The following is a 113,368-nucleotide window of genomic DNA, read 5'->3' as shown; positions in this document are numbered from 1 at the left end:
GTCCGGGTCGACCTCGAGGAGGACACGATGACCTTCACGGTGGAGACCGGCGAGGGCTTCACCGCGTGGGTGCACAACCAGCAGTGGGACGTCACCGCGGGGGAGCCGACGGTCGTGCCGCTCGCCCACCACGGGCCCCGGATGAGCGGGCACGCGCCCACCACGAGCGACATCCAGGGCACGCTCCGGGCGGACGGCTCCGTCATCACGGCGTCGATCCCGATGATCTCGCTGGACCGGAACCTCGACCTCGACGAGACCACCGCCTGATCGTCCGGCCGGGAGGCGCGGCGCGGCGCGGGTCCGCCCCGCGCCGCGCCTCCCGTCGTCTCCGTACCCTCCACGCCGGCACCGGTGCAGCCTCCGTCCCGCCTGCACACGCGCCCAGGCGGGTGCGGGCACCGTGGTCGTCCGTGCCCCCGGGCCGACGGCGTCTCCTGCGGCACGACCAGTGCATCGAGAGGAGACACACATGGACAAGCGGTTCGAGGGCAAGGTCGCGATCGTCACGGGAGCCGGGTCGGGCATCGGCGAGGCCACCGCGCGGGCGTTCGTCGACGAGGGAGCTGCCGTGCTGCTCGTCGACAGTGTCGAGGACAAGGTCCGTGCCGTCGCCGACAGCCTGCCGACCGGTCGTGCGGTCGCGCTGCAGGCCGACGTGGCCGACCCGGCGGCGTGGGAGACGATCGTGTCCGGCGCGGTGGATCGGTGGGACCGCGTCGACGTGCTCGTGAACAACGCCGGCACCTTCACCTCCGGCGACATCACCGACATCGAGCCCGACGAGTGGCACCGGGTCATCGAGACCGATCTGTCGAGCGTGTTCTACGGCACGCGGGCGACGCTGCCGTTCCTGCGGGAGACCAAGGGGTCGGTCGTGAACACGTCATCGGTCTCCGGGATGGACGCCGACTGGCGGATGAGCCCGTACAACGCGGCGAAGGGCGGCGTCTCGAACTTCACGAAGGCCGCGGCGCTCGACAACGGGCAGTTCGGTGTCCGGGTGAACGCAGTCGCGCCGGGCCTCATCTGGACGGACATGACCCAGCAGCAGGCCGAGGACGAGGAGCTCCAGCACGCGTTCGCGGAGCGTGTCTCGCTCGGTCGCGGCGGGCGCTCGGAGGAGGTCGCTGCAGCGGTCCTGTTCCTGGCCAGCGACGCTGCGTCCTACATCACGGGAGCGATCCTGCCGGTCGACGGCGGGACGACCGCGAGCAACGGGCAGCCCGCGCAGTCCTGACCGTCCGACGCGCGGCTCAGAGCAGCTTGCGCAGGGTGTTCGTGTTGCGGGTCGTCGTCGTGCGCCGGAAGCGCGCGGCGGCGGCCCGCTTCGCGAACGCGGTGTCGGTGCTCGAGCCCTTCGGGCAGGACCAGTAGACGACACCGTCGCCCCGGGCCACCCGCTCGACACCGTCGTCGAGCGACAGGTCGACGACCAGGCCGTCGAGGGCGGCGTCGTCGGAGCCGAAGACGACGTGGTCGTGCCGGTCGGGGGCGGAGTCGAACGGGAAGCCGTCGACGACCTCGGTGAGTCGCTCGTGCGGGACGAGGACGATCCGGGCGTCGTACCCGAAGCGGTCCCGCAGGGCCTGCTCGACGGCGGTCTGCACGGTCGACGCGTCGCCCGGTGCCGTGAACACGACGTTGCCCGAGGCGAGCACCGTCCGCACGTCGGTGTACCCGAGACCCCCGAACAGCGCCGCGAGCTCGGCGTTCCGGATCGTGATCCCGTTGACGTTCACCCCGCGCAGCAGCGCGACCCACCTGGCCATGCCGGAACCGTAGCCTGCGCGGCGGCGGTGGGGCGAGCCTCCCGGCCGATCCCGACGACCATTGCGCAAGAGCCATTGCGCAAGAAGTCTTGTGCACCTATGGTCGAGCCATGGATGTGCAGCGACTCGACGACGCGGCGCAGATGCGCGCGCTCTCCCACCCGACCCGGCTGCGGCTCGTCGGGCTGCTCCGGACCGGTGGCCCGCAGACCGCGGCGATGCTCGGCGAGCAGGTCGACGAGGCACCGGGGACGATCAGCTACCACTGCAAGCGCCTGGCCGACGCCGGCTTCATCGAGCCCGCACCCGAGCTCGGCACCGACCGACGTGAGCGCTGGTGGCGGGCGGTCGCGCAGCACACGTCCTGGGACCTCGCGGACGGCTTCGACGACCCCGACCGGATGGTCGCCGGCACCGCGCTCGACCGGACCGTCGCGCAGGCGTACGCCGACGAGTACACGGCGTTCCTCGACCACGTCCCGGCCTTCGGGCGCGAGTGGGTCGCGGCGTCGAACAGCGGTGACCGGACCCTCCGGCTGACGGTCGACGAGCTGCGTGCCCTCGGGTCGGAGCTGCAGGGCGTCCTCGACCGGTGGGAGGCGCGGAGCGCCGAGCACGAACCCGGCGATGGTTCCGAGCGGGTCACCGCGGTCGTCCAGAGCTACCGGTCGGCGCGCCCGTGAACGCGCACTGGCGGCTGCGGTCCCTGCTCGCCGTCCAGGTGGTCTCGCGGACCGGGAACGTCGCGACGACGATCGCGGTGCCGTTCGTGGTGCTGTCCCGCGGCGGGTCGGCGACGGACGTCGGCATCGCGGCCTTCGCGGCGACGATCCCGATCGTGCTCGGCGGGGCCTTCGGCGGCGTGCTCGTCGAGCGCTTCGGGTTCGTCCGGTCGAGCGTGGCGTCCGACCTGGTCAGCGCGGCGACGCTCGTCGCGATCCCGCTCCTGGCGTGGACGGTCGGGCTGCCGGCCTGGGCGCTGCTCGTGCTCGTGTTCCTCGGCGGCCTGTTCGACACCCCGGGGGAGTCGGGCCGGCGGGTGCTCCTGCCGGGACTCGCGACGGCGGCGGGGATCCCGCTCGAGCGTGCCGTGGGTCACTTCGAGGCGTCGGTGCGCTTCTCGGTGCTGCTCGGCGCCCCCGCGGCGGGACTGCTCGTGGGCGCCGTCGGGCCGTTGCCCGCACTGGCCGTGACCGCCGCCGTGTTCGGTGCGGCAGCGGTGCTCGCCGCCGTCACGCTGCGGGGTGTCGTCGTCGCTCCCGCGACCGACGCGGGCGCCGCCGAGCCGTCCGCCGGGTACTGGCGCGACCTCGGCGCCGGGCTGCGCTTCTGCGTGCGCGAACCGCTCTTCCGGCTCGTCATCGCGGTCGTGCTCGTGACGAACCTGCTCGACGCGGCGCGCTCGACAGCGCTGCTCCCGCTCTACGCCGACCGAGTGCTCGACGGCGCGCAGTCGCTCGGGATCGTCAGCGGGACCTTCGGTGGTGCGGCGTTCCTCGGGTCCCTCGCGTTCGGGTACGTGGCGCACCGGGTGCCCCGGCGGATCACGTTCGTGGTGTGCTTCGTCCTGGCCGGCGGGCCGTCGCTCGCGGTGCCGGCACTCGGACTCGGGCTGCCGTGGGTGCTCGGCGCGTGCGTGCTGTCGGGCTTCGCGGCGGGCGCGCTCAACCCGATCCTGGGGGCCGTCGAGCTCGAGCGCATCCCGTCGCACATGCGGGCCCGGGTGTTCGGGCTCCTGTCGGCGGGGTCGTGGGCGGGCATCCCGCTCGGCGGACTCTTCGGGGGCATCGCTGCGGACGGCATCGGCGTGACCGGGACGTTCGCGATCGTGGCCGTGGTCTACACGATCGTCACGCTGTCGCCGCTGCTCGGTGGGTCCTGGCGGCTCATGGAGCGCCCGACGGCGACGGCGCCCGCGGCCGTGCCGCCGACGGTCCCGGTCCCGTAGCCCGACCGGTCGGCCGGTCGGCCGGACGGCCGGCCAGCCGGTCGGCAGCGCTCGCGGCGGCGCGGTCCGTCGTCACGTCGCACAACCGGAAGCACGTCGCACCGCGGAATTCCGTGGTGCGACGCGCTTGCGGTTGTGCGCGAGCGAGTCGAACCAGCGCACGACCGCACCAGCCGAACGCGACGAAGGAGCCCGTCCCGCACTTGCTCGGAGCGACCCGAGCGACGCTCCGGTAGACGAGGAGCATGACGGACGAGCGCAACGCAGACGGCCAGGCAGCAGACGGACAGGGACCGGACGACGCACACGTGGTGCCTGAGGGGGTGTCCGAGGCGACGGTCGAGGCGCTCGGCACGCTGTCGGCCGCACTCGAGGTGCTCGAGCACGCACGGGGCCTGCTCTACGGGTTCCACCGACTCACCGGGACCGCGGACCTGAACCTCGGCGAGGCCGTCGAACAGCTCCGGAAGGCTGGCCACACCGAGCTCGCCGAGCGGATCGACACCGAGCTGGTCGGCCGCAACGTCATCGACGGGCGGTGGACGTTCCAGATCGTCGAGGACTACGACGACAACTACTACGCCCTCGCCAAGGAGCTCGAGCAGACCGCCCGCGACCAGCTCGTCGGCGGCAAGCGCCACCTGTACGAGGCGGGCATGAAGGAGGACCGGCGCACCCCGGGCCGACGCCGCCACGAGGCCAAGCCGGCGGACGTGTCGGACTGACGACGCGCCTCCAGGCCGGACGTACCGGACGTACCGGACGCACTCTCGCGGAACGCACCGTGGGCGGTCCCCCACAGCGGAACGTCGCTGCGAAGGACCGCCCACGTTGCGTCGTGCGGGAAGCGCGGGACGCGGAAGCGGGAGCGCGCTACCCGACGCCGAGCAGCGCCTCGAGCGGCCCGCGCGCGAAGTACAGCAGGAAGCCCGCCGCGACGACGTAGAGGAGCCAGGAGACCTCGCGGCCGCGGCCGGACAGCAGCTTGATGAGCACCCAGCTGATGAAGCCGGCGCCGATGCCGTTCGCGATCGAGTAGGTCAGCGGCATCACGACGATCGTCAGGAACGCCGGCAGCGCAGCCCCGAAGTCACTCCACTCGATGTCCTTCACCTGCGCGACCATGAGCGCACCGACGACGACGAGTCCGGCGGCCGCGACCTCGAGCGGGACGACCTGGGTCAGGGGCGTGAGGAACATCGATGCCAGGAACAGCAGGCCCGTCACGACCGAGGCCATGCCGGTGCGGGCTCCCTCGCCGATGCCCGACGCCGAGTCGATGAAGACCGTGTTCGACGACACCGAGGCGCCACCACCGGCGATGGCGCCGGCACCCTCGACGACGAGCGCCGACTTCAGGCGGGGGAAGGTGCCGTCGGGCTTCGCGACACCGGCGGCCTTCGCGAGCCCGGTCATCGTGCCCATCGCGTCGAAGAAGTTCGTGAAGACGAGGGTGAAGACGAGCATCGACGCGGCGACCGGGCCGATGCGGGTGAACGCTCCGAAGACGTCGGCGTGCCCGACGAGCGACAGGTCCGGCAGCGCGAAGAGGGCGTTCGGCAGGCCGGGGGCGTTGAGGTTCCAGCCGGTGGGGGAGTCGACCGAGGTGGGGACCTTGAAGATCGCCTGCAGGACGATGGCGATCACGGTGGTGCCGATGATGCCGATGAGCAGCGCGCCCTTCACCCGGCGGGCCATGAGCGTGCCGATGATGACCAGGCCGATCAGGAACACGATCGTGGGCAGGGCCGCGACGGAGCCGTCCTCACCGAGCTGCAGCGGCGGCGAAGCGTTCTTCGTGGTGCGCACGAACCCCGAGTCGACCAGACCGATGAACGCGATGAACAGGCCGATGCCGACGGTGATCGCGGCCTTGAGCTGCGCGGGCACGGCCGTGAAGATCATCGTCCGGATGCCGGTCAACGCCAGGATCACGATCACCACGCCGTTGATCACGACGAGGCCCATCGCCTCGGCCCAGGTGACCTGGTGCACGACGCTCACGGCGAGGAACGAGTTGATCCCGAGGCCCGCGGCGATGCCGAACGGGAGGTTCGCGACGAGGCCCATCGCGATCGTCATCACACCGGCGACGAGGCCGGTCGCGGCGGCGACCTGCGCGTTCTGCAGCCAGCCGCCGAGGACGTCCTGCGGCGCCTGGTCCTGGCTGAACCCGCCGAGGATCAGCGGGTTCAGGATGACGATGTACGCCATCGTCACGAAGGAGACGAGACCACCACGGATCTCACGGGGGATGCTCGATCCGCGTTGCGTGATCGAGAAGAAACGGTCGAGGCCGGATGCGAAGCGGTTCCGGGGCGGGGTGTCGGTCTGCTGGGCGCTCACCGAACGAGTTTACAGAACGCTGGGAGTCCGGACGGCGCGCGTGTCGCTGCGCGGGCACCGGCCTGGAGGCGCGGGTCACCGACCCGGGGGACGGTGCGTCCGACAGGCGGCCGCGTTCTGCGGCCATCCGACGGTGTTGGATGAGGGCGTGAACGAACGTCTGGACCGCGCGCGGGTCGAAGCCGCCGTGCGTGAGCTCCTCCTCGCCGTCGGCGACGACCCTGACCGCCCCGAGCTCGAACGGACCCCGGCACGCGTCGCCGACTCGTACGCCGAGTTCTTCGCCGGCATGGGGGTCGACGCCACCGCGATCGCACGCTCCGGCGCCGTGCACTCCGAGGACGGGGAGCGGGGGCAGCTCGTGGTCGTCCGCGACGTGCGGTTCCGTTCGATGTGCGAGCACCACCTGCTGCCGTTCATCGGCGTCGCCCACCTGGCGTACGCGCCGGGCGAGCAGCTCATCGGCCTCGGGACCCTGTCGCGCGTGCTCGACGCCGTGGCCTCGCGGCCGCAGCTGCAGGAGCGGCTCGGCGAGCAGGTCGCCGCAGCCGTCACCGAGGGGCTCGACGCCGACGGCGTGCTCGTCGTGCTCGACGCCACGCACCAGTGCGTGACCGCCCGCGGCGAACGGCAGTCGGGCTCGTCGACGGTGACCGTCGCGGCGACCGGTTCCCTGGCCGACGCGGCGGGGCGGGCCGAGGCGATCGCGCTCATCGGTGCCGGTGCTGGTGCCGACCACGGGGCGGACGCATGACGCGCGAGCAGCTGACCACGGGCCTCCAGGCCGTCTCACCCGCACCCGGCTGGGTCGTGCCGGCCCTGCGCGACCCGGTCCGCACCATCGGTCGCCGCACCTTCGACTTCGACCACCGCATCGCCGTCATGGCGATCGTGAACCGCACGCCGGACTCCTTCCACGACAAGGGTGCGACCTTCGCCCTCGACCGGGCCGTCGAGGCCGCCGTGCGTGCCGCCGACCAGGGGGCCGACTGGGTCGACATCGGCGGCGTGAAGTTCGCGCCGGGGCCCGAGCTGTCCGCCGACGACGAGATCGACCGGGTGCTGCCCGTCGTGTCCCAGCTCGCCGAGCAGTCCGACGTCGTCATCTCGGTCGACACCTTCCGGCCCGAGGTCGCTGCGGCGACGATCGCCGCCGGTGCCAGCGTCGTCAACGACACGACCGGCCTGTCCGACCCGAGGATGGCGTCCGTCGTCGCCGACTCCGACGCGACCGTCGTGATCACGCACTCGACCGCCCCGCCGCGCCAGCAGCTGCCGACGCCGCCGACGTACGCCGACGTGACCGCCTCGGTCGTGGACTTCCTGCGCGAGCGGGTCGACCGTGCGCTCGCAGCGGGGATCCCCGAGTCGCGGATCATCGTCGACCCCGGGCACGACCTCAACAAGAACACCGTGCACACGCTCGAGCTGACCCGACGGCTGCCCGAGGTCGTCGCGCTCGGGTTCCCGGTGCTCGCAGCGGTGTCGAACAAGGACTTCGTGGGGGAGTCCCTCGGACGTCCGCGTGGTGCTCGCCTGTCGGGGTCGCTCGCCGCGGCGACCGTCAGCGCGATGCTCGGCGCCCGGATCGTCCGCATGCACGACGTCGTCGAGAGCGTCGACGCGATGCGCATGGTCGAGGCGGTCCTCGGTTGGCGCGAACCCGTGGAAGCGAGGCACAACACGTGAACAGCCCCTCCCTGCCGGCGTCGATCGCCGACCTGTCCGACGACGAGCTGCTCGACCGGTACACCGCGGACGTCCCCGACGGCCCCTGGCTGCGGGTGAACTTCGTCGCGACGCTCGACGGTTCGGCGTCCGCGTCGGGTCGCACGGCGTCCCTCGGCGGGGATGACGACCTGCGCGTGTTCGACCTGCTCCGCCGGGTCGCCGACGTCGTGCTCGTGGCCGCCGGCACCGTGCGCGACGAGGAGTACGGCCCGATGGTGCTGCACGACGAGGACGTCGCCTGGCGCCGCGCGCACGGGATGCCCGACCACCCGGTCTTCGCGATCGTCACGAACTCCGCGTCGGTGGACGCGGGCTCGCGGGTGTTCACCGAGGCGCCGGTGCGGCCGATCGTGCTGACGTCCGGGTCCGGTGCCGCGTCGTCGTCCGGGCAGGCCCTGGCGTCCGTCGCGGACGTCGTGGACTGCGGCTCGGATGCTGTCGACGTGGGTGCCGTGCGGGACGCCCTGGCCGCTCGGGGCCTCCACCGGATCCACTGCGAGGGCGGTCCGTCGTTCCTCGGGGCGCTCGTCGCCGCCGACGCGGTCGACGAACTGACGCTGACGATCGACCCGACGCTCGAGGGCGGCGAGGGTCCGCGCATCGCGACCGGGTCGTCGCCGGAGCTGCGCCGGATGCGGCCCGCGCACGTGCTGCTCGGCGACGGCGGTGTGCTGCTGACCCGGTGGGTGCGCGACCGGTAGCGGCTAGGGTCGGACGCGTGATCGACGTCGTGGTGTCCGGGGTGCTGTTCGACATGGACGGGACGCTCGTCGACTCGACCGCCGTGGTCGAGGAGGCCTGGAGCCGCTTCGGTGCGGAGCACGGCATCGACCCCGCCGAGATCCTCGGGTTCTCGCACGGGCGGCAGACGATCGACACCGTGCAGCGCTTCCTGCCGCACCTGGCCCCGGACGAGCAGCGGGCGATCGTCGAGACGATGATCGCCGCCGAGATCGGGTACACCGAGGGCATCGTCGAGGTGCCGGGAGCGGCCGCGTTCGTGCAGCGCCTGCTCGACACCGGTGTGCCGGTCGCCCTCGTCACGAGCGCGCCGCGGGAGCTCGCGGTGGAACGGATGCGGGCCGCGGGGGTCCCGGTGCCCGAGGCACTCGTGCCCTCGGAGGACGCCGAGCGGAGCAAGCCGCACCCCGAGGGCTACCTGCGTGGTGCCGCGCTGCTCGGGGTGCCGCCGGAGCGGTGCCTGGCGTTCGAGGACGCCCCCGCCGGGGTCGAGGCCGCCGTCGCCTCCGGAGCCACGACCGTCGTCGTCGGGACGCTCGAGGCACCGGTCACCGCAGGGCTGCCGCGCATCACGGGGTACGACGGCATCGAGGTCGCCCGCGAGGGGTCCGCTTTCCGCATCCGGGGCTGAACGTCGGCTCCGGACTGCGAACGTCCCCAGGCCGTCCGGACGACCGTGGAGGTCGCGCCGGGAGACCCCCGGCAGCGGAAGGAGCGACCATGGCAGCCCTCGACGGCAAGAAGATCCTCGTCATCGCGACGAACTACGGCGTGGAGCAGGACGAGATCGTCGTCCCCACCGACCAGCTCCGCGAGCGCGGTGCCGACGTCACGGTGGCGGCGCAGGAGTCCGGCTCGATCGAGACCCTCGTCGGCGACAAGGACCCGGGCAAGTCGGTCTCCGTCGACACCACCATCGGCAGTGTCAGCGGCGCAGGCGACTACGACGCGCTCGTCGTCCCCGGTGGCACCATCAACGCGGACACCATCCGCCAGGACTCGGACGCGGTCGCACTCGTGAAGGCCTTCGCCGAGGCGGGCAAGCCCGTCGCCGCGATCTGCCACGGCCCGTGGACCCTCATCGAGGCCGGTGTGCTGCAGGGCAAGACCATCACCTCGTTCCCCTCGCTGCAGACCGACGTGCGCAACGCCGGCGCCGAGTGGGTCGACCAGGAGGTCCAGGTCGACGGCGGCCTGATCACGTCGCGCAACCCCGACGACCTGCCGGCGTTCGTCGACGCGATCGAGCAGGCGCTCACCGCCTGACCCGCTCGCACCACGCACCGTGGGCGGCACCTCGCAGGGCTACAGCGCTGCGACGTGCCGCCCACGGTGCGTTTCCCGGAGCGGCCGGAGCGGCCGGAGCGGCCGGAGCGGCCGGAACGGGCGGGGAGCGCCCGTCCGTCAGAGCGCGACGGGGCGCGCCGTGCGGAGCACCGCGGGCCCGAGGGTGAGCACACCGTCGGACTCCGGGTCGCAGCGCACCCCGCCCAGCCCGCGCATCGCCCGGAACGCGCCGGGAGCCACCTCGTGGTCCATCCAGGCGCACGGGTTCGCCGGCCGGTACCCGCGGAAGGACACCGGATCGCCGGACCCCGGGCTCTCGAGCGAGAACGGCGCACCCCGGAGTGCCTCGACGTCGGCACCCCGCAGGTACACGTTGCGCCGGGTCGCCGCGGGGTCGACGGTGGCACCCACCGCCTCGGCCACGGCGTCGAGCCCCTCGAGACCGATCACCGTGACGGTGGCGTGCACGTGCGCCCGTGCGGCGAAGTAGCGGTCACCGACGATGCCGAGTCCCGCCCGCAGCTCGATCCGGTCGCGGAGCTCCGGGCCCTCGGCGGGCAGCGCGCCGTCCGCCGGGCGCCCCTCGTAGCGGTGGTGCGGGGAGACGAGCAGCATCGCGACCTCGACGTCGGTGCGGAAGGGCAGGTCGCCGGGGCCGGCCACGTCGTCGACGGAGGTCACGGCGCCCACGGTAGTCGTGCCTCCCGGCCGGCACCGCCGCCCCGCTGTCGTGTCCGATTCCCGCCAGTACCTGTCGGGGGCCCGTGCCAGGCTGACCGCGTGACGAACCCCGCACCCGGCACGGAGCCGCAGCCCGACGCGCAGCCCGACGAGCTGCACGCCGAGCGCCACCGCGCCGTCGCCTCCCGCGACGCCCGGTTCGACGGCCAGTTCGTCACCGCCGTGCACTCCACCGGCGTCTACTGCCGCCCGAGCTGCCCCGCCCGGACCCCGCGCGCCGAGGGCGTCACGTTCTACCGCACGAGTGCCGCCGCCCACCTCGCCGGCTTCCGCGCGTGCAAGCGCTGCCTGCCCGAGGCGACGCCGGGCAGCCCGGAGTGGGACCTCCGCGAGGACGTCGCCGGCCGCGCCGTCCGACTCGTCCTCGACGGCGTCGTCGAGCGCGAGGGGGTACCCGGCCTGGCCGCCCGCGTCGGGTACTCCGAGCGGCAGCTGAGCCGGATCATGACCGAGGAGCTCGGGGCCGGACCGAAGGCCCTCAGCCGAGCGCACCGCGCGCAGACCGCCCGGACGCTGCTGACCTCGTCGGACCTGCCGGTGGCCGACGTCGCGTTCGCCTCCGGCTTCACGAGCGTCCGGCAGTTCAACGACACCGTGCGCGAGGTCTTCGCCCTCACCCCCTCCGAGCTCCGCGCGCGCCGGACCGACCGGCCGACGTCGGCCGACGACGGCTGGCTGCACGTCCACCTCCCGGCCCGCGCGCCCTTCGACCTGCAGGGCCTGCTCGACTGGCACGCGCTCCACGCCCTCAGCGGGCTGGAGCACGTCGAGCGCAACGCTTCGGGTCGGGTCACGGCCTACGGTCGCCTCGTCGCCCTGCCGGGAGGCCCGGCCCGCTTCACCGCCTCGGCCCCCGCTGCCGACGGGGTCGGCAGGGGCGCGGGGCGCGTCGGGGTCGCCCTGCGCGTCCGCCTCACCACGCTCTCCGACCTGCCGACCCTCGTGGCGCGGGTGCGGGCCCTGTTCGACCTCGACGCCGACCCCGAGGCGGTCGACGCCGTCCTCGCCACGGACCCCGTCCTCGCCCCGGCGGTCGCCCGGGTCCCCGGCATCCGCCTCCCCGGCGCCGTCGACGCACACGAGGTCGTGTTCCGCACCCTGATCGGGCAGCAGGTCTCCGTGGCCGCCGCCCGCACCGCACAGACCCGGCTCGTCGCAGCCCTCGGGGAGTCGGTCGACCCGGGGCTGGCCGAGGACGGGCTGCTCTTCCCGACCGCGACGACGATCGCGACCCGCGGGCACGAGGTCCTGCGGGGACCCGCGGCGCGGGTGGACACGATCCTGCGCGTCGCGGCGGCGCTCGCCGACGGGTCGCTCATCGTCGACGCGGGACAGTCCTTCGCGGAGCTGCGCGCCGGGCTCCTGGCGGTGAAGGGCATCGGGCCGTGGACGGCGGACTACGTGGCCCTGCGGGTCCGGCACCACCCGGACGTGTTCCTGCACAGCGACCTCGCCGTGCGGAACGGTGCACAGGAACTCGGACTGCCCGGTGGCGCCCGCGAGCTCTCCCTACGGTCGGAGCAGGTGGCGCCGTGGCGGAGCTACCTGACGATGCACTGCTGGCGTCCGATCGTCGACCGCGCGAGCGCGGTGGCGGAGGCAGCAGCGGCGACGGACCACCAGGAGGAGACAGCATGACCGAGCCCACGACGACCATCCAGACGCTCGACACCCCCGACGGCCCCTTCACGGTGCTCGAGGACGACGAGGGGCACGTGCTCGCGTCGGGGTGGACCGACGACTCCGCACGGTTGCTCGCGCGGCTGGCCGACCGGCACCGCCCACGACGGCTGACCGACGGCCGGGTGCGTGCGGCCGAGGCGGTCGAGGCCTTCTACGCCGGCGAGGTCGAGGCGGCGATGCGGGTCCCGGTCCGACAGCACGGCACCGACCTGTTCGCCGAGGGCTGGCGGCAGCTCCGCGCGATCCCGGCCGGCACCGTCCTGACCTACACCGAGCTCGCGGCGGCCATGGGACGACCGGACGCCGTCCGCGCGGCTGCGAGCGTCTGCGCGCGGAACGCCCCGGCGCTCTTCGTGCCGTGTCACCGGGTGCTGCGGTCCGACGGGACGCTCGGCGGCTTCGCGTGGGGGCTCGACGTCAAGCGCTCCCTGCTCGAGCGTGAGTCGGTCGGCGTCACCGCGCTCGCCTGAGCAGCTCGGCGAGCGGGAACCGAGCGGCGACCGAGCGGAGCCCGAGCAGGGTCGACCGAGCAGAGTGCACAGGGAACGTGGAGCGCTCCCCCTGGTTGCGGGTGGTGACGCTCACGGTCCGGACTGTCATGCTCTGGGTACCGACCCGCACGGTCCCTCCGCAGGACCCGACGCAGCGCCGTCGCGCACCTCGGAAGGACCCATGCCCCCCGACCAGCACGCCCCGCCCGGACAGCAGCCGGGGGACCCCGCGCACGTCGACCGCACGGTCGTGTCCGCGGACGGCACACCGCTCGCGGTCGCCGAGAGCGGCTCCGGGCCCGCCCTGGTGCTGGTCGGCGGCGCCTGGGACCACCACGGCAGCCCGGCGGTCGACCGGATGGTCGCGGCCCTCAGCGACCACTACCGGGTCGTCACCTACGACCGGCGGGGTCGGGGTGCGAGCGGGGACACCGCGCCGTGGTCGGTCGAGCGCGAGGTCGAGGACCTGGCGGCGGTCGCGGCGTCCGTCGACGGCCCGGCCGACGCGGTGGGGTGGTGCGTCGGTGCAGGGGTGGTGCTGCGTGGCCTCGCGGCCGGCGTGCCGTTCGGGCGCGCGGTCCTCTGGGAGCCGCCGTACCGCGCCACGGTCGACCCGCAGGGCGACGACGTGCTGTTCGCGGACTTCCTCGACGGGCACGTCGCGGCCGGACGCCGAGCGCAGGCGGTGCGGGCCTTCCTGTCCCGGGTGCTCGGCATCCCGATCCCGCACATCACCGCGGCGCGCCTGAAGCCCGGACTGTGGCGGTCGCTCCTGGCCGACGCACACGTGCTCTCCCGGGACGTCCGGGTGCTCAACGGCCTCTCCGTCCCCGAGCGGGTGGCGGCGTCGGTCGGCGTCCCGGTGCTCGTGGCCTCTGGCGACGGCGGCGCCGAGTGGATGCGGCAGGCCTCGGTCGCGCTGGCCGAGGCGGTGCCCGGCTCGCGGCACCTCGTCGTCCCCGGTCAGGGGCACGTGCCGGAGCCGAAGGTGCTGCGGCACCTGGTCGACCGGTTCGTCGGGCTGCCCGCGCCCGAGTGACGTGCTCACCCGGAGCCGCTGCGGTCGGTCGTCACCGGCCGACGCGGGAGGGTGGGCATCGCGGGTGCGAGAGGATGGAGGCGTGACTGCTCCCCGCCTCGGCCTGCTGCTCGACGTCGACGGACCCATCGCCAGCCCGGTGACCCGGACGATCGCGATCCCCTCGATCGTCGCGGACCTCGTCGCGCTCGCCGCCGAGGGCATCCCGATCGTCTTCAACACCGGCCGGAGCGACGCGTTCATCCGCGAGCAGGTGGTCGGTCCGCTGATCGCCGGAGGACTCGCGGAGGGTGGCCGGGTGCACGCGGTGTGCGAGAAGGGTGCCGTCTGGTGCTCGATCGGCCCGCAGTACGAGGGCGGGATGAGCGACCTGGTGATCGCCGAGGACCTCGCGCTCCCGCGGGACTTCGCCGACGAGATGCGCGACCTCGTCCGTGACGAGTACGCCGACCTGGTGTTCTTCGACGAGACGAAGCACGCGATGGTCTCGATCGAGCAGCGTGTCGAGGTACCGAACGCCGCGTACCTCGCCCGCCAGGCCGAGTTCGACGCGAAGGCGATGGCGGCGCTGGAGCGGCGCGGGCTCGGTGTCCGCCGGCTCGACGACGTCCGACCGGACGCCGACGGCGCGGTGCAGTGGCGCGTCGACCCGACGATCATCTCCACCGACGTCGAGTCCGACCGGTCCGGCAAGGACATGGGTGCCGAGCGAGCCCTCGAGCTGCTCGCGCAGGACGGGGAGCTGCCGGTGACCTGGCGGACCGTCGGCGACTCTCGTAGCGACTACGCGATGGCGGACTGGTTGCACGCCAACGGGCACGACGTCGCGCACGTGGACGTCCGGCCGTCGGACGGGGTGCCGCCGACGCCGTACCCGGTGCTCACCGCCGACGACGGCGTGATCCACGACGAGGCGGGCGCGCGCTTCCTGGCCGACTGGCGCCGCGGCGCCTGAGCCGCCCCGCGTTCGGGCGGGCCTCCCGCGCCGGACCCCCCCCGAGCCTCCAGGCCGATGCCGCGCCGCCGGCGTCTGCCCGGGTGCCGAGACGCCGGTGTCTGCACCAGACGCCCTGAGTGCCTCGAGACGGTCCCGGATCCAGCGGTGTCCCGACGCGTCGACGGCGTCTCGCCGGGACGCCGTCGTCTCGCACCCCACGCAGTCTCGCCCGCGCCGCCGTCGTCTCGCAGCCCGCGCCGTCTCGCCCGGACGCCAGCGCCGCCCTCGCCCGGACGTCAGCGCCGCGCACCGTCCGGACGGCTGGTGCTCCTGGCCCCGTGTCCCGGGGCGACACCGTTTGCGAGCCGGGGTGGTACACCAGTACCCTCACGGGGTCCATCGCCAGCCGTTCGACGGGAACCCCCATGGCATCACCGCTCCGCATCAAGTCGATCGAGGCCTCCCTCGCCGACTCCGAGGAGGAGGGCCGCTCGCTCAAGCGGTCCCTCAAGACGTTCGACATCGCCGCGATGGGCATCGCGGTCGCCGTCGGCGCCGGCATCTTCTCGGTCGGCGCGAACGCCGCCGCGAACTTCGCCGGCCCGAGCGTCATCATCTCGTTCCTGCTCGCAGCCGTCACGTGCGGCCTGGCGATCATGTGCTACGCCGAGTTCGCCTCGACCATCCCGGTCGCCGGCTCCGCGTACACGTTCACGTACGCCACGATGGGCGAGCTGCTCGCGTGGATCGTCGGGTGGGACCTCATCCTCGAGACCCTGACCGCGAGCGCCGTCATCGCGAAGTACTGGGGCATCTACCTGAGCACCGCGTTCGGGGTCTTCGGCATCGACCTCCCCGACACGATCCAGCTCGGCCCGATCGGCTTCACGTGGGGCCCGGTCCTCATCGTCGGCGTCTTCACGCTGCTGCTCGCGTTCGGCACCCGCCTGTCGTCCCGCGTCTCCGCCGTCATCACGGTCATCAAGGTCGCGATCGTCGTCTTCGTCATCGTCGCCGGGGCGTTCTTCGTCAAGGCCGCGAACTTCGCCCCGTTCGTCCCGCCGGCGGAGCCGTCCAAGGGCGCTGAGGGCGGCGTCCTGACCCAGTCGCTCGTGTCCTTCGTGACCGGTCAGGCCCCGGCGCAGTACGGCGTGTTCGGCCTGCTCGCCGCGGCCTCGCTCGTGTTCTTCGCCTTCATCGGTTTCGACGTCGTGGCGACGAGCGCCGAGGAGACCGAGAACCCGCAGAAGACCCTGCCCCGAGGCATCTTCATCGGCCTCGGCATCGTCACGCTGCTCTACATCGGCGTCAGCATCGTCATCACCGGCATGGTCTCCTACCAGCGGCTCGCCGACGAGGAAGCGCCGTCCCTCGCCTCGGCCTTCGACATCGTCGGACTGCCGTGGGCCGCGGGCATCATCGCGATCGGCTCGCTCATCGGCCTGACCACCGTGGTGATGGTCCTGCTGCTCGGCCTGTCCCGCATCGTCTTCTCGATGAGCCGCGACGGACTGCTGCCCCGCTGGTTCTCGAAGACGAACCCGAAGACGCAGACCCCGGTGCGGGTGCAGGTCGTCGCCGGTGTCGTCGTCGCGTTCATCGCCGGGTTCACCGCCGTCGAGCGCCTCGAGGGCATGATCAACATCGGCACGCTCTCGGCGTTCGTCCTCGTGTCGATCGGCATCGTGGTGCTGCGCAAGACCCGCCCGGACGCACCGCGGGCCTTCCGAGTGCCGTGGGTGCCGGTCCTGCCGATCCTCTCCGCGGTGCTGTGCTTCTGGCTCATGCTCAACCTCGAGGTCGAGACCTGGCTGCGCTTCATCGCCTGGCTGGCGATCGGGTTCGCGATCTACTTCGGCTACAGCCGACGCAACAGCCGGGTGGGCAAGGGCCTGCAGTAGCGGGCGGCGGCCTCGCCGCATGCACAACGGGAAGCACCTCGCGCCACGGATCGCCGTGGCGCGAGGTGCTTCTGGTTGTGCCGGAGCAGCCCGCGCCACCGCCCGCCGCCCGCGCCGCCGCCCGCCGCGCCGGGTGCCGCGCGCCGCACGCCCCGCGCCGCGGCGGCTACGCCCCGACGGCGAGCGCGACGCCGAACGACAGCATCACGACGGCGACGAGCCCGTCGAAGACCCGCCACGTGAGCGGCTTCGCGAACAGCGGTCGGAGCAGTCGTCCCCCGAACCCGAGTGCGCCGAACCAGAGGCAGCTCGCGGCGACCGCGCCGACGGTCCACCACCAGCGGTCGTCGACGCCCTGCTGGTTCGCCACCGAGCCGAGGAACACGAGGGTGTCGAGGTACACGTGCGGGTTCGCCCACGTGAACACGAGCATCGTCGCGACCGCCGCGCCGAGGTTCGGGACTGCGCGGGTCGCGGAGACGGCTCGTGTCGCGACCGCGGGTGTCGTGGTCCGGCCGGGAGGCTCCTCCGCACTCCGTTCCGCAGCCCCGCCCCCGCCGTCGGGAACGACGGTGTCGTCGGCCCGCCGCGCGGCTCGGCCCGCGGCCGGTCCGGGGTCACCGGCCGCCTGCGCGGCCGTCTCGGACGGCGCTGTCGCGGGCGCCGCGACCGCCGTGGGCGCGACCGTCATCGGCGCCACCACGCCGTCGTCCGCCGCCTCCTGCTCGACGGCCATGGCCTCCCCGGTGGGACGGAACGCCCGGCGGGCCGCGAGCACCCCGTACACCACGAGGAACGCCGCGCCCACGAACCGCACCACCACGAGCGCGACGGGGAACCGCTCGACGACGACCCCGACGCCGAGCACCCCGGCGACGATGAGCACCGCGTCGGACACCGCACAGACGGCGACCGCGGCGGCGACGACCCGCGCCGGGGCGCTGACCGCGAGCCGGAGCAGGTACGCGTTCTGCACCCCGATCGCGACGATCAGGGCGAGGCCGGTGCCGAGGCCGGCGAACAGGGGGAGGAGGACGGTCACGATCTCGACGGTAGGAGCGACCCTCGGTTCAGTCCAGCTCACGATCCTGAAGGTCCGTAAGCTCTGCTGCATGCTCCGTCTGCAGCGGGACCACCTCGAGACGCTCCTCGCCGCCGTCGACCACGGCACGCTCGACGCTGCGGCCCGCGCCCTCGCGATCACCCCGTCCGCGGTGTCGCAGCGCATCAAGGCGATGGAGCAGCAGCTCGGCCGGGTGCTGCTCCGGCGGACGACGCCGGTCGCGCCCACCGCCGACGGTGCGGTCGTGCTCCGGCACGCACGGCAGGCCCGGCTCCTCGAGGACGAGACCGCCCGGGCGCTCGGCGCGGTCGGGGATGCCGACGCACCCGTCGTGCCGTCGATCCCGCTCGCCGTGAACGCGGACACGCTCGGCACGTGGTTCCTCGACGCCCTCGCGCTCGTCCGAGCCGACACGGAGGTCGTGTTCGACCTGCACCGCGAGGACCAGGACCGCACCGCCGAGCTCCTCCGTGCGGGCACCGTGATGGCCGCGGTCACCGCCGAGGCCGACCCGGTGCAAGGCTGCTCGTCGGTGGCACTCGGGGTCGACCGCTACCGGGCCGTCGCCGCGCCTGCCTTCGTCGACCGGTACCTCTCCGGTGCAGTGTCCGAGCGGCAGATGGCGGCACGGCTCGACGCGGTCCCGCTCGTCGACTACGACCGCGACGACGACCTGCAGCAGGGGTACCTCCGCCGGGTCCTCGGACACGCCCCTCGCGGGCCGCGGCACTTCGTCCCGACGTCGGCAGACTTCGCGCGCGCGGTGTCGCTCGGCTTCGGGTGGGGGATGCTGCCCGAGGCCCAGTGCCTCGACGGCCTGCGCAGCGGAGCACTCGTCGAGCTCACCCCGGGGCGTCGGGCGGACGTGGCGCTGTGGTGGCAGCGGTGGAACCTGGCGTCACCGCTGCTCGAACGGGTGACCGAGGCCGTGCGGGCGACCGCGCACGAGCGACTGCACCAGCCCGGCTGACCGCGGACGCTCTCCGCCCCGCCCAGCGGATCGCGGACCCCGCCGGCGGTGCCGGATCAGACGGTCGCCCGCCAGCGCAGCCCGTCGACGAGCAGTCCGACCAGCTGCTGGCTCTGCTCGGTCGTCGGCGCCCCGTGGCAGAGGTCGGCGACCGCACGGAGCAGCTGCGTGGCATCGATGTCGTTGCGGATGGTCCCCGCTGCCGAGGCCGCGTCGAGCAGTCCGGTCAGCGCCCCGCCGAGTCGACCGATGAACCAGGGGTGCAGTCCCTCGAACGCCGGGTCACCGGACTGGAGCGCCGCAGCGAGCCCGCGCTTCGTCGCGACGAACCCGGTGAACCGCTGGAGCCAGAGCGCGAGGGCGTCGTCCGGCGCGTGGTGGTCGGCGAGGTCCGCGGCGGCGTCGGCGCACTCCTCGACGGCCTGCTGGAACACCGCGACCACCAGGTCGGAGCGCTGCGGGAAGTGGCGGTACAGCGTGCCGACACCGACGCCGGCGAGGTCGGCGATCACCTTGGCGGGAGCGTCGACGCCCTGGTCGGCGAACACCTGACGGGCAGCGTCGACGAGGGCGTCGAGATTGCGGCGGGCATCTGCGCGCACGGTTCCTCCGAACGGGGTCGCGGTGAGGTCTTGCGGAAACGGAACAGCTTTCCGTATCGTTGCGGAAGAGCGTTCCGCTTCGTGCCAGCCTACGACGACCGGCCTCGGGACGCCACCGACAGGAGGCACCACCATGCAGTACCGCACCCTCGGCCGCACCGGCATCCAGGTCAGCCCCTTCGCGCTCGGCGCCATGATGCTCGGCACCGACGGTCGCATCGGCAACGGCGACGAGCAGGACTCCATCCGCATCGTGCACCGCGCGCTCGACGCCGGCATCAACATCATCGACACCGCCGACCGCTACTCGCAGGGCGGGTCCGAGGTGCTCGTCGGCAAGGCGGTCAAGGGCCGGCGCGACGACGTCGTCCTCGCCACGAAGTTCAACGGTCCGATGGGGGACGACCCGAACCGGCGCGGCAACTCCCGCCGCTGGATCACCACGGCGGTCGAGGACTCGCTCCGACGCCTGCAGACAGACCACATCGACCTCTACCAGGCACACCGTCCCGACGACACCGTGGACCTCGAGGAGACCCTGTCCGCACTCACCGACCTCGTCCGGAGCGGCAAGGTGCGTGCGATCGGCTCGTCGGACTTCCCCGCATCGATGCAGGTCGAGGCGCAGTGGACCTCCGAGCGTCGCGGTCTCGAGCGCTTCCGGTCCGAGCAGCCGACCTACTCGATCCTCAGCCGGGGCATCGAGCGCGAGGTCCTGCCGGTCGCCCAGCGCTACGGCATGGGAGCGCTGGTGTGGAGTCCGCTCGCCGGCGGCATGTTGACCGGGCGCTTCCGTCGGGGACAGCAGAACGACCTGTCGCGGGCGGGCATGTTCCGCCACGACCAGGACGACCGGCGGATCGACGCCGTGGAGCAGGTCGTCGCCCTCGCCGAGGAGGCCGGCATCCCCACCACCCACCTCGCCCTCGCGTTCGCGATCGCCCACCCCGGTGTGACGAGCGCGCTGATCGGGCCGCGGTCGGTGGAACAACTCGACGACCTGCTGGCGGCGGCGGACGTCGCGCTCTCCGACGAGGTGCTCGACCGCATCGACGCGATCGTCCCGCCGGGCACCGACGTCACGCGGCTCGACCAGCAGTACCAGCCGCCCGCGCTCCTTCGACCAGAGCTCCGCCGTCGTCCGGCCGCCGAGCGCTCCGCCGCCTGACGCCCCCTCGCCCTCCGGAGGACGCAACCCCGGCGGTTGCTCGCAGCGCTGTACCGCTGTACCGCTGCGAGCAGCCGCCCTCGTTGCGTCTCGCGAGAGCGCGAGAGCGCGGGGGAGCGGGGGAGCGGGGGAGCAGGGGAGTGGTGGCGCCCCCACCCGATCCCGCAACGCGGTGATGCGGGAAACCGCAAGAAGCAGCGGGGTCCTGCGGGATTCACACGACGGACACCCGAGCGCGTCGAGCGGGTCGTAGTGTCGCACTCGACCGACGGCACGGGCCGTCGTCGCACGACCGCTCTCGACACACCGAACACCGCGACCGCACCCTCGGTCGCGACCTCCCCGGCGCAGGATCCCTGGTCCCTCGCCGAGCCGGACCCATCCCGACGGTCCGGGCCCATGTCGCCACAGTCGCCGACGCCCGTCTCGCGACCCGTCGGCGTCCCTGCCTGCGGGCCGCGAGCTTCTCCCGACCCGACAGGAGATCCTCATGTCCGCACCAACGGACGTCCGTCGCGCACGCCCGGACGCCAGCACCCCGCAGTACCGCCGGAGCGCCCAGCCGCAGTCCCCGGACGCGGCCCGGCCCGTCCAGCCGCAGCAGACGGAACTGCTCCAGCAGCAGGCGCTCCCGCCGCAGCCGCTCCCCCAGCCGCTCACCCCGCGTGACCGCGAGCGCGCCCGTCGACGCCGGCAGGCCGAGCAGGTCGGGCACGTGCGACCCCGCTCCGAGAGCCGCGCGCACAGCCCCGTCATGGTGCTCATCGTGCTCGTCGCGACCCTCGGCGTGATGGCCTACGCGGTGTTCCTCCTCGACCCCGCGAACCGCGGCGACTTCCTGCCGTACGGCCTGGTGATCGTGGCGGAGAGCGTGCTGGTCGGCCAGGCGCTGCTGTCGATGTGGACGATCCTGTCCGGCGGTGCCGACCCCCGGGACTTCGCGTTCCACCACACGCAGGACACCCTGTTCGACCGGGACACGATCGAGCGCGACGGGCTCACCGACCAGCCGCACCGCTGGCCGATGCACGTGCGGGGCCGTCAGGTCGAGGTCGACGTCTTCATCACCGTCTACGGCGAGGAACTGTCCAAGATCGCCGCCACCGTGCGGGCAGCGGTCGCGATGCGCGGCGAGCACCGCACGTGGGTGCTCGACGACGGCCGGAGCGACGATGTCCAGGCGCTCGCCGCCCGGCTCGGCGCGCGGTACGTCCGCCGGCTGTCGTCGCACGGTGCCAAGGCCGGCAACATCAACCACGCCCTGACCCTCGCCAAGGGCGACTACTACGCCGTGTTCGACGCCGACTTCGTCCCGGAGCCGGAGTTCCTGTTCGAGACCGTGCCGTTCTTCGCAGACGACACCATCGCGTTCGTGCAGACGCCCCAGACCTACGGCAACCTGCACAACCTGGTGTCCCGCGGCGCCGGGTACATGCAGACCGTCTTCTACAAGTTCATCCAGCCCGGCCGGAACCGCTTCAACGCGGCGTTCTGCGTCGGCACGAACGTCATCTTCCGCCGCAGCGCGGTCGACGACATCGGCGGCATGCACACCGACTCGAAGTCCGAGGACGTCTGGACCAGCCTGATGCTGCACGAGCGCGGGTGGAAGTCGGTCTTCATCCCGATGACCCTCGCCGTCGGCGACGCTCCCGAGACGATCGAGGGCTTCACGAAGCAGCAGCTACGCTGGGCGACCGGCGGGTTCGAGATCCTGCTGACGCACTTCCCGTTCAACCCGAAGCACCGCCTGACGATGGACCAGCGTCTGCAGTACCTGGTGACGGCGAGCTTCTACCTGACGGGCATCGTCCCCGGGCTCCTGCTCCTCGTGCCGCCGCTCGAGATCTTCTTCGACCTCCGCCCGATGAACCTGTCGATCGGTGCGGGCGAGTGGGTGCTGTTCTACCTCGGGTTCTACCTCATGCAGGTGGTGCTGGCCTTCTACGCGCTCGGCTCGTTCCGCTACGAGACGCTCCTGCTCGCGGCGGTGTCCTTCCCGATCTACGCGAGCGCGCTCTGGAACGTGCTGTGCGGCAAGGAGCAGGCCTGGCACGTCACCGGTGCCGACCGCGGGCGGACACCCTCACCGTTCAACTTCATCGTGCCGCAGGTGCTCGTCTTCGTGTTCCTCACCCTGACCAGCGTGGTCGCGGTCTGGCGAGACACCGGCAACGGGCAGTTCACGCTCGCCACCGCGTGGAACATCACGAACACGCTGGTCTTCGCCGCGTTCATCGTCGCGGCGTTCCGCGAGCAGGCCCGCAACCGCGTGGCCGACCGGCAGCGCGCTCGCGGCGAGGCCGTCCGACCGGCCGCACCGCTGGTGCAGGCCCCGGTCAGCCCTGTGCGGACGACCGTCGTCCGCCCCGACACCCTCGAACCCCAGCGCGCCGCGATCGCCGGCGTCGCGATGCAGATGCAGGACGGACCCCGCGCATGACCTGGACCAACCGACTCCGACTGTTCGGCGGCCTCGTCGTCGTCCTGGTGATCGTCGCCGCGTGCACCCTCGTGTTCAACCAGCGTCAGAGCGCCGTGGCGAGCACCTCGGCGGCCATCGCCGCGCAGGAGTACGCCGTCGGCACCGACTACGGCGGGACCGTCACCGAGGAGTACGTCCAGGAGGGCGACTCCGTCACCAAGGGCGAGAAGCTCCTGCAGGTGCAGAGCCTGCAGCTGGCGCAGGACATCCGGAAGGGCGTCGTCGGCGCGGACACGCAGACGAGCGCGTACGACATCGGCGAGGACGGCTTCATCACGTTCAAGGCCGAGGTCTCGGGCACCGTGGCGAAGATCGACGTGAAGACCGGCGGCTACGTGCAGGCCGGTTCCGAGCTCGGCACCATCCACAAGGAGGACAGCCTCTTCGTCACCTCGGAGTTCACCGTCACCGCGCGTGACTACGGGCGCATCCGGAACGGTGCCGAGGTCGAGCTCCGCCTGCCGGACGACCGCACCATCACCGGCACCGTGAAGAGCGTCAGCGTGGAGACGAACGACGACGGCCGGGCGAAGACCACCGTCGACGTCGAGAGCACCGAACTGTCGGCCTCGCCGTCGTCGGGCATCACGAGCCCGGGGACGCCCGTCGACGCGACCCTGCACCTGCGCGACGACGGCACGCTGGCGGGCGTCACCGACGCCGTCCGCGACTTCTCGCGCCAGATCGGGCTGTAGCCGGTGCGGCACCACCTGCACACCGGCCGCCGCCCTGCGGGCGCACGCCGGCCCTCCCGGTCGACGCTCCTGGTCGTCCCCCTGGTGACGTCCGTCGCCCTGCTGCTCGCTGCGTGCACCGGGACGGGAGGCACGGACCACCCGACCCCGTCGGCCACCCCGACCGACGCGGCGGCCCAGGCACGCGCGGTCGCCGCCCTGGGCGACGTCGCGTCGTCGACGGTGGGCACGATGCGCCTGGCCGAGGGACTGACCCCGCCGACGAACCGGTGGTTCTCCGGCCTGGTGTTCGGCGACGCACCCCAGCCGGTGTTCCCGACGCCGATCTCGTGGCAGGTCACCGACCACGGCTTCGCAGCCGGACTGCCCGACGTGACCGCGACCGAGAAGACCATCGCCGGCGGCGCCGTGCCGCAGGTCGGCTTCGACCTCGGCGCGACGAGGACGCTCGTGTCGGCGTACGACGCGGTGTCGGTGACCGTCGAGCACCGCGACGGCGACACCGTGCTCGGGCACTCGGTCGTCGCCGAGGGGTCGCCCCTCGTGACCTACACCGCCGACCGCGACCAGACGCTGACCGGCACCTCGCCGCTCGACCCGACCGGCGACGGTACGGCGACGATGTCCGGCGGCGGTCGCACCTGGCAGGTCGTCGTGCGCGACGGCTCGGTCGCCGCGTCCGGCGTGCGCCTGCGCAGCGGCGGTTCGGTCGTGCTCCTGCCGACACCGGACGGCGCGTCGTCGTCCGAGGTCTCCCGGCTCGTCGCGGCCGCACGGCCGCTCTCCGGCTCGTCGCTGGAGCGCAGCGCGTCCGGTGGGTCCCAGCGCACCACGCTGTCGTACGACTTCGACGGCGGTGCCGGGGTGCTCGTGCCGCAGCCCGGCCAGGGCACCCGCGGGCTGACGTGCACCGACCTGCGGGTCGCGACCCTGACGGGCCCCGCACCGGTCTGCACCGGGACGGCGCTGCGCTTCGACGCCGACACCGTCGAGCCGTCCGACCGGCTCGACCTGTCCGGCCTGTCCGACGGCCAGCGGGACACCCTGGCCGCACAGGTCCGGCAGGACGCCGCCGGGGTCGACGCCTCGTCGTACGCGGCCGACTCGTACGGCGGCGGCAAGGACCTGTACCGCGTCGCCACGCTGTACCGGCTCGCCGTCGCACTCGGGCTCGACGACCAGGCCGCGGCGCTGAAGACGTCCGTCGTCGCGGAGCTCGACCAGTGGTTCGACCCGGCGGGTTGCGGCGGGAGGACCGCGCGGTGCTTCGCCTACGACCCCGAGGTCCACGGGCTCGTCGGCCAGGAGGCGTCGTTCGGCTCGGACGAGTTCAACGACCACCACTTCCACTACGGGTACGTGCTGTCCGCCGCCGCGATGGTGGCCGACGGTGATGCGTCCCTCGTGCGGAAGTGGCGCACCGTCGCGGACCTCGTCGCCGCGGACATCGCTTCGCCGACCGCGACGGAGTCGTTCCCCGCGCTCCGCGTCTACGACCCCTACGCGCAGCACTCCTGGGCGTCCGGCTACTCGCCCTTCGCCGACGGCAACAACCAGGAGTCGTCGTCCGAGGCGGTGTCCGCGTGGAACGGCCTGGCCCGCTGGGGCGCCGTGTCCGGGTCGGCCTCGCTCGAGTCCACCGGCACCTGGCTGCTGTCGAACGAGGCCGCCTCGGCGCAGCGCGACGTGCTCGACCCGGACCTGTCGGCGTTCCCGGGCTTCACGCACCGGGTCGTCTCGCTGACCTGGGGCGGCAAGCGCGACCACGCGACGTGGTTCAGCGCGGCGGCCGCGGCGCCGGCCGGCATCGAGCTCATCCCGATGCCCGCGATGGCGGCGGAGTACGTCGACGCGGGCGGCCGGCAGCAGATCGGTCGCGTGCTCGACGAGGCCGTGCCGGACGGTCGCTACGACGTCCAGTTCGGCGACTACCTGCTCATGTACCGGGCGCTCGGCGGGAAGGCCGACGCGGCGGCAGCCCTGCGCGACGCGGAACGGCTGCCGGACGCGGTGATCGACTCGGCGAACACGCGGTCGTACCTGCTCGCGTGGATCATGACCCAGGGTCGGGCGTAGCGGCCCGTCCCCCGCGCGAGCCCGACGGGCGGCACGACGGTCCACCGACCGCGTACCGCCCGTCGTTCGCTTCCCGGACGCCCTGGGGTCCTGCACGGGGACCGCGGCCTACCGTCCACCACATGACCACGCGAGCCAAGACCGCCACCGCGCTGCTCGGCGCTGCCACCCTCGCCCTGCTCCTGACGGCGTGCGACCCGGGCGGTGCCCAGAACATCGACCCGGTCGGCAAGGTCCCCGGGGACGAGCAGAAGTCGCAGTCGACCGAGTGCGCCGTCGCCGCGAGCAACGCCGTGGACGCGATCGGCACCGCGGTTGGTCCGCACGACACGACGGACTTCGCGAACGTGGCGGAGGGCGACGGCGGCTGGTACCTGGCCGCGTCGATCGTGCCGTCGGACAGCAAGGACGCCAACGACGACGAGCTGACCATCTGGGCGACGGAGACCGACCCGACGGCCGACGACTGGGACGGCACGATCTACGCCGTGAACCAGACCGCGAAGGACGCCACCTCGGACGAGTCACGCTCGGCGTCGCCGGCACCGAGCGCGTTCAGCGCGGACTCCGACGCCGCGAAGCGCGCCGAGAGCTGCGCCGTCGAGGCCGCCGACCGCTGACCCCGCCCCAGGCCTGGTGCCGCGCGGCCCCGTGCTGCTCGCCGGCGGGCCGTCCCGGGCTCCGGTCGGCTCGGCTCAGGTCTGACAGCGCGGGCACCAGTAGGTGTCCCGCAGCGTGAGCTCCGAGTCGCCGAGCTCGCCCCGACGCACCGGGGTCCCGCACCGCAGGCAGGGCTTGCCGGCGCGGCCGTAGACCCAGAAGCGGCGCCCGGGCCGGTCGACGCCCGTCGTGACGCGGTTGCTGCGGTCACGGTTCATCGTGATGAGCCGGTGCGACAGCGCGATCGCCCGCGCCGGGTCCGGCACCTGTCCGACGGGTCGCGTCGGCAGCACCCCCCGCAGGAAGCACAGCTCGTTCCGGTACACGTTGCCGAGTCCGGCCAGCACGCGCTGGTCGAGCAGCGCGAGCCCGATGGGGCGCTCCGGGTCCGCCGCCAGGTTCGCGAGCGCCCGGTCGGCGTCCCAGTCGGGACCGAGCAGGTCGGGGCCGAGGTGCCCGACGACCTCGGACTCCTGGTCGCGCGGGACGACCTCGAGCACCCCGAGGGTGAACCCGACGGTCGAGACGTCCGCGGCGTCGAGCACGACCCGGGCCTGGTGCGCGGGCCGTCGCCACCGCTCCCCGGGCGCGTAGACGTCCCAGCGCCCCTCCATCTTCAGGTGCGAGTGCACGGTCACGTCGCCGATGCGGTGCAGCAGGTGCTTGCCGCGGGGCACGACCTCGTCGACCGTCCGTCCGACCAGGTCGAGGGTCGCGAACGCGGGGACGCGGAAGTCCGAGCGGGTCAGGACCTTGCCCGCGAGCGCGGTGTGCAGGCGCCGGGCAGCGCGGAAGACGGTGTCACCCTCGGGCACGGTGCACCTCCGCTGCGGCTCGTCCGGTCGGCCGTGTCACGTCCCGTGCACGGGCGCACGCACGGGAGGCCCTGGTCGCGTCAGACACGCAGCCGCAGTCCCTGCGGGGTCGCCGTGAACCCCGCCTCGCGCAGTGCCGACCCGAGCGGCGTCTCCAGCACGAAGTCGCCGTCCACCCGCTCCACCGAGAGCTTCCGCAGCCCGCTCCGCACGGTGGCGGCGATCGACCGCGCCGCGACCGCGAGGTCCGCCGGGTCGTCGGTGAAGGTCAGGACGGACTTCCCACCGCGCTCGACGTAGACCGCGAGGCGGCCGTCGACGGTGGTCACGAGGGCTCCGGCCTTCCGCCCGGGTCGGTGACCGCGACCGCTCGTCGACGTCGACCGGCTGGCGGGGACAGCCGCACCGCGGGTGCCCGTCGGAGCGGCGTCGGCCGTGGCGCCGGGAGCAGCGGGGTCGGCGTCCGGGTCGGCGGGGGCGTCGTCCGACGGCCACGGCAGTGCCGCACCGTAGGGGTTCGCCGGGTCCGTCGCCGCGAGCGTGAGTGCCTGGCGTTCGCGGTCCGGGTCGGCGCGCTCGTCGTCGTCGAGGTCGCGTGCGTAGGTCCGGAGCCGGTCCACCGTCGGGCTCGTCGCGAACTGTGCCGCCCCGAGCCCCTCGACGAAGTACCCGCGGCGTGCCCGGCCGGACTCCTCGAACCGGCTGAGCACCCGGTAGACGCCCGCGAACCCGCCGCGGACGCCCTCGACCTGCACCGCACCGCGGGTCACGACGCCGTAGCGCTCGAGCAGCTGCTCGGCGGTCGCTGCCGCACGCAGCGTCGAGTCGGACTCGGCGAGTGGCAGGATCGACCACCGACCACCCACGGACGGCGGACCGGACTGCGACGGCAGCGTCGGCCGACGCCGCCCGCGGTACGCCCGGGCCCGCGGCGCGCTCGTCGACCTCGCCTTGCCGCCGAGCATCGACCGCAGCGGCGCGAACGTGTCGTTCGTGACCTGTCCGGCCCAGACCAGGTCCCACAGCGCGGTCGTCAGGGCCTGGTCGTCCGTGCTGCCGACCGCCTGGCCGAGCTGCCGGAAGAAGTAGGCACCGCCGCCGGCCAGCGCGCCGAGGACGTCGCGCTGCAGCTCGGTGGTCTCGCCCCCGTCCGGCTCCGCCAGGGTCGTCGACGCGGTCTCGGCGAGGTGCAGGCGCACCCAGCCGTCGTTCCCGGGCAGCGTGCCGCCGCCCGACCACAGGACCTCGCCGGTGGCGGTCAGCTCGTCGAGCATGCTCGTGGAGTAGTCGCTCACGCGGGACGGCAGCACCAGGGTCTCCCACGAGCTCGCAGGCAGGGCGACGCCGGCCAGCTGGTCGATGACCTGCAGCACCCCGTCGACGCCGCGCAATCCGCCGCGGGTGCCGGGCGCCTGGACGTGCTGCCACGCCGGCAGGAACCGGGCGAGGGTGTCCGGCGACACCGGCTCGACCTCGTGCCGGAGCGCGGCGAGGGACTTCGTCCGGATGCGGCGGAGCACCTCGGCGTCACACCACTCGGCGCCCTGGCGGTCCGGGCGGAACTCGCCCTCGACCACGCGGCGGTCGGCGACCAGGCGGCGCAGGGTGTCCTGCACGACGGCGATGCCGAGGCCGAGCCGGCTCGCGGCCTCCTGCGCGGCGAACGGTCCGTGCGACCGGGCGTACCGGCCGACCAGGTCACCGAGCGGGTCCACGACGGGTTCGACGAAGGCGGTCGGCACGCCGATCGGCAGCGGGACGCCGAGGGCGTCGCGGAGGCGGGAGGCGTCCTCGATCACCGACCAGCGCGTCGCACCGCCTTGCGTGAACGACAGCACACGGCGGTCGCGCTCGAGGGTCTCCAGCGCCGACCGGACCGTCGCATGCGCGGCATCGGGGTCAGCGGCGTCGGCCACCCAGCTGCGGGCGACGAGCTCGTCCAGCTCGAGGGCGCCGACGAGTCGCAGCACGTCGACGAGCCCCTCGGTGTCGCGCGCTCGACGGTCGGGGGAGAGCCGCTGCAGGTCGCGCTCGACGGAGGCGATGACCGCCGGGTCGAGGAGCTCGCGGAGCTCGGCCCGTCCGAGCAGCTCACCGAGCAGCGTCGAGTCGAGCGACAGCGCAGCCGCCCGGCGCTCGGCCAGCGGCGAGTCGCCCTCGTACATGAAGGCCGCGACGTACCCGAACAGGATCGACCGGGCGAACGGCGACGGCTGCTCGGTCTCGCGCTCGACCAGGCGGATGCGGCGCTCGGCGATCTGGTCCGAGATGCCGAGCAGCGCCGGCACGTCGTAGACGTCCTGCAGGACCTCGCGCACGGTCTCGAGCACGATCGGGAACGTCGGGTACTTCCGCGCGACCTCGAGCAGCTGCGACGCCCGCTGGCGCTGCTGCCAGAGCGGCGACCGCTGCCCGGGGTTCCGCCGCGGCAGGAGCAGGGCCCGGGCCGCGCACTCGCGGAAGCGGGCGGCGAAGAGCGCCGAGCCGCCGACCTCGTCGGTGACGAGCGCCTCGAGGTCGTCGCGCTCGAACACGAACAGGTCGGCGCCGGGCGGTTCCGCGTCGGTCTCCGGGATCCGCACCACGATGCCGTCGTCGGCCGCCATCGCGTCGCCGTCGATGCCGTGCCGTTCGCGCAGCCGGGCGCCGACCGCCAGGGCCCACGGCGCGTGCACCTGCATGCCGTACGGCGAGTGCAGGATGAGCCGCCAGTCGCCGAGCTCGTCGCGGAACCGCTCGACCACGAGCGTGGTGTCGTTCGGTACGCGACCGGTCGCCGCACGCTGGTCGCGCAGGAAGGTCAGGAGGTTCGTCACGGCCCGCTCGTCCAGCCCGCCGGAGGCGACCCGGGCACGCGCGTCGTCGTCGGAGGCCGCGTCGACCTCGCGCACGAACGCACCGGTCGCCCGTCCCAGCTCGGCGGGACGACCGATGCCGTCGCCCTTCCAGAACGGGACCCGCCCGGGCTGTCCGAACGCCGGGCTGACGATGACCCGGTCGTGCGTGATCTCCTCGATGCGCCAGCTCGTCGCGCCGAGGGCGAAGACGTCGCCGACGCGGGACTCGTAGACCATCTCCTCGTCGAGCTCGCCGACACGCGACGCCTTCTCGCCGACCATGAAGACGCCGAACATGCCGCGGTCCGGGATCGTGCCGCCGCTCGTCACCGCGAGTCGCTGGGCGCCCGGACGCCCGGTCAGGGTCCCGTGCACGCGGTCCCACACCAGGCGCGGCCGGAGTTCGGCGAACTCGTCGCTCGGGTACCGCCCGGTCACCAGGTCGAGCGTCGCCTCGAACGCCGACCGCGGCAGCGAGCTGAACGGTGCGCTCCGGCGGACCAGCTCGAACCAGTGCTCCACCTCGACGGTGTCGATCGACCCGGCGGCCACGGTGTGCTGCGCGAGGACGTCGAGCGGGTTCGCGGGCACCGAGATCGACTCGATCTGCCCGGAGACCATGCGCTCGACGGTGACCGCGCTGTTCACGAGGTCGGCGCGGTGCTTGGGGAACAGCACGCCGCGCGAGATCTCGCCGACCTGGTGTCCGGCGCGACCGACGCGCTGCAGGCCACTGGCGACCGACGGCGGGGCCTCGACCTGGACCACGAGGTCGACCTCGCCCATGTCGATGCCGAGCTCGAGCGAGCTGGTCGCGACGACGCAGCGCAGGCGTCCGGACTTCAGGTCGTCCTCGATGATCGCGCGCTGGTCCTTCGACACGGAGCCGTGGTGGGCGCGGGCGAGCACCGGGACCGACGGGTCGGAGCCGCCGCCCTCGGTCTGTCCGGACTGCCCGACGAGCTGCGCCGGCGGTCGCTTCGGCTGTGCGACGGGTGCGTGCGCGGACGCCCGACCGGGGGACTGCGTGACGGGAGCCGACCCGGCCACCGCACCCACGGCCTCCGGGGCGCCGACCGCAGCCGTGCCGACACCCGCCGTGTCGACGGCCGCGAGCACGCGTTCCTCGTGGATCTCGTTGAGCCGTGCCGTCAGGCGTTCCGCGAGTCGGCGCGAGTTGGCGAACACGATCGTCGAGCGATGCTCCTCGATGAGGTCGACGACGCGTTCCTCGACGTGGGGCCAGATCGAGCCGTTCGTCGGTGACTCGGTCGCGTCGGCACCGACCGGCGGGGCCCCGAGCTCGGTCATGTCGTCGACCGGCACGACCACGCGCAGGTCGAAGGTCTTCTGCGCCGGCGGTGCGATGATCGACACGGGCGCGCGGCCGCCGAGGAACCGGGCGACCTCCTCCGCGGGGCGCACGGTCGCGGACAGGCCGATCCGCTGCACGGGCTTCTCGAGCAGGTCGTCGAGGCGCTCGAGCGAGACCGCCAGGTGTGCGCCGCGCTTGGTCGAGGCGACCGCGTGGACCTCGTCCACGATGACGGTGTCGACGTTCACCAGGGTCTCGCGCGCCCGCGACGTGAGCATGAGGTAGAGCGACTCGGGCGTCGTGATGAGGATGTCCGGCGGCTGCCGCAGGAGCCGCTGCCGGTCGGACGACGGGGTGTCACCGCTCCGGACGCCCACCGTGACCTCGGGCGGTTCCGTCCCGAGCCGACGCGCGGTCTGCGTGATGCCGACGAGCGGGCTGCGGAGGTTCCGCTCGACGTCGACACCGAGGGCCTTGAGCGGGGAGACGTACAGCACGCGGGTGCGCTGCTTCGCCGGCGGACGGTCGCTCGCGCTGATGAGCCGGTCGATCGACCAGAGGAACGACGCCAGCGTCTTGCCGGAGCCGGTCGGGGCGACCACGAGCGCGTGCTGCCCGGTGGAGATCGCGTCCCACGCGCCCGCCTGCGCCGCGGTCGGGCCGGGGAACGCGCCACGGAACCACTCCGCGGTCGCGGGGGAGAAGCGCTCGAGGACGTCCGTCATGGTCCGTCCCATCCTGCCCGTCGCCGCCGACAGCGGCCCGAGGGAGGACGGTGCTTGACAGACCGACACGTAGCGATCTATCTTTGACGCATCGTGATAGGAACGCAATGTATCGCGAGCTCACGTCACCACCGACAGGAAGGAGTCATCATGCGCCCCTCGTACGATGACCTCGACAGCACCACGCCCTCCCGCGGCCCCCGCGGCACCGGTCCGCGCGGCCCCCGCTTCGGCGGCGCGCGGCAGCACCACGGCCACGGCTTCCCCGGCCGCGACCGCGGCGACCACGACCACGGCGGACGCGGCGGCTTCGGCCCCGGGTTCGGCGGACGCGGCGGCTTCGGCCCGGGCTTCGGTCCCGGCTTCGGCGGCGGCCCCGGCTTCGGGCGCGAGCGCCGCCGTCGCGGCGACGTCCGCCTCGCGATCCTCGGCCTGCTCGCCGAGGGCCCGCAGAACGGCTACGCCGTGATCAAGACCATCGCCGAGCGCACCGGCGGCGCCTGGAAGCCGAGCCCCGGCTCCGTCTACCCGACGTTCCAGCAGCTCGTCGACGAGGACCTCGTCGTCTCGAACGGCGACGGCCGCAAGACGCTCTTCGAGCTCACCGACGCCGGCCGCGCCGAGGCCGAGGCGAAGGCGGACGAGATCGCCGCCGCGTTCGACGCCGCGCCGGGCATGCCCGACACGCAGCGCGAGTTCGTCGAGGCCCTCCGCAAGGCCATGGGGGTGCTGCACATGTACCGCACCAGCGCCTCCGACGAGCAGACCAGGGCCGCGACGGCGAAGGTCGACCAGCTCCGCAAGGACCTGCTGCAGATCCTCGCCGAGTAGCGCCGTCCGTCAGCCGGTCACCTGCTTCCCGAGACGCGCACAGGCCGACTGGTCTCGCGACCGCGACCGCGAGAACGGTCGTCCAGCGCGAGTCCCGGAACGGGCCGCCCGGGACGAGCCGTCAGGACGCGTCGATGAACGCGGCCACGTCGACGAGCTCCTCGGCGGACACCGCGTGCGGCAGACCGGCGTACGTCCGGTCGGTCACGTCCGCGTGCGCCGCGGCCCATGCCTGCGTCCGGGCGGTGGCCTCGCCCGGGATCACCGGGTCGAGGTCGCCGTGTCCCAGGAAGACCCGCGGACGGACGGCCGCGACCGCCTCGTCGCGGGAGTCGGTCACCCCGGGCACCACGAACCCGGACAGCGACACCGCGAAGGCGAACGCGGCCGGTCGGGCACGCAGGAGCTGCAGCGCCATCGACCCGCCCTGCGAGAACCCGAGCAGACCGATGCGCGGGTGGTCGGCGGACACGGCGTCGATCCAGTCGAGGACACCGGCGACCGCGGCGTCGACCGGCTCGAGCGCCGGGGAGCCCGGCGTGCCGAGCGGGTACCAGGAGAACCCGGGACCCCACCGCATCGGTGCGCGGAGCGATGCGACGGTCCAGACGGACGGCAGCGCGGGCGCGAGGCCGAGCAGGTCGCGCTCGTGGGAGCCCACCCCGTGCATGGCGACGAGCAGGGGCGTGCCCGTGCGTTCCCCGGTCGGACGGGTCCACTGCACGATGTCCGCATCGATCACGGGGACCACGCTAGCCGTCCACGGCGACCGCGCCTCCCGCCGAACTCGCCGGGGCGACTGGTAGACACGGTGCATGGCCTCGCTGCGCACCCCCGACCCCGACTCCGGCTGGCTGTCCGACGAGGAGCTCGCCGAGGTCCGTCGTCGACTGCCCATCTGCTACGTCGAGGCCCTGCCCGTCCGGACCGACGGGCTCGGTGTCGTGACCGAGGTCGGCGTGCTGCTCCGTGTCGCCCCGAGCGGCTCGATCGCGCGCACGCTCGTCTCCGGCCGCGTGATGTTCGGCGAGTCGATCCGCACGGCGCTCTTCCGACACCTCGAGAAGGACCTCGGTCCGATGGCGTTCCCGCAGCTCCCCGCGAGCCCCACGCCCTTCACGGTGGCCGAGTACTTCCCGCTCCCCGGCGCTTCGGTGTTCACCGACGAGCGGCAGCACGCGATCTCCCTCGCGTACGTCGTCCCCGTCACCGGCACCTGCGAGCCCCGGCAGGACGCCCTCGAGCTCACGTGGATGAGCCCGATGGAGGCAGCCTCCGACGCCGTCGCCGAGGAGATGGAGGGCGGCCGCGGTGCACTCCTGCGCGCCGGCCTCGCCTCGGTCGGCGCCCTGCACTAGCGGCACCTGCGCCAGCGGGCCCCTGCACCAGCGGCACCCGCGGTGCCGACCGATCCGACACCCCCGCACACGACGGAGCCCCCGGAACCGTGCGGTTCCGGGGGCTTCGCAGCTCGGTCGTGGACCGGCTTCAGTGCTTCTCGTCGCGGAGGGAGTCCGCAACGCCGTGCGCTGCGCCCTTGACGTCGTCGACACCCTGCTTGGCCGACGCCTTGGCCTGGTCGGTCTGACCCTCGGCCTTCAGCTTGTCGTTGCCGGTCAGGTTGCCAACGCCCTCCTTGACCTTGCCGACGAGCTTCTCGCCGGTGTGGTTCTCTTCGCTGCCAGCCATACGGTCTCCTTCCAACGACGGACGATTCCCCGTCGGCCACTCGCGCGGCCGTCGGTGAAGGAGAACCTACGCGCGGGGACACCCGGTGCTCCCACCGGGCGTCCAGGTTCCGGACGCCGACGCGGAAGCGACGGGACGCCGACGCGGGAGCGACGGGACGCCGCCGGACATCGGCGGCGTCCCGTCACCTCGACGGACCACTCCGGCCCGAGCGGACCGCTCAGTGGCGGTCGGCTGCTCAGTGACGGTCGGCAGCCCCCGCCGGACGCGATGCGCGACGCGAGCCCCCGCGGCGACGACCGCCGCCGGACTCACCCGCACCGGAACGACCCGCTGCGTAGCCGCCCTCGGACGACCACACCGGGGCGGACCCGCCACGGACGACGTCACTCGACGCCCGACGGCTCCCGCCCGAACGACGCTGCCCACCGGCGGCCGCGCCGCCCGACGCTGCAGCACCCGAGCCCGAGCCGTTGCCGCGACCGGCACCACCGGCGCGCCCGGTACCACCAGCGGAGGCCGGAGCCCCCGCGGTGACCGGACGACCACCGCGACCACCGGCGGCGCGACCCGAGCCGCGACCGGCCGAGGCGGTCTCGGGAGCCTGCGTCGAGCCTCCCGACCGACCGCCGCGACCACGGCGACGACCGCCGCCCGCGGACTCGGCGAGACCCGTCTCGGTCGCACGCGGCTGCCGCTGGCGCTGCTGCTGTGCGGGCTGCTCCGGAGCGAGGTGGCGGATCGGCGCGACCTCGCCGACGAGCGACGCGACGGCCGGCGAGGTCGCGGTGACCTGCTGCGGGGTGACCTTGATCGCGGCGGCACGCATCATCTGTGCGACGTCGCGGCGCTCGGCCGGCAGCGTCACGGTGACGACGTCACCCGAGGACCCGGCACGTGCGGTGCGGCCCGAACGGTGCAGGTACGCCTTGTGCTCGGTCGGCGGGTCGACGTGCACGACGAGCTCCACGTGGTCGACGTGCACACCACGGGCGGCGACGTCGGTGGCGACGAGCACGAGGGCCTCGCCGGAGGAGAACTTCGCGAGGTTCCGCTCACGCGCACCCTGCGACAGGTTGCCCTGCAGGTCGACGGCCGGGATGCCCTGGCTCGTGAGCTGCTTCGCCAGGCGCTTCGCGTGGTGCTTGGTGCGCATGAAGAGGATGCGGCGGCCGGTGCCCGAGGCGAGCGCGCGGACGAGGTCCTTCTTCGCGTCGGCGTCGGCGACCTCGAACAGGTGGTGGGTCATCGCCTCGACCGGGCTGGTCTCGTCGTCGACCGAGTGCATCACCGGGCTGTGCAGGAACTTCTTGACGAGCTTGTCCACGCCGTTGTCGAGCGTGGCCGAGAACAGCAGGCGCTGCCCCTGCTCCGGGGTCGCCTGCATGATCTTCGTCACGCCGGGCAGGAAGCCCATGTCGGCCATGTGGTCGGCCTCGTCGAGGACGGTGACCTCGATGTCGCCGAGGCTCACGTGCCCCTGCTGCATGAGGTCGGCGAGGCGGCCCGGGCAGGCGACGACCACGTCGACACCGGCGCGGAGCGCGTCGACCTGACGGCCCTGGCCCACGCCGCCGAAGATCGTCGTCGTGTTGAGGCCCATCGACTTCGCGAGCGGGGCGAGGGTCGCGTCGATCTGCGTCGCGAGCTCACGGGTCGGGGCGAGCACGAGCGCACGGGGGCGGCCGGCGCGGCGCGGGCGACGGCTCGCGGCCAGACGGGCGGCCAGGGGGATCGCGAAGGCGATCGTCTTGCCGGAGCCGGTGCGCCCGCGGCCGAGCACGTCCTTGCCCTGCAGGGAGTCGGGGAGCGTGTCGGCCTGGATCGGGAACGCGGTCTCCTTGCCCTGCTGGGCGAGGGACTGGACCATCGGCGCGGGGACGCCGAGGTCGGAGAAACGGATGTCCTGGTTGGTCATGGTGACCTTTCGGGCCGGCTCGTGCCGGCCGTGGGCGCGCTGGCATGTGGCGCGCGGGCGGGAACCCCGCGTCAGCAGAGGCTGACGCGGTCGCCGCAGCAGAGAGCCTGGCACCGGGATGTCGGTGCGCGATCATCGACCGGATGAGGGTCGGGAGTCGGGGGCGTCCGTACGACGCACGAGGCGATCGGCGCCTCGAGTACCACCAGCATAGCGGGTGCTCGTCGAACGAGCCGGGGCCGTTCGCGTCGGGCGTGCGACGTGGCGTGCGATGATCCCGTGGTGCGCACGCGATCCGTCCTCCTGACCACCGCGATCGCGCTGGTCGCCGTCCTCGGCAGCGCAGGCTGCGCCGAGGCCGCGACACCCGCCGGGTCGACGGCCTCCTCGTACCGGAACCTGCCGACCTCCGGGCGCCCCGACTACCAGCTCGGCGGTGGGTACACGCCGCCGTCCGGGGTGACGATCGTCGAGCGGGACAGCACCGACCGCCCGGCCGCCGGGAAGTACTCCATCTGCTACGTCAACGGCTTCCAGACCCAGCCGGGAACGCTCGCCGGGTGGGAGCGCCGGGCGCCGTCGGCACTGCTGCGCGACGGTTCCGGCGAGCTCGTGGCCGACCCGGGCTGGCCGGACGAGGTGCTCCTCGACACCCGGACCGCCGCGAAGCGCGCCGCGATCACGAAGGAGCTCACGAAGTCGGTGGCGCGGTGCGCCGACCGCGGGTTCGCCGCCGTCGAGTTCGACAACCTCGACTCGTGGACACGGTCGGGGAAGCGACTGACCCGCGCGGGGAACCTCGCGCTGGCGGCGACGCTCGTCCGGCTCGGGCACGACCGCGGTCTGGCCGTCGGGCAGAAGAACACGCCGCAGCTCGGGAAGGCCGGGCGGCAGTCGACGGGCTTCGACTTCGTCGTCGCCGAGGAGTGCGTGCAGTACGACGAGTGCTCGGCCTACACGGCCGCGTACGGGAAGCGCGTGGTCGACGTCGAGTACGCGGACACGCTCGACCGCTCGTGGGCATCGGTGTGCCGCCTGCGCGACCGCCCGGCCATGACGATCCTGCGGGACCGCGACCTGGTCACCCCGGCGTCGGACGAGTACGTCTTCGAGCACTGCTGAGGACCCCGTCCGGTCCCGTCCCGGCCGGCGCGACGCAACGTCGGCGGCAGCGCGCAGGAGTCCAGCGCTGCGAGACCTCGCCGACGTTGCGTGTCGCGGAGGGCGCGCGCACGGCGGTCGGCCGGGAGGCACGGTGTGCCTCCGCCGCGCGCGTCGCGGACGGCGGGCGGTCGCCTCAGGCGGGCCAGGCGTCGCGCAGTGCCGCTGCGGCCTGGTCGGCGGACAACCCGGCCGCTCGCGCGGCGGCGGCCAGGGCGTGCGCTGCCCCGGCGACGGCGTCGGGCACCTCGGCCGGCCGCACCACCCGCGTGCCGGCGCCCCGGGCGGTGTGCACGAGCCCGGCCTCCTCGAGCAGCTGGTAGGCCTTCGCGACCGTGCCCGCGGCGAGCGAGAGCTCCTCGGCCAGGGCCCGCACGCTCGGCAGGCGTTCCCCGTCCACCAGGTACCCGGCGGCGATCTGCGCCGCGATCTGCGAACGGACCTGCTCGAAGGGCGGCACCCGGCCGCCCGCGTCGAGTGCCACGAGTCCCGTCATGCGATCCACCCTTGCGTCCTGTCCGTGTGCTCGTGCGTGCGTCGTGTCAGAAGTCGTACTGCTCGCCGACCGGGATCGGCACGGCGACGGTGTTGCCCGGGGGCGCGAGGGGGCACGCCCACGCCGGGTCGTACGCGCACGAGGGGTTGTACGCGAAGTTGAAGTCGAGGACGAGCTCGCCGTCGTCGCCGCCGAGGTCCGCACCCTTGATCGTGTCGAGCAGGTACCGCCCGCCGCCGTAGGTGCCGCGGGCACGACCGGCGCTGGCGTCCTTCACGGGCACGAAGACCCCGCCCGCGTAGCCGCCGTGCGACCAGACGTCGAGCGTGCCGATGCCCGGCAGTCGCACGACACCGAGCCGGTCGAAGTGCACGACGCCGTCGGTGCCCGTCTCGACGTCCATCGCACGGGGCTCGGCGGACTCGATGCGCGCGCGGAACCGCCACTCGGGGTCGTAGTCGGGCACGGGCAGCGCTTCGAAGTCGCGGGCGTCCTCGTCGAGCAGCGGACTGGCCGGGTGCTCGGCGAACATCGCGTCGCGGGTCTCGCGCCACATCGCGTGCGCGGTCTCGGGGTCGGCCGTCGCCCGCACCCGTCGGTACAGGTCGAACGTCATCCGCCGCCAGTCCACGGTGGCGAGGGTGCTGTGCACGCGGTCCTGGGCCCTCGGCTCCTGCGTCTGGCTCACGAGGACGAGCGTACGCCCGGGTGCTCCGGACCCGCCAGCGACGGGCCGGGGCTGTGGACGGTCCCCTGCGGGTGCTCCCGTGACGGCCCTGGCACACTGGTCGGACAGCGACCGACGAGGGGACGGGCGACGTGACCAGGGGAACGACGACCAGACGGACCGCCGCCGCGCGGACCACGGCGGGACGGGCGGCACCACGCGTGCACCGCTCGATCGCCCCGATCGTGGCGGGTCTGACCCTCGTCGCGGTCCTGAGCGGGTGCACGGTGTCCGCCTCCGCGAACCGGACGGTGTCGCCGTCGGGGTTCGAGGACGTGGTGGCCGACGCACTCGAACGCGAGGTCGGTCAGCGTCCGCTGGTCGACTGCGGTACGGACCCGATCGACCTGGTCGAGGGGAACACCGTGCACTGCGAGATCGGTGCCGAGGGTGACACGACCGTGTACGACTCCGTCGTCGAGCTGCGTGACGTCGACGGCACGGACTACGCCGTCCACGTGCAGGTGGACGAGCAGCCGAAGTCCTGACGGACGTCGCGCGTCAGTGCCCGGGACGGCCCCACGACGGGGCGAGCTGCCGCATCCGGAGCGCACGCCACTGCCAGATGACCCACATGCCCGGCCAGAGTGCGGCCCCGAGGAACGCGGGGCGCATCCGGTAGGTGAGCCGGTCGAGCAGCAGGGTCCGCCCGTCACCGAGGTCGACGGTGGCCATCCGGTGCCGCATGGTCATCCGCCCGAAGAGCCCCGAGGTGCCACCTCCGTTGTCGCGTTGCACCGGCACCCCGTCCACCTCGTACAGGTCGATGTCGACGTGCGTGTCGCCGCTCGGCACGACCCCGAGGGCGTCGGCGGTGATCGGGTGCGGGACGCCGGGGGTCCAGCGCTCCGGGAGTCCCTCCGGTGACCGTGAACGGTAGACGAGGAACGGCTTCGTGACGGCGACCATCACCGAGGGCGACAGCAGGGCGTCGCGGACGGCGTCGACCGGGGCGTCGAGGACGATGCGGAGACCGACGTGCATGCTGCGGACGCTACGCCGTGGCGCTGGGCGGGCGACGTCCCCGCGGGGGACGGTGCACCCGTGCGTCCGACGGGTCAGGCGTGCCGGGCGGCCCGACGCCGTGCGCCCTCGGCACGGTCCCGCGTGCGCAGGCGCTCGGTGAGCGACAGGCGCACGGTCGGCCACTCGGTGGCGGTGATCGAGAAGACCACGGTGTCGCGCAGCGTGCCGTCCCGGCCGATCGAGTGGCTGCGCAGGACGCCGTCCTGCTTCGCGCCGAGCGAGGCGATCGCCGCCCGCGACTGCTGGTTGTGCCAGTGCGTCCGGAACTCGACGGCGATGCAGTCCCAGGTGTCGAACGCGTGCGAGAGCAGGAGCAGCTTCGCCTCGGTGTTGATCCCGCTCCGCTGTGCCGCCCGCGCCAGGAAGGTGTAGCCGATCTCGACGCGACGGTTGGCGGTGTCGATGTTCGCGAAGGTGGTCGCCCCGACGACGCGACCGGTCGGGCGGTCACGGATCGCGAAGGGCACCATCCGCCCCGCCGCGTGCTCGCCGAGCCGCCGGTCGATCTCGGCCTCGACCCGGTCGGGGGCCGGCACCGAGGTGTACCAGGTGCGCCAGAGGTCGCCGTCCGCCACCGCCGCCCGCAGGTCGTCCGCGTGCTCGGCCGCCAGGGGCTCGAGGGTGACGCGGTCGCCGGTCAGCGTGGGGACGGTGGCGATCTCCATGGTCACCGATCCTACGGTCGCGGCACCGACAGCGGGGTCGAGCGGGCACAGGCTGTGGACCGGGCTCCTGTGGGGACGGACAGGGACCGACGGGGACGGACCGGGACGGACTGGGACGGCCCGCGGCTATCGTGGACCGGTGGCAGCACGCACCCAGGAGCAGTACCAGGTCCGGTTCGCGTGGGGGAGCGCCGGTGCCGACCGGATAGCGCACGGCACGCACCTCGTGGTGTGGGTGGACGTCCTGCCGGAACCGTCCGGGGGCGGGGCCGACCCCGCGGCACGGGCGCGGGCCGCGGCAGCCCTGCTGCCCGACGGTCCGGAGGTCGTGCTCGGCCACCTCGGCAACGCGGCGGCGGTCGCGGAACGGGTGACGAGCCTCCAGGCCGAGCGCGGGGACCGGTGCGTCGTCGCGGTCGTCGCCGCGGGCCGCACCACCGACCCCGGCGTCACCGTCGCGGACGCCGCCGGGGAGCCGACGGACGGCGCGGAGACGCCGGAGCCCGCGGTCGAGGACCTGCTCGCCGCCGGGGCCGTCGTCGACGCCCTCGTCACGGTCGGGATCGACCACACCTCGCCCGAGGCGGCCGCCGCCTGCGCCGCGTACACGGGACTCCGTCGCGCGGTGCGGCACCTCGTGAGCGCCGCCGAGGGCGCGGCGGACCTGGACCGGGAGACGGTGCACACGGCGCTCGCCGCGGGGCCCGAGCTCGTCGTCCTGCGGGAATCCGGCACCCGGGCGTAGCGTTCCCGATCGGGACCGGCGTCGCCAGGACGCCGCTGATCGCAAGGAGCACGTCATGAAGGCAGTCGTCGGCGACACCGTGATCGCGGAGGCTCCGCAGGAGGACCTCATCCAGATCGAGGGGAACTGGTACTTCCCGCCGTCGAGCGTGGCGCCGGAGTTCTTCTCGGAGAGCGACACCCAGTACCACTGCCCGTGGAAGGGCGACACGCAGTACTACACCGTCACGGTCGACGGTCAGGCGCTGCCGGACCGCGCCTGGACCTACCCCACGCCGATCCCGTCGTCGTTCGACCGGGTCGGCAAGGACTACTCGGGCTACTACGCCTTCTGGAAGGAAGTCCGCGTCGTCGACTGACGCGGGGACGACCCGGTCGTCGTCGTCCGGCGGGTTCAGCCGGCCAGCGTCAGCACCACGAGCGCCACGTTGAGGGCGACGATCACCAGCGCGATGACGCCCGCGACCACGCGGGTGGTCATCGCGTTGACGTCTTCGCCCATGATGCTCCGCCGTGACGTGTAGACCACGAGCGGCACGATCGCGAAGGCGATGCCGAAGCTCAGCACCACCTGGCTGAGCACGAGGAGCATCGTCGGGTCCGCGCCGACGGCCAGGAGCACCACGGCGGGCAGCAGCGTGACGAGCCGGCGCACCGCGACCGGGATGCGGACGTGCAGCAGCCCGTGCATGATCTCCGCGCCGGCCATGCAGCCCACCGAGGTCGACGCCAGACCGGACGCGAGCAGGCCGACCGCGAACAGCACGCCCACCACGGGGCCGACGTTCGCCGCGATCGCGGCCTGCGCGCCGGGGATGGTGTCGGTGCCCGCGACCCCGGGCAGCGTGGCGGCGGCGAGCACGAGCATGCAGACGTTGACGCCGCCCGCGACGACGAGGGCCAGCCCGACGTCCCACCGCGTCGCGACGAGCACCCGGCGGCGCTCCGGCCCGGCGGGGACGTCGCCGTGCCGGTCCCGTGCCAGGGCCGAGTGCAGGTAGACCGCGTGCGGCATCACCGTCGCACCGAGCATCGAGGCGGCGAGGAGCACCGACTGCGCGCCCTCGAACCGGGGGACCAGGCCGCTGACGAGCTCGCCGGGGGAGACCTGCGCGGACAGCAGGCCCGCGCAGAAGCCGACGGTGAGGACCGCGAGCATCGTCGTCACCACGGCCTCGAACGTGCGGGTGCCCCGGCGGCTGTGCAGGAGCAGGATCGCCATCGAGACCACGCCGGTGAGCACGCCGCCGACGACGAGCGGCAGGCCGAACAGCAGGTGCAGCGCGAGCGCCCCGCCGATGACCTCGGCGACGTCGGTCGCGGCGGCGACGACCTCGGCCTGGGCCCAGAAGAGCAGGCGCGGGGTGCGACGCATCCGCAGGCCCAGGTGTTCCGGCAGCGACCTCCCGGTGACGACCCCGAGCTTCGCCGACAGGTACTGGACCACGACGGCACTGGCGTTCGCGGCCACGAGCACCCAGAGCAGCAGGTACCCGTACTGTGCACCGGCGGTCAGGTTCGCCGCGACGTTGCCCGGATCGACGTAGGCGATCGCGGCGACGAAGGCGGGCCCGAGCAGCGTGAGGCCGGCGGCGCGGCGACGCGGCCGACCGGGACCGGGTCGGGGGCCGGGTCCGTCGGTGCCGTCGTCGAGACGTCCGGAGGGGGCACGGCGGGCGGCGGCGGTGTCGGACATGCCGACAGCCTGCCAGGTTTCGGCGTACCGAATCCTCAGATTCGGCGTGTCACGAGTCGTCCGGGCAGGGCGCCCTAGGCGGCCGCGCGTCGCGCCCGGTGCGCGCGGACCTTCGCGCGGTTGCCGCACCGCTGCATCGAGCACCACCGGCGGGTGCCGCCACGCGACGAGTCGTAGAAGACGAGCCCGCAGTCGTCCGCCGAGCACCGGCTGAGGCGGGTCGCCTGTCCGTCCGCGGCGACGTCGTCGAAGCCCACCTCGGTGAAGAGCGCCACCGCGTCGCGGGCCACGCTCGACAGCGCCTGGGCCAGACGGACCCGGTTCGCACCCGCGCGGCGTCGGCCCCCGGGCAGGCTCGGGGGCACGTCCGGCAGCGCCGCGAACAGGTTCACCGTGTCGATGTCGTCCGGTGCCGGCCGGGTCCGACCGGTACCGGCGCGGAGCCCGGCCGCGACCGCGGTCCGTTCGGCGGGGCCCGACGAGCCGACGGGGGCCGGGGCAGCGGCGACGGCCAGTCGTCCGATCGCGGCGCGGAGGGCTCGGGCGTCCTGCAGCTCCCGTGCCGTCGCGCCGACGTCGATCGGCTCGGTGTGGTCGCCGAGCCACTCGTCCAGGTCGGCCGGCGTCACGAGGAGCTCACCGAGCCGGGCGCGGGGGCGACGGCCGTCGGCATCGTCGGCGAACCCACCGGTGTGGGCGAAGTCCAGGGCGATCCGGCCGGCGTCGAAGAACCACGACGACCCGCTGTCCGTCCGGATGTGCTGCCCCGTGTGCATCCGCCCAGGCTAACGGCTCCCCGGCGCGCCTCCACGTGCCGGATCGATCATGCGGTAGCCGCGCGCCGCTCCCAGGTGATGAGGTTCCGGCCGTCGAAGCGTCGCGCGCACCGGGCGCAGGCCAGGGGGCGCGTCGGTGTCCGGTAGCGGAAGTGCTCGTGGCCCGCCGGACAGGTGCCGACCCACGGCGCGAGCTCCGACGCGACGGGCCCGTCGTACAGGCGGGAGCCGGTGTACCCGATGTCCGCCGCGGTGCGTCGCCAGACGGGACCGTGACCGGCACGGGGACCGGCGAGCGCGTGCGCGACCTCGTGCAGCAGGACCTGGTCCACGTCGTCGTCCGACACCCGGGTGACGATGTGCCGGCTCACCGTGATGCGTCGGCGGCCGAAGTCGCACTGCCCCGCGCGAGTCCTGGCGTGGTCGAACGCGAACGTCCACCCGCCCGGGCCGAGGTGCACCGCCAGCAGGTGCTCGGCTCGTGCACGGACCCGCTCGAGCGTCGCCGCGGGCTGCGTCGCCGCTGCGGGCTGCGTCGTCACCGTGCGCCGGGGTCCCGCAGGTCGTCGGTGGGCTCGTCGCGCGGCGCCTGACCCTTCTGCGCCGCCTTCGCCGCGATCCGGCCCCAGATGTCGTCGGCGTCGGTGCGTGCGGCGTCGGGTGCTCCGAGCACACGGCGACGGACCGGCGGGACCTGCTTGACCGGTTCGGCGACGCGGGTCGTCTGCGGCTCGTCGTCCTCGGCCCGGCGCGCGGCGACCTCGCGGGCGGTGCGGGGCTTGTCCTCGGGGGCCTTCGGCTGCGCCACCGAGGCGCGGAGCGCGGCCTCGACCGCGGTGCGGAGTGCCTCGGTGCGCTCCGAGGGAGCCCCTGCCTGCCGGAAGGCCTGGTAGGCACGCGAGAGCGCCGACCGGGCCTCGTCGAACCGTGACAGTTCGAACAGCGACCAGCCCTCGAGCTCGGCGGCGGCGCCCTCGAGCTCCGGCCACTCCTCGGTCCGGGCGGTGTCGCGCGCCATCGCGGCCTCGGTCGCGGCGCGCTCGTGGCGTCCCAGGTCGTGCAGAACGTGCGCACGACGGATGCGCGCGGCGACCTTGTCCGACCGCTCACCGGTGAACATCGTCAACCGGAAGACCTCCTCCGCGACGACGAGCGACTCGTCGAGCCGGCCGAGCAGGCGGAGGAGCTCGGCCCGCTCCGCCAGGGCCTCGGTGCTCCGGCTCTGCCCGAGGTCGCGCAGCCGCTGCTGCACGGCGTCGGCGTCGACGGCCGGCCGCAGGCTGATCGGCGCGAAGGTGCTCCCCGGGCTCACACCCGCGGTGACCGGGGCGGAGTCGCCCGGCGCGGCGTGACGGGGTTCCCGAGCGCGGTCGGGTTGCTGGCTGTCGTCAGGCGGGAGGGACATCGGTTCGAGGGTAACCGCGGGCTCCCGTGAGCGGGCGGTGCCACGCGCACGCGGGGTCCGAGAACGCGGAACGGCCCGCCCCGCTGCAGCGGGACGGGCCGTCGGTGGCACTCGTGGATCAGTTGCCGCCGGTGACCGCGGCAGCCGCGGCGATGCTGACCGCGATGAACGTCGCGAAGGTGGCGACGACGGCGAGGATGATCGCGAGGACACCCCAGACGCGACCCCGGCCCGCGACCGCCGCGATGATGCCCTGCACCAGGGCCCACAGCCCGAGGACGGCTGCGATGAGGATGATGATCGCCCCGCCGCCGAGCTGGCTCATCGCGGACGGGTCGTTCATGAGCTGCTGCTGCAGCTGTTCCTGCTGCTGCACCGATCCGCCGCCGTCGCGCGCGATCTGCTCGAGTGCGGCGTTGCCCGCGAACGCGGCGCCCAGCACGGCACCGCCGACGACGCCGAGCACGAGCGACAGGACCCCGAGCGCGAACGCCACGAGGCCGACGGTCTTCTTCTTCTTCGCCGGCTTCGTCTCCTCGGAGGACTGCCACGCCGGGCTGCCTGCACTCGCCGGCGCCGAGGACGCCGCGTAGGGCTGGTGCGACCCCTGGTGCTCGCCCCACGTCGGGGACTCGTGACGGCCGTCGCGCTGGTCGTACCGACCGTGCTGGTCGTGCTCGCCGTGCTGCGGCTGGCCGTACTGCTGCTGTCCGTGCTGGTCGCGCTCGCCGTACTGCTGCTGCTGCCCGTACTGGTCGCGCTCGCCGTACTGCTGCTGGCCCTGGTGCTGCTCGCCGTACTGCGGCGCCGATCCCGGTGCCGGGTCCACGCGCTCGCCGTAGCGGGGTGCGTCGTGCTGGTCGCGCTGGTCGCGCTGCGGCGCACTGCCCCAGACCGGCGCGTCGCCGTCGCCCGTCCGGTCCTCGTTGCTCCGGTCGTCGTTCGTCATCAGGGGACTCCCTCGGTCGGTCGCGCGGTCGCGCGGTCGTTGTCCCCCATCCTGGCAGCCGGATGCCCGACGTGTTCAGGGGGACTCGGCGCTCCTGTACCCGTCCCACGGCCGGGAGGCCCGGCACCGGACCGGCACCGGGCCTCCCGTCCGGCGTGTGGTCGGGACGCGACCGCGGGCTCAGCCGCCGAAGACGCTGCGGTTCGGTTCGGGGGACGCGACCGCGGTCGCGTCGGTGACGATGGGCGCGCCCGCCGTGAAGGCACGGAGCTCCTGCCCGTGCACCACCTTCGCCGGCATCGGGTCGGACGAGTAGCGCCGGGGCATGTCCGCCACGGGGAGGTCGGTCCGCGACCCGAGCAGCACGATGTTGCCGAACCGCCGCCCCTTGAGCATGCCGGTGTCGGCGACGGCCGCGACCGACGGCAGGACGGCCTGCAGCGTCGATGCCTGCCCGCGTGCGAAGGCCAGGCCGGCCCCGTCCGCGACGTTCACGGCGACGATCCCGGTGGGCGAGAGGAACTCCGCGACGGAGCGGTAGAACTCGACGCTCGTCACGTGCGCGGGGATCTGCGAGCCGCCGAACACGTCGACGACCGCCAGGTCCACCGTGCCGCGGAGGCCGGCCGGCAGCTTGCCGAGCACCTCGCGGGCGTCGCCGTAGCGGACCCGGATCGAGGCGCCGCGGGGGAACGGGAGCACCTCGCGCACGTGCTCGACGAGGTCCCGCTCCAGCTCCACGACCTGCTGCCGCGAGCCCGGGCGGGTGACGGCGACGTACCGGGGCAGGGTCAGTGCACCCGCACCGAGGTGCAGCGCCGTGATCGGTCCCTCCGGCAGGAGGTCGATCGCGTGTCCGATGCGCCGGATGTACTCGAACGCCAGGTGCGTCGGGTCCTCGAGGTCGACGTGCGACTGCGGCGTGCCGTCCACCACGAGCGTGAAGGACCCGGGGCGGTGCCGGTCCGGCTCCACCGACGCCCAGCCCGCACCGATCCGGAACCCGTCGAACGCATCAGCCATGCCTCCCATGGAACACCACCGTGATCCCCACCCGGACCACCACCCGTGGGTGGTGTGCTGCCGACCGCCGGCTCACGAGGCTGGGAGCACCGGTCGGGGACCCCCGCCGGACACCCCGTCGGAAGGCACACCCTGTCCACCCAGCTCATCGCGAACGCCGTCATCGGTCTCGTCCTCGTCGGCTTCCTGGCGTACCGGCAGGCGACCTGGCGGACGCTCGACCCGGCACGCGTCTGGCGTGCCCCGCTCGTCCTCGGCCTCGTCGGGGTCGTGGTGCTCGCGCAGTCGGCCGCCACCGTGACGACGCTCGACGTGCTCCTCCTCGGCATCGAGGTCCTGCTCGCGGTCGCCGTCGGTCTCGCGATGGGGTCGATGACCCGGTTCCGCGTGACCACGACCCCCGACGACCACGGCCGGACGCTGCAGGCGCGCACCGGCTGGGCGGGCGCCGGGCTGTGGCTGCTCCTGGTCGCGGTCCGCATCGGGCTCGACGTCGTCGGTGGACACCTCGGCGCGCACCTGCTCACCTCGACGGGCGCGATCCTGCTCGTCCTGGCACTGAACCGGGCCGCACGGGCACTGGTCGTCGACCAGCGCGTCCCGCGTGCGGCCAGCGGCATGATGGTCCGGTGACCAGCAGTCCGGACCCGCGGAGCACCACCGCTGCGTGGACCGCGCCCGTGCGCGACCGGTCCGGCTCCGTGCTCACCCGGGCGTTGCACCTGCTCGGCGTCCTGGTGGTCACGTACTGGTTCGTGCGCACCGGGACGGCCACCGGGCACCCCGCGTGGGTGTGGGTGACCGGGTCGGTGGCGCTCGCCGCCTGGGTGCTCCGTGTCGCCGCGCGACGGGAGCGCCTGCTGCTCGCCGCGGCCTGGGTCATGGTCGTCGCCGGGGCCGCCGTCGTCGTCCCCACGGGGGCGGTGGCGGTCGCCGTTCCGCTCGTGGGCGTCGTCGTCCTCGGTGCGAGCGCGCGGCAGCCGGCGTGGGTGGGGCCGGTCGCCGCGGCCGTGGCGCTGCTCGAGGTCGCGGGCGCCGCCGTGCCGGCCGGGACACCGGTCGGCCTGGTGCTCGGTTCCGGAGGCGGCCTGCTCCTGGCGGCCGTCGTCGGGTTCAGCCGCCGCCAGGCTCGTCTCGTCGAGGAACGCACCCGGCAGGCCGCGGTCGAGCAGCAGCGTGCCGGACTGCTGGCGGACCGGTCGCGGGCCGCCCGCGAGGTCCACGACGTCCTCGCGCACTCGCTCGGCGGGCTCGTCCTGCAGCTCGACGCGGTCGAGGCGCTGCTCGAGGCCGGCCGCGTCGAGGAGGCCACCCGGCGTGCCGGCGCGGCGCGGACCCTCGCGGCGTCCGGGCTCGCCGAGGCCCGACGTGCGGTGCACGCGCTGCGGGACGACACGACGGGGCCCGTGACGCAGCCCGTGGACCTCGCGGGGCTGGCCGACGCCCACCGAGCCTTCGGCGGGGTGCTCACCACGCGCGGCGACCTGGGCCTGGTGTCGGTCGACGCGGCGCACCGTGCGGTCGTGGTCGCGGCCACCCGGGAGGCGCTGAGCAACGCCCGCCGTCACGCCGCCGGTCGACCCGTGGAGCTGTCCGTGCGCGCGGCCGGCCCGGCGGTCGAGGTGACGGTGGTGAACGCGCTCGACCCCGCGGGCTCGGGCTCCGGGGCTGGTGGCGGGCTCGGTCTCGTCGGGATGCGGGAGCGGTTCGCGGAGCTCGGCGACGACTCGACCGTCACGGCCGGCGTGGACGGCCGGTCCTTCGTGGTGGCGATGCGCGTGCCGGCGACGACCGGCGGTGCAGGGGAGCGGGCGTGACGATCCGGGTGCTCGTGGTGGACGACCAGGCGATCGTGCGGGACGGCCTGGTCACGGTGCTGTCGCTCGAGCCCGACGTCGAGGTCGTCGGCGAGGCCGCTGACGGCGCAGCGGCCGTCGCGATGGTGGACGCCGACCCGCCGGACGTCGTGCTGATGGACCTGCGGATGCCGGGCACCGACGGCCCGACCGCCACCGCGGCGATCACGGCCGCACACCCGGGGGTCGCCGTGCTCGTGCTCACGACCTACGCCGACGACGCGTCGATCGTCGGCGCGCTGCGGGCCGGGGCGCGCGGGTACCTGACGAAGGACGCGGGCCGACGGGAACTCGCGACCGCGGTGCGCGCCGTGGCCTCGGGGCAGGCCACCTTCGACGCCGGGGTCGGTGCGCGGCTCGTCGCACAGCTCGGCGCGGGCCCCGGTGCCGACATCATCGGCGCCGGTGACGACCCCGAGGGCGGGATCCGTCACCGCTTCCCCGCGCTCACGCCGCGGGAGGCCGACGTGCTCGAGCGGATCGCCGCCGGTCGGACGAACCCGGAGATCGCAGCCGAGCTCTTCCTGACGGTGCCGACCGTGAAGTCGTACGTGAACCAGGTGTTCGCGAAGCTCGGGGTCCGCACCCGTGCCGAGGCCGTGGCCCGCGTCCTGCGCTGACGCAGCGTCCCTCCCCGCACGACCAGCCGACGTCAAGGGACACGACGTACCGTTCTCGTCGTCGTCACCCGACCGGTGTCGAGCACCGTGCGGCCGAGGCCGTGGTGTTCCGCCGGTCCGGGTGACCGCGACGTGGACCGGCACGACCCCGCGCGACCCCCACCGCGCCCGGGTGCCCCGCACGTCGTCGGCGCGCCCCGCACCCCCACCCGAGGCTCGCCGCCCTCCCGCGTGCGACGGCGCACGGCACCACGCGTGCGCCGTCCGACGACCCGGGCGCCCGCGGCAGGAACACGACTCCCGCAGGAGACCCGCGATGACCGACACCCTGAGCATCCCCACCCTCCGTCCCGCCCGGCGCGCGGCCGGCGTGCCACGCAGCCGGACCGGCTCCGCCGCGGCGGACAGTCGCCGGTCCGCCCGGCCGCACCGCGCCTCCCGGCCGGTGGCCGTCGACGGTGAGCGCGCTCCTCGGTGGATGCGCGTGGTCGGCGCCGTGCTGCTGCTCGGCGGGGGCGCGCTGACCGCGGCCGTCCTCGGTTGGCCGGGGGACGCACCGGAGGTCGCGCTGCTGCTGCCGGGCGTGGTCGCACTCGTGGCCGGTGCCCTGCTGCTGCTCGCCCGGACCGGCATCGCGGTGACCGACGCCGCCGTCGTCCTGCACTTCCGGCCGCTGCCGACGCGGCGGATCGCGCGGGGACGCATCGCCGACGTGACGGTGGCCGACGCGGACGCGCGCACCTTCGGCGGGGTGGGCCTGCGGCTCGGCCGCGGGGTGCGGGCGCTCATCCTCACGCCGGGCCGCGGCGTGCGGATCACGGACGACCGGGGGCGGGTGACCTTCGTCCGGACCGAGCACCCGGAGGAGCTGCTGCACGCGCTCGAGGACTGATCCGGGCCGCGCTGCGGGAATCCCGGGGCGGTCGGTGTGCTTATACACGCCATCGCCGAATCCGGTCAAGCCAGGACTGGACAGCGCGCGCCAGGGCGACCTATGATGACAGTTCGCGCTCCCTGGCATTCGTGTGTCGTCATATTGCGGTCGAACACGCGCCCTGGTGCAGCCGGTCCCGTATATGGCGGCGGGACCCGCTCACCGATCATCCCACAGGTCCTCGACGGTCGTTGCCGTCGTGCGTTCCGTGTCGGTGGTCCCGGGGTCGCGCCGAGCGATCAATCCACTCACCTACGTGCTGCTCGTCAGTACCGGCCCGACGGGGCCTACCGGAGGTCACACCCTTGGCTGCTGCGCCCAACGCATCCACCAACCCCAAGAACGGTCGCAACCACTCGCGACTCTCGTTCGCCAAGATCACGGACACCCTCACGGTGCCGGATCTGCTCGCCCTCCAGACGGAGAGCTTCGACTGGCTCGTCGGCAACGACGTCTGGAAGGCCCGCCTCGCCGAAGGACAGGAGCAGGGTCGCACCGACCTCGCGCTGCACTCCGGCCTCGAGGAGATCTTCGAGGAGATCTCCCCGATCGAGGACCTCGGCGAGACCATGCAGCTCTCGTTCACGTCCCCGGAGCTCGAGGACCCGAAGTACTCCATCGACGAGTGCAAGGAGCGTGGCAAGACCTACGCCGCGCCGCTGTACGTCAACGCCGAGTTCATGAACCACATGACCGGTGAGATCAAGACGCAGACCGTCTTCATGGGCGACTTCCCGCTCATGACCGAGCGCGGCACGTTCATCATCAACGGCACCGAGCGCGTCGTCGTCTCGCAGCTCGTCCGCTCGCCGGGCGTCTACTTCGAGCGCCAGCAGGAGAAGACCTCCGACAAGGACATCTACTCCGCCCGCGTGATCCCGTCGCGTGGTGCGTGGCTCGAGTTCGAGATCGACAAGCGCGACCAGGTGGGCGTGCGCATCGACCGCAAGCGCAAGCAGTCCGTGACCGTCTTCCTCAAGGCCCTCGGCCTGACGAGCGAGGAGATCATGGAGGAGTTCCAGGGCTTCGCCTCGATCGAGTCGACCCTCGAGAAGGACGCCGTCCTCACCAAGGAAGAGGCGCTCAAGGACATCTACCGCAAGCTGCGTCCGGGCGAGCAAGTCGCCGCCGAGGCCGCGCGTGCGCTCCTCGACAACTTCTACTTCAACTCGAAGCGCTACGACCTCGCCAAGGTGGGTCGCTACAAGCTGAACCGCAAGCTCGGCATCGACGCGCAGCTCTCGGACTCGGTGCTGACCGTGCAGGACATCGTCCGCACCATCAAGTACCTCGTCTCGCTGCACGCCGAGAAGACGACGCTCGACGGTGTCCGTGACGGCGAGCCCGTCCAGCTCCGTCTCGACGTGGACGACATCGACCACTTCGGCAACCGTCGCATCCGCGCCGTCGGCGAGCTCATCCAGAACCAGGTCCGCACCGGTCTGTCCCGCATGGAGCGCGTCGTCCGCGAGCGCATGACCACGCAGGACATCGAGGCGATCACGCCGCAGACCCTGATCAACGTGCGCCCCGTCGTCGCCGCGATCAAGGAGTTCTTCGGCACCTCGCAGCTGTCGCAGTTCATGGACCAGAACAACCCGCTCGCGGGCCTGACGCACAAGCGGCGTCTCTCGGCCCTCGGCCCGGGTGGTCTGTCCCGTGAGCGTGCCGGCGTCGAGGTCCGCGACGTCCACCCGTCGCACTACGGCCGCATGTGCCCGATCGAGACCCCGGAAGGCCCGAACATCGGTCTGATCGGCTCGCTCGCGTCGTTCGGTCGGATCAACTCCTTCGGCTTCATCGAGACGCCGTACCGCCGCGTCGTGAACGGTCAGGTCACCACGACCATCGACTACCTCACGGCATCGGAGGAGGACGACTTCGTCGTCGCCCAGGCCAACGCGCCGCTGACCGACGACTTCCACTTCCAGGACGACAAGGTGCTCGTCCGGAAGAAGGGCGGCGAGGTCGAGCTCGTCGGCAAGGACGAGGTCGACTACATGGACGTCTCGCCGCGCCAGATGGTGTCGGTCGCGACCTCGCTCATCCCGTTCCTCGAGCACGACGACGCGAACCGCGCCCTCATGGGTGCGAACATGCAGCGTCAGGCCGTCCCGCTGCTCCGTTCCGAGTCGCCGCTCGTCGGCACCGGCATGGAGGGCTACACCGCCATCGACGCCGGTGACGTCGTCACCGCCGACAAGGCGGGTGTCGTCTCCGAGGTCTCGGCCGACGCCGTGACCCTGCAGCTCGACGAGGGCGGCACGCAGACCTACTACCTGCGCAAGTTCGACCGCTCGAACCAGGGCACGAGCTACAACCACCGCGTCATCGTCTCCGCAGGCGAGCGCGTGGAGCAGGGCGAGGTCATCGCCGACGGTCCCGCGACGGAGAACGGCGAGCTCGCGCTCGGCAAGAACCTCCTCGTCGCGTTCATGCCGTGGGAGGGCTACAACTACGAGGACGCGATGATCCTGTCGCAGAACCTCGTGAAGGACGACACGCTCTCCTCGATCCACATCGAGGAGTACGAGGTCGACGCTCGCGACACGAAGCTCGGCAAGGAGGAGATCACCCGCGACCTCCCGAACGTCAGCCCGGACCTCCTGGCCGACCTCGACGAGCGCGGCATCATCCGCATCGGCGCCGAGGTCCGCCCCGGCGACATCCTGGTCGGCAAGGTCACGCCGAAGGGCGAGACCGAGCTCTCCGCCGAGGAGCGCCTGCTCCGCGCGATCTTCAACGAGAAGTCGCGCGAGGTGCGCGACACCTCGCTGAAGGTGCCCCACGGTGAAGAGGGCACGATCATCGGCGTCAAGGTCTTCGACGCGCAGGACGGCGACGACGAGCTCGGCTCGGGTGTCAACCAGCGCGTGGTCGTCTACATCGCCCAGAAGCGCAAGATCACCGCGGGCGACAAGCTCGCCGGTCGTCACGGCAACAAGGGCGTCATCTCGACGATCCTGCCGGTCGAGGACATGCCGTTCCTCGCGGACGGCACCCCGGTCGACATCGTGCTCAACCCGCTCGGCGTCCCCGGCCGCATGAACTTCGGCCAGGTCCTCGAGATCCACCTCGGGTGGCTCGCGAAGCAGGGCTGGAACGTCGAGGGCATCCAGGAGTGGGCATCCGCCCTGCCGGAGGCAGCGCACAGCGCGGCGCCCGGCACGAAGGTGGCCACCCCGGTGTTCGACGGTGCGTACGAGCGCGAGATCGAGGGGCTCCTCGACAGCACGCTCCCGAACCGCGACGGCGAGCGCCTGATCGGTTCCTCCGGCAAGGCGCAGCTCTTCGACGGCCGCTCCGGCGAGCCGTTCCCGGAGCCCGTCTCGGTCGGCTACATGTACATCCTCAAGCTGCACCACCTGGTCGACGACAAGATCCACGCCCGTTCGACCGGTCCGTACTCGATGATCACGCAGCAGCCGCTGGGTGGTAAGGCGCAGTTCGGTGGACAGCGGTTCGGTGAGATGGAGGTGTGGGCGCTCGAAGCGTACGGCGCCGCCTACGCCCTCCAGGAGCTCCTGACGATCAAGTCCGACGACATCCTCGGCCGCGTGAAGGTCTACGAGGCGATCGTCAAGGGCGAGAACATCCAGGAACCCGGCATCCCCGAGTCGTTCAAGGTCCTCATGAAGGAGATGCAGTCGCTCTGCCTGAACGTCGAGGTCCTCTCGGCGGACGGCCAGGCGGTCAGCCTCCGCGACACGGACGACGAGGTCTTCCGTGCCGCTGAAGAGCTCGGCATCAACATCTCCTCGCGGTTCGAGTCGTCGTCCGTCGACGACATCTGAGCCGGCCCGTACCGAACACGTTTCGAACTCAGCAAGAGAGAAGAACATTGCTCGAAGCAACGTCATTTGACGCCATCCGGATCGGCCTCGCGACCGCCGAGGACATCCGTCAGTGGTCGTACGGCGAGGTCAAGAAGCCGGAGACCATCAACTACCGCACCCTGAAGCCCGAGAAGGACGGTCTGTTCGGCGAGCAGATCTTCGGTCCGTCCCGCGACTGGGAGTGCGCCTGCGGCAAGTACAAGCGTGTCCGCTTCAAGGGCATCGTCTGCGAGCGCTGCGGCGTCGAGGTCACCAAGTCCTCGGTCCGCCGTGAGCGCATGGGCCACATCGAGCTCGCCGCGCCCGTCACGCACATCTGGTACTTCAAGGGCGTCCCGTCGCGCCTCGGCTACCTGCTCGACATGGCGCCGAAGGACCTCGAGAAGGTCATCTACTTCGCGGCGTACATGATCATCGACATCGATGAAGAGGGCCGTCACGCCGACATGCCCGGTCTCGAGAACGAGATGCGCCTCGAGATCAAGAACCTCGAGGGTCAGCGCGACTCGATCATCGCCGACCGCCTCAAGAAGCTCGAGGACGACCTCGCAGCGCTCGAGGAAGAGGGCGCCAAGGCCGACGTGAAGCGCCGGACCAAGGACACCGCCGAGAAGGAGATGTCCCAGGTCCGCAAGTCCTTCGACGAGGACATCACCCGCCTCGAGCGCGTGTGGGAGGACTTCCGCAACCTCAAGGTCGGCGACCTCAAGCCCGAGGACGCCGTGTTCCACGAGCTGCAGGACCGCTTCGGGATCTACTTCGACGCCTACATGGGCGCCGAGGCGATCAAGCTGCGGCTCGAGGCCTTCGACCTGGCCGCCGAGGCCGAGTCGCTGCGCCTGCAGATCGCCGAGGGCAAGGGTCAGAAGAAGATCCGCGCGATCAAGCGCCTGCGCGTCGTCAGCTCCTTCCTCGCCACCGGCAACTCGCCGGCCGCGATGGTGCTCGACGTCGTGCCGGTCATCCCGCCGGAGCTGCGCCCGATGGTGCAGCTCGACGGTGGCCGCTTCGCCACGTCGGACCTCAACGACCTCTACCGTCGTGTGATCAACCGCAACAACCGCCTCCGCCGCCTGCTCGACCTCGGTGCCCCCGAGATCATCGTGAACAACGAGAAGCGCATGCTGCAGGAAGCGGTCGACGCACTGTTCGACAACGGTCGTCGTGGTCGTCCCGTCACGGGTACCGGCAACCGCGCCCTGAAGTCCCTGAGCGACATGCTCAAGGGAAAGCAGGGTCGCTTCCGCCAGAACCTGCTCGGCAAGCGCGTCGACTACTCGGGCCGTTCGGTCATCATCGTCGGCCCGCAGCTCAAGCTGCACCAGTGCGGTCTGCCGAAGCAGATGGCGCTCGAGCTGTTCAAGCCGTTCGTCATCAAGCGCCTCATCGACCTGTCGCACGCGCAGAACATCAAGTCGGCCAAGCGCATGGTCGAGCGTTCGCGTCCGCAGGTGTGGGACGTGCTCGAGGAGATCATCCGCGAGCGCCCCGTGCTGCTGAACCGTGCGCCGACGCTGCACCGTCTGGGCATCCAGGCGTTCGAGCCGCAGCTCGTCGAGGGCAAGGCCATCCAGCTCCACCCGCTCGTGTGTGCTGCGTTCAACGCGGACTTCGACGGTGACCAGATGGCCGTGCACCTGCCGCTGTCGGTCGAGGCCCAGGCCGAGGCCCGCATCCTGATGCTCGCCTCGAACAACATCCTCAAGCCGTCGGACGGCCGTCCGGTGACCCTGCCCGCACAGGACATGATCATCGGTCTGCACCACCTGACGACCGTCCGCGAGGGCGCGCTCGGCGAGGGCCGTGCGTTCTCGTCGGTCGCCGAGGCGATCCTGGCCAAGGACCAGAACACGCTGCACCTCAACGCGATGGTGAAGATCCGCATGTCGGGTGTCCACTTCGCCGAGGGCGAGGCGCCGGAGGGCTACGAGGTCGGTCAGCCGATCCTCCTCGAGACCACCCTGGGCCGTGCGCTCTTCAACGAGACGCTGCCGGCGGACTACCCGTTCGTCCAGCGCGTCACCGACAAGGGCACCCTCTCCGCGATCGTCAACGACCTCGCCGAGCGCTACTCCAAGACCGAGACGGCCGCTGCGCTGGACCGGATCAAGGACGCGGGCTTCTACTGGGGCACGCGCTCCGGTGTGACCGTGGCGCTGTCGGACGTCGTGACGCCTCCTCGCAAGAAGGAGATCATCGCGGGCTACGAGGTCCAGGCCGCCAAGGTCCAGGGCGAGTTCGACAAGGGTCTGATCACCGACGCGGAGCGCCGCGCCGACCTGATCAAGATCTGGACCGAGGCCACGAACGAGATCGCGCAGGAGATGCGCGACAACTTCCCGGTCGACAACACCATCAACCGCATGGTCTCGTCGGGTGCTCGTGGTAACTGGCTGCAGGTGCGCAACATCGCCGGTATGCGTGGTCTGGTGAACAACCCGAAGGGTGAGATCATCGCCCGCCCGATCATCAACTCGTACCGCGAGGGCCTGACCGTGGCGGAGTACTTCATCGCCACGCACGGTGCCCGCAAGGGTCTGGCGGACACGGCTCTCCGTACCGCCGACTCGGGCTACCTGACCCGTCGTCTCGTCGACGTGTCGCAGGACGTCATCATCCGTGAGGACGACTGCGGGACGACCCGTGGCCTCGAGCTGCCGATCGCGACCGTGGGTGCCGACGGCGCCCTCGTCCGCGACCCGCGCGTCGAGAACACCGTCTACTCGCGCACGCTGGCCACCGAGGCAGCGGACGCGAAGGGCACGGTCGTCGCCGAGGCCGGTTCGGACGTCGGTGACGTCCTGCTGGACACGCTGCTCGAGGCGGGTGTCGAGAGCATCAAGGTGCGCTCGGTCCTGACCTGCGAGTCGGCCGTCGGTGTCTGCGCGAAGTGCTACGGCCGTTCGCTCGCCACGGGCAACCTCGTCGACATCGGCGAGGCGGTCGGCATCATCGCCGCCCAGTCCATCGGTGAGCCCGGTACCCAGCTGACGATGCGTACCTTCCACACGGGTGGTTCGGCCTCGGCCGACGACATCACGCAGGGTCTGCCCCGCGTGACCGAGCTCTTCGAGGCCCGCACCCCGAAGGGCGCGTCCCCGATCGCCGAGGCCCCCGGCCGCGTCACGATCGAGGACACGGACAAGGGTCGTCGGATCATCCTCACGCCGGACAACGGCGACGAGCCGTTCATCTACCCGGTGCTCAAGCGTGCGACCCTCCTCATCGAGGACGGCCAGCACGTCGAGCTCGGCGAGCAGTTCATCGCCGGCACGGTGGACCCGAAGGAGGTCCTCCGGGTCAAGGGTGTGCGCGAGGTCCAGAAGCACCTCGTCAACGGTGTGCAGGACGTGTACGGCTCGCAGGGCGTGCCGATCCACGACAAGCACATCGAGGTCATCGTCCGCCAGATGCTCCGCAAGGTCACCGTCGTCGACCACGGCGACACCGACCTGCTGCCGGGCGAGCTCGTCGACCGGTCGCGCTACAACGCGCTGAACCGTGCGGCGCTGCAGGAGGGTCGCAAGACCGCCTCGGCTCGCCAGGAGGTCATGGGCATCACGAAGGCGTCCCTCGCGACCGAGTCGTGGCTGTCCGCCGCGTCCTTCCAGGAGACCACCCGCGTCCTCACGCAGGCGGCCATGGAGGGCAAGCAGGACCACCTCGTCGGCCTCAAGGAGAACGTCATCATCGGTAAGCTCATCCCCGCCGGGACGGGCCTCAGCCGGTACCGTGACGTGGACGTCGCCGCGACCGAGGAAGCCAAGGCGGAGCGGTACCCCAACCGCATCTTCGCCGACGACTCCTCGTTCTCGGACGCCGACCTGAGCTTCGTCGACTTCGACAGCTTCTCGTCGGACGACTTCACGCCCGGGACCTACAACTGAGCCTGAGCTGAACCCGGAAGGCCCCCGCATCCTCGGATGCGGGGGCCTTCCTCGTTGCCGGCGCGTGGCCGGTCAGCGGCGTGCTGCCGGCCTGGAGGCTCGTGACGGGCCCGCCACGCGCCTCCAGGCCGGCGCGCGGTCGCGTCTCAGGCCGTGCGGCCCTTCTCGTCGACCAACGAGTACAGGCTGAGGACGTTGCCGTCGGGGTCGCGGACGTCGAACCAGTCGACGGCACCGTCGACGCACTCGACCGGGCCGACGTCGATGCCGAGCGACCCGATGCGGGCGTGCTGGGACCGGACGTCGTCGACACCGAACCGGACGGTCGCCGGACGCCGTTCGGCGTCCGCGTCGAGGTACAGCTGCAGCCAGATGCCGCCGATCTCGTACTCGACGACGCCGTCCTCGGGCTCCAGGTCGGGGTCCGCACGCTGGAACACGGCGCCGTACCAGAGGCAGGACGCCTCGATGTCGGAGACGGGGAGGCCCACGGTCACGCTCGTGATGTCCATGGCTCATCATGGCCCGGGGCGGCGCCGCACGTCGAGGACTTCGTCGTGGGGCGGTGCGGGCGGCGGCCGCGCGTGGACCCCGTCGCGTCCGTTCCTGCACAGCCCGGGGTCTCGACCGAGTGCTCCACCGATCGCCGGACCGCCCACCCCGCGAGCACGCTCGCGACGGAGCATCGACCCGTGTCGATCATCGTCCGGACCACCCAGTACCGGCGGGTACCCCTGCACTGGGGACACCCGCCACCCCGTCGCCCCCTCGTTGTGGGACTGCGGTCGCCGCACACCGCGGCAATAGCGTGGACGGGCGCCGCACCGCTGCGGGACGCATCCCCACGACCCGGTCTCGACCCGAAGGAGGCTCCGGGACACATGGCCACGCTCTCCGAGATCCTCATCCTCAACGGCGCACTGCCGATCGAACACCTCGACTCGATGACGGGGGACGAAGCGATCGACGAGCGCTCGATCCGCACCCTGGTCGACCAGGGCGTGGTGAGCGAGGCGCAGTACATCACCGCGCGTGCGGCCTCGAACAACGCGCACACCGTCCCGCTGACCGACTACCCGGTCGACGGCACGGCGGTGTCGATGCTGCCCGCGGCGCTCTGCCGTCGGCACGGTGTGCTCGGTGTCGGGTTCGAGGGCGAGACGCTCGTGCTGGCGATGGTGAACCCCTCGAACGTGCTCGCGATCGACGACGCCCGCACCGCCTCCGGTCGCTCGATCAAGCCGCTGCAGGTCGACGAGCGCGACCTGGTGAGCGCCCTCGACCGGTACCTGCGCGCCGACGACGAGCTCAACGACCTGACCTCGTCGTTCGAGGACCAGTCGGCCGCCCCGACCCAGCAGCAGGTGGACCTGACCGACGGCGCGCTCGACGACGTGCCGATCGTCCGCTTCGTGAACCTGCTCGTGTCGCAGGCCATCCAGGACCACGCGTCCGACATCCACATCGAGCCGGGCGAGCACGAGGTCCGGGTGCGCTACCGCATCGACGGCGTGCTGCACGAGATGGCCCCGGCGCCGAAGAACATCCAGAACGGTGTCATCAGCCGGCTCAAGATCATGAGCGACATCGACATCGCCGAGCGTCGGAAGCCGCAGGACGGCCGCATGTCGGTGCGCCACGGCGGTCGGCAGATCGACCTGCGTGTGGCGACGCTGCCGACCGTGTGGGGCGAGAAGGTCGTCATGCGGATCCTCGACAACACGAACACGTCGCTGACGCTCAAGGACCTCAACCTGCTCGAGCAGAACTTCCAGGCGTACCAGCGGTCCTACTCGAAGCCGTACGGCATGATCCTGGTCACCGGACCCACCGGGTCGGGCAAGTCGACCACGCTGTACACGACGCTGAACGCCGTCGCGAAGCCCGAGATCAACGTCATCACGGTCGAGGACCCGGTCGAGTACCGGATGGCCGGCATCAACCAGGTGCAGGTGAACCCGAAGGCCGGGCTGACGTTCGCGTCCGCGCTGCGCTCGATCCTGCGCTCCGACCCCGACGTGGTGCTCCTCGGTGAGATCCGCGACCACGAGACGGCGCAGATCGCGATCGAGGCGTCGCTCACCGGTCACCTGGTGCTCTCCACGCTGCACACCAACGACGCACCGTCTGCCGTCACCCGTCTGACCGAGATGGACATCGAGCCCTTCCTGGTCGGCTCCGCACTCGACTCGGTGGTCGCCCAGCGTCTGGCCCGCCGGCTCTGCGACCGGTGCAAGGCTCCGGCGGTCTACGAGGCCGAGCAGCTGCACGCGCTCGGGTTCCTCGACCGTGCGGACGCGGCCGTGCCGGAGTTCTTCGCGCCGATCGGCTGCGCCGTCTGCTCGAACACCGGCTACCGCGGCCGGATCGCCCTGCACGAGGTCATGACCGTCACCGAGGAGATCGAGCGGCTCGCCGTCGCGCGGGCCTCGAGCGCCGAGATCAGCCGCGTCGCCCAGCAGCAGGGCATGCTCACCCTCCGACAGGACGGGTGGGAGAAGGTCAAGCTCGGCATGACCAGCGTCGACGAGATCCTGCGCGTGGTCGCGTAGTCCCGGGAGCACGAGGACGATGAACGAATCGGTGTACGACATCGAGGCCGGCGACGACCCCGTCGCCGGATGGCACCCCGGACAGCCGGGCAACGAGGTCGGCGGTCGTCGGGCTGCGCGGCTCGCTGCCGCTGCTGCGGCCGCTGCGGCGTCGGCACCCTCGGCGTCATCGAGCGACCGCTCTCCCGTGCCGACGTCGAGCAGTGCCGTGTACGACCTGTCGACCGAGCCCGCGTGGGGCGCACCGGCGGCGTGGGGCGGCTCGTCCGCGGCTGCGACCTCCAGCGGATCCTCGTGGCCGCCGCCCGCCGGCGACCCCGTCGCCGTCCCGGTCGCGCAGCCGCAGGCCGCGCCGGCCACGCCCCCGGCGGCCGTCCCCGCGTCGACGGCCGCGTACGGCTACGCCGAGACGGTGACCGAGCACCTGCCGGTGGCGCCCGCGGTACCGACCACGAGCCTCCAGGCCGTCACCACCACGACGCAGGGCCGCGCCGTCGACGCCGGCTCGCACCCCGAGATCGGCTTCACGCGCCACGCGCGCGAGGTCGCCGACGCCGACCTCATCACGGCGCTCTCGCAGGTCGTGTACCAGGGCGCCTCGGACCTCCACGTCACCGCCGACGCCCCGCCCACCGTGCGGGTCGACGGCTCCCTGCGGCCCGCGGTCCCCGGGGGACCCTGGGCACGCAACAAGGTGATCGCCGCACTGAAGACCCTGTTGAGCCCCGAGCAGGCCGGGCAGTTCGACCACGAGCAGGAACTCGACTTCGCGTACTCCCTGTCGCCGGAGTTCCGCTTCCGCGTGAACTACTACCAGCAGCGCGGCAACTGGGGCGCGGCCTTCCGCATCATCCCGACGAAGATCAAGACGCTCAAGCAGCTCGGCATCCCGGAGCACGTGGGTGAGTTCGCGAAGCTGCCCCGCGGCCTCGTGCTCGTCACCGGGCCGACCGGTTCCGGCAAGTCGACGACCCTCGCCGCGCTCATCGACCTGGTCAACGAGACCCGGGCCGACCACATCGTGACGGTCGAGGACCCGATCGAGTTCATGCACGACCACAAGAAGGCGATCATCAACCAGCGCGAGGTCGGGGCGGACACGCACTCGTTCGCCGCCGCGCTGAAGCACGTGCTGCGGCAGGACCCCGACGTCATCCTGATCGGTGAGCTCCGCGACCTCGAGACCATCTCCGTCGCGCTCACCGCGGCCGAGACCGGCCACCTCGTCTTCGCGACGCTGCACACGCAGAGCGCTCCGGGCACCATCGACCGCGTCATCGACGTGTTCCCGCCGCACCAGCAGGGGCAGATCCGAACGCAGCTCGCGGCGACACTCGAGGGTGTCGTCTGCCAGACGCTCGTGCCGAAGGCGAACGGCACCGGCCGGGTCGTCGCCACCGAGATCATGCGGACGACGCCGGCGATCGCGAACCTGGTGCGCGAGGGCAAGACGTACCAGATCACCTCGGCGATGCAGGCCGGCCGAGACGCCGGGATGCACACGATGGACCAGGACCTGGCCGAGCTGGTCAACGTCGGCACCGTCACCCGGGCTGCGGCGATGGAGAAGGTGCACGACGAGGACGGCTTCGACCGGCTCGTCCAGCGCGTCGAGTCGCCCTCCGACTCGTCCGCCGCCGCGATCGCCGCATCCGAGATCGACTTCGGCGACAAGTACTCCGGAGGCCACTGATGTCGCTCGCGTTCGACTACCGGGGCCGCGACGGCGCCGGCAAGCTCGTCAAGGGTCGGCTCGACGCCGCGTCGGAGGGCGCGGTCGTCCAGCGCCTGCGCGGCATGGGCGTCTCGCCGATCGCCATCACCGAGGCGAAGCCCGGCACCGGGCTGCAGACCGAGATCAAGATCCCGGGGCTCGAGAAGGGCGTCGGGCTCAAGGACCTCGCGATCATGTCGCGCCAGGCCTCGACGATGCTCTCGTCCGGGCTCTCGCTCCTGCGTGCGCTGACGATCCTGGCGGGCCAGACCGAGAACAAGAAGCTCAAGGAGATCCTCGGCAAGGTGCGTGACGACGTCGAGCGCGGCGTCTCGTTCTCGGACGCCGTCGCGAAGTACCCGGTCGACTTCCCGCCGATCATGATCAACATGATCCGCGCGGGGGAGACCGGCGGATTCCTCGACCAGGCGATGGACTCGATCGCGACGAACTTCGAGAAGGAGCACAAGCTCCGGTCGACGATCAAGTCGGCCATGACCTACCCGGTCGTGGTGCTCGTGATGTCGCTGCTGGCAGTCGTCGTCATGCTCGTCTTCATCGTGCCGATCTTCCAGGACATGTTCGCGTCGCTCGGTGGGCAGCTGCCGTTGCCGACCCGGATCCTCGTGCAGCTCTCGCACGCGATGCGCTGGGCCGGACCGATCCTGGCGGTACTCGTCGTCGTTGGGTGGCTCTGGTACCGGGGGAACAAGAACACGGACCGCTTCCGGGCGTTCCGGGACCCGATCCTGCTGCGGATGCCGGTCTTCGGGCAGCTGACGAAGAAGATCGTCATCGCCCGGTTCGCCCGGAACTTCTCGAACATGATCGGGGCCGGCGTCCCCATCCTGCAGGCATTGAAGATCGTCGGAGAAGTATCCAACAACTTCGTCGTGCAGAAAGCGCTCGACCGGGTCGCGGAAAGCGTCCGGAAAGGCGAATCGATCGCCGAGCCACTGGCAAAGGAGAACGTCTTCCCGCCGATGGTCGCGCAGATGATCGCGGTCGGCGAGGACGCCGGTTCGCTCGAGGTCATGCTGGAGAAGATCGCAATCTTCTACGATTCCGAGGTGGAATCGACCACGGAATCCCTGACGTCGCTCATCGAGCCGTTGCTCATCGCATTCCTCGGCGTCGTGGTCGGCGGCATGATCGTCGCGCTCTACCTGCCGATCTTCCAGATCTCCTCGCTCGTCAAGTAACTCGACGGCACGCGCCCTCCGTTCGGGGGCCGGTCAGGAATTCCGCACCCCCGGTACTGGGGGCATTTCGCAGCACGGATCACCCCCGTTCTCGGGATTATGCCCGGAAAGTGCCGTCAATACGCTTGCCAGCGGCGGCGGAGCAGTCTGCGGCACAACCCCCATCGCATTCCCGAGAAGAACGGAACCACCATGTACTTCGCTCTCATGGGCAAGCTCGACGCTCGCCGCAAGGGCCTCCTCGAGGACAAGGAGAAGGGCTTCACGCTCATCGAACTCCTGGTCGTCGTGATCATCATCGGCATCCTCGCCGCGATCGCCATCCCGGTGTACCTGAACGTGCAGAACAACGCGAAGGACGCGACGGTGAAGTCCGACCTGGCGAACGCGAAGACGGCGGTCATCGCGTTCCAGACGGACAAGAACGGGAAGCTCCCGACGGACGCCGAGTTCAAGGACGTCCCGACCATGTCGCCGTACGGATACACGAAGAGCGATGGGACCAAGTTCGTTTACACGCCCGCCGCTACCGGCACGTCGTTCTCGATCTGCGCGAGTGGCGACACGAAGACCTCCTTCACCATCACCGACACCACGGCGGCCACCAAGGCCGGCAACTGCGTGTAGTACGACCCCGATGGGGTGACCGGTCTGTAGACGGGTCACCCCATCATCGTTCCGACCACCGCCGAGGAGGTGACCGTGATCCGCACCCTGCAGCGCGCCCTGCGCCCGGTCGACCCGACGACCCGTGAGGCGGGCCTCTCGGTCATCGAGGTCATGGTCGCCATGATGGTCTTCGCCGTGATGAGCGTCGGGATCGCCTACGGCATCGCGAACACCCTCCAGCTCACCCAGACGAGCCGTGGCCGCGAGACCGCGGTGGCGCTCGCCTCGCAGGACATCGACTCGATGCGGCAGACGGCCGCCGCGACGACCGCCGGCATCTTCAAGGTCATCAGCAAGGACGGGGCGGTCAACACGAAGACCCTCGGCGGCGTGACCTACCAGATCGACCGGTCGGTGCGGTGGGTGCAGAGCGACGGTGCGAGCGGTGCGTGCGGCACCTCGAACGGCAAGCTCGCGTACAAGAGCGTCGTCGCGACGGTGTCCTGGCCGAACGCCCGCGGCGGTACGTCCTCCACGTCGATGACCTCGGCGATCGCCCCGAGCGACGCCGTCACGGACCCGGGCTACGGCACCGTGATCGTCTCGGTCGCGAACGCGTCCGGTGCGCCGTTCGCCGGCGTGACCGTCTCGTTGACGCCGATCTCGGGCAGCGGCGCCGTCGCACCGAGCACCTCCCCGCTGCCGACCGACTCCCAGGGCTGCTCGTACGCGGTGAACGTGGCGCCGGGTGACTACACCGTCACCGCCAGCGTCGCGGGCGGCATCGACACCGACCAGAAGCAGCCCTCCCAGCAGACCCCGATCACCGTTGCCGCCGGCGCGAGCGCCCCCGTCCCGTTCGTCTACGACCGCGCGAGCCGACTGACGCTCGGGTACGCGCAGTCCTACGGGGCGACGCTCCCCACGAACATGCCCACCGTGCTCTCGAGCACCGGCGGCGGTCTCGACACGGTGACGCCCTGGGACACGACGAGCACGACGCTCGCGATCACCTCGACCTCGACGCCCTCGCTCCTGGTCTTCCCCTTCACCTCCGGGTACACGGCCTACGCCGGCCCCTACTCGAACAGCCCGAACGCCAGGGTCAACTGCCTCAGCCCGAGCCCCGCCGCGTGGACCACACCCAACGCGGACGGAGCGGTCGGAGCCACCCCCGACGTGATCACGACGAGCGCGGGTGAGCCCTCGAGCGGTTCCGTGCGCATGGGTGTCGCGACGGTCAAGGGCGTCAAGGGGCGCTACGTCACCGCGGTCTCCTCCGCGAACCCCGGTCCGGGCGATCCGGGCTGCGCAGCGGGCATGACGATGAAGTTCCCGGTGTCGTCCGCGGACACCGCCACCATCGCCCTGCCCTTCGGCACGTGGACCATCTCGTCCGGCACGACGTTCGGGTCGACGTCGCGCAACGAGATCGCCACGAACGCCTCCAACGTCGCGCCGGTCACGCCCGGGACGGTCAACAGGAAGACCGCGCTCATCGTCATCAGCTACGACAACACGCTCACCCTCGACCCGCGCGGGCAGACCTCGTGATGCGGGTGCTCCGTCGCTTCCGGCACGAGGACGACGGCGTCGGGCTCATGGAACTCATCGTCGCGATGAGCATCTCGATGGTGATCCTCGTCGCGGTCGGGGGCTTCTTCACCGCGACGCTGCGTGCCGGGTCGACGAACACCCGGTCCGACCAGAACGCGCGATCGGCGTCGGTCGTGATGAACTCGCTCACCCGCTACGTGCACGCAGCGAGCCTGCTGCCGAAGGCGGACGGCACCTACGCGTCCGCGGTGACCCAGGCCGACGGTTCGAGGATGACGTTCACCGCCTTCGTGAACCTCGACGGCAACGCCACCGACGTCCCGGTGCAGGTGCGGTACTCGCTCAACGGGGCGAAGGGCATCGTGCTCGACCGGTGGACGGGCACCACGACGAAGGGCTTCACGACGTTCCCCGCGCCGACGCAGCCGCCCACCAGCTCGACCGTCCTCGGCGGAGCGGTGTCGTCCCCGACCGGGGACGGCGATCCGCTCTTCACCTACCTCGGTGCGAACGGGGCTCCGCTGCCGACCCTCGCCGACGGTTCCCTGGCCGCGACGCAGCTCGGAGCGGTCCGCGCCGTCCGCGTGAACCTCGAGCTCGGAGCCCCCACCGCGGACACCCCGGGCAACACCCACATCCAGAACACGCTGTACCTCTTCAACGTGGCCTACGGCACGAACTCCGGAGCGACGCCGTGATCGGCCGGATCAGTGCTGCCCTCCGCCGCGCGCACGGCGACGACGGGGGCATGGCCCTGGCGAACGTCGTGATCTTCGGCACGGTCATGCTCATGCTCGTCGCGACGATGGTCGCGGTGTCCACCTCGGGGGCGGTGAAGTCGGCGACGGACCGGAACTTCCAGAACGCCATGGCCGCGGCGTACGCCGGCCTGGCCGACTACCAGTCGAAGCTGTCCAACGACAACGGCTACGCGCTCTACGGCAACGCGGCAGCACAGTTCAGCAAGACGAGCGGGTCGACGTTCACCGGCGACGACAAGAACACCGCCTTCACCAGCAGCGGCTCGCAGTGGGCGTCCGTCGTGGGCTCCACGGACCAGTTCTTCCGGTACGAGGTCGACAACGCCGACTACTCGTCGAAGGGCGTGCTCCGGGTCCGCGTCACGGGGAAGTCCGGCGGGAGCGTCCGGTCGCTCGTGGCGAACCTCAAGGGCGACGGCTTCATCAACTACCTGTACTTCACGAACTACGAGTCGTCGAGTCCGTCGATCTCCGGCAGTGACTGCACGACCGCCTACCAGTGGCAGGGAGGCGTGTCGAACAGGTGCCAGGCCGTGCAGTTCGCCGGGACCGACGTCCTCAACGGCCCGATCCGGACGAACGACGTCTTCACGGCGGCGTGCGCGACGACCTTCAACGGCAGCGTCGAGCAGCACGACACGCGGGTGCGTCCGTCCAGCGGGACCTGCAGCGGCCAGTTCCTCGGTGGTGATCCGTCACCGGTGCCGTACCTGGGGCTTCCGGCGCTGAACTCGAACATGTCCCAGGAGACCCGGACCGACATCCCGGCGACGGTTCCCCGTCCCGGCTGCCTGTACACGGGCCCGACCCGGGTGACCTTCCTCGGAGGCGGCAAGATGACGGTCTGGTCGCCGTGGTCGAAGGCGACGCAGATCCGGGTGGACAGCCAGTCCGGCGAGGTGTCCGCGAGCGCGGACACCGCGAAGGCAGCGTCGCTCTGCGGGTCGATCGACGCCCTGCAGAGCCAGGGCGGCGCGACGATCCCCACGCTGCCCGCGAACCTCGTGTACGTGCAGGACGTCCCGTCGGCGACGAACAACGTGAACACCTGGTCGGGGACCTTCCCGTCGAAGTACACCAACACCTACTGCACGACGACGGTCACGGTCGGGGCGAACGGCCGGGCGACGACGAAGGCGAACCAGCCGTTCAGCAACGGCATGGGCTACCCGGCCGCAGGGGAGTGGGTGAACGGCCGCAGCGCCGGCCGCAACAACACGACGCAGGCCGGTTCCGCGCCGGACACCTACTCGTGCACCGCCGGCGACGTCTTCGTCAGCGGGCCGTTCGCCGGCGCGATGACGATCGCCTCGTCGGGCACGATCTGGGCGACCGGCAGCGTGACGTACGCCGACCCCACCACCGACATCCTCGGCCTCGTCGGCCAGAACGCGGTCGAGGTGTACAACCCGACCAAGTGCACCTCGTACGCGTCCGACGGCACCGCCTGCAACAACTCGGGGATCGCCCTGCTGAACCGCTCGACCGGGGACGGCATCACCATCAGCGGTGCCATCGCCAGCAACGCCGGGACGTTCTGGAACCAGAACTACGACGTCGGACCGAAGCTCGGCACGCTCAAGGTCGTCGGCTCCATCGCGCAGAACTGGCGCGGACCGGTCGCGACCACCGGGAACACCGGCTTCTCGAAGAACTACGTGTACGACCAGCGGCTGCTCACCACCGCCCCGCCGAAGTTCCTGCAGCCCGTCTCGACCTCGTACGGCGTGACGACGCAGGTCGAGGTGCAGTCCGCGTACCAGGTCGACGGTGCGTGCGCGAGGACGAGCACGGGAGCCTGCCGGTGAGCGCCGCCTGGGTCCTCGCCGCCCTGGCCGGTGTGCTCGGTCTGGCGATCGGCTCCTTCCTCAACGTCGTCGTGCACCGTGTCCCCGCCGCGATCTCCGTCGTCGCGCCGGCGAGCGCGTGCCCGCGATGCGACCACCCGATCCGCAGGCGGGACAACGTCCCGGTTCTCTCGTGGCTGCTGCTGCGCGCGCGGTGCCGCGACTGCGCCGCTCCCATCTCGGCCCGCTACCCCGCGGTCGAGGGCGCGACCGCGGTCCTGTTCGTGCTCGTCGCCCTCGTCGTCCCCCAGCCGCTCGGCGCCACCACCGTCGGCGAGGCCCTCGGTCGGACCGTGATGCTCGCCGCCCTGCTGTTCCTGATGGCGGTGAGCGTCGCGCTCTCGCTGATCGACCTCGACACGCACCGGCTGCCGAACGCCGTCGTCTACCCGGCTGCTGTCGTGCTGCTGGTGCTCCTCGGCGCGGTGTCCGCGGTGTCCGGAGACTGGGGCGCCTTGCTGCGCGGTCTCCTCGGCGCCGTCGTGCTCGGTGGTGCGTACCTGGTCCTGGCGCTCGCGGTCCCCGGGGGGATGGGGCTCGGCGACGTCAAGCTCGCCGTGGTCCTCGGCCTCGTGCTCGCGTACCTCGGATGGGGACCCCTCGCAGTGGGAGCTTTCGGCGGCTTCCTCGTCGGCGGTACGGTCGCGATCGCACTCGTCGCCGTCGGTCGCGCACGGATGGGCAGCGGAGTCCCCTTCGGGCCGTCGATGCTCGTCGGCGCCTGGATCGGCATCGTCCTCGGCGTACCCCTCTGGTCGGCCTACCTCGGGCTCCTCGGCCTCTCCTGACCCTCAACGAAAGCAGCACCATGGGAAAGAGCATCGTCGGCGTCGACATCGCCGCGTCGTCGATCCGCGCGGTCGAGGTCGGGGACGCCGACCGTGACCGCCCCGTCGTCCTCCGGGTCGCCGAGGTGCCGACACCCGAGGGTGCGGTCAGCCGCGGCGAGGTGCTCGAGCCGAACACGGTGGGGGCCGCGCTGCGGCAGCTCTGGTCGGTCGGCAGGTTCCGGTCGCGCGACGTCGTCCTCGGCATGGGCAACCAGCGGGTCCTCTCGCGTGACCTCACCGTGCCGCACGCTCCGCTCGCGCAGATCCGCGAGAGCCTCCCCTTCCACGTGCAGGACATGCTGCCGGTGCCGGTGGGGGACGCGATCCTCGACTTCTACCCGGTCAGCGAGGGTGTCGACGAGACCGGTCCGGTGATCAAGGGACTCCTGGTCGCGGCGATCAAGGACGCCGTGCTCGCCAACGTGCGCGCCGTGCGGCTCGCGGGTCTCAACCCGGTCGGTGTCGATCTCATCCCGTTCGCGCTCACCCGGGTCCTGAGCCCGACGCAGGCGCAGCACGGCACCATCGCGATCATCCAGGTCGGTGCGGACACCACGAGCGTCGTGCTCGCCACGGACGGCGTGCCGCAGTTCGTGCGGATCATCCCGTCCGGCGGGGACGACATCACCCGGTCGCTCGCCGGTCGACTCGACATCCCCTTCGCCCAGGCCGAGGCGGTGAAGCGGCACTTCGGCATCGGACCGGGGGCCCGCACACCGGACGACGTCCGCGCCGTCGCGGCGGTCTTCGACACGGTGAACGAACTCGTGACGAGCCTCCGCAACACCATCAACTACTACGTCAACACCCGTCCGGACGAGGTCGTCGCCGGGATCGCCCTCGTGGGCGGCGGCGCGCAGCTCATCGGGCTGCGCGAGGCACTCGCCGACACGACACACCTGCCGGTCTCGACCCCCTCCGCATTCCGCGGTGCGGGCTTCGGGCGGGCGGTGCGCGAGGAGGACGTCCTCGCGCACGGCGACTCGGTGGCGGTCGCGTACGGACTCGCGGTGGGGAGCAAGGCAGCATGACCAGCACAGAGGAACGCACGGACGCGACGCAGGGTCGTCGGGGTCGGGCAGGCCGTCGAGCGGCTGCGGACTCGACCGCGGGGCGCACGCCCCGCGTCGACCTCCTGCCCGCGGAGGTCTACGTCGAGCGTCGGCAGCGCGCGGTCACGCGTCGCGCCTGGCTCGGTGTCGTGGTGGCGGCAGCCGCCGTCGTGCTCGCGAGCGGCGGGGCGATGGCGCACCAGATGGCCACGGCGGCGGCGCTGACCGCGGCGCAGGGTGAGACCACGACGCTCCTCGCCCAGCAGCAGCGGTACGCGGAACTGCGTGCGGCAGAACGCGACACCGACCTCCTCGACTCCGCCCGCGCCGTCGGCGGGTCGACGGAGGTCGACTGGGACGGCACGCTCGGCGGCATCCGGGACGTCCTGCCGGCAGACCTCGCGATCAGCGGGATGACCATCGCGTCCGCGACCGTGACGGAGCCGTTCGGGCAGCCGGCGGACGCAGGACCCACGCCGAGGGTCGCCACCCTCACGTTGACCGCCCGGTCGACGACGATCCCGTCCGTCCCGGACTGGACCTCGCGCCTGTCCGGGACCACCGGCTACCTGGACTCGTCGATCTCGTCGATCTCGTACGACGAGGACCGCGGCGAGTACACCTCCGTGATCGAGCTCGAGCTCGATGCGCGGGCCTACGACGGCAAGTACGAGAAGGACGCCGACCGATGACGAAGCACCACCTGTCCCTCGTGATCGCGCTCGTGGTCTGCGCGGTCGTCCTGGCCGGGGGCTGGTTCCTCGGTGTGCAGCCGCAACTCGCGGCGGCGTCGTCGAACCAGGCGCAGCAGAGCACCATCGACGCGACGAACGACAAGAACCGTGCGGAGCTCACGCGGCTCGCCGCGGCGTTCGCCGGACTCGACGCCACGAAGGCCGAACTGGCGCAGCTCCGGGCATCGGTGCCGTCGACGACGGACAGCGAGTCCTTCGTCCGGCAGATCGACGCGAACGCCGCCGCGGCCGGCGTCCAGGTCACGAACGTCACCATCGGGGACGCCACCGCCTACGCCCCCGCCACCGAGCCCACGGCGGAGACGACGGCATCCGCGGCGCCGTCCGCGGCCGCGACCTCGAGCACCGACGAGGACGTGCCCTCGGCGCAGCCGGCGACCGACCCTGCGGTCACCGACGCGAACTTCTCGCTCGTCCCCGTGACGGTGGCGGTGCAGGGGTCGTACGACCAGGCGCTCGCGTTCACGAAGGCGATGCAGTCCGGGTCGCGGCTCTTCCTGGTCTCCGGCATCGCGGCCGCGAGTGAGGAGGAGGACGACGCGCCCCCGATGGAGTCGCAGTCCTGGTCGCTCTCCGGATCGGTCTACGTCTTCACGGACACCTCGTCGACCGCCTCGGCGAACGGCTGACACCCCGTCCGCAGAGCCCCCCGCGAAGTGGGTGCGACACGCCACGCCGCACCCACTTCCGCGACACCCGTCGGTGTGCCTACGATGCTCCCGACGCCGCACTCGCGGCTGCTCACACCCCTCTCGGACGGTCGCCTCAGGACGGCCGTTCCTCGTCGTGCCCGGAGTCGCGCGTGTTGGTCGGAATCGTGGAGTTCCTCGGCTGGTTCGGAGCCGTAACCGTCCTCGCAGGTTACCTGCTGTTCTCACTGGGCAAGATCCCGAACGGGCCGCTCTACCAGTCCCTCAACCTGGTCGGCGGCCTCTCCGTCGCCGTCAACGTCGCTGCGCACCACGCGATCCCGTCGACGATCGTGAACGGCATCTGGGCGGTCATCGCGGTGGTCGTCCTGGTCAGGATGGGCCGCGCACGTCGGGCCGCCCGGAACCAGGCGTCGGCCCTGCCGAGCGCGTCGGCCCTGCCGAGCGCGTCGGCCCTGCCGACGGCGCCGGTCCTGCACAGCGAGCCGCCGACGACGACGGCGGTCCTGCCGGTCGTCGGGCCGGCCCTGCGCGACCACGAGGCGGAGCCGGGGGAGCACGACCGCGGCGAGTCGCGCCTCCAGGACGGCACCGTGACGGCCCCCGTCGCTCCCATGACGGAGTCCGTCCCCGTCATCACGGCGACGATCGCACTCGCGCTCGTCGCGGCCGCGCAGCACCAGGCGACCCAGGGCGGCCCCGCGCAGCACCACGTGGCTCAGGACGACTCGGCGCAGCACCGGGCGACCCAGGCCGGCTCCGCGCAGCACCAGGCGACCCAGGGCAGCCCCGCAGCGCAGGGACCCCAGCACGCGCAGGAGCACGCCGCACGGTGACGTGACGGCGCCGCAACCCGCCACCCAGGGTGCCCGGCAGTAGCATCGAGCCATGTCCCGGTGGCTGATCGCGACGATGACGTCGGTCCTCTTCATCGCGCTCGTCATCGCGGTGACGGGCTTCGAAGCCCTGCTCGCCGACGTCGAGGCGATCCCACAGCCGGACGCGAGTCCCTACCTCGGCCCCACGATGGTGGTCGCGGCGGCCGCGGTCGTGTTCCTCGCCACCGCCGCGGGCATCCGCGAGGGCAACCCGGGCGTCACCGGGCTCGTCGCCGCTGCCGGTACGTACCTCGTCATGCTCGGCACGGGTGCGGTCGGGTACTCGATGACGCGGGGCGACGGTACCGAGCTCCTCGTGTTCCCGGCGGGGTCCGCGTTGAGCCCGTTCGTCGTGGGGTCCGTCGTCGTGGCGCTGCTCTGCGTCGTCGGCGGCGTCTCCGCCGCCCGCTACCAGGCCCGGCAGCGTCCGGCGGGCGCGACCCGCGGCGTGGAAGGCGACCGCCGCTAGGGGTCACCCGCGCGCTCGGCGCCCCCCGGCCGTCGCGCGCCGTGCATGCGTGCGCCCCCCCCCGACCCCGCCCCGACTCCGACTCCGACCCGCGCTCCACAGCGCCGGCCACAGCCCCGGTCCCGCGGCGCCGGTCGGCGGTAGGATCCGGGAGCACGCAACAGGCACGACGGGGGACGCATGACCGACCATGAGCCGGACGGGTGGGCACGTGTCCCGCACGTCGACACGATCCGCGGTACGCATGAAGCACCGGTCCCGGCGGCCGTCCCCGTTGCACGACGGCCTCGTCGCCGGATGCGCCGCGGCGCACTGGTCGGGATCATCGCCGGCGGTGCCGCCGTGGTGCTGCTGCTCGCGACGGGGGTCGTCGGGTACGCGCTCCAGTCCTCCTCGCACTCGGCCGACCGGCCGGTGCGGGCCTTCCTCGACGACCTGTCCGCCGGTCACGTCGACGACGCGCTGCGCCTGGCAGGTGTGGACCACGACGACGAGGACGTCCTGCTCACCGATGCCGCCTACGCGAAGGCGACCGACCGGGTCACCGGGTACCGCATCGCTGCCACGCGCACCGACGGCGACACCGCGACCGTGCGTGCCTACCTCCGTCAGGGCGGCCGGGACGTCGCCTCCACCTTCACGCTCGACCGCACGGGGACCGACTGGGGGGTCTTCCCGGTGTGGGAGCTCGAGGCCCCCGACCTCGGCCGGGTGCAGGTCTCGGTGCGCGGCCCCGGCGGGACCCCGGTCGAGGTCGCCGGTCAGCGCGTCCGGACGTCCGACGACGGCATCGCGAACCTGACCGCGCTGCCCGGGACGTACGACGTGACCGTCGACGGCGGGAAGTGGTTCACGGCAGAGCGCGCCTCCGCTCGCGTCCCCGGGTTCAGCGGGACCGGTTCGGTGCCGGTGTCCTTGACGACGGAGCTCACCGACGACGGCAAGCAGGCCGCGCAGCAGGCGGTGGACCGCTGGGTGGACGGCTGCATCGCCTCCACCGACCCCGCCCCCGCGGGCTGCAGCTTCTACGCCTACGGCGAGGACCCGGCGTACACCTACACCAACCAGAAGTGGACGCTCGAGCAGCGCCCGGAGGTCGCGGTCGGCGGTTGGCTGTCGCGCGGGTGGACGATCTCGACGACGACGCTCGGCCGCGCCACCTTCACCGCGGACATCTCCGGACCCGACGGCGTCGGCACGGCCACGGCGGGGCCGATGAACGTGAACGCGAGCGGGTACGTGTCGGGCTTCTCCGACGACGGCGCCACCTTCGAGTCCGCCGTCGGGAACGGGTCGTCGGACTCGGGTTCCTGACGCGGACCGGCCCGGACCCGCGGTCGACGGCCGGGAGGCCCGCCCCGCCTCCGCCGCGACTGGTGCGGTCCGGTACGGGGCCGGCCTGGCGCGTCGGCGGGTCGCTCGGAGCGCGACGCGCCCGGATTGATTTCGCCGTGTGACGCGGGTAGTCTCTACCGGGTGTGCGCTCTCGGGCGCGCCCGAAATCCCGGGTCACCCTCGTCGTCCTCGACGAGACCGTACCGGGTCATCCATCCCACGACCTCCCCTCCGCCGTCAGGCGGTGATCAGCATGGGATGAGGAAGCCGACGGAAGGCGTCGGCCAGAACACGAGCGAAGAACCAGGAGAACAGTTGCCTACCATCCAGCAGCTCGTTCGCAAGGGTCGTACGCCCAAGGTCGTCAAGACCAAGGCGCCGGCACTGAAGGCGAACCCCCAGCAGCGTGGTGTCTGCACCCGCGTCTACACCACCACCCCCAAGAAGCCGAACTCGGCCCTGCGCAAGGTCGCTCGTGTCAAGCTCTCGAACGGCACCGAGGTCACGGCCTACATCCCCGGTGAGGGCCACAACCTGCAGGAGCACTCGATGGTGCTCGTCCGCGGCGGTCGTGTGAAGGACCTCCCCGGTGTGCGCTACAAGATCATCCGCGGTGCCCTGGACACCCAGGCCGTCAAGAACCGTAAGCAGGCCCGCAGCCGCTACGGCGCGAAGAAGGGTTGAGTTAGATGCCTCGTAAGGGTCCCGCCCCGAAGCGTCCCGTCGTCGCCGACCCGGTGTACGGCGCGCCGATCGTCTCGCAGCTCGTCAACAAGATCCTCCTGGACGGCAAGAAGGGCCTCGCCGAGCGCATCGTCTACGATGCACTCGAGGGCGTCACCGCCAAGAACCAGCAGGACGCCGTCGCGACGCTGAAGAAGGCGCTCGACAACGTCCGTCCGACCCTCGAGGTCCGCAGCCGCCGCGTCGGTGGCTCGACCTACCAGGTCCCGGTCGAGGTCAAGCCGCACCGCGCGAACACCCTCGCGCTCCGCTGGCTCACCTCGTACGCCAAGGCCCGTCGCGAGAAGACGATGACCGAGCGTCTCATGAACGAGATCCTCGACGCGTCGAACGGTCTCGGTGCCGCGGTCAAGCGCCGTGAGGACACGCACAAGATGGCCGAGTCGAACAAGGCCTTCGCCCACTACCGCTGGTAAGTCCGGCGCTGGTAGTCCCGGCTCCGGGTGGGTGCCGGCGGTCATGAACCGTCGGCGCCCGCCCGGACGCCAACCTCTCCTACAACTCTTCCGGAGGAACCTGTGGCACAGGACGTGCTCACCGACCTGAACAAGGTCCGCAACATCGGCATCATGGCGCACATCGATGCCGGCAAGACCACGACGACCGAGCGCATCCTGTTCTACACGGGCATCACGCACAAGATCGGTGAGGTCCACGACGGCGCCGCGACGATGGACTGGATGGCGCAGGAGCAGGAGCGCGGCATCACGATCACGTCGGCCGCGACGACCTGCTTCTGGGACAACAACCAGATCAACATCATCGACACCCCCGGTCACGTGGACTTCACGGTCGAGGTGGAGCGCTCGCTCCGCGTCCTCGACGGTGCCGTCGCCGTCTTCGACGGCAAGGAGGGCGTCGAGCCCCAGTCCGAGACCGTGTGGCGTCAGGCGGACAAGTACGACGTCCCGCGCATCTGCTTCGTCAACAAGATGGACAAGCTCGGCGCTGACTTCTACTTCACCGTCGACACGATCATCAACCGCCTCGGTGCGGAGCCGCTCGTGCTCCAGCTCCCGATCGGTGCCGAGAACGACTTCGTCGGCGTCATCGACCTCATCGAGATGCACGCCAAGGTCTGGCCCGGCGACGCCAAGGGTGACGTGACCATGGGCGCCCAGTACGAGGTCCAGGAGATCCCGGCTGACCTCCAGGACCGCGCCGAGGAGTACCGCGCGAAGCTGATCGAGCGTGTCGCCGAGACCGACGACGCCCTGCTCGAGAAGTTCTTCGGTGGCGAGGAGCTCACCAAGGACGAGATCAAGGGCGCGATCCGCAAGCTCACGATCGCCTCCGAGGTCTACCCCGTCCTCTGCGGCTCGGCCTTCAAGAACCGCGGCGTCCAGCCGATGCTCGACGCGGTCATCGACTACCTCCCGTCCCCGCTCGACGTGCCGCCGATGATCGGCCACGACGTCAAGGACGAGGAGAAGGAGATCATCCGCAAGCCCGACGCCACCGAGCCGTTCTCGGCCCTGGCGTTCAAGGTCGCGGTGCACCCCTTCTTCGGTCGTCTGACCTACGTCCGCGTGTACTCCGGCTCGATCGAGTCCGGTGCCCAGGTCATCAACTCGACCAAGGGCAAGAAGGAGCGCATCGGCAAGATCTTCCAGATGCACTCCAACAAGGAGAACCCGGTCGACAACGTCACCGCCGGTCACATCTACGCGGTCATCGGCCTCAAGGACACCACCACCGGTGACACCCTGTGCGACCCGTCGGACCAGGTCGTCCTCGAGTCGATGACGTTCCCGGAGCCGGTGATCGAGGTCGCCATCGAGCCGAACACGAAGGCTGACCAGGAGAAGCTCTCCACGGCCATCCAGAAGCTCGCGGAAGAGGACCCGACGTTCCGCGTCGAGCTCAACGCCGAGACCGGTCAGACGACGATCAAGGGCATGGGCGAGCTCCACCTCGACATCCTCGTCGACCGCATGAAGCGCGAGTTCAAGGTCGAGGCGTCCGTCGGCAAGCCGCAGGTGGCCTACCGCGAGACCCTGACCAAGGTCGTCGAGCGCTACGACTACACGCACAAGAAGCAGACCGGTGGTTCCGGCCAGTTCGCGAAGGTGCAGATCGCCCTCGAGCCGATGGAAGTCACGGCCGAGAAGGTCTACGAGTTCGAGAACGCCGTCACCGGTGGTCGCGTCCCGCGTGAGTACATCCCGTCGGTCGACGCCGGTATCCAGGACGCCATGCAGGTCGGCATCCTCGCCGGGTACCCGACCGTCGGCGTGAAGGCCATCCTCAAGGACGGCGCGGCGCACGACGTCGACTCGTCCGAGATGGCGTTCAAGATCGCCGGTTCCATCGCCTACAAGGAGGCCGCCCGCAAGGCCGGCCCCGCCATCCTCGAGCCGATCATGGCCGTCGAGGTGCGTACTCCCGAGGAGTACATGGGCGACGTCATCGGTGACCTGAACTCCCGTCGTGGCCAGATCGCCTCGATGGAGGACGCCTCGGGCGTCAAGGTGGTCCGCGCGAGCGTGCCGCTGTCCGAGATGTTCGGCTACGTCGGGGACCTCCGGTCCAAGACCTCTGGTCGTGCGGTCTACTCGATGACCTTCGAGACCTACAGCCAGGTCCCGGCCAAGGTCGCCGAGGAGATCATCGCGAAGAACAGCGGAGAGTAACGCTCCGGCGTTCTCTCCACAGGCGAGGGTGCCCGGCGACGGGCCCCTCGTCACCAAGTACAGTTAGACACACACCCTGCTCGCCAACGGTCGTCAGACCGGGGGCGTGCTCTCCGAGTCCTGAGGAGGACCCACAGTGGCCAAGGCCAAGTTCGAGCGGACCAAGCCGCACGTCAACATCGGAACCATCGGTCACGTCGACCACGGCAAGACCACGCTCACGGCGGCGATCACCAAGGTTCTGCACGACCAGTACCCGGACCTCAACGAGGCCCGTGACTTCGCTCAGATCGACAGCGCTCCCGAGGAGCGCGACCGCGGCATCACGATCAACATCTCCCACGTCGAGTACCAGACCGACAAGCGCCACTACGCGCACGTCGACGCTCCGGGTCACGCCGACTACGTGAAGAACATGATCACCGGTGCGGCGCAGATGGACGGCGCGATCCTCGTGGTCGCCGCCACCGACGGCCCGATGCCCCAGACGCGTGAGCACGTGCTGCTCGCCCGCCAGGTCGGCGTCCCCTACATCGTCGTCGCGCTGAACAAGTCCGACATGGTGGACGACGAGGAGATCCTGGAGCTCGTCGAGCTCGAGGTCCGTGAGCTCCTCGGCTCGCAGGAGTTCGACGAGGACGCCCCCGTCGTGCAGGTCTCGGCGCTCAAGGCGCTCGAGGGCGACGAGAAGTGGGTCAAGTCCGTCCAGGACCTGATGTCCGCCGTCGACGAGAACGTCCCGGACCCGGTGCGCGCCACCGACCAGCCGTTCCTCATGCCGATCGAGGACGTCTTCACGATCACCGGTCGTGGCACCGTCGTCACCGGTCGTGTCGAGCGTGGCACGCTGGACCTCAACTCCGAGGTCGAGATCGTCGGCATCCGCGCGACGCAGAAGACCACGGTCACGGGCATCGAGATGTTCCGCAAGCTGCTGGACAAGGCTGAGGCGGGCGACAACACCGGTCTCCTCATCCGTGGCCTCAAGCGCGAGGACGTCGAGCGCGGCCAGGTCGTCGTGAAGCCGGGTTCGGTCACGCCGCACACCGAGTTCAAGGCGAACGCGTACATCCTGACCAAGGAAGAGGGCGGTCGTCACAACCCGTTCTACGCGAACTACCGTCCGCAGTTCTACTTCCGCACCACGGACGTCACCGGCGTCATCACGCTGCCCGAGGGCACCGAGATGGTCATGCCCGGCGACACCGTCGCCATGTCGGTCGAGCTGATCCAGCCGATCGCGATGGAGGCCGGCCTGCGCTTCGCCATCCGTGAGGGTGGCCGCACGGTCGGCGCCGGTACGGTCGAGGAGATCGTCAAGTAACTCCCGGTTCTCCGGAAGACACTGCGCCAGCGGGGTCGGGCCTTCGGGTCCGGCCCCGCTTCGTCGTTCCCGGCGGACCTCTGGGCTCCTCCGGGAGCGTTCCCGGTGACGGGTCCCAGGCGCTGACGGGCAACATCGTCGGAGTGACCCGTCTCCGCCGCTCCGCGACCAACGGTCGTGGCTACCACCGTGTCCGCAGCGGTAAGGGCTTCTCGTACCGCGACCCGGACGGGAAGACCGTCACGGACGAGGTCGTCCGGCAGCGCCTCGAGGACCTCGTGATCCCGCCGGCCTGGGACGACGTGTGGATCTCGCCGTACGAGAACGGGCACATCCTCGCGACCGGCAAGGACGGCGTCGGCCGCCGCCAGTACATGTACCACCCCGGCTGGCGCGAGCGGATGGACCGCATCAAGTACGACCGCGCGCTGGCCCTGGCGGAGTCGCTGCCGTCCGCACGACGGATGGTCACGCAGGACCTGCGACGGCCCGAGCCCGACCGCCGACGTGCCCTCGCCGCGGCCTTCCGGATGCTCGACCAGGGCTCGCTCCGGGTCGGGTCCGAGCGGTACGCCACCGAGCACGGCAGCCGCGGGCTGTCGACGCTGCTCTGTGCGCACGCGCACGTGTCGGGCGACGACATCGAGCTCGACTTCCCGGGCAAGAGCGGCCAGGAGTGGTCCTCGACCATCCACGACCACGACCTCGCGCGGGTCATCGCCGGGATGAAGCGGCGTGGCCCGAACGCCCGCCTGCTGTCGTTCCGCGACGGACGGGGTGCGGAGTGGGAGCCCCTCGCCGCCGAGGACATCAACGAGTACGTGAAGGAGCGCGCCGGCGACGAGTTCACGGCGAAGGACTTCCGCACCCTGCACGGCACGGTGGCCGCCGCCGTGGACCTCGCGCGCACCGGCCCCCAACCCAGCGAGGCGAAGCGCAAGAAGGCCGTCTCGCACGCCGTGAAGGCCGCGAGCGAGGAGCTGGGCAACACGCCGACCGTGTGCCGGCAGAGCTACATCGACCCGCGGCTGCTCGACGCGTACCAGCACGGCGAGACCATCGACCCCGAGCGCCTGCACGCAGCCGAGTCCGAGGTGCGTGCCCTGCTCTACCGACAGTGACGGAAGGGGGCGGATCATGACGTACGGTTGGACACCGTGCCCGACCTCCCCCACCCGGGCACGGAAGGACCCCTCCCAGTCGTGACCGACGAGTGCATCCACGGTTTCCCCACCGAGCTCTGCGACATCTGCTCCCCCCGACAGGCCGAGGTGCCTGCCGTCCCCACCACGCCGACGCCCCGTCGGACCCGCATCACCACCGACCTCCGCTCCACTCCGGCGCCCGCGCGCGGCTCGTCGTCGCTCCGGTCTCCCGCGGCTCCCGAGCTGCCGGAGCCCCGCGTCTTCGCGTCGCTCCGCGCGCACCACGCCACCCACGTCGACAACCTGTCGTCGATCGTCGCCGAGGGTGCGATCCTCGCTGCCGACGCGGCCGCCCCGGTCGTCGACGTCAGCTCGGCCGAGACGCGGGCCGCCCGCGCCGAGGCGAGTGCTCCCGACGGCGGACCCGTCTCCGGGCACGTGCCCTTCACCCTCTCGCCCGACGCCACCCGCTGGGACGAGCTCCGTCACGGTGCCGAGGGCACCCGGTGGTCGGACGCCGCCCGCCGCACCCGCGCGACCGAGTACGTCGTGCTCGTCGTGCCGGTGTCCGCGTTCGGCGCGTCGGTGATCGTGGCCGACCAGGACGCCGACGCCGACGACGTGCGGTTCGCCGTCGGTCCCGAGGCCGCGACGAACCTGATCCGCCGGACCGACTTCACCGACCCGGACATGCACGGGCTCGAGCTGCTCGCCGGTCCCCGGGTGCCGTTCTCGTCCGTCGCCGTGATCGGTGTGCCGAACGACCGCGTCCGACAGCAGGTCAAGTCGCTGCTCGCGCAGCACCGGGTCACCGGGCCCCGCGTCGCGGTCTTCCCGCCCTGGTTCGTCCCGCCCGTGCCCGAGGAGTTCTGACCGGGTCGGACGACCCCCCCCCACCATCGTGCCCGCTCGGCCTCGCCGAGCGGGCACGATCGGTTCCACAGGACTGGAGGGGCTGCCCGGTCCTCCACCGCGCCGTGCCGAGCGGGCCGCTTCCGTCGCGCTCGGCACCTCGACCCGACCGATCCCGCCCACTCGGCGCGCACCGCGCGGCGTGTCCTGCCCGCTCGCGGAGCGACGGGGCCGCACCGGCGCCCGCCGGAGCAGCGCCGGCGTGACCGATCCGGCCGCCGGAAGCGCTGCCGCGAGCACACCGGGCACCTCGGGAACGCGCCCGACGCGCCCGGGGTGCGCCGTGCCTCCAGGCCGACCGGAACCCCGCCGTTCCGGGGGAGCGAGCCGCTCCGCGCCCCACGAAATCCGACGACACGCCCGGGTTGCACGCACGGACGTGCTGTGCGAGACTTGTCCGGTTCCGAATTCCGCGGGCGTTCGCGCGCGCAGGATCACTGCTCTGGCAGTGCACAACCCCTCCGTCCAGCGGAGCTGGGTTGGGCCGCAGGCAGCAGAACACGATCGAGTCCCTCGTGAGCGCCTGGCCACTGCTGTGTCCAGGTGTGGGGGAAGCGACATGCCCACGCTGGACGGCCACGGTCGCCCTGCGCGGTTGACAGGAGAACAGCGGTCATCCCCCGAGGATGCGGCCGGTTGGTTCAGGAAAACAGCCAAGCCCTGCAGGAATGCACGGTGACGGCGGCGTCAGGCGGCCCGAGGGTGCGCGGCGCAGAGAGGACAGAGAGACACATGGCGGGACAGAAGATCCGCATCCGGCTCAAGTCGTACGACCACGAGGTCATCGACACGTCGGCCCGGAAGATCGTCGACACGGTGACCCGTGCCGGTGCGACCGTGGTCGGCCCGGTGCCGCTCCCCACCGAGAAGAACGTGGTCACCGTGATCCGTTCGCCCCACAAGTACAAGGACTCGCGCGAGCACTTCGAGAAGCGCACGCACAAGCGGGTCATCGACATCGTCGACCCGACGCCGAAGGCCGTCGACTCGCTCATGCGACTCGACCTCCCGGCTGACGTCAACATCGAGATCAAGCTGTAAGGGGGACCGACCAATGGCGAACTCAACCAAGACCGTCAAGGGCCTCCTCGGCAAGAAGCTCGGGATGACCCAGGTGTGGGACGAGAACAACAAGTTCATCCCCGTCACCGTGATCGAGGTCGGCCCGAACGTGGTCACCCAGATCCGCAACGTCGAGCGCGACGGCTACGAGGCGATCCAGATCGCCGCCGGTGCCATCGACCCGCGCAAGGTGAACAAGCCGGCCGCCGGCCACTTCGAGGCTGCCGGTGTGACCCCGCGTCGCACCCTCACCGAGATCCGCACCAACGACTCCGCCGAGTACACGCTCGGCCAGGAGCTCACCGTCGACACCTTCGAGGCCGGCCAGAAGGTCGACGTCGTCGGGACGTCGAAGGGCAAGGGCTTCGCCGGTGTCATGAAGCGCCACGGCTTCGCCGGTGTGTCCGCTTCGCACGGTGCCCACCGCAACCACCGCAAGCCCGGTTCGATCGGTGCTTCGTCGACCCCGTCACGTGTCTTCAAGGGCATGCGCATGGCCGGCCGCATGGGTGGCGAGCGCGTGACCGTCCTCAACCTCACGGTGCACGCCGTCGACGCCGAGAAGGGTCTGCTGCTCGTCAAGGGCGCCGTCCCCGGTGCGCGCGGTCGCTCCGTCTTCGTCCGCACCGCCGTGAAGGGTAAGTGATCATGGCCACCGAGACCGCAACCACGATCGACGTCCTCGACGCGACCGGAGCCGTCGCCGGCAGCATCGAGCTGCCCGCCGCGCTCTTCGACGTCGAGACCAACGTCCCGCTGATCCACCAGGTCGTCACTGCGCAGCTCGCCGCCGCGCGTCAGGGCACCCACAAGACCAAGAACCGCGGCGAGGTCCGCGGTGCTGGTCGCAAGCCGTTCAAGCAGAAGGGCACCGGCCGCTCCCGTCAGGGTTCGGTCCGCGCTCCGGAGCACACCGGCGGTGGCGTCGTCCACGGACCGACCCCGCGCGACTACTCGCAGCGCACCCCGAAGAAGATGATCGCCGCAGCCCTGCTCGGCTCGCTCTCGGACCGCGCCCGCGGTGGCCGCATCTCCGCTGTCGAGTCCTTCGTCGCGGCCGAGGTGCCGTCGACCAAGACCGCTCGCACGCTCATCGAGAAGGTCGCGCCCGTCAAGAACGTGCTCGTCGTGCTCGAGTCGGACGACGAGCTCACGCTCAAGTCGATCCGCAACCTGCCGGGTGTCCACGCACTCTCGTACGGCCAGCTCAACGCCTACGACGTGCTCAAGTCGGATGCCCTCGTCTTCAGCAAGAGCGCACTCGACGCCTTCATCGCGTCGAAGACCGCGAAGGAGATCTCCGCATGAGCGGCTTCAACAAGGACCCGCGCGACATCATCATCTCGCCGGTCGTCTCGGAGAAGAGCTACGGCCTGATCGACCAGGGCAAGTACACGTTCATCGTGGACCCCCGTTCGAACAAGACCGAGATCAAGCTCGCCATCGAGAAGATCTTCGACGTCAAGGTCGCGAGCATCAACACGCTGAACCGTCCGGGCAAGACCCGTCGCACGAAGTTCGGCCTGGGCAAGCGCAAGGACACCAAGCGCGCCATCGTGACGCTCAAGTCCGGTTCGATCGACATCTTCACGGCTGTCGGCTGAGGACCAGAGGGATAAATCATGGCTATTCGTAACTACAAGCCGACGACCCCCGGTCGTCGCGGCTCGTCGGTCGCCGACTTCGCTGAGATCACCCGTTCGACGCCGGAGAAGTCGCTGCTTCGTCCGCTGCCGAAGACCGGTGGCCGCAACAGCTCGGGCCGCATCACCACCCGCCACATCGGTGGTGGCCACAAGCGCCAGTACCGCGTGATCGACTTCCGTCGTCACGACAAGGACGGCGTGGACGCCAAGGTCGCACACATCGAGTACGACCCGAACCGCACCGCGCGCATCGCGCTCCTGCACTACGTCGACGGCACGAAGCGTTACATCATCGCGCCGAACAAGCTCAAGCAGGGCGACGTCATCGAGCAGGGCCCCGGCGCCGACATCAAGCCCGGCAACAACCTGCCGCTGCGCAACATCCCCGTGGGTACGGTCATCCACGCGATCGAGCTCCGCCCCGGTGGCGGCGCGAAGATGGCGCGTTCGGCCGGTGCCTCGGTCCGTCTCGTCGCCAAGGACGGCCCCTACGCGCAGCTCCGCCTGCCGTCGGGCGAGGTCCGCAACGTCGACGCCCGCTGCCGCGCCACGATCGGCGAGGTCGGCAACGCCGAGCAGTCCAACATCAACTGGGGCAAGGCCGGCCGCATGCGCTGGAAGGGCGTCCGCCCGACCGTGCGTGGTGTCGCGATGAACCCGGTCGACCACCCGCACGGTGGTGGTGAGGGCAAGACGTCCGGTGGTCGTCACCCGGTCAGCCCCTGGGGCCAGGCCGAGGGTCGTACGCGCAAGCCGAACAAGCCGAGCGACAAGCTCATCGTCCGTCGCCGTAACGCCGGCAAGAAGCGCAAGTAGGAGTTCAGAAGATGCCACGCAGTCTGAAGAAGGGCCCCTTCGTCGACGAGCACCTGCTCCGCAAGGTCGTCACGCAGAACGAGGCCAACACCAAGAACGTGATCCGTACCTGGTCGCGTCGCTCGATGATCGTCCCGAACATGCTCGGACACACGATCGCCGTGCACGACGGCCGCAAGCACATCCCGGTGTTCGTCACCGAGTCGATGGTCGGTCACAAGCTCGGCGAGTTCGCGCCGACCCGCACCTTCCGTGGTCACGTGAAGGACGACAAGAAGGGCCGTCGCCGCTAACGCGGCGACGCAGAGGAGGAACGAAATGGTGGAGTCGATCGCACGCGTGCGACACATCCGCGTCACGCCTCAGAAGGCCCGTCGCGTCATCGAGCTGATCCGCGGCAAGCAGGCCCACGAGGCCCTCGCCATCCTGAAGTTCGCCCCCCAGGGCGCTTCGGAGCCCGTGTACAAGCTGGTCGCCTCGGCGATCGCGAACGCACGTGTCAAGGCGGACTCGACGAACAGCTTCCTCGACGAGCGCGACCTCTACGTGAGCCGCGTCTTCGTCGACGAGGGCACGACCCTGAAGCGGTTCCAGCCGCGTGCCCAGGGCCGCGCCTTCCGCATCAACAAGCGCACCAGCCACATCACGGTCGTCCTCGCGACGCCGGACGAGGCCGAGGCTGCCGCGACGAGCAAGAAGGCGAGCAAGTAATGGGCCAGAAGGTCAACCCGTACGGCTTCCGTCTCGGGATCACGACGGACCACGTCTCGCACTGGTTCACCGACAGCACGAAGGCCGGTCAGCGCTACGCCGACTACGTGGCCGAGGACATCAAGGTGCGCGAGTACCTGAAGAAGACCCTCGACCGCGCCGGTGTCGCCCGCATCGAGCTCGAGCGCACCCGTGACCGCGTCCGCGTGGACATCCACACCGCGCGTCCGGGCATCGTCATCGGTCGCCGTGGCGCCGAGGCGGAGCGCGTCCGTGGCGAGCTCGAGAAGCTCACCAAGAAGCAGATCCAGCTCAACATCCTCGAGGTCAAGAACCCCGAGACCGAGGCCCAGCTCGTCGCGCAGGGCATCGCCGAGCAGCTCTCCGCTCGTGTCGCGTTCCGTCGCGCCATGCGCAAGGGCCTGCAGGGTGCACAGCGCGCCGGCGCCAAGGGTGTCCGCATCCAGGTGTCGGGCCGTCTCGGCGGCGCCGAGATGTCCCGCTCGGAGTTCTACCGCGAGGGCCGCGTGCCCCTGCACACGCTCCGCGCGAACATCGACTACGGCTTCTACGAGGCCCGGACCACGTTCGGCCGCATCGGCGTGAAGGTCTGGATCTACAAGGGCGACATCACGAACAAGGAGCTCGCTCGCGAGCAGGCGAACCAGCGTTCGTCGCGCCCCGAGCGTCGTGGCGGCCCGCGTGGCGAGCGCGGCGACCGTGGGGACCGCCGTGGCGGCGACCGCGGCGGCCGTCAGCAGCAGGCTCCGCAGGACGCGCCGGCCGGCGCAGGAGTTGAGGCGTAACCATGCTTATCCCCCGTCGAGTCAAGCACCGCAAGCAGCACCACCCGAAGCGTTCGGGCCAGGCGACGGGCGGCACCAAGGTGTCGTTCGGCGACTTCGGCATCCAGGCGCTCACGCCCGCCTACGTGACCAACCGTCAGATCGAGTCCGCTCGTATCGCCATGACGCGTCACATCAAGCGTGGCGGCAAGGTCTGGATCAACATCTACCCGGACCGCCCGCTCACCAAGAAGCCGGCTGAGACCCGCATGGGTTCCGGTAAGGGCTCGCCCGAGTGGTGGGTCGCCAACGTCAAGCCGGGTCGTGTGCTCTTCGAGCTCTCCGGCGTCAGCGAGGACATCGCCCGTGAGGCGCTGACCCGTGCAATCCACAAGCTGCCCCTCAAGGCACGCATCATCAAGCGCGAGGAGGGCGACGCATAATGGCGATCGGTTCCAAGGAGCTCCGTCCGACGGAGCTCGACACCTTCGAGAACGAGCGTCTCGCTGACGAGCTGAAGAAGGCCAAGGAGGAACTCTTCAACCTCCGCTTCCAGTCGGCCACCGGCCAGCTGGAGAGCCACGGTCGTCTCCGCGCCGTCAAGCGCGACATCGCACGCATCTACACGGTCCTCCGTGAGCGCGAGCTCGGCATCCGTGCCACCCCCGCGCCCGTCGAGACCGCCACCAAGGCCAAGAAGACGAAGAAGGCTGACAAGCCCGCCGAGTCGACCGAGGCCGCTACCGCCGAGGAGAACTGATGGCGAACGAAGAGAACAACTCCGCCGCCTCGACCCGCGGCTACCGCAAGACGCGTCGCGGCTACGTGACGAGCGACAAGATGGACAAGACCATCGTGGTCGAGGTCGAGGACCGCGTGAAGCACGCGCTCTACGGCAAGATCATCCGTCGCACGTCCAAGGTGAAGGCGCACGACGAGCTCGGCACCGCCGGTGTCGGCGACCTCGTCGTGATCAGCGAGACCCGTCCCCTCAGCGCCTCCAAGCGCTGGCGCCTGGTCGAGATCCTCGAGAAGGCCAAGTAGGCCCCGGCCTGCTTCGGAATAGGAGACAGCAGTGATTCAGCAGGAATCCCGCCTGAAGGTCGCCGACAACACGGGTGCCAAGGAGATCTTGACCATCCGCGTGCTCGGTGGCTCGGGTCGTCGCTACGCCGGCCTCGGTGACGTCATCGTCGCCACGGTGAAGGACGCCATCCCCGGCGGCAACGTGAAGAAGGGTGACGTCGTCAAGGCGGTCATCGTTCGCACCAAGAAGGAGACCCGTCGTCAGGACGGCTCCTACATCAAGTTCGACGAGAACGCGGCAGTGATCCTCAAGGCCGACGGCGACCCGCGCGGTACGCGCATCTTCGGGCCGGTCGGTCGTGAGCTCCGTGACAAGAAGTTCATGAAGATCATCTCGCTCGCGCCGGAGGTGCTGTAAGCCATGGCGAACATCAAGAAGGGTGACCTCGTCCAGGTCATCACGGGAGCCAAGCAGGAGCGTGGCGGCGACCGTGGCAAGCAGGGCAAGGTCATCGAGGTCCTCAAGGACAAGAACCGTGTCGTCGTCGAGGGCGTGAACTTCGTCACGAAGCACGTCCGCGTCGGCCAGACGCAGCGCGGGTCGAAGACCGGTGGCGTCGAGCAGCACGAGGCTCCGATCCACGTGTCGAACGTCGCCATCGTCGACCCGAAGACCAAGAAGCCGACCCGCGTCGGTTTCCGCATCGAAGAGGTGGAGAAGGACGGCGTCAAGAAGACCGTCCGCGTCCGCTACGCCAAGAAGTCGGGTGAGAAGCTCTGATGACCGACACGACTGCCGCGCCGGAGACCAAGGTCGAGCCGCGCCTCAAGCAGAAGTACAAGAACGAGATCAAGGCTGCCCTCACCGAGCAGTTCGGGTACGCGAACGTCAACCAGGTCCCCGGCCTGGTCAAGGTCGTCGTGAACACCGGTGTCGGTGAAGCAGCTCGTGACTCGAAGGTCATCGAGGGGGCCGTCAAGGACCTCACGGCGATCACGGGTCAGAAGCCGGTCGTGACGAAGGCCCGCAAGTCCATCGCGCAGTTCAAGCTGCGTGAGGGCCAGGCCATCGGCGCGCACGTCACCCTCCGTGGTGACCGCGCGTGGGAGTTCATCGACCGCCTCGTCACCCTCGCACTGCCCCGCATCCGCGACTTCCGCGGTCTCAGCGACAAGCAGTTCGACGGCAACGGCAACTACACGTTCGGTCTCACGGAGCAGTCGATGTTCCACGAGATCGACCAGGACCGCATCGACCGCGTGCGTGGCTTCGACATCACCGTCGTGACCACCGCGAAGACGGACGACGAGGGCCGCGCGCTGCTCCGCCAGCTCGGCTTCCCGTTCCGTTCGGCCGACCAGACGGTCTAAGCTAGTCCGGGCGCTGCGGGCCGGAGGATTGACGTCCTCCGGCCCGCACGCACGAACACCGGCCGACGGCGACAGCCGCCGGCCCCCAGGTCTCCGGGATCCGCTCGGAGACCACCCGATCGCTCAGGTCGGCATTCGTGGAACGGGTGTCGAAACCAGGCGAAGAATGGACGACCATCATGACGATGACCGATCCGGTCGCAGACATGCTGACCAGATTGCGGAACGCGAACTCGGCGCACCACGACGCCGTCTCGCTCCCCAGCTCCAAGCTGAAGAAGAACATCGCCGAGATCCTCAAGCGCGAGGGTTACATCAGCGAGTGGAAGATCGAGGACGCCCGCGTCGGGCAGACCCTCACGATCGACCTGAAGTACGGCCCCGAGCGCGAGCGTTCGATCGCCGGCATCAAGCGCGTCTCGAAGCCCGGTCTCCGGGTCTACGCGAAGTCGACGGAGCTCCCCCAGGTCCTCGGTGGCCTCGGCGTGGCGATCCTCTCGACCTCGTCGGGACTGCTCACCGACCGTGAAGCCGAGCAGAAGGGCGTGGGTGGGGAAGTCCTCGCCTACGTGTGGTGATCGACAATGTCTCGAATCGGACGTCTTCCCATTGACATCCCCGCGGGTGTGACCGTCGCCATCGACGGCCAGACCGTCGCGGTCAAGGGCCCGAAGGGCGAGCTCGCGCTCACCGTCGCCGAGCCCATCCAGGCCAAGGTCGAGGAGAACCAGGTCCTCGTCACCCGTCCGGACGACGAGCGCAGCTCGCGTGCGCTGCACGGCCTGACCCGCACCCTCATCGCGAACAACATCGTCGGCGTGACCCAGGGCTACTCCAAGGGCCTCGAGGTCGTCGGTACCGGTTACCGCGTCGCGGCGAAGGGCAGCAACGTCGAGTTCGCGCTCGGCTACTCCCACCCCATCACGGTCGAGCCGCCGGCGGGCATCAGCTTCGCCGTCGAGGGCAACAACAAGCTCACCGTGTCGGGCATCGACAAGCAGGCCGTCGGCGAGGTGGCTGCCAACATCCGCAAGCTGCGCAAGCCCGAGCCCTACAAGGGCAAGGGTGTCCGCTACGCGGGCGAGATCGTGCGCCGCAAGGCCGGAAAGTCAGGTAAGTGATCATGGCTCTCGGTATCCGAGGAAAGAGCAAGTCGGCCGCCAAGGCGCGCCGGCACAACCGTCTCCGCAAGAAGATCACCGGCACCGAGGCGCGTCCGCGTCTCGCCGTCACCCGTTCGTCGCGTCACGTGTTCGTCCAGGTCATCGACGACGCGAAGGGCCACACCCTGGCCAGCGCATCGACGATGGAGGCCGACCTCCGTTCGTTCGACGGCGACAAGACGGCCAAGGCCCGTCGCATCGGCGAGCTCGTCGCCGAGCGTGCGAAGGCCGCTGGCGTCGAGGCCGTGGTCTTCGACCGCGGTGGGAGCAAGTACGCCGGTCGCGTCGCCGCGATCGCCGATGGTGCCCGTGAAGGAGGGCTGAACCTGTGAGCGACATCGCGAACAACAACGAAGCGGCCGAGACCGAGACCGCTGCTGCGACGGAGACCGTCGCCAAGGCCGCGGCCGGCAAGGAAGCGGAAGCCCCTGCCGTCGCCGAGCGTCCGGTCGAGACCGCCGCGGGCTCCGCGTCGAACAACCGCGACAACGCCGACCAGCGCGGCCGTCGTGGTGGCGGGCGTGACCGTCAGCAGGGTCGTGACCGCAACAACCGCGGTGGCGACAGCCAGTTCCTCGAGCGCGTGGTGACCATCAACCGCGTGTCGAAGGTCGTCAAGGGTGGTCGTCGCTTCAGCTTCACGGCGCTCGTCGTCGTCGGTGACGGCAACGGCCTCGTCGGTGTCGGCTACGGCAAGGCGAAGGAAGTCCCCACCGCGATCTCGAAGGGCGTCGAGGAGGCGAAGAAGAACTTCTTCCGCGTCCCGCGCGTCGGCAACACCATCCCGCACCCGGTGCAGGGTGAGGCCGCTGCCGGTGTCGTGCTCCTGCGTCCGGCCGCTGCCGGTACCGGTGTCATCGCCGGTGGTCCGGTCCGCGCCGTGCTCGAGTGCGCCGGCATCCACGACGTCCTGAGCAAGTCGCTCGGCTCGTCGAACACCATCAACATCGTGCACGCGACCGTCGAGGCGCTGCAGCAGCTCGAGGAGCCCCGCGCGGTCGCGAGCCGTCGTGGCCTCGACGTCGACCGGGTCGTCCCGGCCCGTCTGCTCCACGCCGAGGCTGCGGCGCTGCGTGCCGCGACCGAGAAGGCAGGTGCGTGATGGCGATGCTGAAGATCACGCAGACGAAGTCCGTTATCAGCGAGAAGCAGTACCAGCGCGACACCCTGCGCAGCCTGGGCCTCAAGCGCATCGGCCGTACGGTCCTGCGTGAGGACAACGCCCAGAACCGCGGGTACATCGCGACGGTGGCGCACCTCGTGAAGGTCGAGGAGGTCGACGCATGAGCGACGAGAAGAACGAGCGGGTCCAGGTGCTGAAGCTGCACCACCTCCGTCCGGCTGCCGGTTCCAAGAAGGACCGCACCCGTGTCGGCCGTGGTGAGGGCTCGAAGGGCAAGACCGCCGGCCGTGGTACCAAGGGCCAGAAGGCTCGTTACCAGGTCAAGGTCGGCTTCGAGGGTGGGCAGATGCCGCTGCACATGCGCACCCCGAAGCTCCGCGGGTTCAAGAACCCGTTCCGCGTCGAGTACCAGGTCGTGAACCTGGACAAGATCGCGGAGCTCTACCCCAACGGTGGCGACGTCACCGTCGCGGACCTGGTCGCCAAGGGCGCCGTCCGCAAGAACGAGAAGGTCAAGGTTCTCGGTCAGGGTGACATCAGCGTGAAGCTCACGGTCTCGGTCGACAAGGTCTCGGCGTCCGCCGCCGAGAAGATCGTGGCTGCTGGCGGAACCGTCTCCCAGTAACCCCCGTCGGCGGCCCGTGCGTTTGCGCACGGGCCGCCGTTACGGTTTCCTTGACAGTGGCTGACGTCCGTCGGCCAGGTCGGCGCTGCCGATCGACACCGTGAAGACCCCGATCGGGTCGCCGGTCCCAGAAGTTCGGAGTCCTCGTGTTCAGAGCGGTCGCGCGCATCATGCGCACCCCAGATCTTCGCAAGAAGATCGGCTTCACCCTCGCGATCATCGCGCTGTTCCGTCTCGGGTCGTACATCCCCGCGCCGTTCGTCGACTACGCCGCCGTGCAGAGCTGCCTGGCGAGCGCCGGCTCCTCGGGTGGGCTCTACGACCTCATCAACCTCTTCTCCGGCGGCGCGCTGCTGAAGCTGTCGGTCTTCGCGCTCGGCATCATGCCGTACATCACGTCGTCGATCATCGTGCAGCTCCTGCGCGTGGTGATCCCGCACTTCGACGCCCTCTACAAGGAGGGCCAGTCCGGCCAGGCGAAGCTGACGCAGTACACGCGCTACCTCACCATCGCGCTCGGTGTCCTGCAGTCGACCACCCTCATCACGGTCGCGCGCTCGGGTGCCCTCTTCGGCACGAACGCGTCGGCGTCCTGCTCGTCGATCATCTCGAACGACAGCTGGTACGCGATCATGCTCATGGTCGTCACGCTGACCGCCGGTACCGGCCTGATCATGTGGATGGGCGAGCTCGTCACCGAGCGCGGCATCGGCAACGGCATGTCGCTGCTCATCTTCACGTCCATCGCCGCGCAGTTCCCGTCGGCCCTGTGGGCGATCGAGCAGTCGCAGTCCTTCGAGCTCTTCCTGTTCGTCATCCTCGTCGGTCTGGTCATCATGATGGCCGTCGTCTTCGTCGAGCAGTCGCAGCGACGCATCCCGGTGCAGTACGCCAAGCGCATGGTCGGGCGCCGCACCTACGGCGGCAACAACACCTACATCCCGATCAAGGTGAACATGGCCGGCGTCGTGCCCGTCATCTTCGCCTCGTCGCTGCTGTACCTGCCGGCCCTGGTCGCGCAGTTCAACCAGCCCTCGGACGGCTCGGAGCCGGCCGCCTGGGTGACCTGGATCCAGAACAACCTGACCTCGGGTGACAACTGGTTCTACATGGTCCTGTACTTCCTGCTCATCGTCGGGTTCACGTACTTCTACGTCGCGATCACCTTCAACCCCGAAGAGGTCGCCGACAACATGAAGAAGTACGGCGGCTTCATCCCGGGCATCCGGGCCGGCCGTCCGACGGCCGAGTACCTCGACTTCGTCCTGACCCGGGTGACGTTGCCCGGCTCGCTCTACCTCGGTCTCATCGCGCTCATCCCGCTGGCAGCACTGGCGCTGTTCGGCGCGAACCAGAACTTCCCGTTCGGCGGCGCGAGCATCCTCATCATCGTGGGTGTCGGTCTCGAGACCGTGAAGCAGATCGACTCGCAGCTGCAGCAACGTCACTACGAAGGGCTTCTCCGTTGAGCGCACGCCTCATCATCGTCGGACCTCCCGGAGCCGGGAAGGGCACCCAGGCCGGTCGCATCGCGGAGGGCTTCGGCGTCCCCGCGATCTCCACGGGTGACATCTTCCGCAAGAACGTCTCCGAGGGCACGCCGTTGGGCGTGCAGGCCAAGGCGATCATGGACGCGGGGAACTACGTCCCCGACGAACTGACGAACGAGCTCGTCAAGTCGCGCCTCGCCGAGCCGGACGCCGAGCAGGGCTTCCTGCTCGACGGCTACCCCCGCACGGTGGGCCAGGTCGAGTACCTCGACGCGCTGCTCGCGGAGCAGGGCGCCGGGATCGACGCCGTGGTGCAGCTCGTCGCCGACCAAGACGCGCTCGTCGCGCGGCTCCTGAAGCGCGCCGAGGACCAGGGGCGCAGCGACGACAACGAGGAGACCATCCGGCGTCGCCAGGAGGTCTACACGGAGCAGACCGCGCCGATCGTCGCGGCGTACGCCGAGCGCGGTCTCGTGGTCGACGTGGACGGCCTCGGCGGCATCGACGAGGTCGGGGACCGCATCCAGGCGGCGCTCAGCTCGCGCGGCCTCACCGCGGGCGTCTGACACCCCTCGTGCGTCGTCGCAAGCCCTCGATCTACAAGTCGCCGGAGGAGCTCCGCGCGATGCTCCGTCCCGGATTGCTCACCGAGGCCGCGCTCGTCGCGGTCCGTGCTGCGATCCGCCCGGGCGTCACCACGGGCGAGCTCGACGCGATCGCCGAGCGGACGATCCGCGAGGGCGGTGGCGTCCCGAACTTCCAGCTCGTCCCGGGCTACCGGCACACCCTGTGCGTGTCCGTGAACGACGAGATCGTCCACGGGATCCCCGGCGACCGCGTACTCGAGCCGGGCGACATCGTCTCGGTCGACGCCGGTGCGGAGGTCGACGGGTGGAACGGTGACAGCGCCTTCACGACGGTGCTCCCCGGCGGCGACGCTCCCGTGACGGCGGCGCGCCAGACGCTCTGCGACACCACGGAGCGCTCGCTCTGGCACGGCATCGCGGCGCTCGCACACGCGCGGAACCTCAACGAGGTGGGCGCGGTGATCGAGGACGCCATCGACGAGACGGGCGCCTGGGGCATCGTCGAGGACTTCACGGGGCACGGGATCGGACGGTCGATGCACGAGGACCCGCCCGTCTTCAACTACCGGGTCCGCGGTGCCGGTCCGGCGGTCCGGCCCGGTCTGGTCGTGGCGATCGAACCGATGGTGACGGCCGGGACGATCGACAGCTCCACGGACGACGACGACTGGACGATCAGGACCCTCGACGGATCCGACGCGGCGCACTGGGAGCACTCGGTGGCCGTGCACGCCGAGGGCATCTGGGTGCTCACCGCATCGGACGGCGGCGCCTCCGGCCTCGTGCCGCTCGGCGTCACGCCCGTCCCCGTCCCGTAGGGCGACCGGACGCGTCCGGTCCGTGACCGGTGACCGCGCGGTCGGCCGGGAGGCGCGGTGCGACTCCGCGCACCGGCCCGGTCACCGACGACGGCCGGGCCGACGCCGGCACCGCTCCGCGCGCGACCGCGCCGGTCCCCGACGGGCTGAGTTCCCGACGGGTTCAGTCCCCGACGCGCTCAGTTCCCGACGGTGCAGGTCTGCTCGGACGCCGACTGGCCGGAGATGCTCGAGGGCAGTGGGGTCGCCGTCGGCGTCCCGGCATCGGTCGCCGCACCCGTGGGCGTCCCGGTCGCAGCTCCGCTCGCCGCATCGTCCCCCGCGGCCGGCGCGTCGGACGACGGTGCGTCGCTCCCCGGGGTGCCCGCCGCGGTCGGGGACTCCTCCGACGCCCGGCCGGTGGACGAGTCGCTCAGCGAGGTCTTGCGGTCCTGCTGCAGCACGACGTTGAGGTCGTGCGCCGCCGCCTCGTCGACGAGCACGTGCGCGGTGTCGGAGGGGTCGTCGACGACCGGGTACTGCACGAACAGCATGTCCGAGGTGCTCATGCCCCGCAGGGTCGAGGCGAGTCCGACGAGGGTGCGGGTCTGCGCCAGGCCGTCGGAGAGCGTCATGTTCGACAGCGCCGCACCGGCCAGCTTGTAGAGGGTCACCGGGTTCGACAGGGTGCCGTCCGAGGTGACCTTCCGGAGCAGGGCGGACAGGAAGACCTGCTGGGAGCTGATGCGCGCGAGGTCGCTGCCGTCACCGACGCCGTGCCGGCTGCGCAGGAACGCGAGCGCGTCCTGGCCGGCGAGGGTGTGCTGACCGGCCGAGAGCTGCAGGCCGGTGTACGAGTCGTCGATGGGCTTCGCGACGCAGACGTCGACGCCGCCCACGGCGTTCGACATCTCGATCACCCCGTCGAAGGTGATGAGTCCGGCGTAGGGGATCGTCAGCCCGGTCAGGTTCTCGACCGTGTCCACGGCGCAGGAGATCCCACCGTGCCCGAGGGACTCGTTGATGAGCTCGCTGTCCACGGCCGGGTACGAGGTGCCCGTCTCGGGGTTCGTGCACGCCGGGATCGGGACCTTGAGGTCGCGGGGGAAGCTGACGGCCGTGAGCTGCTGGTGGTCCTGCGAGATGTGGACGAGGATCGTGACGTCGTTCCGGGCGCCCTCGACGTTCTCGTCCGAGTCGAACTGCCCGACGCGGGTGTCGCTGCCGAGGAGCAGGATGTTCGCGCCGCCCTGCATCGCCGTGATGTCGGCGGTCTCCGCGGTGTTCTGGTCGTCGGTGCTGAGCTCGACCGTGTGCGGTGCCGCGGCGAGCTGTGCGCCGGCGATCGCCGCGACGCTCGTGCCGCTGACCAGGACGACGGCGACCGTGGCCGCGACGGACCCCAGCAGCGTGCCCCAGCCGCGACGGCGCGGCAGTCGACCGTGACGGGCGAGGGGGCGGCGGGGCGCGTCAGGCACGTGGTCTCCGATCGGTTCTCCGGCGCGGGCGTCGGGGGGTCAGCGACGGCCAGGCTACGGCGACGGGCCCGTTCCGGACCTCGGAAGCGGCCGCTGATCCACTGTGGACCGTTCAGCTCCGGACGGCGAGCCCCAGACGGAGGGTCGCGGCCCGACCGGCACTTGGCAATCTGCGCCTGATCGCATAGGGTTGATCTTTGGTGTGTCATGCCCTTCGGCGTGGCGCCCGACCCGCAGACCGGCTCGGGGATCACACCGGTAATCCAACCAAGCGACAGTGAGGCTATGGCCAAGAAAGACGGCGTCATCGAGATCGAAGGCTCGGTGCTCGAAGCTCTGCCCAACGCGATGTTCCGCGTTGAGCTGACCAACGGACACAAGGTCCTCGCGCACATCTCCGGGAAGATGCGCCAGCACTACATCCGCATCCTCCCCGAGGACCGCGTGATCGTGGAGCTGAGCCCGTACGACCTGACCCGCGGCCGGATCGTCTACCGCTACAAGTGATCCGCGAGCTGGAAAGGAACGGCTCGGCGAACCCGCCGGGCACGAAGCCAGCGAGCAACAGGAAGCAATCATGAAGGTCAACCCCAGCGTCAAGCCCATCTGCGAGCACTGCCGTGTCATCCGCCGCAAGGGCCGCGTCATGGTGATCTGCAAGAGCAACCCGCGCCACAAGCAGCGCCAGGGCTGAGCTCCCAGCAGGACCCACAACTCAACACTGAACACGCAGTACCAGAACTCCGCCACTGACCTCGGTCGTCGGCGGGGGGACACCTCGGGGCGGAGGCCCGGGCACCGGTACTGCGCCACACCTCCACCGAAAACAGGAGCAGCCAGAACATGGCACGTCTAGCAGGCGTCGACATCCCGCGCGAGAAGCGCGTGGAGATCGCACTCACGTACATCTACGGCGTCGGCCGTACCCGCGCGGTCCAGGCACTCGCCGAGACCGGTATCTCCGGTGACATCCGCGTCAAGGACCTGACGGACGACCAGCTCGTCGCCCTCCGTGACTTCATCGAGGGCAACTTCAAGGTGGAGGGTGACCTCCGCCGCGAGGTCGCCGCCGACATCCGCCGCAAGGTCGAGATCGGTAGCTACGAGGGTCTCCGCCACCGTCGTGGTCTCCCGGTGCGTGGTCAGCGCACCAAGACCAACGCGCGTACCCGCAAGGGACCGAAGCGCACCGTGGCAGGCAAGAAGAAGGCCCGATAGGAGATCATCATGGCTACCCCCAAGACTGCCGCGCGCAAGCCGCGTCGCAAGGAGAAGAAGAACGTCGCCGTGGGCCAGGCCCACATCAAGAGCACGTTCAACAACACCATCGTCAGCATCACCGACCCGTCGGGTGCCGTCCTCAGCTGGGCGTCCTCGGGTGCCGTGGGCTTCAAGGGTTCGCGCAAGTCGACGCCGTTCGCGGCGCAGCTCGCCGCCGAGTCCGCTGCGCGTCAGGCGCAGGAGCACGGCGTCAAGAAGGTCGACGTCTTCGTCAAGGGCCCGGGCTCGGGTCGCGAGACCGCGATCCGCTCGCTCCAGGCCGCTGGCCTCGAGGTCGGCTCGATCAACGACGTCACCCCGCAGGCGCACAACGGCTGCCGCCCGCCGAAGCGTCGCCGCGTCTGACGCGAGGAGCAACCGGCCGTTCCCCGCTCGTCCCCTGACCGGGGCGAGCGGGGCCGGCCATTCCTGGTCGTTCGATCGCGTACGTCGGGCCCTCCCGGCCCCGCGCTGCGCGTGATCACAACTCAACAGACCCGTCGGGGCCCGGTCGGCCCCGTCGTACCGCCGAGTGTCATATAGCGGACACTCCGCCGAAAGGAATCCCACAGTGCTCATTGCACAGCGCCCCACCCTGACCGAGGAGTCGATCTCCGAGCACCGCTCGCGCTTCGTCATCGAGCCGCTCGAGCCGGGCTTCGGTTACACCCTCGGCAACTCGCTGCGCCGCACGCTCCTCTCCTCGATCCCCGGCGCGGCTGTCACCAGCATCCGCATCGACGGCGTCCTCCACGAGTTCAGCACCGTCCCCGGTGTCAAGGAAGACGTCACCGAGATCATCCTCAACATCAAGAGCCTCGTCGTCTCCAGCGAGCACGACGAGCCGATCACCGCGTACCTGCGCAAGCAGGGTGCCGGTCAGGTCACCGCGGCGGACATCTCCGCCCCGGCCGGCGTCGAGATCCACAACCCGGACCTCGTCATCGCGACCCTGAACGACACCGCGCGCTTCGAGCTGGAGCTGACGATCGAGCGTGGCCGCGGCTACGTCTCGGCGACCCAGAACCGTTCGGAGTTCAGCGAGGCCGGGCAGATCCCGATCGACTCGATCTACTCGCCGGTCCTCAAGGTCACCTACCGCGTCGAGGCGACGCGTGCCGGTGAGCGCACGGACTTCGACCGCCTGGTCGTCGACGTCGAGTCGAAGCCGGCGATCACGCCGCGCGACGCCATCGCGTCGGCCGGTCGCACGCTGGTCGAGCTGTTCGGTCTCGCCCGCGAGCTGAACACGGCGGCCGAGGGCATCGAGATCGGCCCCGCGCCGGTCGACGCGGTGCTCTCGAACGAGCTGCAGACCCCGATCGAGGACCTCGACCTGTCGGTGCGCAGCTACAACTGCCTCAAGCGGGAGGGCATCAACACGGTGTCCGAGCTCGTCGCCCTGTCGGAGACGCAGCTCATGAACATCCGCAACTTCGGTCAGAAGTCGGTGGACGAGGTCAAGGACAAGCTCACCGAGCTCGGCCTGTCCCTCAAGGACACCGTCCCCGGATTCGACGGCGCCCACTTCTACAGCGGGTACGACGAGGACGAGTCCAACAACTGACCTCGCGCTCACGCGCACGCGCACCGATGAGTCGGTGCGCACCACCATCACCACTGGAGAACTGACATGCCGAAGCCCACCAAGGGCCCCCGCCTCGGTGGCGGCCCCGCCCACGAGCGCCTGCTCCTGAGCAACCTCGCCAACGCCCTCTTCACGCACGGTCGCATCACGACCACCGAGACGAAGGCCAAGCGCCTGCGTCCCGTCGCCGAGCGTCTCATCACGTTCGCGAAGCGTGGCGACCTGCACGCGCGTCGTCGTGTGATCGCCCAGCTGCGCGACAAGTCCGTCGTGCACACGCTGTTCACGGAGATCGCCCCGCAGGTCGAGGACCGTCAGGGCGGCTACACCCGCATCACGAAGCTCGGCTTCCGCAAGGGTGACAACGCGCCGCTCGCCTCGATCGAGCTCGTCCTCGAGCCGGTGTCGAGCACGCCGGCTCCGGTCAAGCGCGACGCGGCCCCGGCTGCTGCCGCTCCGGCCGAGGAGACCCCGGCCGAGGAGACCCCGGTCGAGTCCACGGAGACGACCGAGGAGTCCGCTCCCGTCGAGGCCGAGACCGAGACCCCGGCTGCCGCCGAGGTCGAGGCCGACGCCGAGGCGAAGTCGGACGACGCCAAGTAGGTCCAGCACCACCACACGGAACCCCCCGCGACCCACGTCGCGGGGGGTTCTGTCGTCCCTGCAGCTGGTGTGGCGACGGACGGGAGGCGCGGGGCGGGGCCGCCACGGGCCTCCCGTCCGGAGCGCACCCGCGTCCGCTCCCAGCGTCGCCGCCGTACGGTGATCGCGACATGGCGAGAGCGGAACGGATCACCGGCGCAGGGCGCCGTCTGTGGCGGTGGAGTCGGGACTCCGGCACCCAGCCGCGGTTGTTGCTGGCCGGCAAGGCCGCGCTGGCCGCCACGATCGCGTGGACCCTGGCGAAGTACGCGCCGGGCGTCGCCGCGGAGTACCCGTACTACGCACCGCTCGGTGCGATCGTCGCGATGCGCACGACGGTCTTCGCGGGGATCCGGGCCGGCGTGCAGACGCTGGTCGGCATCACGCTCGGCATCCTGATCGCCGGGTTCACGATGCTCATCGGCGATCCCGGCGTCATCGCGGTCGCGCTCGTCGTCGGCCTCGGCGTGCTCGTCTCGGGCTTCCGGATCCTGGGCGAGGGGTACTCGTGGGTGCCGATGGCGGCGCTCTTCGTGCTCCTCATCGGCGGCGGCAACGCGGAGGGCTACTCGTTCGCGTACGTCGTGCAGATGGCGATCGGCATCGGCATCGGGCTCGCGGTGAACTTCGCCGTGGTCCCCCCGCTGCACTTCTGGGACGCCGAGCGCCGCATCGACCAGGTGAACGCCGTGCTCGCGCAGCAGCTCGACGACCTGGCGGACGTGCTCGACGAGGGCGAGCCGGACACCGGTGCCTGGGACCGTCAGCAGGAGCGGCTGGACAAGGCGATCGCCGAGGTCCGGGACCGCGTCTCGACGGCGCAGGAGGCGCGTCGGATGAACCCCCGGAGCGTGCTGCGGGGACCGCGTGCGCGCCTGCAGACCGACGGCGCGCGCTTCCGGGCGCTCGAGCGCGTCGCCTGGTACACGACCGACCTCACCGAGTTGGTCGCCCGTTCGGGTCCGGTCGCGGACAACATCGGGCGGCCGGACCCGGCGTTCGCAGGACCCTTCGCGGCCGCGCTCCGGAAGGTCGCCTGCGTGGTTCGCGGTGACTGCGAGGAGGACGGGGCGGACGAGTCGATCGCCGACCTCGAGCGCGCCATCGACGCCAGTGACGCGGACCCGTCGCAGGTGACGGTGACCTCGAGTGCGATCGTCGCGCTGCGCGGGGTGCTCGAGTCCGAGAAGCGGGCGACCGCCGACGTCGACACCGAGACCGGGCCCTCGGGACGACGCGGCTGAGGTCCCGCCCCGCAGTGGCGTCGCGCTCCGGTACCGGTCGTCCGTAGACTCCGAGGGTGCCCGTCGCGTCCCGTGTCGCCGTCCTCGGACCGGTGACGGTGGCGGGCCCCGACGGCGCCGCGGTGGCCGTTCCCGGTGCACTCGCGCGGTCGTTCCTGACCGCGCTGGTGCTCGCACCCGGCCGTGCACTCGGCTCCGAGGCACTGATCGACGAACTCTGGGGTGCGGACCGGCCGAGGGGTGCCCGGGCGGCCCTGCAGACCCTGGTCTCCCGACTGCGCCGGACGACGGCGGACGGTCTCGTCGTGTCGACCAGCACGGGGTACGCGCTCGGTGGCGACCCGGCGGACGTCGACCTCGTCGCCGCGGAGCGGGCCGTGCACGCACCCGACACCGCAGCGGTGCAGGCAGCGCTCGGCCGGTGGCGGGGTGCACCGGGCGCGGACGTCGACGGGGACCTGGGCTCGGCGCTCGCCGACCGCGCGGCCGCGGTCGAGCACGCCCTGCGTCGGCGGCTCGCCGTCCTGCTGCTCGAGGACGGCGACGCCGCCGCCGCTGCGACCACCTGGCTCGCCGAGGTCGACGCGGCGCCCTTCGACGACACGGCGGTCGGGGGAGCGATGCGCGCCCTCGACGCCGACGGGCGGACCCCCGAGGCACTCGCGGTGTTCGCCGCGCACCGCGGACGGCTGGTGGACGGACTCGGGGCCGATCCGTCCGCGGAGCTCGTGCGGCTGAACGCCGAGCTCCTGCGCCGGTCGGCGTCCGCGACCGACCACCCGGTCCGGCGGACCGGGCTCCGGGTCGCGCCGAACGAGCTCGTCGGGCGGCAGGACGACGTCGCGACGGTGTCCCGGTCGCTCGACGAGCACCGCCTGGTCACGGTGCTCGGCCCGGGCGGACTCGGCAAGACGCGTCTGGCGCAGGCCGTCGCCGCCGCGCTGCCCACGACCACGGGCGTCGTCGTCTGCGAGCTCGCACCGATCGACGACGGCGAGGACCTGCTCCCTGCCCTCGGCGCACTGCTCGGGATCGCCGAGGTCCGGACGGCGCGCATGCTGCAGGACGCGGTCGTCACCGACCTGTGGGGCCGGGTGGTGCATGCCCTCGACGACGGACCGACGGTGCTCGTGCTCGACAACTGCGAGCACCTGCTGCAGGCCGTGGCCCGCTGCACGGCCGACCTGCTCGCCGCCGTGCCCGGGCTGCGGGTGCTCACGACGTCCCGGGCACCGCTCGCCATCGCGGGCGAGGTCGTCGCACCCCTCGGACCGCTGCCGGTCGAGGCCGACGGGGCGGCGGTCCGGCTGTTCACCGAACGCGCCCGTGCCGCTCGGCCCGGTGCCGTGCTGCCCGTGGACGCGGTGCGCAGGATCTGCACCCGACTCGACGGGTCGCCGCTCGCCATCGAGCTCGCCGCCGCCCGCATCCGGGGGATGTCGGTCGACGAGGTCGAACGTCGGCTCGACGACCGCTTCGCCCTGCTGCGCGGTGGTGACCGGAGCGCTCCCGAACGGCACCGCACCCTGCTCGCCGTCATCGAGTGGAGCTGGCGGCTCCTCGACGAGGGCGCCCAGGACCTGCTGACCCGCCTCGCACTGTTCCCCGACGGTGTCGCGGTCGAGGCCGTCGAGTCGGTGGCGGAGCCCGGACGGCGGTGGGACGCGCTCGACGACCTCGCCGACCTGGTGGAACAGTCCCTCGTGCAGCTCGTCGAGGTCGAGGGGGAGCCGGTCCGCTACCGACTGCTCGAGACCGTGCGCGAGTTCGGCGCCGCACGCCTGGCGGCGCGGGGCACCACCGAGGCCGTGCGGGCGGCCATGACCGCCTGGGGCCGGGAACTGTCGGCAGCGCGCAACCTGTTCGCACTGCGGGGTCCGGCGCAGCTCGTCGCGTTCACCGAGGTCCGCCGCGAGGCCGACACGCTCGTCACCCTGCTGCGCTGGGCGATCCGCGCCGACGACGTGCCGACGGTGGCGCACGTCTTCGCGGCGCTCGGCGGGTACTGGACGCTCCGCGGGCTGCACCGCGAGGTCGCCGCGACCGCACCCGACGTCGTCGCGGCGCTGCGGACGCGCGTGCCGGCGCCGGCCGACCGCACCGCGACGGTGATCGGCCTCGTGATGTGCGGTGCGACCGCGGTGTTCACCGACCTCCGCACCACCGCCCGGGCGATCAGCGGACTCCGGGAGCTGCACCGCTCCGGGCGTGCCGAGGACCCGGTCGTCGACGCGCTCGCCGGGCTCCTGCTCACCCTGCCGCGGCCCGAGCAGGGCTCCGCCGAGCTGGCACGGCTGCGTGCCCACCGGGAGCCCACGGTCGCCCTGCTCGGCCACCTGCTCAGCGCGCCGCTGGCCGAGAACGACGGCGACCCGGCCGGGGCGCTGCGGTACATCCGGCGTGCGGAGGAGCTGGCACGGACGACCGGAGAGGCCTGGACCACGGGCACCGTCGCGGTCACGCTGACCCAGCTGCTCGCGCAGTCCGGGCGGTACCGGGAGTCCCTCGCCGCCGCCGTCACCGCCCGGGAGGACCTCGAGCTGTTCGGGGCGGAGGACGACCTGTACGAGATCGGGTGGACCGTCGGTCTCGCCTCGGCCGCGACCGGCGACGTCGACCGTGCACGTGCCGTCGCAGCAGACCTGCGGCACCGGCCCGACGGCGGCCGCGGCGGGTTCGACGACCGCGGGCTGATCGCCGTGCTCGCGGTCGCGATCACCGCCGAGTGCGCGCGGTACGAGGGCGACCTCGCCGGGGCCGCGGCGGCGTACGCCGCGGCCTGGGACGTCGTGCAGCCCGGTCGCGGACCCGCCGCGCACTGGGCGCTGACGGCGGGGGCGGCACGCATCGCGGCGGTGGACGAGGCGGGCGCGGGCCGGACCGACGGCGCGGCCCCGGGCCTCCCGGCAGCCGAACTGGCGGTCGCCCGCCGGATCCGTGTCGGCACCCTCGTGCAGCTGCGGCTCCGCCAGGCCCGCCGGGACGTGCCCGTCATCGGGACGGCACTCGCCGGGCTCGCGATCGCCTACGCGCGCACCGGACGTCCGGACACGGCTGCCGCGTGCTGGGGCACGCTCACGCGGATCGGCTCGCGGCAGGACTTCGCGGTGCTCGCGCACGCCCGGCTGCGACCGCTGCTCGCCGAGGCCGTGGGGGAGCCGGCGCTCGCCGACGCCGAGACGGCCGCGGCTGGCAGGGACCGGACCGAGGCCGTCTCGTGGGTGCGGCGCGTGCTCGAGGACGCTCGCCTGCCCGGCTGACCGGCGTCCGGTCCGTCCGCTCCCGGACGGTCGCCCGGACCGTCAGGCCTTCCGCATGTACGCGCGGACCGTCAGCGGGGCGAACACCGCGACGACCACGGCCGCGCCGAGCAGGCTCAGCCAGAGGTCGCCGCCGACCACGCCGTGGTTCACCAGGTCGCGCACCGCGGTGATGAGGTGCGAGACCGGGTTGACCTCGGTGAACCAGCGCAGCCAGGCGGGCAGCGTGTCGGTCGGGACGAAGGCGTTCGACAGGAACGTCAGCGGGAACAGCACGAGGTTCGCGATGCCGGAGACGCTCGACGCGGTCCGGGCGATGACCCCGAAGTACGCGAAGACCCAGCTGATCGCCCACGCCACCACGATGACGAGCAGCGCCGCGAGGAGCACGGCGCCGAGTCCGCCGGCGGGACGCAGCCCCATGACGATGCCCACCACGAACGTGATCGTCGTCGCGATGGCGTAGCGGACGGTGTCGGCGAGCAGGGCCCCGGCGAGCGGGGCGATCCGGGCGATCGGGAGCGACCGGAACCGGTCGAACACGCCCTTGTCCATGTCCTCGCGGAGCTGCACGCCGGTGACGACCGACGACGTGATCGCCGTCTGCACGAGGATGCCGGGGATGATCACGGGCAGGTAGCTGCCGACGTCGCCGGAGATCGCGCCGCCGAAGATGTACGTGAACATCACCGTGAAGACGATCGGCATGAGCGTGACGTCGAACAGCTGCTCGGGGGTCCGGCGGATCTTCACGAGTCCGCGGTACGCCATCGTGAACGACTGGCGGACGGTGGCGGCCAGGCCGGTGCCGCCGATCCCGGGTCGGGGGGTCACACGGGGCGACGACGTGGTGGTGGGTGTCGGGGCGAGGGTGGTCATGCGGGGCTCCCTTCGAGCGCGCGCTCGGACTCGGTGTCGGCGTCGGCGTCCGCGGACGTCGGCGAGCCGGTGATGGTGAGGAAGACCTCGTCGAGCGTCGGCTTCTGCACGCTCATCTCGGCGAGGGAGACGCCCGCGTCGCGGAACGACACGAGCAGGTCGGTGACCCGGTCGGGCGCCGTCATCGGAGCGGTGAGCCGCGCGCCCTCCGGGCTGACGACCGCCGGGGTGCCGAGCACGCGCTCGACGAGCGACGCCGCGGTCGCGAGGGCGTCCGCATCCGCGTCCGCCAGGCGGAGCTGCAGCGAGGCCGTGCCGACCGAGGACTTCAGCTCGTCCGCGGTGCCCTCGGCCACGACACGTCCGTGGTCGATGACGGCGATGCGGTCGGCGAGCTGGTCGGCCTCGTCGAGGTACTGCGTCGTGAGCAGGACGGTCGACCCGGTCGCGACGAGCTCGCGGATCGTGTCCCACATCTGCGCCCGGGTGCGGGGGTCGAGGCCGGTCGTCGGCTCGTCGAGGAAGATGAGCGGCGGCTGCGCGATGAGGCTCGCGGCCAGGTCGAGCCGGCGGCGCATGCCCCCGGAGAACTTCTTGAGCGGACGCGACGCCGCCTCGGACAGCCCGAAGCGCTCGAGCAGCTCGACCGCCTTGCGCTTCGCGTCGCCGCGGGAGAGGCCGAGCAGCCGCGCGAAGATGACGAGGTTCTCGGTGGCGCTGAGGGTCTCGTCGACGCTCGCGTACTGCCCCGTCACCCCGATCAGGGAGCGGACCGTCTGCGGCTCGCGGCGGACGTCGTGCCCGAAGACGCGGGCCTCGCCGCCGTCCGGCCGCAGCAGGGTCGCGAGCATCGAGATGGTGGTCGTCTTGCCGGCGCCGTTCGGGCCGAGCACGCCGTAGACCGTGCCGGCCTCGACGCGGAGGTCGACCCCGTCCACGGCACGGTTGCTGCCGAACGTCTTGACGAGGCCGGTCGCCTCGACGGCGAGTGGTGTGGTGGTCATCGCACAGGTCCTTTCGTCGATGTCGGGACGATCGTGCCGCCGGCCGCTCACGCGGCACTGACGTGGCGCTGACACGGTCGGACGCTCTCCGTCAGCGGGCACGGGCGGTCGTCGTCGGCGGGGCCGGACGGCAGGCCCGCCCCGGCCCCGGTACGCTCGCTCCCGTGGCAGGGACGGACGACTCGGGTGCCGGTGTCGGCGGTGCCGTGCGGCTGCGGCTGGACGTCGCCTACGACGGGGCCGCGTTCTCCGGCTGGGCCCGGCAGCCCGGCCTGCGGACCGTGCAGGGCGCGCTCGAGTCCGCGCTCGCCACGGTCTTCACCCGGTGGGGCGAGCCGCCGCAGCTGACGGTCGCCGGTCGGACGGACGCCGGGGTGCACGCCACCGGGCAGGTCGCCCACGTCGACCTGACCGCGGAGCAGTGGGGTGCGCTCACCCGTCCGCGGCGGTCGTCGCCGGACGGCCCTCCTCGCACCTCGCTCGACGGACTCGTCAAGCGCGTGAACGGTCTCGCCGGGGCGACGGGCGACGTCGTCGTCACGCGCGCGTCGGTTGCACCGGACGGGTTCGACGCCCGGTTCTCCCCGCTCTGGCGGCGGTACGAGTACCGGGTGGCGGACGCCGACGCCCCGCGCGATCCACGTCGCCGCGGGCACACGCTCTGGCACCCGACGCGCCTGGACCCGGCGGCGATGGAGCGCGGTGCGCTGACGTTGCTCGGGCTGCACGACTTCGCGACCTTCTGCAAGCCGCGCGAGGGCGCGACCACGATCCGGACGCTGCAGGAGTTCCGCTGGGACCGCGAGCCGGACGGCGTGCTGGTGGCGCGCCTCCAGGCCGACGCGTTCTGCCACTCCATGGTGCGGGCGATGGTCGGGGCGACCATCGCCGTCGGGGAGGGCCGCTTCGGCCCGGACCGCCTCGAGGAGCTGCGGGTCGCGCAGCAGCGCACGAGCGTGTTCAAGGTCGCACCCGCGGCCGGTCTGACCCTCACCGAGGTGGGCTACCCGGGGGACGACGAGCTCGCGGCCCGGGCGGCGCAGACCCGTGCGCGCCGGACGGACGACGAGCCGGACGCCGGTACCGTCGGGGGATGAGCTCCCGCAGGCCCCGGTCCGTCGTCTCCGTGGCACCCGGTGTGGTGTTCGTCGAGGGGCCGGTCTCGAACTGGGTCGTGCTCGCCGAGGAGGACGGCGTCGCGCTGATCGACGCCGGCTACCCCGCGGACACCGCGCTCGTCCTCGACACCGTGCGCTGGGCGGGGCACGACCTCGGCGACCTCCGACGCATCTACGTCACGCACGGGCACGTCGACCACATCGGGGGCATCCCGGGGATCCTCGAGCGGTACCCGCACGTGCAGGTCCTGGCGCACGCGGACGAACTCGACAACGTGCGCGGGCCGCAGCGGCAGCAGGTCCGGCCGGCGGAGATCGGCGGGCGTCTCGCCGCACCGCGGACGTTCCGCTGGCTGGCGCGGGCCGTCGGTTCCGACGCCCTGCGTCCCGTGACCGTCCCCACTGCCCGGGCCTTCACCGCGCACGACTTCGCGGGGCGTGCGATGACGCCGTTCCCCGCCGTCGGGCACACGGCCGGCTCGACCGCGTACCTGTTGCCGGCCGCGAACGCGATCGTCACCGGGGACGCGGTCGTCTCGCACCACGACACGCTCCCGGGGTCGTGGCAGGCGCGGCCACGCATGATCACGCCGTTCTTCACCGCGGACCAGGCGACGGCGCTCGAGTCCGCACGGGCGCTGCCGATCCCGGAGATCGTGCTGCCCGGGCACGGACCGGCCGTGCACCGGGTCGGCAGCGGGTGGGTGCCGGTCGCCGGCTGAGCGCGCCGCCGGGCACCGTCCCGTCGCCACGCTGCGCACCCCGGACGGGGGTGGACCGGATCGTTCACCTGCCGGAAACCTGAGTGGCCCCGCAGGTCGCTAGCGTGCTGGAGTCCCCCTCCTCCTGCCGAAGGTCAGCATGCCCAACCTCCTGCGGCGCACCGTGCTGTGCGCCACGGTGGCAGCGACGCTCGTCGCCGCCCCGCTCGTCTCCGTCTCCACCGCCGTCGCGGACCCCGCGGGCGCCGGCCTCGTCATCGCCGAGGCGTACCTGAAGGGCGGCAGCGCGAACCAGCCGTTCACGAACAAGTTCGTCGAGATCGCGAACCCGACCGACACCGCCGTCGCCGTGGACGGGTGGTCGATCCAGTACCGGGCCGCCGCGAACACCGGCACGCCGTCGGTCGGCAAGCTCGCCGGTACCGTCCCCGCACACGGGTCGTACCTCGTGCAGATGGGCTCGAACGGGACGAACGGCCAGGCGCTGCCCACCCCCGACGCCGTGACCGGCCTCAACCCGTCCGGGTCGACCGGCACGCTCGTCCTGTCCGACCAGGCCGCGGCCCTCGCGCTGCCGGTCGGCTCGGTCACCACCGGGACGCCCGGCGTCGTCGACCTGCTGGGCTACGGCACGTCGAACACCTTCGAGACCGCCGTCGCGCCGACCGGGACGGCGAACTCCGTGCCGGACGCGCTGCACCGCGACGGCACCGTCGACACCGACTCCAACGCGGCGGACTTCGCCCTGGGCTCGACGGTGACGCCGGAGAACTCCGGCGGGTCCGGCACGACGCCGACCGACCCGGGCACCCCCACCGACCCGGGCACCCCCACCGACCCCGGCACGCCGACCACGCCTGCCGAAGCGGTCACGATCGCCCAGCTGCAGGGCACGGGTCCCGCGTCGCCGTACGTGGGGAAGCGCGTCGTCACCGAGGGCGTCGTGACCGCGGTCTACGCCGCGGGTGGGCTGAACGGCTACACGATCCAGACCGCCGGTACGGGCGGGGCGGTCGACCTCGCCACCCACACCGCGTCGGACGCCGTGTTCGTGTTCTCCGCCGCGACCGCGGGCAGCGTCGCCATCGGGGACGCCGTGCGCCTCACGGGCACGGTCGCCGAGTACAACGGCCTCACCGAACTCGAGGTCGGCTCGACCGCCGACGTCGAGGAGCTCCCCGCCGCGGGCGTCGTGCAGCCGGTCCCGGCCACGCTGACCCTGCCGCGCACGGACGCGCAGCGCGAGTCGCTCGAGAGCATGCTGATCGCGCCGCAGGGCGACTACACGGTCGCCGACAACTACACGACGAACCAGTACGGCGAGATCGCGCTCGCCGCGGGGACGAAGCGCCTGATCCAGCCGACCGAGGTCGCCCGCCCGGGCAGCGCCGAGGCCGCCGCGGTCGCCGCCGACAACGCCGCGCGCACGGTGGTCCTCGACGACGGTGCGAGCACGAACTTCCTCAGCGCCGCGAACCAGTCGGTCCCGGTGTCCTGGCTCACGCAGGGCCCGGTCACGGTCGGTGCCGCAGCGACCTTCTCGGAGCCGGTCGTCCTCGACTACCGCAACGACACCTGGAAGTTCCAGCCGACGTCGCCGATCACCGGTGCGACGCCCGCGGCAGACCTGCCCGCGTCGTTCTCGCAGGTCCGCACCGCGGCACCCGAGAACGTCGGTGGGGACCTCAAGCTCGCCGGGTTCAACGTGCTCAACTACTTCCCGACCACGGGCGACCAGCTCACCGGCTGCACGTACTACACCGACCGCGACGGCGACCCCGTGACCGTCCGCGGTGGCTGCGACGCCCGTGGCGCCGCGAACGCCGACGACCTCGAGCGCCAGCAGGTGAAGATCGTGAAGGCGATCAACGCCCTCGGTGCCGACGTGGTCTCCCTCGAGGAGATCGAGAACTCAGCACGGTTCGGCAAGGACCGCGACGCCGCCGTCGGCACGCTCGTCTCCGCGCTGAACGCGGCGACCGGCCAGGACACCTGGGCGTACGTGCCGTCCCCGGCGGTGCTGCCCGCGAGCGAGGACGTCATCCGCCTCGCCCTCATCTACAAGCAGGACCGCGTCGCACCCGTCGGCGAGTCGACCATCCTCGACGACCCGGCCTTCGTGAACGCCCGCCAGCCCGTCGCGGACGCCTTCCGCCCGGTCGGCGGGGACGCGGACGACGACTTCCTGGTGATCGCGAACCACTTCAAGTCGAAGGGCTCCGGCTCGGGCGCGGACGCCGACCAGGGCGACGGCCAGGGTGCCTCGAACGCGTCCCGCGTGGCGCAGGCGACGGCGCTCGCCGCGTTCTCGACCACCGAGCAGGAGAAGTACGGCACGGACAGGGTGTTCATGCTCGGCGACTTCAACGCCTACAGCGAGGAGGACCCGATGGTCGTCCTGCGCGACGCGGGCTACACCGACCTCGGGCCGGCGAAGGACCCGACCGAGTACTCCTACGTGTTCAGCGGCCTGAGCGGTTCGCTCGACCACGTGCTGGCCTCACCCGCGGCGCTCGAGGCCGTGACCGGCGTGGACATCTGGAACATCAACTCGACCGAGTCGGTGGGCCTGGAGTACAGCCGCTACGACTACAACGTCACCGACCTGTACCGCGACGACGTGTACCGGGCGAGCGACCACGACCCGATCCTGGTCGGCTTCGACCTGGCCGAGGACGAGACCCCGACGCCGGGTGACGGTGGCACGCCGGGCAACGGCGGGACCCCCGGCGGACCCGGCCACGGCGGCGACCACCCGGGCAAGCCGGGCAAGCCGGGTCACGGCGGCGACCACCCGGGCAAGCCGGGTCACGGTGACGGGAAGCCGGGCAAGCCCGGCCACGGTGACGGGAAGCCGGGCGGGCCGGGTCACGGTGGCTTCGTCGCGGACGTCGTCCGTGTCGTGCTCGGTGTGTTCGGCTGGCTGCGTGGGCTGTTCGGCTGAGGTGACCGCGGCCCGGACGTGACCGTGTGACGGACGGGAGGCGCGGTGTCGGACGGCACCGCGCCTCCCGTCCGTCACGGCCCCGTTCGACAAGGCGAGCCGCGTCGGGTAGGCTCTCACCTTGGTCTGTGCGCCCCGTGCGCCGGACAGTCAGATGAGCCCTCCACCGGGCAGTTCCACGAGCATCGCCCGCGGAACACCCACCGGAGCGGGATTCACGGACTCCTCACCTCGACACGAAAGCAGCACTCCTGTGACTCGTACGTTCTCCCCGAAGCCGGCAGACGTCCAGCACGACTGGATCGTCATCGACGCGACCGACGTCGTCCTCGGCCGTCTCGCCACCCACGCCGCGGCGCTCCTGCGCGGCAAGCACAAGGCCACCTTCGCCCAGCACATGGACATGGGTGACTACGTCATCATCATCAACGCGGACAAGGTCGCCCTCACCGGCTCCAAGCTCGCGAAGAAGGTCTACTACCGTCACTCGGGCTACCCGGGCGGCCTCACGGCGACCTCCTACCCGGAGATGCTCGAGAAGCACCCGACCCGCGCCGTCGAGAAGGCGATCCGCGGCATGCTGCCGAAGAACACCCTCGGCCGTGAGCAGCTCAAGAAGCTGAAGGTCTACGCCGGCGCAGAGCACCCGCACGCCGCGCAGCAGCCCAAGGCGTACACCTTCGACCAGGTCGCACAGTAGTTCCGGCCACGACGACTTCAAGGACTGATAAAACTCATGGCTCAGATCGCTGACTCCCTCGACCAGACCCCGGAGAGCTTCACCACCGAGAGCGCCCCGGCGTCCTCGGAGGCCGCTCCCCGCCAGATCCTCAACGTCTCGGGCGGTGCCGTCGGGCGCCGCAAGGAGGCCATCGCCCGCGTGCGTCTCGTCCCCGGTGGCGGCTCGTTCACGGTCAACGGCCGCACGCTCGAGGACTACTTCCCGAACAAGCTGCACCAGCAGCTGATCAACGACCCGTTCAAGGTGCTCGAGCTCCTCGGCGCCTACGACGTCGTCGCTCGCATCACCGGTGGTGGCCCCTCGGGTCAGGCCGGTGCGCTCCGCCTCGCCATCGCGCGTGCGCTGAACGAGATCGACCGCGAGAACAACCGCGCCACCCTCAAGAAGGCCGGCTTCCTCACCCGTGACGCCCGCGTCATCGAGCGCAAGAAGGCCGGTCTCAAGAAGGCCCGCAAGGCGTCGCAGTTCTCGAAGCGCTAGTCGCGCGACGAACCCGATCGCAATGCCGCGTCTGTTCGGTACCGACGGTGTTCGTGGACTCGCCAACGGCGAGCTGACGGCCGCGCTGGCTCTGGGTCTCGCCCAGGCCAGCGCGGCCGTGCTCACACACGGACACCATGCGGACGCCCGCCGGGCGTCCGGTCGACCGCGCCCTCGCGCGGTCCTGGCGCGCGACCCGCGCGTCTCCGGTGAGTTCCTGGGTGCCGCGGTCGCGGCCGGTCTCGCCTCCGCCGGTGTCGACGTGCTCGACGCCGGGGTCATCCCCACCCCCGCTGCGGCGTTCCTCGTCGCGGACATCGACGCCGACTTCGGCGTGATGATCTCCGCGTCCCACAACCCCGCGCCCGACAACGGGATCAAGTTCTTCGCCACGGGCGGCCGCAAGCTGCCGGACGAGGTCGAGGACCGCATCGAAGCGGCCATGCACGACCAGTCCGCCCCGACGCCCACCGGTGGCGACGTCGGCCGGATCACCCGCTTCGCCGACGCCGAGGACCGCTACGTCGTCCACCTGCTCGGCACGCTGCCGCACCGGCTCGACGGCCTGCACGTCGTGCTGGACTGCGCGAACGGTGCCGCCGCGGGCGTCTCGCCCGAGGTCTTCGTCAACGCCGGCGCTCGCGTCACGCTCATCGGCGCGGACCCGGACGGCATGAACATCAACGACGGTGTGGGCTCGACCCACATCGACAACCTCGCCGCCGCCGTGCTGGCGCACGGCGCCGACGTGGGCATCGCGCACGACGGCGACGCCGACCGCTGCCTCGCGGTGGACGCCGCCGGCAACGCCGTCGACGGCGACCAGATCATGGCGATCCTGGCGCTCTCGCTCCAGGAGCGGGGCCGGCTCGCCGACGACACGCTCGTCGCGACCGTCATGTCGAACCTCGGGCTCAAGCGGGCCATGGCGGACGCGGGCATCACGGTGCTCGAGACCGGCGTGGGCGACCGCTACGTGCTCGAGAAGATGAACGAGGGCGGCTTCTCGCTCGGTGGCGAGCAGTCCGGCCACATCATCTTCAACGACTACGCCACCACCGGCGACGGCGTGCTGACGGGCCTGCACCTGGTGGCCGAGATGGCCCGCACGGGCAAGAGCCTGCAGGAGCTCGCGTCGTGCATGACCGTCTTCCCGCAGGTGCTCCTCAACGTGCGCGGTGTCGACCGCCACGGGCTGGACGACCAGGGCGTGCAGGACGCGATCGCCGCGGCGACCGAGGCCCTCGGCGACGCCGGTCGGGTGCTGCTGCGCCCGTCGGGCACCGAGCCCGTCGTCCGCGTGATGGTCGAGGCGGCGTCGCAGGAGGATGCGCAGCGGGTCGCCGAGGAGCTGGCTGCCGTCGTGCGCGACCGGCTGGCGATCGACGCGGCCGCGTAGGGCACTCGCACGCGACGTCCCGGGTCGTCGGAACAACCGGAAGCGGGGGGGGGGGGGGGGGGGGGGGGGGGGGGGGGGGCGCCCGCGGGGGGGGGGGGGGGGGCGCCCGCGGGGGGGGGGGGGGGGGGGCCGCCCCCCCCCCCCCCGCCCCCCCCCCCCGCGCCGGGGGC

General features: G+C 71.6%; 115 protein-coding genes (1 of these 115 cut by a window edge). 90 read left to right on the top strand and 25 right to left on the bottom strand.

The genetic code is table 11. From position 1 onward, the window contains the following. Together J2X59_RS04955 and J2X59_RS04950 are read left to right on the top strand one after the other, a co-directional pair. On the top strand, positions 1-270 hold the end of the coding sequence (locus tag J2X59_RS04955; RefSeq protein ID WP_326495890.1) for a glycoside hydrolase family 65 protein. Its footprint begins 2,241 nt before the window's first position; only the last 270 of its 2,511 coding nucleotides appear in the window; its start codon lies off the left edge, out of view; its stop codon occupies positions 268-270. Between the two features lie 202 nt (positions 271-472). Next, the gene (locus tag J2X59_RS04950) at positions 473-1,240 is read left to right on the top strand and encodes an SDR family NAD(P)-dependent oxidoreductase (RefSeq protein ID WP_326495889.1); all 768 of its coding nucleotides are present in this window, start codon (positions 473-475) and stop codon (positions 1,238-1,240) included. A 16-nt stretch (positions 1,241-1,256) separates the two neighbouring features. Here J2X59_RS04950 and J2X59_RS04945 read toward each other — a convergent pair whose 3' ends face one another. Next, positions 1,257-1,772 carry a DUF1697 domain-containing protein gene (locus tag J2X59_RS04945; protein ID WP_326495888.1) on the bottom strand — a complete coding sequence of 172 codons (516 nt, stop codon included), beginning with the start codon at positions 1,770-1,772 and terminating at the stop codon, positions 1,257-1,259. Positions 1,773-1,882: 110 nt separating this feature from the next. On the opposite strand from J2X59_RS04945, the gene J2X59_RS04940 reads away from it, so the two are divergent. From J2X59_RS04940 to J2X59_RS04930, 3 genes are all read left to right on the top strand, one after another. Then, a complete protein-coding gene (locus J2X59_RS04940) occupies positions 1,883-2,455 on the top strand; it encodes an ArsR/SmtB family transcription factor (protein WP_326495887.1) in 573 nt (190 codons plus the stop codon). Further along, positions 2,452-3,720, top strand: coding sequence for an MFS transporter (locus J2X59_RS04935; RefSeq protein ID WP_326495886.1), 1,269 nt, complete (start codon positions 2,452-2,454; stop codon positions 3,718-3,720). The genes J2X59_RS04940 and J2X59_RS04935 overlap by 4 nt, the downstream gene beginning before the upstream one ends. A 245-nt stretch (positions 3,721-3,965) precedes the next feature. After that, complete coding sequence (locus J2X59_RS04930; protein WP_326495885.1) at positions 3,966-4,445, top strand: hypothetical protein; 480 nt, start codon at positions 3,966-3,968, stop codon at positions 4,443-4,445. Between the two features lie 148 nt (positions 4,446-4,593). Here J2X59_RS04930 and J2X59_RS04925 read toward each other — a convergent pair whose 3' ends face one another. Beyond that, on the bottom strand, positions 4,594-6,066 hold the full coding sequence (locus tag J2X59_RS04925; protein WP_326495884.1) for an NCS2 family permease: 1,473 nt from the start codon (positions 6,064-6,066) through the stop codon (positions 4,594-4,596). Positions 6,067-6,214: 148 nt separating this feature from the next. On the opposite strand from J2X59_RS04925, the gene folE reads away from it, so the two are divergent. From folE to J2X59_RS04900, 5 genes are all read left to right on the top strand, one after another. Then, on the top strand, positions 6,215-6,820 hold the full coding sequence (gene folE / locus J2X59_RS04920; protein WP_238638116.1) for a GTP cyclohydrolase I: 606 nt from the start codon (positions 6,215-6,217) through the stop codon (positions 6,818-6,820). Beyond that, positions 6,817-7,755: a dihydropteroate synthase gene (folP, locus tag J2X59_RS04915; protein ID WP_326495883.1), complete on the top strand. Its 939-nt coding sequence runs from the start codon at positions 6,817-6,819 to the stop codon at positions 7,753-7,755. The genes folE and folP overlap by 4 nt, the downstream gene beginning before the upstream one ends. Continuing rightward, on the top strand, positions 7,752-8,498 hold the full coding sequence (locus J2X59_RS04910; protein WP_326495882.1) for a pyrimidine reductase family protein: 747 nt from the start codon (positions 7,752-7,754) through the stop codon (positions 8,496-8,498). Before folP ends, J2X59_RS04910 begins: the two co-directional genes overlap by 4 nt. A 17-nt stretch (positions 8,499-8,515) precedes the next feature. Then, positions 8,516-9,169 (top strand): HAD-IA family hydrolase, encoded by a 654-nt coding sequence (locus tag J2X59_RS04905; protein WP_326495881.1) that lies wholly within the window; start codon positions 8,516-8,518, stop codon positions 9,167-9,169. Positions 9,170-9,258: 89 nt separating this feature from the next. Next, a complete protein-coding gene (locus J2X59_RS04900; protein ID WP_058750492.1) occupies positions 9,259-9,804 on the top strand; it encodes a type 1 glutamine amidotransferase domain-containing protein in 546 nt (181 codons plus the stop codon). Between the two features lie 138 nt (positions 9,805-9,942). Here the strand turns inward: J2X59_RS04900 and J2X59_RS04895 are convergent, their stop codons facing one another. Next, complete coding sequence (locus J2X59_RS04895; protein ID WP_326496096.1) at positions 9,943-10,440, bottom strand: molybdenum cofactor biosysynthesis protein; 498 nt, start codon at positions 10,438-10,440, stop codon at positions 9,943-9,945. Between the two features lie 219 nt (positions 10,441-10,659). Between J2X59_RS04895 and J2X59_RS04890 the strand changes: the two genes are divergently transcribed. After that, positions 10,660-12,204: a DNA-3-methyladenine glycosylase 2 family protein gene (locus J2X59_RS04890; protein WP_326496095.1), complete on the top strand. Its 1,545-nt coding sequence runs from the start codon at positions 10,660-10,662 to the stop codon at positions 12,202-12,204. Further along, positions 12,201-12,719 carry a methylated-DNA--[protein]-cysteine S-methyltransferase gene (locus tag J2X59_RS04885; RefSeq protein WP_326495880.1) on the top strand — a complete coding sequence of 173 codons (519 nt, stop codon included), beginning with the start codon at positions 12,201-12,203 and terminating at the stop codon, positions 12,717-12,719. The genes J2X59_RS04890 and J2X59_RS04885 overlap by 4 nt, the downstream gene beginning before the upstream one ends. Here J2X59_RS04885 and J2X59_RS04880 read toward each other — a convergent pair. Then, positions 12,703-12,834 (bottom strand): hypothetical protein, encoded by a 132-nt coding sequence (locus J2X59_RS04880; protein WP_326495879.1) that lies wholly within the window; start codon positions 12,832-12,834, stop codon positions 12,703-12,705. The genes J2X59_RS04885 and J2X59_RS04880 overlap by 17 nt on opposite strands. 87 nt (positions 12,835-12,921) lie before the next feature. On the opposite strand from J2X59_RS04880, the gene J2X59_RS04875 reads away from it, so the two are divergent. From J2X59_RS04875 to J2X59_RS04865, 3 genes are all read left to right on the top strand, one after another. Continuing rightward, positions 12,922-13,779: an alpha/beta fold hydrolase gene (locus J2X59_RS04875; RefSeq protein ID WP_326495878.1), complete on the top strand. Its 858-nt coding sequence runs from the start codon at positions 12,922-12,924 to the stop codon at positions 13,777-13,779. 82 nt (positions 13,780-13,861) lie between these two features. Next, a complete protein-coding gene (locus J2X59_RS04870; protein WP_326495877.1) occupies positions 13,862-14,734 on the top strand; it encodes a hypothetical protein in 873 nt (290 codons plus the stop codon). Between the two features lie 407 nt (positions 14,735-15,141). After that, entirely contained in the window at positions 15,142-16,617 is a 1,476-nt protein-coding gene (locus J2X59_RS04865) for an APC family permease (RefSeq protein ID WP_326495876.1), read from the top strand. Positions 16,618-16,783: 166 nt separating this feature from the next. On the opposite strand, the gene J2X59_RS04860 is transcribed toward J2X59_RS04865, so the two are convergent. After that, positions 16,784-17,659: a LysE/ArgO family amino acid transporter gene (locus tag J2X59_RS04860; RefSeq protein ID WP_326495875.1), complete on the bottom strand. Its 876-nt coding sequence runs from the start codon at positions 17,657-17,659 to the stop codon at positions 16,784-16,786. A 70-nt stretch (positions 17,660-17,729) separates the two neighbouring features. On the opposite strand from J2X59_RS04860, the gene J2X59_RS04855 reads away from it, so the two are divergent. Further along, positions 17,730-18,650 (top strand): LysR family transcriptional regulator ArgP, encoded by a 921-nt coding sequence (locus tag J2X59_RS04855; protein ID WP_326495874.1) that lies wholly within the window; start codon positions 17,730-17,732, stop codon positions 18,648-18,650. 56 nt (positions 18,651-18,706) lie between these two features. Here the strand turns inward: J2X59_RS04855 and J2X59_RS04850 are convergent, their stop codons facing one another. Then, positions 18,707-19,252 carry a TetR/AcrR family transcriptional regulator gene (locus J2X59_RS04850; RefSeq protein WP_326495873.1) on the bottom strand — a complete coding sequence of 182 codons (546 nt, stop codon included), beginning with the start codon at positions 19,250-19,252 and terminating at the stop codon, positions 18,707-18,709. Between the two features lie 133 nt (positions 19,253-19,385). Between J2X59_RS04850 and J2X59_RS04845 the strand changes: the two genes are divergently transcribed. The 5 genes from J2X59_RS04845 to J2X59_RS04825 all read left to right on the top strand — a co-directional run bounded on the left by J2X59_RS04845 (position 19,386) and on the right by J2X59_RS04825 (position 26,296). Further along, a complete protein-coding gene (locus tag J2X59_RS04845; RefSeq protein WP_326495872.1) occupies positions 19,386-20,420 on the top strand; it encodes an aldo/keto reductase in 1,035 nt (344 codons plus the stop codon). A 490-nt stretch (positions 20,421-20,910) separates the two neighbouring features. Beyond that, on the top strand, positions 20,911-22,863 hold the full coding sequence (locus J2X59_RS04840) for a glycosyltransferase family 2 protein (RefSeq protein ID WP_326495871.1): 1,953 nt from the start codon (positions 20,911-20,913) through the stop codon (positions 22,861-22,863). Then, positions 22,860-23,600, top strand: coding sequence for an HlyD family efflux transporter periplasmic adaptor subunit (locus J2X59_RS04835; RefSeq protein WP_326495870.1), 741 nt, complete (start codon positions 22,860-22,862; stop codon positions 23,598-23,600). Before J2X59_RS04840 ends, J2X59_RS04835 begins: the two co-directional genes overlap by 4 nt. A gap of 84 nt (positions 23,601-23,684) precedes the next feature. Next, a complete protein-coding gene (locus J2X59_RS04830; RefSeq protein WP_326495869.1) occupies positions 23,685-25,676 on the top strand; it encodes a glycosyl hydrolase in 1,992 nt (663 codons plus the stop codon). 122 nt (positions 25,677-25,798) lie between these two features. Further along, positions 25,799-26,296 (top strand): hypothetical protein, encoded by a 498-nt coding sequence (locus tag J2X59_RS04825; protein ID WP_066657132.1) that lies wholly within the window; start codon positions 25,799-25,801, stop codon positions 26,294-26,296. Between the two features lie 75 nt (positions 26,297-26,371). Here the strand turns inward: J2X59_RS04825 and J2X59_RS04820 are convergent, their stop codons facing one another. Beyond that, positions 26,372-27,151 (bottom strand): Fpg/Nei family DNA glycosylase, encoded by a 780-nt coding sequence (locus J2X59_RS04820; protein WP_326495868.1) that lies wholly within the window; start codon positions 27,149-27,151, stop codon positions 26,372-26,374. 80 nt (positions 27,152-27,231) lie between these two features. After that, positions 27,232-32,028 (bottom strand): ATP-dependent helicase, encoded by a 4,797-nt coding sequence (locus J2X59_RS04815; protein ID WP_326495867.1) that lies wholly within the window; start codon positions 32,026-32,028, stop codon positions 27,232-27,234. A 150-nt stretch (positions 32,029-32,178) separates the two neighbouring features. Between J2X59_RS04815 and J2X59_RS04810 the strand changes: the two genes are divergently transcribed. Then, positions 32,179-32,859: a PadR family transcriptional regulator gene (locus J2X59_RS04810; protein WP_326495866.1), complete on the top strand. Its 681-nt coding sequence runs from the start codon at positions 32,179-32,181 to the stop codon at positions 32,857-32,859. Between the two features lie 121 nt (positions 32,860-32,980). Here the strand turns inward: J2X59_RS04810 and J2X59_RS04805 are convergent, their stop codons facing one another. Further along, the gene (locus tag J2X59_RS04805) at positions 32,981-33,601 is read right to left on the bottom strand and encodes an alpha/beta hydrolase (RefSeq protein WP_326495865.1); all 621 of its coding nucleotides are present in this window, start codon (positions 33,599-33,601) and stop codon (positions 32,981-32,983) included. 73 nt (positions 33,602-33,674) lie between these two features. On the opposite strand from J2X59_RS04805, the gene J2X59_RS04800 reads away from it, so the two are divergent. Beyond that, complete coding sequence (locus tag J2X59_RS04800; RefSeq protein ID WP_326495864.1) at positions 33,675-34,217, top strand: NUDIX hydrolase family protein; 543 nt, start codon at positions 33,675-33,677, stop codon at positions 34,215-34,217. 130 nt (positions 34,218-34,347) lie between these two features. Here J2X59_RS04800 and J2X59_RS04795 read toward each other — a convergent pair whose 3' ends face one another. Continuing rightward, positions 34,348-34,548: a CsbD family protein gene (locus J2X59_RS04795; protein WP_066657109.1), complete on the bottom strand. Its 201-nt coding sequence runs from the start codon at positions 34,546-34,548 to the stop codon at positions 34,348-34,350. A gap of 238 nt (positions 34,549-34,786) precedes the next feature. Then, the gene (locus tag J2X59_RS04790) at positions 34,787-36,466 is read right to left on the bottom strand and encodes a DEAD/DEAH box helicase (protein ID WP_326495863.1); all 1,680 of its coding nucleotides are present in this window, start codon (positions 36,464-36,466) and stop codon (positions 34,787-34,789) included. A 282-nt stretch (positions 36,467-36,748) separates the two neighbouring features. Here J2X59_RS04790 and J2X59_RS04785 point away from each other — a divergent pair, with 282 nt between their 5' ends. Further along, positions 36,749-37,588 (top strand): endo alpha-1,4 polygalactosaminidase, encoded by an 840-nt coding sequence (locus J2X59_RS04785; RefSeq protein ID WP_326495862.1) that lies wholly within the window; start codon positions 36,749-36,751, stop codon positions 37,586-37,588. 175 nt (positions 37,589-37,763) lie between these two features. Here the strand turns inward: J2X59_RS04785 and J2X59_RS04780 are convergent, their stop codons facing one another. Further along, positions 37,764-38,123, bottom strand: coding sequence for a GntR family transcriptional regulator (locus J2X59_RS04780; RefSeq protein ID WP_066657105.1), 360 nt, complete (start codon positions 38,121-38,123; stop codon positions 37,764-37,766). A 46-nt stretch (positions 38,124-38,169) separates the two neighbouring features. Next, positions 38,170-38,739 (bottom strand): DUF1684 domain-containing protein, encoded by a 570-nt coding sequence (locus J2X59_RS04775; RefSeq protein WP_066658792.1) that lies wholly within the window; start codon positions 38,737-38,739, stop codon positions 38,170-38,172. Positions 38,740-39,011: 272 nt separating this feature from the next. On the opposite strand from J2X59_RS04775, the gene J2X59_RS04770 reads away from it, so the two are divergent. Next, entirely contained in the window at positions 39,012-39,338 is a 327-nt protein-coding gene (locus J2X59_RS04770) for a hypothetical protein (RefSeq protein WP_326495861.1), read from the top strand. Positions 39,339-39,351: 13 nt separating this feature from the next. On the opposite strand, the gene J2X59_RS04765 is transcribed toward J2X59_RS04770, so the two are convergent. Both J2X59_RS04765 and J2X59_RS04760 read right to left on the bottom strand, forming a co-directional pair. Further along, complete coding sequence (locus tag J2X59_RS04765) at positions 39,352-39,834, bottom strand: hypothetical protein (RefSeq protein WP_326495860.1); 483 nt, start codon at positions 39,832-39,834, stop codon at positions 39,352-39,354. 74 nt (positions 39,835-39,908) lie between these two features. Beyond that, positions 39,909-40,541, bottom strand: coding sequence for a GNAT family N-acetyltransferase (locus tag J2X59_RS04760; protein WP_066657099.1), 633 nt, complete (start codon positions 40,539-40,541; stop codon positions 39,909-39,911). A 139-nt stretch (positions 40,542-40,680) separates the two neighbouring features. On the opposite strand from J2X59_RS04760, the gene J2X59_RS04755 reads away from it, so the two are divergent. Beyond that, positions 40,681-41,286, top strand: coding sequence for a hypothetical protein (locus tag J2X59_RS04755; protein WP_326495859.1), 606 nt, complete (start codon positions 40,681-40,683; stop codon positions 41,284-41,286). 55 nt (positions 41,287-41,341) lie between these two features. Then, positions 41,342-41,644, top strand: a complete 303-nt coding sequence (locus J2X59_RS04750) for a DUF427 domain-containing protein (protein WP_066657097.1) — start codon at positions 41,342-41,344, stop codon at positions 41,642-41,644. Positions 41,645-41,679: 35 nt separating this feature from the next. On the opposite strand, the gene J2X59_RS04745 is transcribed toward J2X59_RS04750, so the two are convergent. The 6 genes from J2X59_RS04745 to J2X59_RS04720 form a co-directional block, all read right to left on the bottom strand. Then, positions 41,680-42,981 carry an Nramp family divalent metal transporter gene (locus tag J2X59_RS04745; RefSeq protein WP_326495858.1) on the bottom strand — a complete coding sequence of 434 codons (1,302 nt, stop codon included), beginning with the start codon at positions 42,979-42,981 and terminating at the stop codon, positions 41,680-41,682. A gap of 74 nt (positions 42,982-43,055) precedes the next feature. Then, complete coding sequence (locus J2X59_RS04740; protein ID WP_066657096.1) at positions 43,056-43,757, bottom strand: CGNR zinc finger domain-containing protein; 702 nt, start codon at positions 43,755-43,757, stop codon at positions 43,056-43,058. A 47-nt stretch (positions 43,758-43,804) separates the two neighbouring features. Further along, positions 43,805-44,299 (bottom strand): SprT-like domain-containing protein, encoded by a 495-nt coding sequence (locus J2X59_RS04735; protein ID WP_066657095.1) that lies wholly within the window; start codon positions 44,297-44,299, stop codon positions 43,805-43,807. Next, positions 44,296-45,162 (bottom strand): hypothetical protein, encoded by an 867-nt coding sequence (locus J2X59_RS04730; protein WP_271826694.1) that lies wholly within the window; start codon positions 45,160-45,162, stop codon positions 44,296-44,298. Before J2X59_RS04730 ends, J2X59_RS04735 begins: the two co-directional genes overlap by 4 nt. Positions 45,163-45,280: 118 nt before the next feature. After that, a complete protein-coding gene (locus tag J2X59_RS04725; protein WP_326495857.1) occupies positions 45,281-46,111 on the bottom strand; it encodes a DUF4064 domain-containing protein in 831 nt (276 codons plus the stop codon). A 180-nt stretch (positions 46,112-46,291) separates the two neighbouring features. Beyond that, positions 46,292-47,134 (bottom strand): spermidine synthase, encoded by an 843-nt coding sequence (locus J2X59_RS04720; RefSeq protein WP_066657081.1) that lies wholly within the window; start codon positions 47,132-47,134, stop codon positions 46,292-46,294. A gap of 45 nt (positions 47,135-47,179) precedes the next feature. On the opposite strand from J2X59_RS04720, the gene J2X59_RS04715 reads away from it, so the two are divergent. The 6 genes from J2X59_RS04715 (at position 47,180) to J2X59_RS04690 (ending at position 58,267) form a co-directional block, all read left to right on the top strand. Continuing rightward, positions 47,180-47,767, top strand: coding sequence for a hypothetical protein (locus J2X59_RS04715; RefSeq protein WP_326495856.1), 588 nt, complete (start codon positions 47,180-47,182; stop codon positions 47,765-47,767). Next, a complete protein-coding gene (locus tag J2X59_RS04710; protein WP_326495855.1) occupies positions 47,764-48,951 on the top strand; it encodes a sensor histidine kinase in 1,188 nt (395 codons plus the stop codon). Before J2X59_RS04715 ends, J2X59_RS04710 begins: the two co-directional genes overlap by 4 nt. Next, positions 48,948-49,610 carry a response regulator transcription factor gene (locus tag J2X59_RS04705; RefSeq protein ID WP_326495854.1) on the top strand — a complete coding sequence of 221 codons (663 nt, stop codon included), beginning with the start codon at positions 48,948-48,950 and terminating at the stop codon, positions 49,608-49,610. Before J2X59_RS04710 ends, J2X59_RS04705 begins: the two co-directional genes overlap by 4 nt. A gap of 316 nt (positions 49,611-49,926) precedes the next feature. Beyond that, entirely contained in the window at positions 49,927-50,502 is a 576-nt protein-coding gene (locus tag J2X59_RS04700; protein ID WP_326495853.1) for a hypothetical protein, read from the top strand. 347 nt (positions 50,503-50,849) lie between these two features. Further along, complete coding sequence (gene rpoB / locus J2X59_RS04695; protein ID WP_066657077.1) at positions 50,850-54,338, top strand: DNA-directed RNA polymerase subunit beta; 3,489 nt, start codon at positions 50,850-50,852, stop codon at positions 54,336-54,338. Between the two features lie 47 nt (positions 54,339-54,385). Then, complete coding sequence (locus tag J2X59_RS04690) at positions 54,386-58,267, top strand: DNA-directed RNA polymerase subunit beta' (protein ID WP_066657075.1); 3,882 nt, start codon at positions 54,386-54,388, stop codon at positions 58,265-58,267. Between the two features lie 146 nt (positions 58,268-58,413). Here the strand turns inward: J2X59_RS04690 and J2X59_RS04685 are convergent, their stop codons facing one another. Next, positions 58,414-58,779, bottom strand: coding sequence for a VOC family protein (locus J2X59_RS04685; RefSeq protein ID WP_058728464.1), 366 nt, complete (start codon positions 58,777-58,779; stop codon positions 58,414-58,416). Positions 58,780-59,148: 369 nt separating this feature from the next. Here J2X59_RS04685 and J2X59_RS04680 point away from each other — a divergent pair, with 369 nt between their 5' ends. The 43 genes from J2X59_RS04680 to map all read left to right on the top strand — a co-directional run bounded on the left by J2X59_RS04680 (position 59,149) and on the right by map (position 94,459). Beyond that, a complete protein-coding gene (locus J2X59_RS04680; RefSeq protein ID WP_326495852.1) occupies positions 59,149-60,819 on the top strand; it encodes a GspE/PulE family protein in 1,671 nt (556 codons plus the stop codon). A gap of 19 nt (positions 60,820-60,838) precedes the next feature. Further along, positions 60,839-62,512 carry a type IV pilus twitching motility protein PilT gene (locus tag J2X59_RS04675; RefSeq protein ID WP_081985135.1) on the top strand — a complete coding sequence of 558 codons (1,674 nt, stop codon included), beginning with the start codon at positions 60,839-60,841 and terminating at the stop codon, positions 62,510-62,512. After that, positions 62,512-63,735 carry a type II secretion system F family protein gene (locus J2X59_RS04670; protein ID WP_081985133.1) on the top strand — a complete coding sequence of 408 codons (1,224 nt, stop codon included), beginning with the start codon at positions 62,512-62,514 and terminating at the stop codon, positions 63,733-63,735. The genes J2X59_RS04675 and J2X59_RS04670 overlap by 1 nt, the downstream gene beginning before the upstream one ends. 192 nt (positions 63,736-63,927) lie before the next feature. Continuing rightward, positions 63,928-64,362, top strand: coding sequence for a type IV pilin protein (locus J2X59_RS04665; protein WP_326495851.1), 435 nt, complete (start codon positions 63,928-63,930; stop codon positions 64,360-64,362). Positions 64,363-64,437: 75 nt separating this feature from the next. After that, on the top strand, positions 64,438-65,898 hold the full coding sequence (locus J2X59_RS04660; RefSeq protein WP_326495850.1) for a hypothetical protein: 1,461 nt from the start codon (positions 64,438-64,440) through the stop codon (positions 65,896-65,898). Beyond that, complete coding sequence (locus J2X59_RS04655) at positions 65,895-66,599, top strand: PulJ/GspJ family protein (RefSeq protein WP_326495849.1); 705 nt, start codon at positions 65,895-65,897, stop codon at positions 66,597-66,599. The genes J2X59_RS04660 and J2X59_RS04655 overlap by 4 nt, the downstream gene beginning before the upstream one ends. Next, complete coding sequence (locus J2X59_RS04650) at positions 66,596-68,470, top strand: hypothetical protein (protein WP_326495848.1); 1,875 nt, start codon at positions 66,596-66,598, stop codon at positions 68,468-68,470. The genes J2X59_RS04655 and J2X59_RS04650 overlap by 4 nt, the downstream gene beginning before the upstream one ends. Further along, complete coding sequence (locus J2X59_RS04645; protein WP_326495847.1) at positions 68,467-69,297, top strand: prepilin peptidase; 831 nt, start codon at positions 68,467-68,469, stop codon at positions 69,295-69,297. The genes J2X59_RS04650 and J2X59_RS04645 overlap by 4 nt, the downstream gene beginning before the upstream one ends. A 20-nt stretch (positions 69,298-69,317) precedes the next feature. After that, positions 69,318-70,370 (top strand): type IV pilus assembly protein PilM, encoded by a 1,053-nt coding sequence (gene pilM, locus J2X59_RS04640; RefSeq protein ID WP_066657057.1) that lies wholly within the window; start codon positions 69,318-69,320, stop codon positions 70,368-70,370. Continuing rightward, positions 70,367-71,083: a hypothetical protein gene (locus J2X59_RS04635; protein ID WP_271826701.1), complete on the top strand. Its 717-nt coding sequence runs from the start codon at positions 70,367-70,369 to the stop codon at positions 71,081-71,083. Before pilM ends, J2X59_RS04635 begins: the two co-directional genes overlap by 4 nt. After that, entirely contained in the window at positions 71,080-71,775 is a 696-nt protein-coding gene (locus tag J2X59_RS04630) for a hypothetical protein (protein WP_066657051.1), read from the top strand. The genes J2X59_RS04635 and J2X59_RS04630 overlap by 4 nt, the downstream gene beginning before the upstream one ends. A gap of 173 nt (positions 71,776-71,948) precedes the next feature. Then, on the top strand, positions 71,949-72,632 hold the full coding sequence (locus J2X59_RS04625) for a CBU_0592 family membrane protein (RefSeq protein WP_326495846.1): 684 nt from the start codon (positions 71,949-71,951) through the stop codon (positions 72,630-72,632). 52 nt (positions 72,633-72,684) lie between these two features. Further along, positions 72,685-73,143, top strand: a complete 459-nt coding sequence (locus J2X59_RS04620; RefSeq protein ID WP_326495845.1) for a DUF6121 family protein — start codon at positions 72,685-72,687, stop codon at positions 73,141-73,143. A gap of 180 nt (positions 73,144-73,323) precedes the next feature. Continuing rightward, positions 73,324-74,457 (top strand): hypothetical protein, encoded by a 1,134-nt coding sequence (locus tag J2X59_RS04615; protein WP_326495844.1) that lies wholly within the window; start codon positions 73,324-73,326, stop codon positions 74,455-74,457. A 336-nt stretch (positions 74,458-74,793) separates the two neighbouring features. Next, positions 74,794-75,162 carry a 30S ribosomal protein S12 gene (gene rpsL / locus J2X59_RS04610; protein ID WP_058728453.1) on the top strand — a complete coding sequence of 123 codons (369 nt, stop codon included), beginning with the start codon at positions 74,794-74,796 and terminating at the stop codon, positions 75,160-75,162. 5 nt (positions 75,163-75,167) lie between these two features. Next, on the top strand, positions 75,168-75,638 hold the full coding sequence (gene rpsG / locus J2X59_RS04605; RefSeq protein ID WP_058742332.1) for a 30S ribosomal protein S7: 471 nt from the start codon (positions 75,168-75,170) through the stop codon (positions 75,636-75,638). A gap of 102 nt (positions 75,639-75,740) precedes the next feature. Further along, entirely contained in the window at positions 75,741-77,855 is a 2,115-nt protein-coding gene (gene fusA, locus J2X59_RS04600) for an elongation factor G (RefSeq protein ID WP_066657042.1), read from the top strand. A 136-nt stretch (positions 77,856-77,991) separates the two neighbouring features. Beyond that, positions 77,992-79,179 (top strand): elongation factor Tu, encoded by a 1,188-nt coding sequence (gene tuf / locus J2X59_RS04595; RefSeq protein ID WP_326495843.1) that lies wholly within the window; start codon positions 77,992-77,994, stop codon positions 79,177-79,179. Positions 79,180-79,322: 143 nt separating this feature from the next. After that, on the top strand, positions 79,323-80,300 hold the full coding sequence (locus J2X59_RS04590; protein ID WP_326495842.1) for a DNA topoisomerase IB: 978 nt from the start codon (positions 79,323-79,325) through the stop codon (positions 80,298-80,300). A gap of 81 nt (positions 80,301-80,381) precedes the next feature. Continuing rightward, positions 80,382-81,197, top strand: coding sequence for a DarT ssDNA thymidine ADP-ribosyltransferase family protein (locus J2X59_RS04585; protein WP_066657034.1), 816 nt, complete (start codon positions 80,382-80,384; stop codon positions 81,195-81,197). A gap of 771 nt (positions 81,198-81,968) precedes the next feature. After that, on the top strand, positions 81,969-82,277 hold the full coding sequence (rpsJ, locus tag J2X59_RS04580) for a 30S ribosomal protein S10 (protein ID WP_022903286.1): 309 nt from the start codon (positions 81,969-81,971) through the stop codon (positions 82,275-82,277). Between the two features lie 13 nt (positions 82,278-82,290). Further along, positions 82,291-82,944 (top strand): 50S ribosomal protein L3, encoded by a 654-nt coding sequence (rplC, locus tag J2X59_RS04575; RefSeq protein ID WP_022903285.1) that lies wholly within the window; start codon positions 82,291-82,293, stop codon positions 82,942-82,944. Between the two features lie 2 nt (positions 82,945-82,946). After that, positions 82,947-83,606 (top strand): 50S ribosomal protein L4, encoded by a 660-nt coding sequence (gene rplD, locus J2X59_RS04570; protein ID WP_066657033.1) that lies wholly within the window; start codon positions 82,947-82,949, stop codon positions 83,604-83,606. Continuing rightward, entirely contained in the window at positions 83,603-83,902 is a 300-nt protein-coding gene (gene rplW / locus J2X59_RS04565; protein ID WP_058742338.1) for a 50S ribosomal protein L23, read from the top strand. The genes rplD and rplW overlap by 4 nt, the downstream gene beginning before the upstream one ends. Positions 83,903-83,920: 18 nt before the next feature. Next, positions 83,921-84,760 (top strand): 50S ribosomal protein L2, encoded by an 840-nt coding sequence (rplB, locus tag J2X59_RS04560; protein ID WP_058728264.1) that lies wholly within the window; start codon positions 83,921-83,923, stop codon positions 84,758-84,760. 11 nt (positions 84,761-84,771) lie between these two features. After that, positions 84,772-85,053 (top strand): 30S ribosomal protein S19, encoded by a 282-nt coding sequence (gene rpsS / locus J2X59_RS04555; protein WP_017885529.1) that lies wholly within the window; start codon positions 84,772-84,774, stop codon positions 85,051-85,053. A 25-nt stretch (positions 85,054-85,078) separates the two neighbouring features. Then, entirely contained in the window at positions 85,079-85,471 is a 393-nt protein-coding gene (gene rplV, locus J2X59_RS04550; RefSeq protein ID WP_056121420.1) for a 50S ribosomal protein L22, read from the top strand. Continuing rightward, positions 85,471-86,277: a 30S ribosomal protein S3 gene (gene rpsC / locus J2X59_RS04545; protein ID WP_066657031.1), complete on the top strand. Its 807-nt coding sequence runs from the start codon at positions 85,471-85,473 to the stop codon at positions 86,275-86,277. The genes rplV and rpsC overlap by 1 nt, the downstream gene beginning before the upstream one ends. A 2-nt stretch (positions 86,278-86,279) precedes the next feature. Continuing rightward, positions 86,280-86,699 (top strand): 50S ribosomal protein L16, encoded by a 420-nt coding sequence (gene rplP / locus J2X59_RS04540; RefSeq protein ID WP_066657030.1) that lies wholly within the window; start codon positions 86,280-86,282, stop codon positions 86,697-86,699. After that, on the top strand, positions 86,699-87,016 hold the full coding sequence (gene rpmC, locus J2X59_RS04535) for a 50S ribosomal protein L29 (protein WP_058728265.1): 318 nt from the start codon (positions 86,699-86,701) through the stop codon (positions 87,014-87,016). Before rplP ends, rpmC begins: the two co-directional genes overlap by 1 nt. Further along, positions 87,016-87,300 carry a 30S ribosomal protein S17 gene (gene rpsQ, locus J2X59_RS04530; protein WP_066657023.1) on the top strand — a complete coding sequence of 95 codons (285 nt, stop codon included), beginning with the start codon at positions 87,016-87,018 and terminating at the stop codon, positions 87,298-87,300. The genes rpmC and rpsQ overlap by 1 nt, the downstream gene beginning before the upstream one ends. Before the next feature lie 31 nt (positions 87,301-87,331). Next, positions 87,332-87,700, top strand: coding sequence for a 50S ribosomal protein L14 (gene rplN / locus J2X59_RS04525; RefSeq protein WP_017885523.1), 369 nt, complete (start codon positions 87,332-87,334; stop codon positions 87,698-87,700). Positions 87,701-87,703: 3 nt separating this feature from the next. Next, the gene (gene rplX, locus J2X59_RS04520) at positions 87,704-88,063 is read left to right on the top strand and encodes a 50S ribosomal protein L24 (protein WP_066657021.1); all 360 of its coding nucleotides are present in this window, start codon (positions 87,704-87,706) and stop codon (positions 88,061-88,063) included. After that, positions 88,063-88,653: a 50S ribosomal protein L5 gene (gene rplE / locus J2X59_RS04515; RefSeq protein WP_066657018.1), complete on the top strand. Its 591-nt coding sequence runs from the start codon at positions 88,063-88,065 to the stop codon at positions 88,651-88,653. The genes rplX and rplE overlap by 1 nt, the downstream gene beginning before the upstream one ends. Positions 88,654-88,832: 179 nt before the next feature. Then, positions 88,833-89,231 carry a 30S ribosomal protein S8 gene (rpsH, locus tag J2X59_RS04510; RefSeq protein WP_065960021.1) on the top strand — a complete coding sequence of 133 codons (399 nt, stop codon included), beginning with the start codon at positions 88,833-88,835 and terminating at the stop codon, positions 89,229-89,231. A gap of 6 nt (positions 89,232-89,237) precedes the next feature. After that, positions 89,238-89,774: a 50S ribosomal protein L6 gene (gene rplF, locus J2X59_RS04505; RefSeq protein WP_066657016.1), complete on the top strand. Its 537-nt coding sequence runs from the start codon at positions 89,238-89,240 to the stop codon at positions 89,772-89,774. Positions 89,775-89,776: 2 nt separating this feature from the next. Further along, positions 89,777-90,148, top strand: coding sequence for a 50S ribosomal protein L18 (gene rplR / locus J2X59_RS04500; RefSeq protein ID WP_066657014.1), 372 nt, complete (start codon positions 89,777-89,779; stop codon positions 90,146-90,148). Then, positions 90,145-90,918 (top strand): 30S ribosomal protein S5, encoded by a 774-nt coding sequence (gene rpsE / locus J2X59_RS04495; RefSeq protein ID WP_081985128.1) that lies wholly within the window; start codon positions 90,145-90,147, stop codon positions 90,916-90,918. Before rplR ends, rpsE begins: the two co-directional genes overlap by 4 nt. Then, entirely contained in the window at positions 90,918-91,103 is a 186-nt protein-coding gene (rpmD, locus tag J2X59_RS04490; RefSeq protein ID WP_031273241.1) for a 50S ribosomal protein L30, read from the top strand. The genes rpsE and rpmD overlap by 1 nt, the downstream gene beginning before the upstream one ends. Continuing rightward, positions 91,100-91,564, top strand: a complete 465-nt coding sequence (rplO, locus tag J2X59_RS04485) for a 50S ribosomal protein L15 (protein WP_066657012.1) — start codon at positions 91,100-91,102, stop codon at positions 91,562-91,564. The genes rpmD and rplO overlap by 4 nt, the downstream gene beginning before the upstream one ends. A 146-nt stretch (positions 91,565-91,710) precedes the next feature. Next, complete coding sequence (gene secY / locus J2X59_RS04480; protein WP_066657008.1) at positions 91,711-93,033, top strand: preprotein translocase subunit SecY; 1,323 nt, start codon at positions 91,711-91,713, stop codon at positions 93,031-93,033. Then, positions 93,030-93,620: an adenylate kinase gene (locus J2X59_RS04475; protein ID WP_209684904.1), complete on the top strand. Its 591-nt coding sequence runs from the start codon at positions 93,030-93,032 to the stop codon at positions 93,618-93,620. Before secY ends, J2X59_RS04475 begins: the two co-directional genes overlap by 4 nt. Before the next feature lie 59 nt (positions 93,621-93,679). Further along, the gene (gene map, locus J2X59_RS04470; RefSeq protein WP_209684942.1) at positions 93,680-94,459 is read left to right on the top strand and encodes a type I methionyl aminopeptidase; all 780 of its coding nucleotides are present in this window, start codon (positions 93,680-93,682) and stop codon (positions 94,457-94,459) included. A gap of 179 nt (positions 94,460-94,638) precedes the next feature. On the opposite strand, the gene J2X59_RS04465 is transcribed toward map, so the two are convergent. Beyond that, the gene (locus J2X59_RS04465) at positions 94,639-95,916 is read right to left on the bottom strand and encodes an LCP family protein (RefSeq protein WP_326495841.1); all 1,278 of its coding nucleotides are present in this window, start codon (positions 95,914-95,916) and stop codon (positions 94,639-94,641) included. 285 nt (positions 95,917-96,201) lie between these two features. On the opposite strand from J2X59_RS04465, the gene infA reads away from it, so the two are divergent. From infA to J2X59_RS04425, 8 genes are all read left to right on the top strand, one after another. Further along, positions 96,202-96,423: a translation initiation factor IF-1 gene (gene infA, locus J2X59_RS04460; protein WP_017885509.1), complete on the top strand. Its 222-nt coding sequence runs from the start codon at positions 96,202-96,204 to the stop codon at positions 96,421-96,423. A gap of 70 nt (positions 96,424-96,493) precedes the next feature. Further along, complete coding sequence (gene rpmJ / locus J2X59_RS04455) at positions 96,494-96,610, top strand: 50S ribosomal protein L36 (RefSeq protein WP_022903266.1); 117 nt, start codon at positions 96,494-96,496, stop codon at positions 96,608-96,610. 149 nt (positions 96,611-96,759) lie between these two features. Further along, positions 96,760-97,134: a 30S ribosomal protein S13 gene (gene rpsM, locus J2X59_RS04450; protein WP_058728274.1), complete on the top strand. Its 375-nt coding sequence runs from the start codon at positions 96,760-96,762 to the stop codon at positions 97,132-97,134. A gap of 9 nt (positions 97,135-97,143) precedes the next feature. Next, the gene (gene rpsK, locus J2X59_RS04445; RefSeq protein ID WP_017885507.1) at positions 97,144-97,542 is read left to right on the top strand and encodes a 30S ribosomal protein S11; all 399 of its coding nucleotides are present in this window, start codon (positions 97,144-97,146) and stop codon (positions 97,540-97,542) included. 205 nt (positions 97,543-97,747) lie between these two features. Next, positions 97,748-98,743, top strand: coding sequence for a DNA-directed RNA polymerase subunit alpha (locus tag J2X59_RS04440; RefSeq protein ID WP_066656999.1), 996 nt, complete (start codon positions 97,748-97,750; stop codon positions 98,741-98,743). A gap of 66 nt (positions 98,744-98,809) precedes the next feature. Then, positions 98,810-99,367 carry a 50S ribosomal protein L17 gene (gene rplQ / locus J2X59_RS04435; RefSeq protein ID WP_271826942.1) on the top strand — a complete coding sequence of 186 codons (558 nt, stop codon included), beginning with the start codon at positions 98,810-98,812 and terminating at the stop codon, positions 99,365-99,367. A gap of 170 nt (positions 99,368-99,537) precedes the next feature. Continuing rightward, entirely contained in the window at positions 99,538-100,650 is a 1,113-nt protein-coding gene (locus J2X59_RS04430) for an FUSC family protein (protein WP_326495840.1), read from the top strand. A 56-nt stretch (positions 100,651-100,706) separates the two neighbouring features. Further along, positions 100,707-103,910: a BTAD domain-containing putative transcriptional regulator gene (locus J2X59_RS04425; protein WP_326495839.1), complete on the top strand. Its 3,204-nt coding sequence runs from the start codon at positions 100,707-100,709 to the stop codon at positions 103,908-103,910. A 42-nt stretch (positions 103,911-103,952) separates the two neighbouring features. Here the strand turns inward: J2X59_RS04425 and J2X59_RS04420 are convergent, their stop codons facing one another. After that, positions 103,953-104,789, bottom strand: coding sequence for an ABC transporter permease (locus J2X59_RS04420; protein WP_311205564.1), 837 nt, complete (start codon positions 104,787-104,789; stop codon positions 103,953-103,955). Next, the gene (locus tag J2X59_RS04415; RefSeq protein ID WP_326495838.1) at positions 104,786-105,793 is read right to left on the bottom strand and encodes an ATP-binding cassette domain-containing protein; all 1,008 of its coding nucleotides are present in this window, start codon (positions 105,791-105,793) and stop codon (positions 104,786-104,788) included. The genes J2X59_RS04420 and J2X59_RS04415 overlap by 4 nt, the downstream gene beginning before the upstream one ends. Positions 105,794-105,957: 164 nt before the next feature. On the opposite strand from J2X59_RS04415, the gene truA reads away from it, so the two are divergent. The 6 genes from truA to glmM all read left to right on the top strand — a co-directional run bounded on the left by truA (position 105,958) and on the right by glmM (position 113,198). Then, positions 105,958-106,890: a tRNA pseudouridine(38-40) synthase TruA gene (gene truA, locus J2X59_RS04410; RefSeq protein ID WP_326495837.1), complete on the top strand. Its 933-nt coding sequence runs from the start codon at positions 105,958-105,960 to the stop codon at positions 106,888-106,890. Further along, the gene (locus J2X59_RS04405; RefSeq protein WP_326495836.1) at positions 106,887-107,633 is read left to right on the top strand and encodes an MBL fold metallo-hydrolase; all 747 of its coding nucleotides are present in this window, start codon (positions 106,887-106,889) and stop codon (positions 107,631-107,633) included. Before truA ends, J2X59_RS04405 begins: the two co-directional genes overlap by 4 nt. A gap of 139 nt (positions 107,634-107,772) precedes the next feature. Continuing rightward, the gene (locus tag J2X59_RS04400) at positions 107,773-110,577 is read left to right on the top strand and encodes an ExeM/NucH family extracellular endonuclease (RefSeq protein ID WP_326495835.1); all 2,805 of its coding nucleotides are present in this window, start codon (positions 107,773-107,775) and stop codon (positions 110,575-110,577) included. A 253-nt stretch (positions 110,578-110,830) separates the two neighbouring features. Beyond that, the gene (rplM, locus tag J2X59_RS04395; RefSeq protein ID WP_022904636.1) at positions 110,831-111,277 is read left to right on the top strand and encodes a 50S ribosomal protein L13; all 447 of its coding nucleotides are present in this window, start codon (positions 110,831-110,833) and stop codon (positions 111,275-111,277) included. Between the two features lie 36 nt (positions 111,278-111,313). Then, on the top strand, positions 111,314-111,799 hold the full coding sequence (gene rpsI / locus J2X59_RS04390) for a 30S ribosomal protein S9 (protein WP_066656983.1): 486 nt from the start codon (positions 111,314-111,316) through the stop codon (positions 111,797-111,799). Positions 111,800-111,821: 22 nt separating this feature from the next. Then, the gene (gene glmM, locus J2X59_RS04385; protein WP_066656981.1) at positions 111,822-113,198 is read left to right on the top strand and encodes a phosphoglucosamine mutase; all 1,377 of its coding nucleotides are present in this window, start codon (positions 111,822-111,824) and stop codon (positions 113,196-113,198) included. Positions 113,199-113,368: the final 170 nt, after the last annotated feature.

The sequence above is a fragment of the Curtobacterium sp. 260 genome, assembly GCF_030803485.1.
Lineage (GTDB): Bacteria > Actinomycetota > Actinomycetes > Actinomycetales > Microbacteriaceae > Curtobacterium.
Note: the sequence above shows the minus strand (reverse complement) of the source record. Positions and strands in the feature narration are given on the sequence as shown.

Excerpts from the sequence above, each read along its gene's own strand:
- J2X59_RS04950 (WP_326495889.1), top strand. The coding sequence starts at position 473 with ATGGACAAGCGGTTCGAGGGCAAGGTCGCGATCGTCACGGGAGCCGGG.
- J2X59_RS04945 (WP_326495888.1), bottom strand. The coding sequence starts at position 1,772 with ATGGCCAGGTGGGTCGCGCTGCTGCGCGGGGTGAACGTCAACGGGATC.
- J2X59_RS04940 (WP_326495887.1), top strand. The coding sequence starts at position 1,883 with ATGGATGTGCAGCGACTCGACGACGCGGCGCAGATGCGCGCGCTCTCC.
- J2X59_RS04930 (WP_326495885.1), top strand. The coding sequence starts at position 3,966 with ATGACGGACGAGCGCAACGCAGACGGCCAGGCAGCAGACGGACAGGGA.
- folP (WP_326495883.1), top strand. The coding sequence starts at position 6,817 with ATGACGCGCGAGCAGCTGACCACGGGCCTCCAGGCCGTCTCACCCGCA.
- J2X59_RS04900 (WP_058750492.1), top strand. The coding sequence starts at position 9,259 with ATGGCAGCCCTCGACGGCAAGAAGATCCTCGTCATCGCGACGAACTAC.
- J2X59_RS04895 (WP_326496096.1), bottom strand. The coding sequence starts at position 10,440 with ATGCTGCTCGTCTCCCCGCACCACCGCTACGAGGGGCGCCCGGCGGAC.
- J2X59_RS04885 (WP_326495880.1), top strand. The coding sequence starts at position 12,201 with ATGACCGAGCCCACGACGACCATCCAGACGCTCGACACCCCCGACGGC.
- J2X59_RS04875 (WP_326495878.1), top strand. The coding sequence starts at position 12,922 with ATGCCCCCCGACCAGCACGCCCCGCCCGGACAGCAGCCGGGGGACCCC.
- J2X59_RS04865 (WP_326495876.1), top strand. The coding sequence starts at position 15,142 with ATGGCATCACCGCTCCGCATCAAGTCGATCGAGGCCTCCCTCGCCGAC.
- J2X59_RS04855 (WP_326495874.1), top strand. The coding sequence starts at position 17,730 with ATGCTCCGTCTGCAGCGGGACCACCTCGAGACGCTCCTCGCCGCCGTC.
- J2X59_RS04845 (WP_326495872.1), top strand. The coding sequence starts at position 19,386 with ATGCAGTACCGCACCCTCGGCCGCACCGGCATCCAGGTCAGCCCCTTC.
- J2X59_RS04840 (WP_326495871.1), top strand. The coding sequence starts at position 20,911 with ATGTCCGCACCAACGGACGTCCGTCGCGCACGCCCGGACGCCAGCACC.
- J2X59_RS04835 (WP_326495870.1), top strand. The coding sequence starts at position 22,860 with ATGACCTGGACCAACCGACTCCGACTGTTCGGCGGCCTCGTCGTCGTC.
- J2X59_RS04825 (WP_066657132.1), top strand. The coding sequence starts at position 25,799 with ATGACCACGCGAGCCAAGACCGCCACCGCGCTGCTCGGCGCTGCCACC.
- J2X59_RS04815 (WP_326495867.1), bottom strand. The coding sequence starts at position 32,028 with ATGACGGACGTCCTCGAGCGCTTCTCCCCCGCGACCGCGGAGTGGTTC.
- J2X59_RS04810 (WP_326495866.1), top strand. The coding sequence starts at position 32,179 with ATGCGCCCCTCGTACGATGACCTCGACAGCACCACGCCCTCCCGCGGC.
- J2X59_RS04800 (WP_326495864.1), top strand. The coding sequence starts at position 33,675 with ATGGCCTCGCTGCGCACCCCCGACCCCGACTCCGGCTGGCTGTCCGAC.
- J2X59_RS04795 (WP_066657109.1), bottom strand. The coding sequence starts at position 34,548 with ATGGCTGGCAGCGAAGAGAACCACACCGGCGAGAAGCTCGTCGGCAAG.
- J2X59_RS04790 (WP_326495863.1), bottom strand. The coding sequence starts at position 36,466 with ATGACCAACCAGGACATCCGTTTCTCCGACCTCGGCGTCCCCGCGCCG.
- J2X59_RS04780 (WP_066657105.1), bottom strand. The coding sequence starts at position 38,123 with ATGACGGGACTCGTGGCACTCGACGCGGGCGGCCGGGTGCCGCCCTTC.
- J2X59_RS04775 (WP_066658792.1), bottom strand. The coding sequence starts at position 38,739 with ATGACGTTCGACCTGTACCGACGGGTGCGGGCGACGGCCGACCCCGAG.
- J2X59_RS04765 (WP_326495860.1), bottom strand. The coding sequence starts at position 39,834 with ATGCACGTCGGTCTCCGCATCGTCCTCGACGCCCCGGTCGACGCCGTC.
- J2X59_RS04760 (WP_066657099.1), bottom strand. The coding sequence starts at position 40,541 with ATGGAGATCGCCACCGTCCCCACGCTGACCGGCGACCGCGTCACCCTC.
- J2X59_RS04750 (WP_066657097.1), top strand. The coding sequence starts at position 41,342 with ATGAAGGCAGTCGTCGGCGACACCGTGATCGCGGAGGCTCCGCAGGAG.
- J2X59_RS04745 (WP_326495858.1), bottom strand. The coding sequence starts at position 42,981 with ATGTCCGACACCGCCGCCGCCCGCCGTGCCCCCTCCGGACGTCTCGAC.
- J2X59_RS04740 (WP_066657096.1), bottom strand. The coding sequence starts at position 43,757 with ATGCACACGGGGCAGCACATCCGGACGGACAGCGGGTCGTCGTGGTTC.
- J2X59_RS04730 (WP_271826694.1), bottom strand. The coding sequence starts at position 45,162 with ATGTCCCTCCCGCCTGACGACAGCCAGCAACCCGACCGCGCTCGGGAA.
- J2X59_RS04725 (WP_326495857.1), bottom strand. The coding sequence starts at position 46,111 with ATGACGAACGACGACCGGAGCAACGAGGACCGGACGGGCGACGGCGAC.
- J2X59_RS04720 (WP_066657081.1), bottom strand. The coding sequence starts at position 47,134 with ATGGCTGATGCGTTCGACGGGTTCCGGATCGGTGCGGGCTGGGCGTCG.
- J2X59_RS04700 (WP_326495853.1), top strand. The coding sequence starts at position 49,927 with ATGACCGACACCCTGAGCATCCCCACCCTCCGTCCCGCCCGGCGCGCG.
- J2X59_RS04685 (WP_058728464.1), bottom strand. The coding sequence starts at position 58,779 with ATGGACATCACGAGCGTGACCGTGGGCCTCCCCGTCTCCGACATCGAG.
- J2X59_RS04680 (WP_326495852.1), top strand. The coding sequence starts at position 59,149 with ATGGCCACGCTCTCCGAGATCCTCATCCTCAACGGCGCACTGCCGATC.
- J2X59_RS04675 (WP_081985135.1), top strand. The coding sequence starts at position 60,839 with ATGAACGAATCGGTGTACGACATCGAGGCCGGCGACGACCCCGTCGCC.
- J2X59_RS04670 (WP_081985133.1), top strand. The coding sequence starts at position 62,512 with ATGTCGCTCGCGTTCGACTACCGGGGCCGCGACGGCGCCGGCAAGCTC.
- J2X59_RS04665 (WP_326495851.1), top strand. The coding sequence starts at position 63,928 with ATGTACTTCGCTCTCATGGGCAAGCTCGACGCTCGCCGCAAGGGCCTC.
- pilM (WP_066657057.1), top strand. The coding sequence starts at position 69,318 with ATGGGAAAGAGCATCGTCGGCGTCGACATCGCCGCGTCGTCGATCCGC.
- J2X59_RS04635 (WP_271826701.1), top strand. The coding sequence starts at position 70,367 with ATGACCAGCACAGAGGAACGCACGGACGCGACGCAGGGTCGTCGGGGT.
- J2X59_RS04630 (WP_066657051.1), top strand. The coding sequence starts at position 71,080 with ATGACGAAGCACCACCTGTCCCTCGTGATCGCGCTCGTGGTCTGCGCG.
- J2X59_RS04620 (WP_326495845.1), top strand. The coding sequence starts at position 72,685 with ATGTCCCGGTGGCTGATCGCGACGATGACGTCGGTCCTCTTCATCGCG.
- J2X59_RS04615 (WP_326495844.1), top strand. The coding sequence starts at position 73,324 with ATGACCGACCATGAGCCGGACGGGTGGGCACGTGTCCCGCACGTCGAC.
- rpsG (WP_058742332.1), top strand. The coding sequence starts at position 75,168 with ATGCCTCGTAAGGGTCCCGCCCCGAAGCGTCCCGTCGTCGCCGACCCG.
- rpsJ (WP_022903286.1), top strand. The coding sequence starts at position 81,969 with ATGGCGGGACAGAAGATCCGCATCCGGCTCAAGTCGTACGACCACGAG.
- rplC (WP_022903285.1), top strand. The coding sequence starts at position 82,291 with ATGGCGAACTCAACCAAGACCGTCAAGGGCCTCCTCGGCAAGAAGCTC.
- rplD (WP_066657033.1), top strand. The coding sequence starts at position 82,947 with ATGGCCACCGAGACCGCAACCACGATCGACGTCCTCGACGCGACCGGA.
- rplW (WP_058742338.1), top strand. The coding sequence starts at position 83,603 with ATGAGCGGCTTCAACAAGGACCCGCGCGACATCATCATCTCGCCGGTC.
- rplB (WP_058728264.1), top strand. The coding sequence starts at position 83,921 with ATGGCTATTCGTAACTACAAGCCGACGACCCCCGGTCGTCGCGGCTCG.
- rpsS (WP_017885529.1), top strand. The coding sequence starts at position 84,772 with ATGCCACGCAGTCTGAAGAAGGGCCCCTTCGTCGACGAGCACCTGCTC.
- rplV (WP_056121420.1), top strand. The coding sequence starts at position 85,079 with ATGGTGGAGTCGATCGCACGCGTGCGACACATCCGCGTCACGCCTCAG.
- rpsC (WP_066657031.1), top strand. The coding sequence starts at position 85,471 with ATGGGCCAGAAGGTCAACCCGTACGGCTTCCGTCTCGGGATCACGACG.
- rplP (WP_066657030.1), top strand. The coding sequence starts at position 86,280 with ATGCTTATCCCCCGTCGAGTCAAGCACCGCAAGCAGCACCACCCGAAG.
- rpmC (WP_058728265.1), top strand. The coding sequence starts at position 86,699 with ATGGCGATCGGTTCCAAGGAGCTCCGTCCGACGGAGCTCGACACCTTC.
- rpsQ (WP_066657023.1), top strand. The coding sequence starts at position 87,016 with ATGGCGAACGAAGAGAACAACTCCGCCGCCTCGACCCGCGGCTACCGC.
- rplX (WP_066657021.1), top strand. The coding sequence starts at position 87,704 with ATGGCGAACATCAAGAAGGGTGACCTCGTCCAGGTCATCACGGGAGCC.
- rplE (WP_066657018.1), top strand. The coding sequence starts at position 88,063 with ATGACCGACACGACTGCCGCGCCGGAGACCAAGGTCGAGCCGCGCCTC.
- rpsH (WP_065960021.1), top strand. The coding sequence starts at position 88,833 with ATGACGATGACCGATCCGGTCGCAGACATGCTGACCAGATTGCGGAAC.
- rplF (WP_066657016.1), top strand. The coding sequence starts at position 89,238 with ATGTCTCGAATCGGACGTCTTCCCATTGACATCCCCGCGGGTGTGACC.
- rplR (WP_066657014.1), top strand. The coding sequence starts at position 89,777 with ATGGCTCTCGGTATCCGAGGAAAGAGCAAGTCGGCCGCCAAGGCGCGC.
- rpmD (WP_031273241.1), top strand. The coding sequence starts at position 90,918 with ATGGCGATGCTGAAGATCACGCAGACGAAGTCCGTTATCAGCGAGAAG.
- rplO (WP_066657012.1), top strand. The coding sequence starts at position 91,100 with ATGAGCGACGAGAAGAACGAGCGGGTCCAGGTGCTGAAGCTGCACCAC.
- map (WP_209684942.1), top strand. The coding sequence starts at position 93,680 with ATGCTCCGTCCCGGATTGCTCACCGAGGCCGCGCTCGTCGCGGTCCGT.
- infA (WP_017885509.1), top strand. The coding sequence starts at position 96,202 with ATGGCCAAGAAAGACGGCGTCATCGAGATCGAAGGCTCGGTGCTCGAA.
- rpmJ (WP_022903266.1), top strand. The coding sequence starts at position 96,494 with ATGAAGGTCAACCCCAGCGTCAAGCCCATCTGCGAGCACTGCCGTGTC.
- rpsM (WP_058728274.1), top strand. The coding sequence starts at position 96,760 with ATGGCACGTCTAGCAGGCGTCGACATCCCGCGCGAGAAGCGCGTGGAG.
- rpsK (WP_017885507.1), top strand. The coding sequence starts at position 97,144 with ATGGCTACCCCCAAGACTGCCGCGCGCAAGCCGCGTCGCAAGGAGAAG.
- rplQ (WP_271826942.1), top strand. The coding sequence starts at position 98,810 with ATGCCGAAGCCCACCAAGGGCCCCCGCCTCGGTGGCGGCCCCGCCCAC.
- J2X59_RS04430 (WP_326495840.1), top strand. The coding sequence starts at position 99,538 with ATGGCGAGAGCGGAACGGATCACCGGCGCAGGGCGCCGTCTGTGGCGG.
- J2X59_RS04420 (WP_311205564.1), bottom strand. The coding sequence starts at position 104,789 with ATGACCACCCTCGCCCCGACACCCACCACCACGTCGTCGCCCCGTGTG.
- J2X59_RS04415 (WP_326495838.1), bottom strand. The coding sequence starts at position 105,793 with ATGACCACCACACCACTCGCCGTCGAGGCGACCGGCCTCGTCAAGACG.
- J2X59_RS04405 (WP_326495836.1), top strand. The coding sequence starts at position 106,887 with ATGAGCTCCCGCAGGCCCCGGTCCGTCGTCTCCGTGGCACCCGGTGTG.
- J2X59_RS04400 (WP_326495835.1), top strand. The coding sequence starts at position 107,773 with ATGCCCAACCTCCTGCGGCGCACCGTGCTGTGCGCCACGGTGGCAGCG.
- rpsI (WP_066656983.1), top strand. The coding sequence starts at position 111,314 with ATGGCTCAGATCGCTGACTCCCTCGACCAGACCCCGGAGAGCTTCACC.
- glmM (WP_066656981.1), top strand. The coding sequence starts at position 111,822 with ATGCCGCGTCTGTTCGGTACCGACGGTGTTCGTGGACTCGCCAACGGC.